The 84,231-nt window shown below is 45.4% G+C and carries 86 protein-coding genes, 1 tRNA gene, 3 pseudogenes and 1 riboswitch; of the genes and pseudogenes, 44 read left to right on the top strand and 46 right to left on the bottom strand.

Annotated features, from left to right (window positions below; translation table 11 throughout):
* The 4 genes from K4039_RS29430 to K4039_RS29415 form a co-directional block, all read right to left on the bottom strand.
* The coding region (locus K4039_RS29430; RefSeq protein ID WP_265240064.1) for a DUF2207 domain-containing protein at positions 1–1,052 on the bottom strand (1,052 nt) is incomplete at its 3' end.
* Positions 1,053–1,639: 587 nt separating this feature from the next.
* Positions 1,640–2,446 carry a cobalt ECF transporter T component CbiQ gene (gene cbiQ / locus K4039_RS29425; protein ID WP_265240062.1) on the bottom strand — a complete coding sequence of 269 codons (807 nt, stop codon included), beginning with the start codon at positions 2,444–2,446 and terminating at the stop codon, positions 1,640–1,642.
* On the bottom strand, positions 2,443–2,775 hold the full coding sequence (locus K4039_RS29420) for an energy-coupling factor ABC transporter substrate-binding protein (RefSeq protein ID WP_265240061.1): 333 nt from the start codon (positions 2,773–2,775) through the stop codon (positions 2,443–2,445). Before K4039_RS29420 ends, cbiQ begins: the two co-directional genes overlap by 4 nt.
* A gap of 4 nt (positions 2,776–2,779) precedes the next feature.
* A complete protein-coding gene (locus tag K4039_RS29415) occupies positions 2,780–3,499 on the bottom strand; it encodes an energy-coupling factor ABC transporter permease (protein WP_265240068.1) in 720 nt (239 codons plus the stop codon).
* Between the two features lie 60 nt (positions 3,500–3,559).
* A riboswitch (cobalamin riboswitch) is annotated at positions 3,560–3,707 on the bottom strand.
* A gap of 251 nt (positions 3,708–3,958) precedes the next feature.
* On the opposite strand from K4039_RS29415, the gene K4039_RS29410 reads away from it, so the two are divergent.
* Positions 3,959–4,699 carry a Uma2 family endonuclease gene (locus K4039_RS29410; RefSeq protein WP_265240060.1) on the top strand — a complete coding sequence of 247 codons (741 nt, stop codon included), beginning with the start codon at positions 3,959–3,961 and terminating at the stop codon, positions 4,697–4,699.
* Positions 4,700–4,892: 193 nt separating this feature from the next.
* On the opposite strand, the gene K4039_RS29405 is transcribed toward K4039_RS29410, so the two are convergent.
* Together K4039_RS29405 and K4039_RS29400 are read right to left on the bottom strand one after the other, a co-directional pair.
* Positions 4,893–7,022: a pentapeptide repeat-containing protein gene (locus tag K4039_RS29405; protein WP_265240059.1), complete on the bottom strand. Its 2,130-nt coding sequence runs from the start codon at positions 7,020–7,022 to the stop codon at positions 4,893–4,895.
* Between the two features lie 25 nt (positions 7,023–7,047).
* Positions 7,048–7,362, bottom strand: a complete 315-nt coding sequence (locus K4039_RS29400) for a hypothetical protein (protein WP_265240058.1) — start codon at positions 7,360–7,362, stop codon at positions 7,048–7,050.
* Positions 7,363–7,525: 163 nt separating this feature from the next.
* Between K4039_RS29400 and K4039_RS29395 the strand changes: the two genes are divergently transcribed.
* Positions 7,526–7,975, top strand: coding sequence for a hypothetical protein (locus K4039_RS29395; protein ID WP_265240057.1), 450 nt, complete (start codon positions 7,526–7,528; stop codon positions 7,973–7,975).
* A 50-nt stretch (positions 7,976–8,025) separates the two neighbouring features.
* Here K4039_RS29395 and K4039_RS29390 read toward each other — a convergent pair whose 3' ends face one another.
* The 4 genes from K4039_RS29390 to folK all read right to left on the bottom strand — a co-directional run bounded on the left by K4039_RS29390 (position 8,026) and on the right by folK (position 11,578).
* A complete protein-coding gene (locus tag K4039_RS29390) occupies positions 8,026–8,673 on the bottom strand; it encodes a Uma2 family endonuclease (protein ID WP_265240056.1) in 648 nt (215 codons plus the stop codon).
* A 210-nt stretch (positions 8,674–8,883) separates the two neighbouring features.
* Complete coding sequence (locus K4039_RS29385; protein ID WP_265240055.1) at positions 8,884–10,335, bottom strand: FAD-binding domain-containing protein; 1,452 nt, start codon at positions 10,333–10,335, stop codon at positions 8,884–8,886.
* Between the two features lie 127 nt (positions 10,336–10,462).
* Positions 10,463–11,011, bottom strand: a complete 549-nt coding sequence (locus tag K4039_RS29380) for an NUDIX hydrolase (protein ID WP_265240054.1) — start codon at positions 11,009–11,011, stop codon at positions 10,463–10,465.
* A 78-nt stretch (positions 11,012–11,089) separates the two neighbouring features.
* Positions 11,090–11,578 carry a 2-amino-4-hydroxy-6-hydroxymethyldihydropteridine diphosphokinase gene (gene folK, locus K4039_RS29375; RefSeq protein ID WP_265240053.1) on the bottom strand — a complete coding sequence of 163 codons (489 nt, stop codon included), beginning with the start codon at positions 11,576–11,578 and terminating at the stop codon, positions 11,090–11,092.
* A 334-nt stretch (positions 11,579–11,912) separates the two neighbouring features.
* Here folK and K4039_RS29370 point away from each other — a divergent pair, with 334 nt between their 5' ends.
* The 3 genes from K4039_RS29370 to K4039_RS29360 all read left to right on the top strand — a co-directional run bounded on the left by K4039_RS29370 (position 11,913) and on the right by K4039_RS29360 (position 17,381).
* Positions 11,913–12,329: a hypothetical protein gene (locus tag K4039_RS29370; protein ID WP_265240052.1), complete on the top strand. Its 417-nt coding sequence runs from the start codon at positions 11,913–11,915 to the stop codon at positions 12,327–12,329.
* Positions 12,330–12,555: 226 nt separating this feature from the next.
* The gene (locus K4039_RS29365; protein ID WP_265240050.1) at positions 12,556–14,904 is read left to right on the top strand and encodes a PhoX family phosphatase; all 2,349 of its coding nucleotides are present in this window, start codon (positions 12,556–12,558) and stop codon (positions 14,902–14,904) included.
* A 335-nt stretch (positions 14,905–15,239) separates the two neighbouring features.
* On the top strand, positions 15,240–17,381 hold the full coding sequence (locus tag K4039_RS29360) for an SPFH domain-containing protein (protein WP_265240049.1): 2,142 nt from the start codon (positions 15,240–15,242) through the stop codon (positions 17,379–17,381).
* 129 nt (positions 17,382–17,510) lie between these two features.
* On the opposite strand, the gene K4039_RS29355 is transcribed toward K4039_RS29360, so the two are convergent.
* Positions 17,511–17,957 carry a type II toxin-antitoxin system HigA family antitoxin gene (locus K4039_RS29355; RefSeq protein ID WP_265240048.1) on the bottom strand — a complete coding sequence of 149 codons (447 nt, stop codon included), beginning with the start codon at positions 17,955–17,957 and terminating at the stop codon, positions 17,511–17,513.
* 33 nt (positions 17,958–17,990) lie between these two features.
* Positions 17,991–18,299, bottom strand: a complete 309-nt coding sequence (locus tag K4039_RS29350; protein WP_265240047.1) for a type II toxin-antitoxin system HigB family toxin — start codon at positions 18,297–18,299, stop codon at positions 17,991–17,993.
* A gap of 181 nt (positions 18,300–18,480) precedes the next feature.
* On the opposite strand from K4039_RS29350, the gene K4039_RS29345 reads away from it, so the two are divergent.
* Positions 18,481–18,765 (top strand): DUF2470 domain-containing protein, encoded by a 285-nt coding sequence (locus K4039_RS29345; protein ID WP_265240046.1) that lies wholly within the window; start codon positions 18,481–18,483, stop codon positions 18,763–18,765.
* 189 nt (positions 18,766–18,954) lie between these two features.
* On the top strand, positions 18,955–20,595 hold the full coding sequence (locus K4039_RS29340) for an AAA family ATPase (protein WP_265240045.1): 1,641 nt from the start codon (positions 18,955–18,957) through the stop codon (positions 20,593–20,595).
* Positions 20,596–20,654: 59 nt separating this feature from the next.
* Here the strand turns inward: K4039_RS29340 and K4039_RS29335 are convergent, their stop codons facing one another.
* The gene (locus K4039_RS29335; protein WP_265240044.1) at positions 20,655–21,752 is read right to left on the bottom strand and encodes a DUF3616 domain-containing protein; all 1,098 of its coding nucleotides are present in this window, start codon (positions 21,750–21,752) and stop codon (positions 20,655–20,657) included.
* 390 nt (positions 21,753–22,142) lie between these two features.
* Here K4039_RS29335 and K4039_RS29330 point away from each other — a divergent pair, with 390 nt between their 5' ends.
* Entirely contained in the window at positions 22,143–23,246 is a 1,104-nt protein-coding gene (locus K4039_RS29330; protein WP_265240043.1) for a site-2 protease family protein, read from the top strand.
* A gap of 649 nt (positions 23,247–23,895) precedes the next feature.
* Here K4039_RS29330 and K4039_RS29325 read toward each other — a convergent pair.
* The 3 genes from K4039_RS29325 to K4039_RS29315 form a co-directional block, all read right to left on the bottom strand.
* The gene (locus K4039_RS29325; protein WP_265240042.1) at positions 23,896–27,564 is read right to left on the bottom strand and encodes a PAS domain S-box protein; all 3,669 of its coding nucleotides are present in this window, start codon (positions 27,562–27,564) and stop codon (positions 23,896–23,898) included.
* Between the two features lie 222 nt (positions 27,565–27,786).
* On the bottom strand, positions 27,787–27,930 hold the full coding sequence (locus tag K4039_RS29320; RefSeq protein ID WP_265240041.1) for a hypothetical protein: 144 nt from the start codon (positions 27,928–27,930) through the stop codon (positions 27,787–27,789).
* A 250-nt stretch (positions 27,931–28,180) separates the two neighbouring features.
* A complete protein-coding gene (locus K4039_RS29315; RefSeq protein ID WP_106150812.1) occupies positions 28,181–28,567 on the bottom strand; it encodes an AbrB family transcriptional regulator in 387 nt (128 codons plus the stop codon).
* Between the two features lie 265 nt (positions 28,568–28,832).
* Here K4039_RS29315 and K4039_RS29310 point away from each other — a divergent pair, with 265 nt between their 5' ends.
* From K4039_RS29310 to pyrR, 4 genes are all read left to right on the top strand, one after another.
* On the top strand, positions 28,833–29,276 hold the full coding sequence (locus tag K4039_RS29310) for an Rrf2 family transcriptional regulator (RefSeq protein WP_265240040.1): 444 nt from the start codon (positions 28,833–28,835) through the stop codon (positions 29,274–29,276).
* Positions 29,277–29,313: 37 nt separating this feature from the next.
* The gene (locus tag K4039_RS29305) at positions 29,314–29,697 is read left to right on the top strand and encodes a GFA family protein (protein WP_265240039.1); all 384 of its coding nucleotides are present in this window, start codon (positions 29,314–29,316) and stop codon (positions 29,695–29,697) included.
* A gap of 126 nt (positions 29,698–29,823) precedes the next feature.
* The gene (gene cbiB / locus K4039_RS29300; RefSeq protein ID WP_265240038.1) at positions 29,824–30,903 is read left to right on the top strand and encodes an adenosylcobinamide-phosphate synthase CbiB; all 1,080 of its coding nucleotides are present in this window, start codon (positions 29,824–29,826) and stop codon (positions 30,901–30,903) included.
* Positions 30,904–31,172: 269 nt separating this feature from the next.
* Complete coding sequence (gene pyrR, locus K4039_RS29295) at positions 31,173–31,706, top strand: bifunctional pyr operon transcriptional regulator/uracil phosphoribosyltransferase PyrR (protein ID WP_265240037.1); 534 nt, start codon at positions 31,173–31,175, stop codon at positions 31,704–31,706.
* 245 nt (positions 31,707–31,951) lie between these two features.
* Here the strand turns inward: pyrR and K4039_RS29290 are convergent.
* Positions 31,952–32,024, bottom strand: a tRNA-Ile gene (locus K4039_RS29290).
* A gap of 187 nt (positions 32,025–32,211) precedes the next feature.
* Between K4039_RS29290 and K4039_RS29285 the strand changes: the two genes are divergently transcribed.
* Positions 32,212–32,904 carry a hypothetical protein gene (locus K4039_RS29285; protein ID WP_265240036.1) on the top strand — a complete coding sequence of 231 codons (693 nt, stop codon included), beginning with the start codon at positions 32,212–32,214 and terminating at the stop codon, positions 32,902–32,904.
* A 68-nt stretch (positions 32,905–32,972) separates the two neighbouring features.
* On the top strand, positions 32,973–34,448 hold the full coding sequence (locus K4039_RS29280; protein ID WP_321161676.1) for a hemolysin family protein: 1,476 nt from the start codon (positions 32,973–32,975) through the stop codon (positions 34,446–34,448).
* Positions 34,449–34,721: 273 nt separating this feature from the next.
* On the opposite strand, the gene queC is transcribed toward K4039_RS29280, so the two are convergent.
* Positions 34,722–35,396 carry a 7-cyano-7-deazaguanine synthase QueC gene (gene queC, locus K4039_RS29275; RefSeq protein ID WP_265240035.1) on the bottom strand — a complete coding sequence of 225 codons (675 nt, stop codon included), beginning with the start codon at positions 35,394–35,396 and terminating at the stop codon, positions 34,722–34,724.
* Between the two features lie 539 nt (positions 35,397–35,935).
* Positions 35,936–37,321, bottom strand: a complete 1,386-nt coding sequence (locus K4039_RS29270) for a cytosine deaminase (RefSeq protein WP_265240034.1) — start codon at positions 37,319–37,321, stop codon at positions 35,936–35,938.
* A gap of 398 nt (positions 37,322–37,719) precedes the next feature.
* Between K4039_RS29270 and K4039_RS29265 the strand changes: the two genes are divergently transcribed.
* The 4 genes from K4039_RS29265 (at position 37,720) to K4039_RS29250 (ending at position 41,490) form a co-directional block, all read left to right on the top strand.
* Entirely contained in the window at positions 37,720–38,967 is a 1,248-nt protein-coding gene (locus K4039_RS29265; RefSeq protein WP_265240032.1) for a GTP cyclohydrolase II, read from the top strand.
* Positions 38,968–39,042: 75 nt separating this feature from the next.
* Positions 39,043–40,125, top strand: coding sequence for an adenylate/guanylate cyclase domain-containing protein (locus tag K4039_RS29260; RefSeq protein ID WP_265240031.1), 1,083 nt, complete (start codon positions 39,043–39,045; stop codon positions 40,123–40,125).
* Entirely contained in the window at positions 40,122–41,369 is a 1,248-nt protein-coding gene (locus K4039_RS29255; RefSeq protein WP_265240030.1) for a URC4/urg3 family protein, read from the top strand. The genes K4039_RS29260 and K4039_RS29255 overlap by 4 nt, the downstream gene beginning before the upstream one ends.
* On the top strand, positions 41,353–41,490 hold the full coding sequence (locus tag K4039_RS29250) for a hypothetical protein (protein ID WP_265240029.1): 138 nt from the start codon (positions 41,353–41,355) through the stop codon (positions 41,488–41,490). Before K4039_RS29255 ends, K4039_RS29250 begins: the two co-directional genes overlap by 17 nt.
* Positions 41,491–41,725: 235 nt before the next feature.
* On the opposite strand, the gene K4039_RS29245 is transcribed toward K4039_RS29250, so the two are convergent.
* The gene (locus K4039_RS29245) at positions 41,726–42,301 is read right to left on the bottom strand and encodes a DUF4360 domain-containing protein (RefSeq protein WP_265240028.1); all 576 of its coding nucleotides are present in this window, start codon (positions 42,299–42,301) and stop codon (positions 41,726–41,728) included.
* A gap of 731 nt (positions 42,302–43,032) precedes the next feature.
* Here K4039_RS29245 and K4039_RS29240 point away from each other — a divergent pair.
* A complete protein-coding gene (locus tag K4039_RS29240) occupies positions 43,033–43,179 on the top strand; it encodes a hypothetical protein (protein ID WP_265240027.1) in 147 nt (48 codons plus the stop codon).
* A gap of 432 nt (positions 43,180–43,611) precedes the next feature.
* Here K4039_RS29240 and K4039_RS29235 read toward each other — a convergent pair whose 3' ends face one another.
* Both K4039_RS29235 and K4039_RS29230 read right to left on the bottom strand, forming a co-directional pair.
* Positions 43,612–45,531 carry a hypothetical protein gene (locus K4039_RS29235; RefSeq protein WP_265240026.1) on the bottom strand — a complete coding sequence of 640 codons (1,920 nt, stop codon included), beginning with the start codon at positions 45,529–45,531 and terminating at the stop codon, positions 43,612–43,614.
* A gap of 38 nt (positions 45,532–45,569) precedes the next feature.
* Positions 45,570–46,814 (bottom strand): glycosyltransferase family 4 protein, encoded by a 1,245-nt coding sequence (locus tag K4039_RS29230; protein ID WP_265240025.1) that lies wholly within the window; start codon positions 46,812–46,814, stop codon positions 45,570–45,572.
* A 76-nt stretch (positions 46,815–46,890) separates the two neighbouring features.
* Between K4039_RS29230 and K4039_RS29225 the strand changes: the two genes are divergently transcribed.
* From K4039_RS29225 to K4039_RS30060, 6 genes and pseudogenes are all read left to right on the top strand, one after another.
* Positions 46,891–47,361, top strand: coding sequence for a tetratricopeptide repeat protein (locus tag K4039_RS29225; RefSeq protein ID WP_265240024.1), 471 nt, complete (start codon positions 46,891–46,893; stop codon positions 47,359–47,361).
* A gap of 44 nt (positions 47,362–47,405) precedes the next feature.
* The gene (locus tag K4039_RS29220; protein WP_265240023.1) at positions 47,406–47,543 is read left to right on the top strand and encodes a hypothetical protein; all 138 of its coding nucleotides are present in this window, start codon (positions 47,406–47,408) and stop codon (positions 47,541–47,543) included.
* Entirely contained in the window at positions 47,530–48,507 is a 978-nt protein-coding gene (locus tag K4039_RS29215; protein ID WP_265240022.1) for a glycosyltransferase family 2 protein, read from the top strand. The genes K4039_RS29220 and K4039_RS29215 overlap by 14 nt, the downstream gene beginning before the upstream one ends.
* A 622-nt stretch (positions 48,508–49,129) precedes the next feature.
* The gene (locus K4039_RS29210; protein WP_265240021.1) at positions 49,130–49,420 is read left to right on the top strand and encodes a hypothetical protein; all 291 of its coding nucleotides are present in this window, start codon (positions 49,130–49,132) and stop codon (positions 49,418–49,420) included.
* A 241-nt stretch (positions 49,421–49,661) separates the two neighbouring features.
* Positions 49,662–51,167: pseudogene (locus K4039_RS30065) on the top strand (GAF domain-containing protein); the annotation flags it as partial.
* A 33-nt stretch (positions 51,168–51,200) separates the two neighbouring features.
* Positions 51,201–52,061: pseudogene (locus K4039_RS30060) on the top strand (sensor histidine kinase); the annotation flags it as partial.
* A gap of 118 nt (positions 52,062–52,179) precedes the next feature.
* On the opposite strand, the gene crn3 reads toward K4039_RS30060, so the two are convergent.
* The 4 genes from crn3 to K4039_RS29185 form a co-directional block, all read right to left on the bottom strand.
* Positions 52,180–52,509 carry a CRISPR-associated ring nuclease Crn3/Csx3 gene (gene crn3, locus K4039_RS29200; protein WP_265240019.1) on the bottom strand — a complete coding sequence of 110 codons (330 nt, stop codon included), beginning with the start codon at positions 52,507–52,509 and terminating at the stop codon, positions 52,180–52,182.
* 59 nt (positions 52,510–52,568) lie between these two features.
* Positions 52,569–53,504, bottom strand: coding sequence for a DUF192 domain-containing protein (locus K4039_RS29195; protein ID WP_265240018.1), 936 nt, complete (start codon positions 53,502–53,504; stop codon positions 52,569–52,571).
* A 144-nt stretch (positions 53,505–53,648) separates the two neighbouring features.
* Complete coding sequence (locus K4039_RS29190) at positions 53,649–55,460, bottom strand: NAD+ synthase (protein WP_265240017.1); 1,812 nt, start codon at positions 55,458–55,460, stop codon at positions 53,649–53,651.
* A 94-nt stretch (positions 55,461–55,554) separates the two neighbouring features.
* Positions 55,555–55,848, bottom strand: coding sequence for an isochorismate lyase (locus K4039_RS29185; RefSeq protein ID WP_265240016.1), 294 nt, complete (start codon positions 55,846–55,848; stop codon positions 55,555–55,557).
* Positions 55,849–56,052: 204 nt separating this feature from the next.
* Here K4039_RS29185 and K4039_RS29180 point away from each other — a divergent pair, with 204 nt between their 5' ends.
* Complete coding sequence (locus K4039_RS29180; RefSeq protein ID WP_265240015.1) at positions 56,053–57,279, top strand: transposase; 1,227 nt, start codon at positions 56,053–56,055, stop codon at positions 57,277–57,279.
* A gap of 161 nt (positions 57,280–57,440) precedes the next feature.
* Here K4039_RS29180 and K4039_RS29175 read toward each other — a convergent pair whose 3' ends face one another.
* From K4039_RS29175 to K4039_RS29165, 3 genes are all read right to left on the bottom strand, one after another.
* Positions 57,441–58,190, bottom strand: a complete 750-nt coding sequence (locus K4039_RS29175) for an NUDIX hydrolase (protein ID WP_265240014.1) — start codon at positions 58,188–58,190, stop codon at positions 57,441–57,443.
* Entirely contained in the window at positions 58,151–58,750 is a 600-nt protein-coding gene (locus K4039_RS29170; protein ID WP_265240013.1) for a nicotinate-nucleotide adenylyltransferase, read from the bottom strand. The genes K4039_RS29175 and K4039_RS29170 overlap by 40 nt, the downstream gene beginning before the upstream one ends.
* 232 nt (positions 58,751–58,982) lie before the next feature.
* Positions 58,983–60,386: a nicotinate phosphoribosyltransferase gene (locus K4039_RS29165; protein WP_265240012.1), complete on the bottom strand. Its 1,404-nt coding sequence runs from the start codon at positions 60,384–60,386 to the stop codon at positions 58,983–58,985.
* Between the two features lie 511 nt (positions 60,387–60,897).
* Here K4039_RS29165 and K4039_RS29160 point away from each other — a divergent pair.
* Complete coding sequence (locus K4039_RS29160; protein WP_375339849.1) at positions 60,898–61,068, top strand: isochorismate synthase; 171 nt, start codon at positions 60,898–60,900, stop codon at positions 61,066–61,068.
* 189 nt (positions 61,069–61,257) lie between these two features.
* On the opposite strand, the gene K4039_RS29155 is transcribed toward K4039_RS29160, so the two are convergent.
* Positions 61,258–61,938: a diacylglycerol/polyprenol kinase family protein gene (locus K4039_RS29155; RefSeq protein WP_375339850.1), complete on the bottom strand. Its 681-nt coding sequence runs from the start codon at positions 61,936–61,938 to the stop codon at positions 61,258–61,260.
* A 191-nt stretch (positions 61,939–62,129) separates the two neighbouring features.
* Here K4039_RS29155 and K4039_RS29150 point away from each other — a divergent pair, with 191 nt between their 5' ends.
* The 5 genes from K4039_RS29150 (at position 62,130) to K4039_RS29130 (ending at position 64,402) form a co-directional block, all read left to right on the top strand.
* Positions 62,130–62,426 (top strand): BrnT family toxin, encoded by a 297-nt coding sequence (locus K4039_RS29150; RefSeq protein WP_265240010.1) that lies wholly within the window; start codon positions 62,130–62,132, stop codon positions 62,424–62,426.
* Complete coding sequence (locus tag K4039_RS29145) at positions 62,416–62,700, top strand: hypothetical protein (protein ID WP_265240009.1); 285 nt, start codon at positions 62,416–62,418, stop codon at positions 62,698–62,700. Before K4039_RS29150 ends, K4039_RS29145 begins: the two co-directional genes overlap by 11 nt.
* A gap of 35 nt (positions 62,701–62,735) precedes the next feature.
* Positions 62,736–63,017, top strand: coding sequence for a putative quinol monooxygenase (locus K4039_RS29140; protein WP_265240065.1), 282 nt, complete (start codon positions 62,736–62,738; stop codon positions 63,015–63,017).
* A 139-nt stretch (positions 63,018–63,156) separates the two neighbouring features.
* Positions 63,157–63,291, top strand: a complete 135-nt coding sequence (locus K4039_RS29135; RefSeq protein ID WP_265240008.1) for a hypothetical protein — start codon at positions 63,157–63,159, stop codon at positions 63,289–63,291.
* Between the two features lie 181 nt (positions 63,292–63,472).
* Positions 63,473–64,402, top strand: a complete 930-nt coding sequence (locus K4039_RS29130) for a phosphoribulokinase (RefSeq protein WP_265240007.1) — start codon at positions 63,473–63,475, stop codon at positions 64,400–64,402.
* Positions 64,403–64,670: 268 nt separating this feature from the next.
* On the opposite strand, the gene K4039_RS29125 is transcribed toward K4039_RS29130, so the two are convergent.
* Entirely contained in the window at positions 64,671–65,183 is a 513-nt protein-coding gene (locus K4039_RS29125; RefSeq protein ID WP_265240006.1) for an ARC6/PARC6 family protein, read from the bottom strand.
* Positions 65,184–65,260: 77 nt separating this feature from the next.
* On the bottom strand, positions 65,261–65,467 hold the full coding sequence (locus K4039_RS29120; RefSeq protein ID WP_265240005.1) for a hypothetical protein: 207 nt from the start codon (positions 65,465–65,467) through the stop codon (positions 65,261–65,263).
* Between the two features lie 110 nt (positions 65,468–65,577).
* On the opposite strand from K4039_RS29120, the gene K4039_RS29115 reads away from it, so the two are divergent.
* Together K4039_RS29115 and K4039_RS29110 are read left to right on the top strand one after the other, a co-directional pair.
* Positions 65,578–66,558, top strand: a complete 981-nt coding sequence (locus tag K4039_RS29115; RefSeq protein ID WP_265240004.1) for an ABC transporter ATP-binding protein — start codon at positions 65,578–65,580, stop codon at positions 66,556–66,558.
* Positions 66,551–66,688 (top strand): hypothetical protein, encoded by a 138-nt coding sequence (locus K4039_RS29110; protein ID WP_265240003.1) that lies wholly within the window; start codon positions 66,551–66,553, stop codon positions 66,686–66,688. The genes K4039_RS29115 and K4039_RS29110 overlap by 8 nt, the downstream gene beginning before the upstream one ends.
* A 79-nt stretch (positions 66,689–66,767) precedes the next feature.
* On the opposite strand, the gene K4039_RS29105 is transcribed toward K4039_RS29110, so the two are convergent.
* A complete protein-coding gene (locus tag K4039_RS29105; RefSeq protein WP_265240002.1) occupies positions 66,768–68,438 on the bottom strand; it encodes an ATP-binding protein in 1,671 nt (556 codons plus the stop codon).
* 163 nt (positions 68,439–68,601) lie between these two features.
* Between K4039_RS29105 and K4039_RS29100 the strand changes: the two genes are divergently transcribed.
* The 4 genes from K4039_RS29100 to K4039_RS29085 all read left to right on the top strand — a co-directional run bounded on the left by K4039_RS29100 (position 68,602) and on the right by K4039_RS29085 (position 69,978).
* On the top strand, positions 68,602–69,021 hold the full coding sequence (locus K4039_RS29100; protein ID WP_265240001.1) for a DUF2690 domain-containing protein: 420 nt from the start codon (positions 68,602–68,604) through the stop codon (positions 69,019–69,021).
* A gap of 138 nt (positions 69,022–69,159) precedes the next feature.
* Positions 69,160–69,360, top strand: a complete 201-nt coding sequence (locus tag K4039_RS29095; protein ID WP_265240000.1) for a hypothetical protein — start codon at positions 69,160–69,162, stop codon at positions 69,358–69,360.
* Between the two features lie 145 nt (positions 69,361–69,505).
* The gene (locus K4039_RS29090; protein WP_265239999.1) at positions 69,506–69,709 is read left to right on the top strand and encodes a hypothetical protein; all 204 of its coding nucleotides are present in this window, start codon (positions 69,506–69,508) and stop codon (positions 69,707–69,709) included.
* Complete coding sequence (locus K4039_RS29085; RefSeq protein ID WP_265239998.1) at positions 69,706–69,978, top strand: type II toxin-antitoxin system RelE/ParE family toxin; 273 nt, start codon at positions 69,706–69,708, stop codon at positions 69,976–69,978. Before K4039_RS29090 ends, K4039_RS29085 begins: the two co-directional genes overlap by 4 nt.
* Positions 69,979–70,263: 285 nt before the next feature.
* Here K4039_RS29085 and K4039_RS29080 read toward each other — a convergent pair whose 3' ends face one another.
* The 8 genes from K4039_RS29080 to K4039_RS29045 all read right to left on the bottom strand — a co-directional run bounded on the left by K4039_RS29080 (position 70,264) and on the right by K4039_RS29045 (position 72,758).
* Complete coding sequence (locus tag K4039_RS29080) at positions 70,264–70,668, bottom strand: type II toxin-antitoxin system HigA family antitoxin (RefSeq protein WP_265239997.1); 405 nt, start codon at positions 70,666–70,668, stop codon at positions 70,264–70,266.
* Positions 70,652–70,951, bottom strand: coding sequence for a type II toxin-antitoxin system HigB family toxin (locus K4039_RS29075; RefSeq protein WP_265239996.1), 300 nt, complete (start codon positions 70,949–70,951; stop codon positions 70,652–70,654). The genes K4039_RS29080 and K4039_RS29075 overlap by 17 nt, the downstream gene beginning before the upstream one ends.
* Before the next feature lie 172 nt (positions 70,952–71,123).
* Entirely contained in the window at positions 71,124–71,321 is a 198-nt protein-coding gene (locus tag K4039_RS29070; RefSeq protein WP_265239995.1) for a hypothetical protein, read from the bottom strand.
* Positions 71,322–71,335: 14 nt separating this feature from the next.
* Positions 71,336–71,734 (bottom strand): type II toxin-antitoxin system VapC family toxin, encoded by a 399-nt coding sequence (locus K4039_RS29065; protein WP_265239994.1) that lies wholly within the window; start codon positions 71,732–71,734, stop codon positions 71,336–71,338.
* On the bottom strand, positions 71,725–71,925 hold the full coding sequence (locus tag K4039_RS29060) for a hypothetical protein (RefSeq protein WP_265239993.1): 201 nt from the start codon (positions 71,923–71,925) through the stop codon (positions 71,725–71,727). The genes K4039_RS29065 and K4039_RS29060 overlap by 10 nt, the downstream gene beginning before the upstream one ends.
* A gap of 26 nt (positions 71,926–71,951) precedes the next feature.
* Positions 71,952–72,113, bottom strand: coding sequence for a hypothetical protein (locus K4039_RS29055; RefSeq protein WP_265239992.1), 162 nt, complete (start codon positions 72,111–72,113; stop codon positions 71,952–71,954).
* Positions 72,110–72,445 (bottom strand): DUF5615 family PIN-like protein, encoded by a 336-nt coding sequence (locus tag K4039_RS29050; RefSeq protein WP_265239991.1) that lies wholly within the window; start codon positions 72,443–72,445, stop codon positions 72,110–72,112. Before K4039_RS29050 ends, K4039_RS29055 begins: the two co-directional genes overlap by 4 nt.
* Positions 72,438–72,758, bottom strand: a complete 321-nt coding sequence (locus K4039_RS29045) for a DUF433 domain-containing protein (protein WP_265239990.1) — start codon at positions 72,756–72,758, stop codon at positions 72,438–72,440. The genes K4039_RS29050 and K4039_RS29045 overlap by 8 nt, the downstream gene beginning before the upstream one ends.
* A gap of 70 nt (positions 72,759–72,828) precedes the next feature.
* On the opposite strand from K4039_RS29045, the gene K4039_RS29040 reads away from it, so the two are divergent.
* Positions 72,829–73,083 carry a hypothetical protein gene (locus tag K4039_RS29040; protein ID WP_265239989.1) on the top strand — a complete coding sequence of 85 codons (255 nt, stop codon included), beginning with the start codon at positions 72,829–72,831 and terminating at the stop codon, positions 73,081–73,083.
* Here K4039_RS29040 and K4039_RS29035 read toward each other — a convergent pair.
* Positions 73,080–74,093 carry an adenosine kinase gene (locus K4039_RS29035; RefSeq protein WP_265239987.1) on the bottom strand — a complete coding sequence of 338 codons (1,014 nt, stop codon included), beginning with the start codon at positions 74,091–74,093 and terminating at the stop codon, positions 73,080–73,082. The two genes, K4039_RS29040 and K4039_RS29035, sit on opposite strands and share 4 nt — an antisense overlap.
* A gap of 85 nt (positions 74,094–74,178) precedes the next feature.
* On the opposite strand from K4039_RS29035, the gene K4039_RS29030 reads away from it, so the two are divergent.
* From K4039_RS29030 to K4039_RS29015, 4 genes are all read left to right on the top strand, one after another.
* Positions 74,179–75,744: an AAA family ATPase gene (locus K4039_RS29030; protein ID WP_265239986.1), complete on the top strand. Its 1,566-nt coding sequence runs from the start codon at positions 74,179–74,181 to the stop codon at positions 75,742–75,744.
* A complete protein-coding gene (locus K4039_RS29025; RefSeq protein WP_265239985.1) occupies positions 75,732–76,154 on the top strand; it encodes a hypothetical protein in 423 nt (140 codons plus the stop codon). The genes K4039_RS29030 and K4039_RS29025 overlap by 13 nt, the downstream gene beginning before the upstream one ends.
* A gap of 276 nt (positions 76,155–76,430) precedes the next feature.
* Positions 76,431–77,225 carry a YdcF family protein gene (locus K4039_RS29020; RefSeq protein WP_265239984.1) on the top strand — a complete coding sequence of 265 codons (795 nt, stop codon included), beginning with the start codon at positions 76,431–76,433 and terminating at the stop codon, positions 77,223–77,225.
* A 196-nt stretch (positions 77,226–77,421) separates the two neighbouring features.
* A complete protein-coding gene (locus tag K4039_RS29015) occupies positions 77,422–77,652 on the top strand; it encodes a hypothetical protein (RefSeq protein WP_265239983.1) in 231 nt (76 codons plus the stop codon).
* A 205-nt stretch (positions 77,653–77,857) separates the two neighbouring features.
* On the opposite strand, the gene K4039_RS29010 is transcribed toward K4039_RS29015, so the two are convergent.
* The 4 genes from K4039_RS29010 to K4039_RS28995 all read right to left on the bottom strand — a co-directional run bounded on the left by K4039_RS29010 (position 77,858) and on the right by K4039_RS28995 (position 83,035).
* Complete coding sequence (locus tag K4039_RS29010) at positions 77,858–80,473, bottom strand: PAS domain S-box protein (RefSeq protein WP_265239982.1); 2,616 nt, start codon at positions 80,471–80,473, stop codon at positions 77,858–77,860.
* 89 nt (positions 80,474–80,562) lie between these two features.
* Positions 80,563–80,967, bottom strand: coding sequence for a CpeR family transcriptional regulator (locus K4039_RS29005; protein WP_265239981.1), 405 nt, complete (start codon positions 80,965–80,967; stop codon positions 80,563–80,565).
* Between the two features lie 279 nt (positions 80,968–81,246).
* On the bottom strand, positions 81,247–81,999 hold the full coding sequence (locus tag K4039_RS29000) for a phycobilisome rod-core linker polypeptide (protein ID WP_265239980.1): 753 nt from the start codon (positions 81,997–81,999) through the stop codon (positions 81,247–81,249).
* Positions 82,000–82,174: 175 nt separating this feature from the next.
* Positions 82,175–83,035 carry a phycobilisome linker polypeptide gene (locus K4039_RS28995; protein ID WP_265239979.1) on the bottom strand — a complete coding sequence of 287 codons (861 nt, stop codon included), beginning with the start codon at positions 83,033–83,035 and terminating at the stop codon, positions 82,175–82,177.
* A gap of 564 nt (positions 83,036–83,599) precedes the next feature.
* On the opposite strand from K4039_RS28995, the pseudogene K4039_RS28990 reads away from it, so the two are divergent.
* Positions 83,600–84,231: pseudogene (locus K4039_RS28990) on the top strand (RNA-guided endonuclease TnpB family protein); the annotation flags it as partial.

The following is an 84,231-nucleotide window of genomic DNA, read 5'->3' as shown; positions in this document are numbered from 1 at the left end:
CCACCGCCACCCCCCCCACCGCCACCACCACCGCCACCACCACCGCCACCGCCCCCGCCACCGCCACCACTACTTGGATCTACATAATGAGTCACAACTATTTTTTCATCATGATAACCGCAATTATTACAGTGATGGATAACTTGATTCCTCCCTTTAATCTTTGGGGTAGCTGTAGAGATTACTGTTCTATTGGTGTATAGCGTGAACTTTTTGCATCGAAAACAAAATGTTATAAGATAGGCGTAAATACTTACTAAGACAAAGTAAAGCAGACATATCGGAAATATGAATACTGCTAGGGGAAAGAGAATCATTAATAAGGAGCTCATTAGGGAAAAGAAAAATCCTACTCCCGAAAAAAATACAGATTGATTGCCACTTTGTTGCCAACGAGGTTGAGGCACATTCAGAATTTGCTGGGGAAATGCAATCTGCACTTCTAATTCTTGTTCCGGTAGCACAGGCTGACTTGCCACAAATTCAAAAGTTTTAGCATCTACTTTGCGAGGAATGGCTGGCGTACCAAAATTTGTAAATGAGAGAACTTTACCTGACAAAGATTCTGGTAATTGCACCCTTACCTTTGCAGCATTAATCGGGGCTTTGCGATCTGCTGCAATGGCTTTCCAATAAACTTGAGTATTCTCGCCATCTAGCTGCAATCCACCTACTACGCGATATTTGATCACAAAAGTATGTGATTCTGGCGCTTTTAATTGATGTTGCCAACGAATCCAAAGCTGATTATTTTCAATTCCAGTTGTACTGGCAATGGTTTGATTATTTTCGGCAACGGTGACATCTTTGATTTCATCGACTTTATCTAAAGGAATGTAGCGATATCGTTCAGTGTTGTAGTCTGCTGTGAATACATATTTTTGGGTTTCGGTGACTAACATATCTCCGTTGGTCTGAACGTCGATTAGGACGTTGATATTCTCCCAGTAAAATGGTAGTTCTTGGGCGGCTACATGAGTGACTGTGACCAGAAATATGGTAAATAATGTGGTGAGGAAATAAAGTATTTTTTTGAGAGGTCGTTTATTCATAATATAATTCCTACTGAGTAGCTATTGATTGCTATTATTCAATAGGTTTCTAGTAAGGTCAATTCATAAAGTTCATTAATTTAGTTCATAAAAGTCATATTATGGTTTTGTCACAAAGATGAGACGTACGGTTGAAACCGCGTCTACACAAACGATGTCCGAGATGATACGGCGGTTGAAACCGCGTCTACACAAACAATGTCCGAGATGAGACGGCGGTTGAAACCGCGTTTATACAAACAATGTCCGAGATGATACGGCGGTTGAAACCGCGTCTACACAAACAATGTCCGAGATGATACGGCGGTTGAAACCGCGTCTACACAAACAATGTCCGAGATGATACGGCGGTTGAAACCGCGTTTACACAAACAATGTCCGAGATGATACGGCGGTTGAAACCGCGTCTACACAAACAATGTCCGCCTCCGTGGACTAAAGACAATAAGATGGTTTTAACCGCCGATTCTTTAACCTGCGGAGGCAGGTTTTGTCTGTGTAGACGCGGTTTCAACCGCCGATTCTTCTTTCAACCGCCGATTCTGTATAGACGCGGTTTTAACCGCCGATTCTGTATAAACCTGCTTTCAACCGCCCGGTATCCTGACAATACTTAACAGGGTTAAAACTGTGCAGCCAAACACGGCTTCAAATGTATATCTGCGCGAGGGTTTGTAAGGGTAGGAATTCCAAACGCGGAGTTCTCCGTTGAAGCCGCGCGAGGCTAAAGTCAGGGAAACTTGACGGTAGTTTTCTAAAGTTCGCAGCAGCAATTGACCGATTAAAATGCCTAAGCTGTGCATTCCCCGCTTCCAAGTGCGGTAGCCGCAGCGGGAGTTTTGGGCTGTCCAAAGTTCATCGGCGATCGCCAATAAGCTAAAAATAAAGCGGTACATTAGTAATAGCAGTTCTGTGACTAACTCTGGACAGCGTAATTGTCTCAGAATCTGCAATATTTCGGTAAATGGTACTGTCAACAGGATGAAGTACATACAGCTTGTGGATGCGAAGGCGCGGGCAAACAGCAAGCTCACTTGGTATATTCCAGTGCGACTCACATAGATATAAAAAGTGCCGATGCTAATTCCCCAACCTTGCCAAATATCCCACTGAATTTCCGGGATGCGATCGCCCGCAACGGCACCCATCGCCAAAGCAGGCAAACTTGTCAGCAAAAACACCAGCGGTACAGACAGCAACCGCAGATAGAGTTTCGCCGGAATTCCGGCATAAACGACGATCCAGATTGTCAACCACAGGGCGATCGACAACTGCACCGCTGCATGGGAAACTAGAGACAGGATTAAAAGGGCGATCGCAAATGATAGTTTGTGAGAGGGCGGCAAACCGCGCAAGCGATTTGTATAAGCCAGACTATCAATTTGATGGTTCATTCCAAGGTTTTGCGATCGGAATTCTGCTGAGATTGCGATCGGCCTTTATACAACCCAATCACGTAGCCAATTACGCCAGCCCCCATCGCCGCTTGAGACGCAAACAGCAAACTTTCAATTTCGCCGCTCGCCGGTTCAAAGAAGTGATTGAACCAAGGTTCATACCCCGGTTGAATTTCGCTAATTGCTTTTTCAGCTTGGCCATCAGCGCCGCCGTATTCACCCCGCACAAATACCAGAGGAATAACAGCAAGAACAACCACAGCGCCAACCAATAACCAATTTTGTCGCGCGGTAGCTTGCTGATTTTTTGTAGGTTTTTGATTCACGACTTTATGACTCCTGTCTCAATAATTTCAAAGTTTCCAACTCTGGCTTTCCGTAGGAATGCAGCCAATTCCAGACTAATACAGTCAGCAATCCCTCACTAATCGCCAGGGGTACTTGAGTAATAGCAAAGATGCTAGCAAACTTAATAAACGAAGCCATAAAACCGCCGCTTGCTGCGGGAAAAGCCAATGCTAATTGAATCGAAGTCATCACATAAGTCAGCAAATCTGCCAAAGCCGAAGCACAAAATATTGCCGCCCGCTGACTACCAGTTCGCAACAGCAAATGATAGACAAAATACGCAGCAAAAGGGCCAACAATCGCCATCGAAAACATATTTGCTCCCAGGGTTGTCAAGCCGCCGTGGGCCAACAAAACCGCTTGAAAAAGCAGCACTAAAGCGCCGAGTACAGCCATCACCGAAGGGCCGAACAAAATCGCACCCAAACCAGTACCCGTCGGGTGAGAACAACTGCCCGTTACCGAAGGAATTTTTAAAGCAGAAAGCACAAAAGTAAACGCACCCGCCAAAGCTAACAGCAGTTTAAGTTCCGGGTGTTCTTTTGTAATGCGGGCGATCGATCGCAAACCAACTAGAAAAAAAGGTAACGCCACTATCCACCAAAACGCCGCCCATTGCACCGGCAAAAAACCTTCCGAAATGTGCATAGCTGCGGCGGGGGTTGCCGAACCGAGGACAATATAACAACTTAAGCCAGCCATCAATCCCAGGCTGACTAATTTCCGATTTCTGGCCTTCACGCTGAACCTCGCAGATGAAACTATGTAAACAAACACATCGGCGGGCATCCTGACTTAGAAAGCGACATGGCTTTCATTACAGTTGCGGGACAGCGCCGGACTTACACCGAACTTTCCCCGTTTCCTCTAATGGCTGCTCCCCATTAGAACCGAATGATTAGCTTAGTATAGGCGATCGGGCAACTCTCAGCCGATCTTTACAAAAATTATTTCAAATTAAGTGGCTTAGATTGTGTCCGACAGCTTCAAGTGTCCGAAGAGACAAACAATAAAAATGCCACCGAACACGATTTGATCTATCTTCTTCTTTTTGATTCTCTTCCTTCGCGTCTTCGCGGTTCGTTAAAATCTCAACCAAATTCCCAAAAAACACCAAACAAGTGAATGCTATAATATTAGTGAGTTTCGAGAAAAGCCGCCATGTTAGATTACAACTTTCCGAAGCACTGGCCCTCAGCCGACGAACTACCAGACTCAGATGAAACACCAGTGGATAACGAACTGCAAGAATTAATCCCAGGATTGCTAAAAGCAATATTGCTCATACTTTGGGGGGAACGCATGGACTGGTTTTTTGGTATAGATATGGGTCTTTACCATCACCCCGAAAAACCTCCGATTGTGCCAGATGCCTTCTTGAGTTTAGGGGTGCAACGGTTTTATGATGAAGAATTGCGTCCAAGTTATGTGGTGTGGGAGGAAAAGGTCATGCCCAGTTTTGTACTGGAAGTTGTTTCCCCGACTCCTCGCAAGGAATACACCGCCAAGTTGGAAGAATATCAAAGGTTAGGCGTACTTTATTACGTCATTTATTCTTCCCGCCGCCGACGTAAACCCCGTTTGGAAGTATATAAGTTAGTCAATGGTTCCTATGAGTTACAGCCAGAAAATCTAGTTTGGATGCCAGAGATTGGTTTGGGAATTGGCTGTGAAAGGGGCAATTATTCTGGGGTGACAAGGGAGTGGTTGTATTGGTACGATGCTGATGGAAAACGTTATTTGACTCCTGAAGAACAGGTGAAGGAATCAGCGCAACGTCTCCAACAGGAATCGCAACGCGCACAACAGGAATCCCAACGTGCACAACAGGAATCCCAGCGCGCCGATCGCCTAGCTGAACGATTGCGAGAGTTGGGGATAGATCCTGATAATATCAACTAATTACAAAATCTCGCACTTTAGAACCCCGATTTTTTGAAGAAGTCGGGGTTTTGGTATTTTACATAAATTCCGGTTACACTCCTTATGATATAGAGTCCAAGGTAGTACCGTCTCCCTACCGTGATTAATTGTAAGGAGACGGCACTGCCGTCTCCTTCAGCTACTAATAATTCCGATGCCAACGGATTTGATACTATTTCGTCGGGCACTTCGGATGATTCCCACCCTGCAAACAAATATAAGCAATTTGACTTTGATCTAAATTCTTAGCCTCCCCAAAATTAACTCCTTGGAATCGACCCGATTTGCTACCGACAGGACTTTGAATAAACTGATCCGAAGTCGCCTTCCCCAGAAACACAGCGCTTTGAAAATTCACTCCAGCTAAATTCGCGCCCCGGAAATCAACCGAACTCACGTCCGCATTCCGCAAATTAGCATCTTGCAACCGAGCGTCTTTTAAATTCGCGTTGGCGAGTTTAGCTGAACTCAAATCAGCATTTTGTAAATTTGCACCGCTCAAATCAGCACCAGATAAATCAGCACCTTGCCATTCCGATTTAGACAAGTTTGTCAAGGACAATTGAGCGCCTTGAGCCTTCACTTTGGCTAAACGCGCGCCTTCCAAATTTGCTCCCGAAAAATTAGCGCTGCCGATATCTGCACCAGTAAAACTTGCCTCTTTTAACATTGCTTGCTGCAAGTTTGCTCCAATTAATAGAGCACTACTAAAATTAGCTCCAGTCAAACTTCCGCTTGAGAAATTAGCTTTGTTCAGGACAGCGCGCACAAAAGTAGTGCGGTTCATTACTGCACTGTTCAAAGATGCTCCGGTTAAATTTGCTCCCTCAAAATTAGCTTCGCTTAAGTCAGAAATCCAATCGTCAAATGTACCAGGTCGCCTGTCTTCGCCAGTTCCATAAAAGCGAGCTCCCTGCAAGCTGGCATTGGTTAAATTGGTTTTTCTGAGCTTAATTCCTGACAAGTCAACTTTGTCTAATACTAAAGTAAACTGACCTGGGCCCGCAGGACTTTGACTTAAATCTGTGCGGCTCAAATCCGCGCCGTTGAGCTGGCTGCTATACACTGTGAGAATTTTGCCGATCGCCCTTTGCACTGTTCTCTGACGGGTAGCCGCTAACTCACGTTCCGCAGTCTTCCCTCCGTAGCGCAGGGATTCCAGGTCATTGCTGAGAGCTTGGTTCAGCCGTTGCAAGTCAGGTAAAGCTTTCGGGCCGGTACTAACTAAAGCTTGCTGGATCGCGTCCAACATGACCTTGCTGTCTTCTTGCGCCAGCAAATCGGCTAACAGCGGTACGGCGCGGGAGTCTTCTACCGCGCCTAAAGCTAAAATTGCCGATCGCCTGCCCGATGTTCCGTTAGCCGAAGTCGGAGACAATTTATTCACTAAAGCCACAAATAATTCGTCATTCCGTTGCCGAGAATCCCGCATATTTGCTTGACTTTGAGTGTAAATCAGAGTGCCAACAAACAAACTTAAAATCAATCCCGCGCTGCCGATGGTAACTATTACTAAAGTTGTGCCTGGATGTTGGCGCATCCAATTCCACAAACTGGGATCTTCCTTCACCCCAGTTTCGGGAGTCAAAACCAAAGCTGCAATTTGGGCATCTTCCTGAGTCCATTCTTGACTTTTGACAGGATTGGCAGATTGTTCGTGCGATCGAGCATTGACAACCAAAGTATTCACAAGTCGATCGTGCCCCGACTGCCGTTTGTAGCGCAACGCAAAAGCCCCGTCTGCGAGGATTGCCAAGCCACTCAGCCCGCCTAAAATGATTAAATCAGGAAACGCGCCCGATAAGCGCCAAATGCCGTAGGCGACGCCCAGAGGCACTCCCCAGCGCCCCAAACTTTCACGAATTAGCACTCGCCGAAAACCCGGAGGAACACCCGACGCTGTGACAAGTTTGACCCCAAACCAGCGTTTCGGGAGAGTTTGACCGGTTCTGGCGAGCAAAAACAACTGCCACGCAGCTAAAACTGCCGGTGCTAGCAGTGCCCCCGACCAGAATAGATTAGTTAGGGGTGCAACTCTGGGGTTGCGATCGCGCACGGGGATAGCCAAAATACGGGCGACAGTTTCCGATGCTGCTGCTACCGAGGGATTGAGTGGCACGGTTTGAGCTTCTTTGTTAACCAATGCCCCGATACTGAAGGGAACCAGGGCGCTAGCTGCAATTAACGAAATTTCAACGGCCCAAGCGCCACACCGGCGAACCAGCAGTGGCATTTGCTGGGATTGTGTCTGCCAAGATGGATCGGGTTGATTAATATCACCGGGTGCGGTTGGGCTAGCCATATTTATAATTTCCTATTGTTAGTCGTTAGTTGGAGGAATCAGGAGCAATTGCCAATTTGTACGCTATGTAGATTAGCACTCCCAGAACGCCAAGAGTCATCAGCGCGGAAATTAGCTGTACGATGCTATTGAAGACAGTCAGGACAATTATCGCTCCGACGGCAAAGACTGCCACCTGCCCCGCTTTGGGGAGTCTTTGAAACTTGTCCAGAGATTGATTGTAGAAGGTTCCGACGGCTTGATAGCTGTCTGGATTTTGTTGGATGAGAGGCGATCGCTCTAGTTTAGCTTTTAGTGATCCGATCGCCTGCTGCCAATTGAAGTTATTTTGAGGATTCATAAAAAAAATTGGAGTTAGTTTAGCTGTACATTAATCATTTTAGGACGGTCACATTAATAAGAGTCACATTAGCGTGTTCGGAACCCCTAATTATCTTCTACTGTCAAAGAAGTAGAACCGAAGCCATTATGTTCCGATAAATTTCGGATAAATAAGGATAAAAATGAAGATATGCTATCCCTGCGATCGCCCCAGACTACGCTTTGGCTCGATCGTAACCCTAGCCTTAGCAATGATTTTAGCGGATGCCGGAGCTATTCGGAGCCAACCGCTGCAAATTGCTCCGGGATTTCCCGAACCGCTGAGAGTTTCGGGAGTCTCCGGCGGCCCGAACAATAGCGGCGACTGCGGTTTTGTAGCCCAAGGCCCAAACCACGTCATCGAAGTAACCCAGGATTTACCTTACTGGAAAATTGCAGTACAAACTGCGGGAGCTCCGACTTTGATGATTCAGGGGCCGAGGGGTCGTTTCTGCGTGCTACCGGCGAATGCTGCTGCGGGGAATGTAGAATTTTCCGGTTATGGGGACAAGGGAACTTATGTGATTTTTGTGGGCGATCGATCGCAAGCTCAACACCCTTATTCTCTCTCAATTTCCCAAAAACGAAATTAAAAATCCAACGAGATTAGGGCGTTTGCTGTTAGAAAATTGGGGATATGCGATCAATTTTGTATTTGCTCTCTAACCCATTTCCGAAACAATCGGAGAGTTTGACTCGTGCCCGCTGTTTGACTTTGTTCGCAATACTGAGAAATAGCTTCAATAATTGGCAGATTGGGAAATATCGGACTAATTTCCGATTCAACATATTTCCCATCTTCAAGCACATTAATCTGAAGCCTTTTATTTTCATAGCGCCAAATTTCCGGTACTCCCAACGCCTCATAAGCATCCAGTTGAATTTTGGAAGTTAAATCGACTTCAATTGCTAAATCCGGCGGCGGATCAATAGTTAAGTCGATGCGTTTTTTGCCAATCATTAGAGCGTAATTTTGAATATAAAAAGATTTATCCGCTTCAATTCCTTGTAACATACTTTTTTCTTTGAAAGTCGTCGAACCAAATGGTTCAAAGTCAATTTCAAGTTCTTCGATTAGTATTCTGACCATATCGCCAATGATCTCTTTATTAAATTCATGTTCTGGGAGTGGCATCCTAATCTCCAAAGTTTCTTGACTGTAAGCTATTCTAGAGCCACGGTGTTCTCCCAACTCTTCTAAAATAGCTTCAAATTCCTGCCATTTGACATCATGTAACAGTAGTCTATGTCCTGGTGGTACACTGATTTGTCTTAATTGCAGCGTTACCATTTCAACCTCCAATTTATTTAATTTTATTGTAACTCAATACGATTTAGATCAGATAAGACGGTGGTTGAAACCGCGGCTACAAAAAATTTCGTCCGAATTCAGAAGGTGTAAAGAAAACAACCTAATTCCATTCGCCCGGTTTTCTTTCTTTCTTCAACCCGCGGAGGCGGGTTTTGTCTGTGTAGGCGCGAATTCCATTCGCCCGGTTTTCTAATCTGCTATTTTTTGCTGTTTATAAATTTCCTTAAACTTGCGCTGCTGCTCGTTGTGATCTACGATAGGATCGGGATAATGAAGCAGCCGGCGTTCAATAGGCGAAATATTTCCAGTTAGCAAAAGTTTCGTATCAACTCGGCGCAATTCTGGAACCCAGTGCCGAATATATTCCCCTTCCTGGTCAAATTTCTGAGCTTGACTGGCGGGATTAAATATTCGCAAAGGTTTCGGGTCCATGCCGCTCGATGCACTCCACTGCCAGCCGCCATTATTAGCAGAAAGGTCGCCATCAATCAAATTTTGCATGAAGTATTTTTCGCCCCACTGCCAGTTAATAATTAAATCTTTCGTGAGGAAACTAGCGACTATCATACGACAGCGATTGTGCATCCAACCAGTCTGATTTAACTGCCGCATTGCCGCATCGATAATTGGATAGCCAGTTTTGCCCCTACACCAAGCTTGAAACAGCTTTTCATCGTTTTCCCAAGGAAAGTCTTTGAATGCTTTACGATACGGCCCGTCTGCTAATTCTGGGAAGTTATACATGGCGTGTTGGTAAAATTCTCGCCACGCTATTTCCTGTTGCCAAGTGCTGATGCTTGTGCAGGCTTCTTCGCTGCGGCAAGTTTCCATTACTATCTGGGTAGCTTGCCAAACAGTACGGATGCCAATTGCACCAAATTTGAGGGCGGCGCTGAGTTCGGATGTGCCACTAATTGCGGGGAAATTGCGCTGTTCTTGATATTGGTAAATTGCCCGATCGCAAAAATCTTCCAACTTGGCTCGCGCCGCATCTTCTCCGGGTTCTATTAACAGCGAATTTTCCCAAATAAATCCCAAACTAGATGGCGTTGGCAGTGTTTCAATTGCACCTGCTTGGTTAGCAATTTCTTGTTCTTCTGCGGTCAATCCAGTCATTAATTCCAGATCAGTTATCGGCAGTGTCTCTACAGGTTGGGCTTTCGGTTTGCTGTTCCATTTTTTCCAAAATGGTGTATAAACTGTGTAGGGATTCCCTGTGCCGGTGCGAATTTCGTCCGGGGCGTGCAGGAGTTGATCCCAGAAATTTTGAACTTGAATTCCGGCTTGTTCGAGGGCATTTGATACGGACTGATCGCGCTTTTTTGCATAGGGTTCTACATCCCAGTTCCAAAATACTGCTTTAGCATTAATCGCTGTTGCTAATTTCGGTATTCCTAGAATCGGGTCATCTTGAATTATCAGTAATTGGCTGCCAAATTCGACGTAACGCGAGGAGAGTTTTTGCAAGCAGCCGATCATGTAGGTGACTCTGGCTGGCGCTACATCGTCGAGATTTAGGATATTGCGATCCAGACAAAAAATCCCGACTACTTTCGGGCTTTGCTGGCGCGCTGCCGCCAATCCGATGTTGTCAGAAATACGCAAGTCGCGGCGGTGCCAAAATAAAATTAAATCAGACATTTTTTTATATTTTAGCTTTATACAGTTCCCCGTAGGGTGCGCACTGCGCACCTTACTACTATACAATAAGTAGGGTGCGCCGAAGATCACCTTACAGATAAATTATCTGCGTCTAGGACGGTCTGCTTCAAGTCAAAAATGGACGCGCCAAGAAAAAGCTAGAAATAGATTTCGCATCAATTGGTTCGCCAGCTAAGATCGCTTTTTCTAATTCTTCTGGAGTGAATAAAACTGTCTCCATGTCTTCATCATCGTCTTGCGCTGGTGGCTTTTCCAATTTGACCAAATCTTGTGCTAAAAAAGCATAAATGATTTCATCGGAATAACCGGGGGCGAGCATAAATTTGCCTAATTCCCGCCATTTTCCGGCGCGATATCCGGTTTCTTCTTCGATTTCGCGTTTGATAGTTTCGGCGGGGCTTTCGGTGCTTTCGACAGTACCTGCGGGAAATTCTAAAATCCGTCCTTTGGCTGCGAAGCGGTATTGTCGCACCAAGACGAGTTTACCTTCGGGGGTGACGGGAACTGCAAGTGCTCCGCCGGGGTGGCGAATACATTCCCAGTCGCCTTCGGAACCGTTGGGAAGGCGGAGGCTAGCTACGTCAAAGTTGAATTTACGCCCTTGGTAAAACAGGCGCTGTTTGAGGAGTTGGGGTAGTTCTTGACCGATCGACATAAGCGATAAGTGAATAATGTTTGATTGCACCGATTTAAAACATCATAGGCGATCGCAGCCCGGAATTTTGCTCAATTTCTACACTTTCATTTTTTCCACTCCTGAACAGTTTACCGTTTGCAGGAGTTGTGCGATCGCACTTTTCGTCACAGGATGCACCCAATCCGGCGCAATTTCGGCTAAAGGTACTAATACAAAAGCTCTTTCGGTCATCCGGGGATGAGGTAAAGTCAGTGTCGGAGTGTCTAGGATTAAATCATCATACAGCAGCAAATCTAGGTCGAGGGTTCTCGGCCCCCATTTTTCGCGGCGAATCCGATTAAATTTTATTTCAATTTCTAATAAAGTTGCTAGCAATTGTTCGGGTTCTAGTGCAACTTCTAGGATGGCACAGGCATTAATATAATCGGGTTGTGGCGGCCCGACGGGGGCGGTTTGATACCAACTAGAATAAGAATTTACTGTGATTTCTGGAGTATTGTTGAGAGTTGCGATCGCACTTTTGAGTGTGGCGAGGGAGTCGCCTAAGTTGCTACCGAGGGCGATCGCGCATTTTGTTAGTTTCATTGCAGGAAGAAGGAAGTTCGGCAGCGGATTTTTTAACGGATTTAACGGATTGACTTCAGGGGGAAAACCCGACTCTACAAAATATTATCAGTCCTGGACGCAGGCGCAGTCAGAAACCTGGTTTTTTTACGAAAAGACGTGTTTGCAGCCCGCAGATTCAGTAAAAACCAGGTTTCTTTAGTCTTAATGCGTCGTCAGTCCTGAGTTTTTTAATCACAGCTTAATCGGCTGTTAAATTTTGTTTATTATCATTGACAAGTATTAGCATTGAGTTTGAAAAAGAATGAGTTTGCATCGGCGCTTATGTTCAACCTTTATTTTAGCAACGGTCTTTTTGGCCGCAAGTATATCAGTATCTTTAGCAGAAACTAAGGAAAGCTATATTACCTTAGATTCGGACGGTAGTCAATCTTTTGCGAGTTTGGTGCAGCAGGCGGAAGATTTGGCCACATTGTCGATCGCCCGCGAGTTTCAAGAAAATCCAGGATTAACAGAAGTTACGGTGATAGTTACAGCCGATCGCAGCCGGCAAAGAGTTCCGGTTTTGCGATCGAGAGTATCCCGCAGCCAGTGGCAGAAAGATGCGAGTATCGAACGGTGGACGAGATATTTTGCAGATGCTAAATTGCTGCTGGGATTCATAGATCCCAATATTTCGCCCGCAAATTCCGGGCCTTCGCAAAGGATTAATGTACCAGCGCCTAGTCGATCGGCATCCCGACAAAACGATCCGGCTTTTCGAGATGATTGAGATTGTGTTTGGTCGATTACCATAATAAAAATGGTTCGTAGTGCGGACTTCAGTCCGCAATAGGTCACGGACTAAAGTCCGCACTACGAACGTTTTTATTTAACGTGTTTTTAACCAAAATATTCCCCTACTTTAATTAACCAGAAGTTTAACTATCCTTAATTTAATAGTAGTAAATTTCTATAAAGACTCGTCTGACTAGGGATGTTGGGATCAAAAGGAATTTATGTCTAAAATAACTCGCCGACAACTGCTAATTTTCTTCGGCAGCAGTGCAGCTACCACTGTGCTTGCTCCTAAGCTAACTCAAACACTTTTCGGCATCAATTCCAGCGATGCCGTTGCTATACTTCCGACATCTTTCACTCCTCTAAGACTTCCCCACCCGCTGCCAATTTATCGAGAAATGTCGAGTTTCATGCCGACTGCGCCGGGGGGAATCGGCACTGTGATGAGTGCGTCGCAAGATACGAAATTAACCAGTTACAGCGTGGTTGACGATGTGGTTGTGCCACCGGAATACGAACGTTATGTGATTCTCCGCTGGGGCGATCGCGTTTTCCCCGATTTGGCAGACTATTTCGGCTACAACAACGATTACACCGGCTTCGTAGGCCTGCGCGGCAGCAATGACGACGGCTATCTGTGGGTAAACCACGAATACGTATCTTTCCCGATGTCGAAAGTGGCGCCCGAAGCCCCGGCGGATGTGGCATCTTTTCCAGCGACCGATCGCGCCGTCATCGGTATAGACTTATCAGTAAAAAATCGCGATACCCTCGGCGAATTCCTGTACAATCTCGGTGGTTCCATCGTCCGCATCACCAAACAAGCTGATGGACGCTTTCGGGCGATCGCCCGCGACCCCCTCAACCGACGCATCCACGGACTTTCGGGCCTCGGAATCAACAGAGAACGCACCGACAAATACAAGGATGTCACCTCCTGGGGAACCAGACAAGGCGACAATAACTTCTTGCTAGGAACGGGCCCCGCAGCCACCCAAGTTTTTGCCCAAGTCAACAGCGACGGACTCGGCAACCGCATCATCGGCACAGCATACAACTGTTCCGGCGGCACAACTCCTTGGGGCACAATCCTCTCCGCCGAAGAAAATTTCCAAGGTAGCGAACTATTCTTCGTGGGAGTTCAGGAAAACATCAAACCCAACGGCGGCCAAACCGGCTATCCCAAGGGTACTACAGGCGAAGAATTCGGCTTAGTCGGTGAAAAATACGGCTGGATGGTGGAAGTCGATCCTCAAGACCCCAATTTCCGCCCCCGCAAACACACCGCTTTAGGCCGTTTCCGCCACGAAAACGTCGCTATTCGCGCCGAAGCGGGACGCAAGTTAGTAGTGTACATGGGGGACGATCGGCGCGGCGGACACACCTGGAAATTTGTCAGCAACGGCAATATCACAAATCCCGCAGATAAAACCAACAGCCGATTATTAGAAGACGGCGTTTTGTACGTCGCCCAATACAACCGCAACGGTGCGGGAAGATGGCTGCCGCTGACAATCAATTCCCAAACCAATCCGGTAAGCCCCACAAAAGTTGCCGAGGCCGAATTGGCAAGTTTTGGTAAAGCTCAAAGAGATGGAAATACTCGCTTGCCGAAACGCGCGGGAATTGCCGATCAAACCGATGACGGCGGTTCTTTTGTAGTAGATACAACGAATGAAGCAACTGCACTTTTGGGCTACAAGAATAAAACTCTTGCTAATTTCTACAGCAGCCAAGGCGCGGTTTTAGTTGATGCTTTTTTAGCTGCTAATTTGATTGGCGCTACTCCGACGGCGCGGCCGGAAGATTTGGAAATTAATCCTCTTACTAAGGAAGTTTTCATTTCCTATACTGATGGCGCACCGGGAAGCGACGGCTATCCAGATTCTCGCATTTTTACTGTTGCTAAATACACGGCAGGACTCAATAGCACTCAGCAGTCGGGAGGTATTTACAAAATAATTGAAGACAGTCCCGACGGTGCTGGTTTGACTTTCCGCTGGCAGCGTTTTGTGCAAGGTGGAGAAGCTGGTGCAGTAGATGGGGCAGGATTTGCTAGTGTTGACAATTTGGTTTTTGACCCTCAAGGCAATATTTGGGGCGTGACTGATATGTCTACGAGCACGCACAACGGTTTTGATGTTGGTGCTGCTGGGAAGCCAAATGCGATCGACCATGCGAAGACTGGAAATGTGTCAGATTTTACGGGTGTTTTCGGTAACAATTGGCTGTTTTATATTCCGACTTCCGGGCCGAATTCTGGCAGTGTAATTCCCTTTGCTCAAGGGCCGAATCGCTGCGAAATGACGGGGCCGACTTTTGTGGGAGATACGCTGATAATTTCGGTGCAGCATCCGGGGGAAGATTGTCCGATCGATGATGGTACTGTGTTGCGCCGGCAAATTGAAATGTTGGATTTAAACGGTGCTGTTTTTAATCAGACTCGGACTGTTTCTCGTGGTAGTTTGTGGCCGAGTAATATCTCGAATGATTCGCGCCGATCGCCGATGCCGTCGGTAATTGGGATTCGTCGGGTGCGAACAAATCCCACCGGCCAGTTTGTCTAGAGTTATCCGCTGCTTATTGTAGGCGAGTATCTGTAGGGACACGGCATTGCCGTGTCCTTACTTTTTCAGTTTGTTGCATCATTGATTTTAATCTTATAGCAGTTCTCAAGTGAGTTTGCCCCCGTGCGCGATTGCTTTCTTGCCAATTGCCAATTACTAATTACCAATTATCATAGATCCCTCACCTAAACGAGAAAAATTATATCCGTATTTTCACTGATAAATATGACTATTATGACTGCAAGTAATGAAAAATAAGACATTAAATTTTACATCAGAAGTTGGGATTAGAGCTAAGCTAGAGCTAATAGAACAAATTAGCCCATATCAAAAAAATGCTTTATTCACTTTTGCCCAAGTCTCAACTCAAAGTTCGAGTTTTAAAACAGTTAGCAGCCGCCATTTCGGCATCTTTAGCCCTCAGTGTAATAACCAGTTTGAAACCCTCGCCGGTATTAGCTGCTGGCGATATCCCCCCTGCAAATCACTCCTCGACTCAGCTAGCAGCAAAACCTGATTCTAGCTTGCAGTTAGGGCAGTTGCGCACCACTGTTCCGGTGCAGACAATGCAGCTCGATGCGGGTGGATTTATCCCGATCGCGATCGGCAGTATGATAGTCATTCTAGTGCTACCGCTATTTTTTGGTGGATTAGTCGTAATTGGCGATCGCGAAGTTGGCATTGTCAGTAAAAAGTTTAGCTTCAACGGCAAATCTTTGCCCCCAGGAGATTTAATTGCCTTAAACGGTGAAGCTGGATATCAAGCTGATACATTACCTCCCGGTTGGCACTGGGGTTATTGGCCTTTGCAATACAACGTCCGCAAAGAATCTTTAACAATAGTTCCCCAAGGCGAAATTGGCTTAGTTATCGCAGCAGGCGGCGAGTCGAATCCGCCACAGCGCATCCTCGGAAAAATCACAGAATGCGACAATTTTCAAGATGCTCGCAAATTCCTCAAAGAAGGCGGCGAAAAAGGTCGGCAACTCGGCATCTTGACGGGCGGCAGCTATCGAATTAACACGGCATTATTTACCGTAATCACAGCAGGAAATGCTACAAAACACGGCATGACAGCCGAACAGTTGAAGCTGTACACAATCGCCCCAGACAAAGTAGGAATTGTCACAACTTATGACGGCGTTCCGATTCAAGATGGCGAAATTGCCGGCCCAATTATTCCCAATCACGACAACTTCCAAAACGCGCAAAAATTTATCACCGCCGGCGGGCGGCGCGGTTTGCAGGAACAGGTTCTGCTGTCCGGTTCGTGGAACTTAAACCCTTGGTTTGTCGGGGTTGACCAGGTGGCAATGACTGAAATCCCGATCGGCTATGTCGGCGCCGTGATTTCCTATGTCGGCAAAACCTCAGAAGATGTCAGCGGCGCAGCTTTCACCCACGGCAACTTAGTAAATGTGGGCAACAAAGGCGTATGGGTGACACCTCTTTATCCAGGCAAACATCCGCTAAATACTCGCATTTTGAAAGTAGAATTAGTGCCGACTACAAACATTGTATTGAACTGGTCTGGTAAAACAGAACGGCACAGTTACGACTCTAAACTTTCATCTTTAACCGTGCGTTCTCAAGACGGTTTTGCCTTCGATTTAGAAGTAGCTCAAATCATTCACGTTGGAGCTTTGGATGCTCCGAAAGTTATCTCTCGCGTCGGTTCGATGCAGAATTTAGTAGACCACGTTTTGCAGCCGACAATCGGCAATTACTTCCGCAACTCGGCTCAAGCTTATTCTGTATTAGATTTTCTTTCAGCCAGAAGCGGCAGACAAGCGGAAGCCGCCGAGTATATCAAAGCAGCTTTGCGTACCTACGACGTGCAAGCAATTGATACTTTAATCGGGGATATTTTGCCACCCGCAGAGTTGATGCAAACTCAAACGGATCGCAAAATTGCTGAGGAACAATGTAAGACTTATGAGGTGCAGCAAATAGCACAAACTCAGCGGCAACAATTGGTAAGAGAAACAGCGCTGGCTGAGATTCAACAAGAGATGGTAAAATCCGAACAAGGCGTGAAGATTTCTGAGTTAAAAGCGAATTCTCAGGTCAAACAAGCTCAAGGCGAAGCTGAGTCGATTCGGGTGAAGGGAAATGCTCAAGCTGAAGCTTATCGCGCGGGTGTTGTAGCTTTGGGCGGTTCCGGTTATACGGCTTTGCAGTTAATGCAAATTATCGGCGATAGTCATGTGCGAGTTGTACCAGATGTTGCGGTTAGCGGTAACGGTAGCGGCGGCGGTTTGGTTGACGGTTTGCTGGGAATGATGATGTGGAATCAAACGAGCAAAAATGGAGATAATGGCGGGGAATTGCCTGTAGTTACTTTGGAAAAATCGCAGCCTGCTGTGTTGGAACCTGTGGCCAAGTTACCCGTAGCAAAGGTGAATTCAACCAAGTCACCAGAAGACCGGGCGGTTGAAACCGCGTCTATACAAACAAAACCCGCCGACGCGGGTTGAAGAGTGAGCGGTTAAAATTCCGTTATTTTCTTTTAGTCCGCGCAGGCGGACTTTGTTTGTGTAGGCGCAGGCGGACTTTGTTTGTGTAGGCGCGAATTCTATTCGCCGTAAATTCTATGTTTGTGTAGACTATGTTTGTGTAGACGCTAATTCTATTCGTTGGGAATCCTTGGATGCTGGATGTAGCGGAAAGAATGCAGCCGGCGAGACACAGAAAAACTCAGCAAGTTTTTGTATGTGTTCCGTTGTAAGTTGACGCTTTTCACGCAGAATATCAGAGACAATAGACTCAGTTTTAAAAATAGGAACGAGGTCTTTTTGTCGGAGATCAAATTCTACTATCAAAGCTTTTAACAGTTCTATCCCGTAAATGTCAGGAATAGGTTCTAAAGTTTGCTCGTATTCATAAACCAGGGTTCCGAGTACGTTTAGATAATCGCGTTCGTCGGGAGTTAGTTCGCCTTTGTCTAATAGAGAGTCAATGGTTTCTTGAGTTGCGATTAATTCTGACTCCGCAGTGATGGGTCGCGGGGGAAACGCTGTGAGCAATTCTATATAGGCAAGAGAGTTGTTCATAAGATTATTCACTATTAATAGAAGATAACATTATCATTCATACCACGGGTCTTTTTTCCATTTATCTTCGTCATATTCTTCATGGGTAAGTACAGCTCTAATAAAGATTTTTTTAGGTTTAAATTCATAATCTATGAAGGTAATCAGTCTGTAGTTATTACCTCTGATGTTAAAGACAGTAAAGTTACCCACTCTATCTGCTGAGGAAAAAACTGCTTTTACTTCAGCTAGGTTTGACCACTGGGCTGTTGTCGCTAGTTTGTACCAAGACCGCAGACTTGTTTCCGCGTCAGGATACTTTTCCCAGAATTTTCTGAGTGCAGATTGGGAGATAACGTGCATATATTGCCTAGATAAAAATTTTGAAGAATAATACGTTCTTTCATGATCGATTGTTTTTCCTAAAGGCTACTCGATCATCTTAGCAAATTGCGAAGTTGATTGTCAACTGCGAATCAATCTCTTTCTCCGATCGCGCAAATCGCAGTACAATCGATCGCAATATTGCATATGAGGAATCCCCATGTCAGACCAGTTTTCCACCGAAATCAGCGATCGCATCTGCACTCACATGAACGAAGATCACGCTACCGCCGTAGTCCTGTACGCCCAAGCCTACGGCGACAAGCCAGAGGCGACATCCGCTCAAATGCTCGCGATTGATGCCAACGGCATGGATTTAACCGCTCAAATCAATGACGAAACAGTGCCAGTCAGAGTAAAGTTCGATCGCACTTTAACCGACGCCGAAGATGCCCACCACATTCTGATTGATATGCTAAAACAAGCCAGAAAAGCCGCAAAATAGCCAACCCTGCACAATTCTGTTATAATTTCAAGGTTCGTAGTACGGACTTTAGTCCGATTAAATCGTTGACAAGGACTAAAGTCCTGACTACAAACCTTTAGTCCGGTTAAATCGTTGAAAAAGACTAAAATCGTGACTACAAACAAAATATTTAATAAACTTTAATTTACATCTAAAATCTCAAATCAAATGACAGAAACTTACCCCCATTCCAGAGAATTAGATGCCATCAACGGCGCTCAAAAAAAACCTTTTGAGGCACTCATTAAGCGACTAGATTTGATGATTCGCGCCCGCTATTCGCTGCTGTACATTGTCGGCGCAGAAGAGGAACCAGTCGAAGCTGTAATCGCCCAAGTAGCGCTGCAAGTAACACCCGCGCGCCGAGTATTATTCTGGGATATGGTGCGCGGCTGGGAAGATAACGGTTCTGGAAAAGGTTCGGTAATGGCGGCGCTCGATCGCATCAGCAAAACTGCTGTCGAAGAATATACCATATTTGTACTGCGGGATCTGCACCCAATTTTGAGAGCTCCGTACACCGACAAAAATGCCCCAGTAGTCCGGGAATTGCGCAATTTAACCAGGGAATTGAAGCGCAGCAAAAAAACTATCGTCCTCACTTCTCACACGCTAGAATTGCCAGAAGAATTGAAAGAAGAAGTAACAGTAATTGATTTCCCCTTGCCGAACATCCAAGAAATCAATCATTTAATTTCCCATGTCGTGGAAAAGCCGGAACAGTTGCAAGTTGGTGGCTTAGCAAAGGAACAATTAGTTAAAGCTTGTCAAGGTTTGAGCCGCGCTCGAATTGGGCGCGTTTTAGCTAAAGCTTTGGCTGCAAAACAGCAAATTAACGAGTCGGATATTGACGGAGTTTTGGAAGAGAAACAACAAGCAATTCGCCAAACTGGAATTTTAGAGTTTTGCAACTATAGAGAATCCCTGAAAAATGTGGGCGGATTGGAGAATTTGAAGCAGTGGGTAAAGATGCGGCAAGATGCTTTTACTGACGAAGCCCGTCGCTACGGTATACCCAATCCTAAAGGCGTTTTGTTAGTAGGAATTCAAGGAACGGGCAAATCTTTGTCGGCGAAAACTATTGCTTCTGAATGGCGTTTGCCGCTGCTGCGTTTGGATACTGGCAGATTGTTCGGCGGCGTGGTCGGGGAAAGCGAAAGCCGCGTTCGACAAATGATACAATTGGCAGAGGCGATCGCTCCTTGCGTCTTGTGGATAGATGAAATAGATAAAGCCTTCGGCAACATTATCAGCGGCGGTGACGGCGATTCGGGAACTTCGCGCCGCGTATTCGGCAGTTTGATCACTTGGATGCAGGAAAAAACCAGCCCGGTGTTTATCGTCGCAACTGCAAATAACGTGCGGATTTTGCCGGCGGAGTTGCTGAGAAAAGGCAGGTTTGATGAGATTTTCTTTTTGAATTTGCCCTCGGAATCAGAAAGGCAAGATATTTTTAAAGTGCATTTGCAGCGTTTGCGGCCGACTAGATTGCGCGATTTTGATTTGGAGGTTTTGGCGAAGTCTGCTGAGAATTTTAGCGGTGCGGAAATTGAGCAAGTTGTGATTGATGGATTGTACCGCGCTTTTGGCACTTTTGTGAACGGACAGCGCCGAGATTTGACGACGGAGGATGTTTTGAGGTCGATCGAGGATACTGTACCTTTAGCTGCGATCGCGCGATCGCAAATTGAAGATTTGAAGCGGTGGGCGGCCGAAGCGGGCGCGAGAACAGCTTCTAACGATACTCGATTGATTGATGAATTGAAGCGCTACAGCAGGCCACTGGGAGGGGATGCGATCGACAATTAACCAAATTTCGGTTCGCAGTCAGGAATCCAAGTCCCTAATTCTAAGGACTGAATTTTTCACTACGAACCCAGCCTAAAAATATCTGCAAAAATCGCATTTTCTCCAACCATTCTACTCGCAGCCGGCGAATCGTAAACCACTAACAACGAATTCTCCTCCCCCAAATAGGGAAACAAACTCAACCCCTCAGCATTGTCCGTACCAACATTAAAAGGCAAGTCAAACAATACCTCCAAATTTCCCCCATCTTGCCCAGTAATACTGTCGCCCGTTAGCGAAGCCCTCGAAGAGGATCGCCCTAAAATTCCCCTCAACCGAAAAACCCTCATCGCCCCCGATAAAGTCATCGTCGGCCCGGCTAAAACAATTAAATCTTCCCCATTAAAACACAATTCTCGCACACCCAAACCGTTCAAATCGACAAAATGTTTTTTGTACAATTTCCCTGCTTCCCCAATTTCCTTAAGCCTTAAAACTCCCGGTTCTGTCTCTTCAACTTCTATTTCTAAAATTATCGCCCAACCCCGCAGCACAGGCCCCCGCAAACCGAGAAAAATGCTCTCCCCCCGCACCGCAAAACCCTCAATATCGAAACCATTTTCTTTGCTCGGAATTGGCACAGAAAAATACAAGCCGAGATGGCTGTCATCTTGGAGCGCATCTGTTAGTATATTGCCCGTTTCTGTCCGCTGAAGGCATCCCGCTGTCAATTGAATTTTGGGATTTTCAGGATGGGAAATTGACTTGTACAAAATCCCATCTTTCACTGGGACTTTTGCTAGCAAATAGCGATTGACATCTGTCTCAATTGTTGCTAATCTTTCGAGATCGTCTGCGGAATCTTTACCTTTAGGTTTTTTGCGTTTTGTGCTGTGAGAACCGACCAACCAAAGGCAATTGCTGCTGAAATCAATTCCTTCAATATCGATTTCGTCGTCGTCCGATAAATCGATAAAATCCCCGATCGCAAATTTTTGATGTTCTCCAAAAACATGAGGCGATACAGGCGACAAACATTCGAGCGAAGTCGTTTCATCAGAACCCAGCCACAAATGACCGTCGGGAGTGAAAGCCACAGCCGATAAGTTTGTAATAATATCGCTCGCTTCGCTGTTGAATTGCAGCAGCAGGCGACCGAGCAAAAAGGATTCTGGCATAATTATTAGCACCAAAACTATTCTTAGGGTAAGTAATTATAGCTAAAATTGCTTGAAACTGATATCTTGCCACAGGTGCAATAGTCCGCCAGGGAATTAATTCCCCGTCTCAAAGGTAAAGTCGGTTTGAACGGACTGAAAACTTATAGTTAAAACTAAAATAAATATAATGTTCTGTCCTGAGAGAGATGACTTCCGCTTTTTCGACAGGGATTTTTAACTTCCAGCAGCCCCGCAGCCACAACCGCAGCCGGCGGTGACTATTCAGCAAACCGAACCTCTACAGACGGATAACACCCTAATTGAAGCATTAACATTTCAGTTACATTTCGTTACTATAAGGAAACAGAGAAAAAAACTTCTCGCCCATAATATCAGAGGTCGTCATATATGAATAGTACATTTCGCGTCGGCAACCTGTTTGGAATTCCCTTTTATGTCAACGCATCTTGGTTTTTAGTTCTGGGTTTAGTAACTTGGCAATACGGCGGCGCACTAGCTGGCCTGTTTCCCACATTAGGCCCTGTAGCGCCGTGGTTGCTAGGATTATTTTCAGCCTTACTATTATTTGCTTCCGTCTTAGCCCACGAATTAGGACACAGTTGGGTAGCCATCAAACAGGGAATTGGCGTGAAATCAATTTCGCTATTTCTGTTTGGCGGACTGGCTAATTTGGAAAGAGAATCGAAAACGCCAGCCGAAGCATTTTGGGTAGCGATTGCAGGCCCGTTGGTTAGCTTATTTTTGTCCGGTTTGTTAACAGTTATCGGCGTTGGTGCAGCCCTCACAGGCCCCGCAGCAGCCATCGTCGGACTTTTAGCTTCGATCAACTTAGCTTTAGCCTTATTTAACTTAATTCCGGGTTTGCCCCTCGACGGCGGCAACATCCTCAAAGCGATCGTCTGGAAGATTACCGGCAACCCTTATAAAGGCGTAATCTTTGCTAGCCGCGTCGGTCAAATAATTGGTTGGATCGCTATTGCTACAGGCATCTTCGGCAATATTTGGAATTTAGTAATCGGTTGGTTCTTGCTGCAAAATGCTGGTCAATCTGCACAATATGCCACAGTCCAAAATGAACTCGCAGGGCTGACAGCCGCCGATGCTTTGACTACCGAAAGCCCGATCGTCCCAGAAAACTTATCGCTCAGAGAATTTGCCAACAACTACGTGATTGGTAGCACTCATACCTGGCGCCGGTTCTTAGTTACCGACGATGCGGGACAATTGGTAGGTGCGATCGATCTTGACGACATCAAAACCATCCCCACCGGTACCTGGCCCCAAGTTTTGGTTAAAGAACTCGTGAAGCCGATCGAATTTACCACCACAGTCAAACCAGAATTATCCCTCCTCGAAGTCGTCACCCTTCTGGAAACACTCAAAGTCCAAGAGCTCCCCGTGATTCGCGAAAACGGAGTTCTCGTGGGACTTGTAGAAAAAGCAGAAATTGCCCGCCTGCTACAAAAACGAGCTCAAGCAGACCCTGCTTGATACCCTCAGATACTTGACAAATAATAGTTAACCCCCTCGATTGCTCTTACCAAAAGGGCGATCGGGGGGGTTAACTCTAGCTTCACAAAATTCAATTCAAACCTTAAATTATTAGCTACAAATCAACAATGATAATTATAATAAAATACGGTTCACTTAACACTATTTATACCCCGGAGATCCCCCTAAATCCCCCTTAAAAAGGGGGACTTTGAGAGGTTTATTGTCCCACCCCCTACTCCCCTTTTTAAGGGGGGTTAGGGGGGATAGTCTTAAGTGAACCGTATTTAATTATCATAGTCTTTACTCGTTACCAGGCTCTGCGAAAGTAATGCAGATCCGGAGGCTCTGCCTCTCTTGGACTTGCCGCTTCTGGAAACAGAAGAGTGTGGCAGAGATTTAATTTATTAAATTTTCGTTCCTTAATTTGCGGACTAAAGTCCGCACTACGAACCTTGATATTATACCAATTTTAAAAAAGAATGCAACAGTATTCTTGTTCCCCCCCTTTACAAGGGGGGGCTAGGGGGGGTCGAAGAGTGTTGCACGATTTTAAAAAAATGGTATTACATCATAGTCGAGAAAATCAGCATCAAAAATGTTTTTAACAATACTTTTTGAGAATAATATAAGCTTCGCATTGCACATCTTACACTTCAATTTCTGCAATTAAATCTAGGATTTCTTGATAATCAAAATTATCTAAATGATTCATCAAGACTTCGGCAAAAAGCTCGTTTTCTCTGCGGATTTCCTCAATTGTTGTAGCAATCAAATCGAAATCAGCCTCACGGACTGCTTGTTTAAGATTGCTCGTCCATCCTGGGGGAACTTGCGGCTTTGAGTTAAGCGTAAATATTTCAGAACTATCCAATATTTCTTGTTTGAGGATAGTTGAACTATCCGAAAAATTATTGACTTCAACCGGGGCGATTGCTGTAACGGCTGGAATGTCAAATTTCAAGACTGTACCCCGTCCTACTTCGCTTTCGGCGGTAATTTCGCCGCCCATTAATTTTATGAACTCGCGGCTGATACTTAATCCTAAACCCATACCTTTTTGAAGTGTTTTACCCGATGAACTTTGCATGAATAATTCAAATATACTATCTAATTCTTCCGGGGCGATGCCAACTCCTGTATCGGCAATTTCAAACCAAATAAAAACTTTTTGGAAGTTTTTAGATGAATTAACAAATTCTTCTTTGACAGGCTTTGTTATTCCTTCTTTGTTCGCTCCCACGGTGACTGATACTGAGCCATTTTGGGTGAATTTAACTGCATTGTCTAAGAGATTAATCAGCACTTCTCGCAACTTAATATCATCGGTTTCTATGTATTGAGGGACATCCGAGGAGCAGTCAATAATTAATTTGATTTTTTTATTTAGTGCCGGAATTTGGAACATATTTTGCAAGTCGCCCAGCAAGCGGTACAAATCAAAGCATTTGGGGTAGATTGTCATGCGCCCTGCTTCAATTTTAGATAAGTCTAAAACTCTATCGATCAGTTGAAGCAGGTGTTCTCCGCTGCGGCGAATAATTTTGATATTTTCTTTTTCCGGCAAAGTTAAATTAGTGCTGGGTTCCATTAATTGAGCGAAGCCGAGAATGGCGTTGAGGGGGGTTCGCAATTCGTGGCTCATGTTGGCGAGAAAGATGCTTTTAGTTTTGTTTCCAGCTTCTGCTGCTAATGCGGCTTCTTTGAGTTGTTGTTCTACTTGTTTGCGATCGCTAATATCGAGTATTATGCCGTGCCAGACGATATCTCCATTTTCGCGCAATTCTGGTCGAGAATAAGCTTGCAGCCATTTGAGTTTTCCCGATGCTGTCACAATCCGCCACTCGTGGACAAATGGTTCGAGATTTGCGGCACTTTTGACAATGGCCTCGAAGTGGTTGGGGCGATCGTCCGGGTGCATTTGTTCGTAGAGTAAAGCAGAGTTGTTCTTGATTTCCTCCGGCTCTAATTCTTGAATTTCTCGGCACATCGGACTGATGTATTCCATCTTGACTGAGCCGTCGGGATGCTGCACGAATATGTAAAGTTCTCCGGGAACAGTGATTGCTAATTTGTGAAATAGAGCTTCGCTTTTTTGCAAGGCTATTTGTGCTTGTTTGCGATCGCCAATATCAATCCCAAACCCAAACAAAAAGTCAAAATTGCCATTTTCATCCAAAACGGGCGTGCCGTGCCACTCGACTAACAAAGTACGCGCGGTGCTGCTATCTCCTAGGGAATCGCACTTGGTGATAATTTGGTGTTCGTTAACCGTTTGCGGGCTGGCTTTGACGCCCTTAAAAATCGAGTGCAATCCGGCTCGATCGCCCTCCGGTACAAATATAGCTAAGTAATCTTTGCCGATAACTTCTGCGGCAGTATAGCCCACAGCTTGCAGCATACAGTCATTCGCCCGCAGGATTCTACCCTCACAGTCGATCGCCACAAAAAACATCGGAGAATTTTCAATAATCTTGAAGTTAAAGTCCCGCTCTTTGCGGATAATTTTTGCAGCTTGGTGGCGCTCATCAATTTCGATCTCCAAGCGGGCATTGATTTCGGCTAACTCGATCGTGCGCGAGGCTACTTCAATTTCCAGGGTGCGGTTGTAGTCAGCCAATATTTGCTCTGCCTGTGCGCGATCGGTGATATCTTGAAAAACAATAATCACATAAACAACATTGCCCCCAGCGTCAAACACCGGCACCGATCGCACTTGCAATCGAATATTTTTCCCATCCGGGCGAATTTCCATATCTTCAACCAGCGTTTCTTCACCCCTCACCGCTCGTGCAAACGGGGAGTCTTCCATCGGATAAAGTCGATCGGTTCCTGCTACATAAAGCTGATAAGTTGCTGAGAGTTCTGCTGCGGTTGTATTGGGCATCGCCCCTTTGCCGGTGATCTCTCCTCCCACCGAATTCATAAAAACAGTGCTACCAGTCGGAGTCAGGGCTGTCACTCCAACGGGCAAACTTTCTAACAGCTTGGCAAATTTTGCTTCGCTTTCGGCCAAAGCTTGAAAAGACTTTTTCAGTTGAGTTGCCATTTCGTTGAAAGACTGGGCTAATGCGCCCACTTCATCCAGCCTACTGACAGCAACAGTGCGATCGAATTCTCCTTGGGCGATATCTTTAGCTGCTTCGTTGAGCCGCAGCAACGGCAGCGTTACCCACCTAGCTGTCAGAACTCCGGCAATTGTCGATAGCAGGAGCGCCACCGCAGAAAGTAAAATTGTAGTGCGGGTATTTCTGTTAACTTGCCCCATGAAATCGGATTCGGGAACTACGATCGCAATCAGCCAGTTCAAACCGTAACTATCAGAAAACGGCAGCACTTCCACAAAATATTCCTGCCCGTCTCGGCTAAATTTCAGTTGCTGCTGCTGGTTAATCTCACCAAAGCCTCCGAAGTGTTCGTACAAATACTTAGCTGTGGTGCGAATGACAGGAGTTTTGCTGTCTAAAACATTCAGCCGCTGGGGTTGTTGCTTTCCCAACATCTTTCTAAAGGATGATTCTTGACTCGAACTGGCAACCAGTAAGCCCGATCGTTCGATCGCGAAAATTGCCCCCGTTTTGCTAAACTTGAGGCGATCGAGATATTGCTGAATTTCCAAGATCGAAAAATCTACCGCACTAACTCCCAGTAATTTACCATTGCGATCGCGAATCGGTTGACTCGCCGCCATAAACAGAGTCCCCGGAGTCAAACCCTGATAAATGCTCGTCCAAATCGGTTTATTAGCTGCAACAGCTTCTTTGTACCAGGGGTGCCGGCGGGCATCGTAGGTTCCCGCTTCTGTGTTTAATTTGGCGGTGCGAGTGCCTCTGTTGTCGGTCGCGTAGTAGATGTTATGAGAGTTGGTAGACTTGTTAGCGGCGACAATTTGCAAACTGTTGTCGATCGGGTTGCGCCAAATACCGAGATATTCTCCTGTTTTTTCAGAACCCAGGGACATCCACTGAATGCTTTTAAACGATCGCATTTGCTGCCAGAGGAACTTCTCTCCCCTAGGCTGGGGCTGTTCTAAATTTAAGTTTAATTCCGCGCGATCGATCGCTTCAGCGTTGAGTTGATTTACCCAGTGAGTATTTTCCAGAAAACCAGTCAGTTGTTCTTCAACTCTCTTCCCCGTCTGGGCGATCAATTTTTCGGCGAGCTCTTCGACTGCTCTTTCTCCGTTGCGAAAGGACAGATATCCGACAATCCCGACTGCTGCGACGATTTGCACCACAAAAGAGCCTACTAGAACGCAGCGTAGGGGTATTTTTGTGGGCTGTTGGGAAGTTTTGCTCGCGAATCGGGACAACGGCATAGGCTGGGGACTAACTGCTCCCTAACACTGTAACTGTTTCGGCCTCTAATTTCACGTAGGGCGATCGAGCTTGTTTACTTCCAGTCACTCGATTTTAGATTTTAGATTTTAGATTTTAGATTTTGAGAATACGTCCGCCATTTTCTTGGCGAAGTGCAGTTTCTCACCTCAACCAAACCTGCTTATTGCCTCAAACCTCACCCGTGACATCCGTTAAATCCGTTATAAAATCCGCTGCCGAACCTCATCCGTGACATCCGTTAAATCCGTTATAAAATCCGTTGCCGAACTTCCCTCGAACCTCTTCCTTCTTCCCTCTTCGTTCGAGCAACTGTCAACTGTCAACTGCCAACTGTCAACTGCCAACTGCCAACTGTCAACTCAACAGTTACACGGAAAATCCCCGCTTGTCCAAACGGATATAGCGAGGGGCGAGAATAGGTATTCTCGGAAAATATAAAGTAGTGGCAGTGGCTTTTGTCGAGCCATTGCCATCTATAGAAGCCATACTGTTTTAGGCGCACTGAAAAATTTCAGAGCCAACTCTCTGCCTGCATTCAATGCTTGAAGTCAAACCAACCAGTTCAAGCAAGAAGTCAAAGCAAGTCGTAAAAGCCTAGGATACTTCTTCGCGATCGATTTGGCGCAGGTGAATGTGCTTGCGTCCCAGAGAGATTTCAAATTCATCTCCCGGCTGAAGTTCCATCTGCTTGGTGTAGGCGGCTCCAATCAGTAAGTTGCCGTTAGATTGAACGCTAATCCGATAGCTAGCTGAGCGTCCGCCACGTCCATTACCATTTTGCTTCCCGTCAAGCTGAATGCCTTCTGCATCAATCAGCGCATTCAGGAATTTCATCATGTTCACCCGTTCTACGCCATTTTTGGTAATGGTGTAGTAGCCACAGGCTCTAGCTTTTTCTTCCTTGGTAAGGTTCTCTAGGTCTTTGACCTTTTTGATCAGACCTTCGCCTTCAAGGGGTTCGATATTTTTCTTTTTAGCCATTTACTGAGTCCTGAAATATTCAACTGGTGTACGGATTTTTTCTCGGTTGGTTTTTGGTTTGACCAAGAAACTTTAGCTTTATAGCTGGTCGTAAAACCATATTACACCGATCGGCTCAATTGTTAACCACTATTGTCTAAATATTTTTAACAACGTGCAGTCTTTCTTGAGGAGTAGCTGCAAGGCAAGCGAGCAATCTCTAAACTCGCTAGCATAAGCTATCAGCTATCAGCTAGCTGAATATTTGCCCCCATCTGAAAATCCCATGAAGTTAACCACACGCGGACACTACAGTGTCAAAGCATTACTGGATCTAAGTTTGCAACCTCGCTTTGGCCCGACATCGGTGAAATCGATCGCGAACCGACAGGAGTTACCGGCTCCATATCTAGAAAAATTGCTGATTGAAATGCGACGAGCCGGTTTAGTCCAATCAGTTCGGGGTTCCCAGGGAGGATATCAATTGGCCCGCGAACCCGCTCAAATCTCTTTAGGACAAATCTTAGAGGCTGTAGGGGAAACTATTGAACCTTTACCTCGACATTCTCCTGACGCGACTCAAGCAGAGGACTGGGTAACATTCAGTTTGTGGAACCGATTGCACAAAAAACTGGCCGAAGCGCTATACAGTATTTCCCTCGAAGACTTATACTATGATGTCCGCAGTTGGCAAGCGGCTCTTGGGGAAGAAACTAGCTTTATCATTTAGATGGTAAGTTCATTTATTCGATCGCCAGCTTGCACACATGGACGAAACACTTGTTACCTACTCCGGTGGCTGTCATTGCGGTGCTGTCCGCTTTACAGTCACGGTTGACAAACACGAAGCATCAGACTGCAACTGCTCTATCTGTAAAAAGAAGGGATTTTTGCACCTAATTGTGCCGCCGGAACGTTTTACATTAATGTGTGGCGAAGATGTTTTGACAACTTATACGTTTAATACAGGAATTGCCAAACATACTTTCTGCCGAATTTGTGGTATTCACTCGTTCTATCGCCCCCGATCGCATCCCGATCAATTCGATGTCAACGTCCGCTGTCTTGACTCAGATGCCGTTTCCAAATTTCAGATTCTACCCTTTGACGGTGTTGATTGGGAGCAGAACGTACACTTGCTGGGCGACTAAAGTAATCTCAGCAGTTAAAATCAGGGATCAAAAATCCAAGTCCACAATGGTAGCCACAGTTAAAAGCTGTGCTAGAAACACGATCGCTCATACTCTGACGGACTATCAAGTTTGGCACAATATATAATGGTGCTCGATCAATTTGCTGTTTTGATTTTAGCTGCGGTATTAGATTATGCGATCGGCGATCCTTGGGGTTGGCCGCATCCCGTGCAGGCGATGGGTTGGGCGATCGACCGCTATACTCGAATTGTCTTTAGTATATGGAATAATCCCGCAGACAAAATGGCTCCTGCGGGCGATCGTCCGGCCGGCGATCGGCACAAACTGCTGCTACGATGTGCTGGTACAATACTAGCGATCGGGTTGATTCTAGGCAGTTATACTGTCAGTTGGTCGATCGTCCAAGCTGCTAGTTGGGTGCATCCTATTTTAGGCATTGCCCTACAGACCATTTTGCTGGCTAGCTGTTTTGCCGGTAGGAGTTTAAGGGCGGCGGCCCAAGACGTGCTCGCACCTTTAAATATTGGAGATTTAGTCAAAGCGCGAGAACGGTTGAGCCTTTACGTCGGCCGGGATACTGAAAACTTATCCGAGCCAGAAATTCTGCGAGCATTGTTAGAAACTGTAACAGAGAATGCCGTTGATGGCGTGACAGCACCGCTATTTTATGCCCTAGTTGGGTTCGCTCTGCCGCATCTATTATTAACTGTTACCAATTTGCCGATCGCTCCTAACTCGATGTGGGCGATGGCGATCGTCCCCTGTGCGATCGCCTACAAAGCAGCCAGCACATTAGATTCTACCGTCGGCTACAAAGAAGCGCCATACACTGATTTAGGATGGTTTAGCGCCAAACTAGATGACGTGTTGACATGGATTCCTTGCCGACTAACAGTGATTACTTTAGCCTTGATATCTGGCAAACCGATGTACATTTGGCAGATTTGTCAGAGAGATGCAGTTAAAGATGCCAGTCCCAATTCCGGTTGGAGTGAGTGCGTCTACGCCGCCATCTTGGGAGTACAACTAGGAGGTACAAATTCCTATCGCGGAGTGATCAAACACAAACCGCTGCTAGGAGAGCCGATTCGGGCGATCGCACCGCAGCAAATTGACCGAGCATTAAAGTTAACTCGGTATTGCTTTCTGATTTGGTTGGGACTATCATTGCTTTTTTATACCTTATTATGTTTGAGCCGCTAACTGCTGACCTCACCCGCAGACAGATACAGCCCTCCGACAGGAGTCTGCCAGATCCCAAAAAGTTTTGACGTTAGTAGTTCCCACCCCCAGATTCATCTATCAAGTCAATCTAAAATCTAAAATCGTTCGACGCTCGCACTCACGCCGAAGTCTCACATCTAAAATTGTTCCAACCCTCAGATTAATTTGTCGAGTCAATCTCAAATCTCAAATCCCAAATCTCAAATTCTTCGATTCGCCAACAGCCAACCATTAGCTCCCAGCAAGCAATGACTAAAATTATCAAAATTTTATCCCCGGATGAAGTGAGGCGAACTCTCACCCGCGTCGCTTCCCAGATTGTCGAAAAATCAGGGGCTCCCTCGGAGTTAGTGCTGTTGGGAATTCATACTAGAGGAGTGCCGCTAGCTCAAATGTTGGCAGCTCAAATTGAAGTCCTCGAACAAGTCAAAGTACCGGTGGGCGCTTTGGATATTACCTTTTACCGAGATGACTTGGATCGAGTTGCGATGCGAACACCGGCTAAAACAGAAATTCCTTTCGATTTGACTGGCAAAACGGTGGTGTTGGTAGATGACGTTATATATAAAGGTAGAACAATTCGAGCGGCTTTGAATGCGGTAAACGATTACGGGCGGCCGGAGAAAATTTGGTTGGCGGTATTAGTCGATCGCGGCCACCGAGAAGTACCGATTCAGCCGGATTTTACGGGTAAAAAGTTGCCGACTGCAAAGGAAGAACAAGTTAAGGTTTACGTTCAAGAGTACGATGGGCGCTACGGAGTGGAATTGATTAAGGGTTGATATGTTGACCAACGATCGGAATCATAATTTTGGGAGTGAGCGTGCGAGCTTAAGAGATCGCGATCCATCTCAGGAGATCGCGATCGCCCCCTAGCCTCAGAAACCGGGTTTCTTCCTATATTTTTCGTGACTCGTCACAAATTTTTCGTATAAACCCGGTTTCTAGCCCCACGGGAGCCAGAACTGGTATCAGAGAAGAAACCGGGTTTTGGGCCCACGCGCGGAGCGTCTTGATTCAATGAAAATCGGCAGTGCAGGAGTTGAACCTGCCTGGGGCGAATTATGAGTTCGCTGCCTAAACCGCTCGGCCAACTGCCGTTAAATCGATTTGTTCGATCCAACTGAAAATCAATAATAACATAATTTCCCAGTCCGTGCTAGAACTATAGAACAAAAATCAAAATCTTTAGATCTGTTGAGTCCCGATCGCCTGGAACGCCAATGTGCCGACGACCGATCGACCGGACAAAGCAGTTTCTATTCCCTCGGCATAAAATTATAGGCAATGGCAGTGAATTCAACAGTAGTGCTGACTCTAATTCTGCTAACTCTAATGTTTGGAGCAGGTGTGACGAGTTCTGTTTTGGGATTTACTACAGGTCGCGAAGCCTTGAAAGGAACGACTCAACCCGATGTTCGCCCCAGCAACAATGCTGGCACTGGCAAGCAGGGAACTGCCGCTAGCAAAGAGCAAGTGAGCATTTTGAAAGAAACAGACATTCTCAAAACCGTCAAAGCGCGGATAGAAGGTCGCGATCCTGACAAAAAAACGGTCGGGGCAAATACTAAAGCAGACAAGGCAAGCTCTAAATCAGCCACAGCTAAAAAAACAGCCACGCCAAATGTCAGCGCCAAGTTTCCGCTGAACAGTCGCGATGGGGGAGTAACTCTGGAAGTAAGCGCCACCAGTCAGCGCAGCAACTCCATGCTGCTAGACGTGAGCATGAAAAACGAAGGTTCCCAAGCTGTGAGGTTTCTCTACAGTTTCTTGAACGTCACTGACAATCAAGGGCGGGCCCTTTCGGCGACTGCCGAGGATTTGCCGGCGGAACTGCCCCCCAACGGGCAGGTGTATTACGGTACGGTGAGTATTCCCACAGCTTTGCTGGAAAATGCTAAAGAAGTTTCGCTGACATTGACAGATTATCCAGGTCAAAAACTCCAGTTGCAAATATCTGGCATTCCAGTGGCGAAGTAAGACAATCAGGAGCAAAACCTCCAGACCGATTCTCAGGTTCGATCGAGAAAGTTGTTCTAGGGAGCATTGTGTCACTTTTAGGGGCGAGAGTGCAGGAGATAGCTGATTTACCCGCGATGACTCCGACAGAGGTGCTGTCGCGGTTGCTGTCAGTGCTGCTGCTGATTGCAATCAATGCTTTTTTTGTAGCGGCTGAGTTTTCGATGGTGACGGTACGCCGATCGCGCATCAATCAGTTAGTCGAGGCTGGCGACATTGCAGCTCTAACTGTTCAATCTTTGCAGAAAAGTATCGAGCGATTGCTCTCAACAATGCAGTTGGGAATCACTCTTTCTAGTTTAGCTCTCGGCTGGATTGGGGAAGATACGATCGCCGTGCTAGTCCGAATGTCGATCGCCAGTTTGCCGCTGCCACTTTACATCAAGTCGGCTCTCGCCCATTCTTTGGGAATATCAATAGTAACTTTTTTCCTGCTAGCTTACCTACAAATCGTACTCGGCGAACTGTTTCCGAAATCTGTAGCGTTACTTTATTCCGAACAGCTAGCCAGAAGTTTAGGGCCTCCAAGTTTATTAATTTCTCGTTTGTTCAATCCCTTTGTGTCGTTTCTCAATCAATCCACTCGATCGCTCTTGCGGTTTGCGGGAATCGAATACGACCTCAAACACCGGCCAGTTACTCCCAAAGAACTGCAATTAATTATAGCTACTTCCAGCGAATCAAGCGGCTTGGAAGCAGAAGAGCGAGAACTGCTCAATAACGTGTTTGAATTTGGCGAAGTTTGGGTAGAAGAAGTGATGGTGCCGAGGCCGAGCATTATCGCACTTTCCAAGACGGCTACCTTTCAAACTTTGCTCGACGAAATGGCAATTTCCAACCATTCCCTCTATCCCGTGACGGGAGATTCTTTAGACGATATTATTGGCATTATTGGTTTCAAACAACTTGCAAAACCTCTAGCTGAAGGTTTGCTATCTCCCGACACGGAAATTGTAACTTGGATGGGTGCGGTGAGGTTTGTGCCGGAGATGATGCTGCTGGGGGAATTGCTGCCTTTGATGCAGAGTTCGTCGGAAGAAATTGCGATCGTAGTTGATGAATTTGGCGGCATTTCCGGGTTAGTCACACTGAGGGATTTGATCGCCGAAATTATCGGGCGCACTTACCAGTCGCCTGACAGTAAAGAAATAGCTTTGCAAGTATTGGACGATCGCACTTTTTTAGTGCAAGCGCAGTTAAATGTAGATGATGTGAATCAAATATTGAATTTGGATTTGCCGGTAGCTGACGAATATCAGACTATCGGAGGTTTTCTGAGCTATCAGTTGCAAAGAATGCCGGCTGTTGGGGAAGTTTGGCGCGGCGACAATGCGGAACTTACGGTGGTTTCGGCGATCGGGCCCCGCTTGGATCAAATTCAAATTCAGTTGCTGGATGCGACTGCTGGCGATATTTTGGGTGAAATTGTCGCTGCGGGCGGGGAAGTTGTGGCGAAAGGGCGATCGAATAGCGGGTTGAGAGGAGGCGCGAGATTGTCTAGTTAAGAATCTTTTAGTTAATGCCGAGGGAGCATCTCAGTTTTGCAAAAAGCATTTTTTTTATGATAGTGCGAGCGTCCCCGCTCGCGTATTGTACTCGCGAGCGGGGACGCTCGCACTCAAATGCAAAACTGAGATGCTCCCAACGCCTACATAATCTACTCGCTCGAAGTCGCCGCCTACTAAATCATCTAACGTTGCACCTTTGGGGCGCAAATTCAGCGGCAGCGAAGAGGCTCGAAAAAACCAGGTTTCTGGGCCGTCGCGCGCAAGTTATGTTTAACCGTAAGGCACGGGATCTTTCAACCCCAATTCCTCAAAAGCAGCCAGCCGCAGCCGACAAGAATCGCAAACACCGCACGCACTTTTGCCGCCTGCATAACAAGACCAAGTTTGCTCCCAAGGCACTCCCAAATTGTTCCCCAATTCAATAATTTCTGTTTTTTTAAGTTCGATCAAAGGTGTGAAAATCTTAATAGCTTCTCCTTCTCTTCCCTGCTTGGTTCCTAAGCGAAAGACTTCCTGCATTGCTTGGATGTAATCGAGGCGACAGTCGGGATAGCCGGAATAATCTAAAGCGTTGACACCGATGTAAATCCTCTGAGCTCCTAGGGTTTCGGCGTAGGCGAGGGCAAAACTGAGAAAAATCGTATTTCTAGCTGGAACGTAGGTAATGGGGATGTTTTGCGACATTTCTGCAAGGTTGCGATCGATCGGCAATTCCATCTCATTATCCGTCAAAGCCGAACCGCCCCACAGCGTCAAGTCAAAGTTTACCACCTGATGCGCTTTAATGTGGGCTGAAAGTGCGATCGCCCGTGCCGAATCCAACTCCCGCCGATGTCTTTGTTGGTAGTCAAAGGAAATCGCGTAACACTCGCAGCCGTCGGCTTTGGCTTGATATAAAACTGTTGAGGAATCCAGCCCTCCCGACAATAAAATAACTGCTTTCACTTCAAACATCCTCGATCGCATCAGCGTTTATATTTATATCAAATCTGTTGTCAATTGACAAGATGAGACGGCGGTTGAAACCGCGTCTACAAAAACGAAGACGGCGGTTTCAACCGCCGAGTCTTCAGAAGAAGATCAAATAATTTCAACCGCAGAGTTTTCTTCAACCCGCGTCGGCGGGTTTTGTTTGTGTAGACGCGGTTTCAACCGCCGAGTCTTCAGAAGAAGATCAAATAATTTCAACCGCCGAGTCTTCTTCAACCCGCGTCGGCGGGTTTTGTTTGTGTAGACGCGGTTGAAACCGCCGAGTCTTCAGAAGAAGATCAAATAATTTCAACCGCCGAGTTTTCTTCAACCCGCGTCGGCGGGTTTTGTTTGTGTAGACGCGGTTGAAACCGCCGAATCTTCTGAAGAAGATCAAATAATTTCAACCGCCGAGTCTTCTTCAACCCGCGTCGGCGGGTTTTGTTTGTATAGAAGCGGTTGAAACCGCCGAGTCTTCAGAAGAAGATCAAATAATGTTAACCGCCGAGTCTTCTTCAACCCGCGTCGGCGGGTTTTGTTTGTGTAGACGCGGTTTCAACCGCCGAGTCTTCCTGCAACAAATCGTCTAGTTCGCGGTAATCCGGCAAAGTTGTATCAATTTCTCTACCCTGCCGCAAAACTGTGCGATCGCGCTGTGACCTAGATAACAATTCGCTGAAATTCCGCGCCTTAAACAAAATCAAGTCTGCGGGTAAACCAACTCCTATTCGTCCTACATTCGGCAATCCCATTAAATCTGCTGATGTTGTGGTGACTGTGCGCGGCCAATCTTCCCAAGGCCTGTCTAAATGGGCAATGCGGACTGACATATTAAAGACTTCTAAAACATCGTGATCGCCAAATCCGTAAAACGGATCGCGACAGTTATCGCTAGCAACTGTGACGAGAATTCCTGCTGTTTTGAGTTCGTGGATCAGGGTCACTCCCCGCCAGCGCGGTGTACGCCCAGATTGTCTGTCTTGCAAATAAAGGTTGCACATCGGTAAGCTGACAATCCCAATATTTGCTTTCTTGACTAAGGCGATGGTTTCTGTTACTAATTCGGGCGGTTGTACGGCTAAACTACAGCAATGTCCGCAGATTATTTGACCTACAAATTCATGGCGAATTGCGGTTTTTGCGACTTCCCGCAGTGTTACTGATTCTGGATCGTCGGTTTCGTCGGTGTGGAAGTCGAGGTTTAAACCGCGTTCTTTGGCTAAGCTGAAAACGCGATCGAGTTGTTTGCCTAAATCCGGGTTCATGTAGGCGACTCCGCCTAGAATGCCGCCGATTTGGGCAATTTTGTCTGCTAATTTTTCGCCGGCTGGTGTTAGGTAATAGTCGAGGGAAACTAGGGAAACTGCTTGCAAGATTAGCCGATCGCGCCATTCGGCTTGCAATGCTGCAAATACTGCTAAACTAACGGTTGCCTGTTCCCCTCCGCTGTCGATGTGAGTGCGGATCGCCTTGGTTCCGTGGGCGTAGCTGCACTTAAGGCCGAACTGCATCCGCCGGTAAACATCGTCTGCATTCCAGTTTTTTTGAGCGTCAGCCCCCACTGCTTCGATCGCACTGGCAAAAGTTCCATCGGGATTTGGCGATCGTTCCCAAATGTGTCCTTTGTCTAAATGCGTGTGCATATCGACAAAACACGGGAAAACTAAGCCACCGTGCAAATCTACAACTGGGATATCTCGAAGTTGGGATAAAGATTCCGTACCTGTGGGGATGATTTGGGCGATCGTACCCGCTGCAATTTCCACATCCACCGCACAAAAACCGTTCTCAGCTTGTCTAGTTGGGACAGTAATAGCGTTAGGGGCGATCGATTTCATCTCTAGAAGAGACGCGGGTACGCGACCATTTTTGAGCAAATAATTAGATGTACTTGGCAACATTAAATTTGTGAGTTAGTATTTTCTTAAAAATTCAGCGCTACCAGTTCTAACTATAGCACCCCTTGCAGAAATTGTGAATATTTCTCTTTCCCTGTTTGCCTCTTTTTTCGTTCTGAGTCCTCTGCGGTTATTTTAAAAAGTATTATTGACAAATCAAATAAGATTGCCATATAAAATTAGGTTAAATATGTAGCTTTTATATTAGCAATGCAGCCCCAGCCCTGAACCACAAATGCAAAATTTTTAGATTGTTGAGAAAAACGCGCCAGTCAGCGCCACCAGTTTTGCTATGCCGAATACTTCCAAAGCCTGAATCCTGTTGCTATCATAAATCACTGCTTCAAATGGCAATTTTGCTTTCAACTAGCAGCAGAATCTATAGCAAGAGCCCAAAAACTGTGTCAAAACCCAAGCATATAGTTTTAACATCTCATTCCGACAGTTCCGACACAAAACCAATTCCCATTGACTGGGGAGAAATCGATCCCCTGAAACGGGGGCCGGTGATTGGCAGCCTCAGTAAATTGTCTCACCGAAATGCGATCGGCACTCATTCGGGTTCCTACTCTGTTTATCGGGCGCTAGCAGTTGCTTCCGGCGCACTCCAAGCCGATCACCGCCCCGATTTTACCAACACATCTCCTGCCGCAAACATTGGGCCACATCCCAGTTGGGGCGATCGCAATTTGATTGTTTCTCTCGATCCGTTTGGGGCTTTGGTTAGCGAAATTTATACTTCATTTTCTCAGCAGGGATACGATATTCGACCGACAATTGCTGTCACTAAAGCTCACATGAATATGCCGGAATTACAAGATGCCATCGCTAAGGGGCGGGTGCAAATTGATGGCAAAATAGTCAAAGCAGGCGGTAATTTAGCAGTAACTAAAATTGCGATCGATCCGGTGTGGTATTTGCCGGGAATTGCGAGGCGGATCGGTGTTGAAGAAAGTGTTCTCCGCCGTGTCCTGTTCGAGCAAACAGGCGGTATGTTCTCGGATTTGGTGACGCGACTGGATTTGCACGTTTTCTTGCCCCCAATTGGCGGAACTACGGTTTATATTATTGGCGATGTGGCGAATATTTCTGACCCACAGAAGCAGTTGGCGGTACGGGTACATGATGAATGCAACGGTTCTGACGTGTTTAGTTCGGATATCTGCACTTGCCGTCCTTATTTGGTACACGGGATTGAAATTTGCATCCAAACGGCACAATCTGGCGGTTCTGGAGTAGTTGTTTATTTCCGCAAGGAAGGCAGAGCTTTGGGGGAAGTAACTAAGTTTTTGGTGTACAATGCCAGAAAACGGCAGGCAGGTGGCGATCGCGCTGATGCCTATTTTACTCGCACTGAATGTGTCGCCGGAGTTCAAGATATGCGGTTTCAAGAACTCATGCCAGATGTTTTGCACTGGTTGGGGATCTCTCGCATTGACAGTTTAGTTTCTATGAGCGATCTCAAATACAATGCAATTATCAATTCTGGCATTCAAGTAGTCGATCGCATCCCCATTCCCGAAGATTGGATTCCCGCAGACGCACAAGTCGAAATCGTCGCCAAAAAAGCCGCTGGCTACTACACGCCAGACCCCGTGCCAGATGCTACAATTCTTGCAGAAGCGATCGGACGCGATTTAGGAGATTGAGAGGGCAAAGACGCGATCGCTCGCGTCTTTGCCAAATAAAATTTATTGCTGGTTTTTGATCAGTCAGGGTAGGTTATGGCTAATTTGCGTTCTACTGTGATCGTAAAAACAGATATTTGCGGATATACCGCCAGAGTTAAAAAATTAGTTCAGTCGGAATTAAGTAGTTTGTTAAATGAGCATAAAAATTTTATTTCAGATATTAGCACCAAAAATGAAGGAAGCGTGATCAAAGGGGAAGGTGATTCCTTTTGGATGATTTTTCCCAGCGTCACAGCAGCGGCGATGGCAGCCATAGAAATGCAGCAAGAATTGAGATCGCAACAATCTAGCAAATCCAACGACGAACGATTGGCTATTCGCGTGTCGATTACATTGGGAGATGTCTTGCATCAAGATAAAGATATTTTTGGCGATACGGTGAATTTAACAGCGCGCATAGAATCAGTAACTCCGCCGGATGAAATATATTTGTCCCAAGCAGCATGGCTGGCGCTCAACAAAGCAGAAGTGCAAACATCTTTTGTCAATGAGTTTTCTTTGAAAGGGATGAGCGAACCTGAAAAGGTTTACAAAGTTGACCAAAGTTATAAAACGCGAATTGTTGAAAATCAAGCAATAATTAAAGCTGATTTGAGAGGTTTTATTGCTTATCAAGAATCTAATTCTATCAGAGACGTTGAATATTTGCTCACCAACTTCGATACTTTTGAAAAAACCATTTGCGAAGAATACGGTGGCACAATTCGGAGTATTGTTGGCGATTCGCATTTGTTGACTTTCCCAGAAGCTCACGCAGCCTTAGCGGCAATGGAAAGTTTGTGCGAAAATTGGAAACTGTTTATTCACGGCAATCAAATACCTTGCGGCTTGTCGGTGGGAATTGCTAAAGGAAATTTGTATATATTTCGCTCTTGTACTTACGGCAAAGATATTAACATCGCCGACAGGCTGGAAGATTTAAGTAAAATAGTATCTCCGGGTGCAGAAAAGAATTCGGTGATAGTTTCCGATCAAATAAAACGTGAAGTCAGTGGCTCGAAGTGGGAATATAAGCTGATCAAAATTGATAGAAATGTGATTTTAGATAATCTTTTAGATTATAGTCAGTTTGACTTTTTTAAGGAAAATGATGTTTACCGGTGTTTGGTGGCATGAAATTGAATAAAGTTGAACTTGAGACTGTAGAATATCTGAGAACGTCGGCTGCGATTCGCCAAAAGTGCGATCGGCTTTTTAATTTAGCCTCCGAAAATAAACTCCGCTACTTCCGCGTCGATTTATCCCAACTCGACAAAGCAGCAAATTATGTAATCGACACAACCCGCCAACAGTATCCCGATTTCAACATTCCCTTTCACAGTCGCTGGCGGCATTTTGAAGCCGGCAACCAACCGCGCCTCGCCGAATTAGATAAAGCTTTAGCACAATTTACACTCATAGAACAAGCTAAGATCAAATTTGATTTAGCAATTATCAGCGTTTTGCTCGATGCCGGCGCCGGTGCAGATTGGCAGTATTACGAAGCAGAAACCGGACAGGTTTACCGCCGTTCTGAAGGGTTAGCAATAGCCACTTTTCGGATGTTTTGTCAAGGTATTTTTTCCAGCAATTCCGATTTCCCTTTGCAAGCTGATTCTCGCGGACTTTCTCAGTTAAAACTAGAAACCTTAGCAGCCGGATTTCAGGTAAGTCGAGACAATCCGCTAATTGGTTTAACAGGCAGATTAGAATTGTTGCAGCGTTTGGGGAATGCAATTTGCCAACATCCATTATTGTTTGGCAACGAAAACCCGCGTCCCGGCAATTTGGCACAATATTTGCTTGACAGTCGGGTTTATGGAGTCAAAACTGTGAAGGCTGTTGAAGTATTGAGGGCTGTTTTGACAGGTTTTGGGGAAATTTGGCCGGGAAGATATGCCATTGCTGGTGTTAATTTAGGCGATGTTTGGCGGCATCCGGCATTACAAGGAGAAAATCTGGCAGATGAATTTGTGCCGTTTCACAAACTCTCGCAGTGGTTGACTTATTCGCTGTTGGAACCGCTACAAGAACTTGGTTTAGTCGTCGCCGGATTGGATGAGTTAACGGGATTGCCGGAGTATCGCAACGGCGGTTTGTGTTTGGATATGGGACTGCTGCGGGCAAAAGATGTGGCTATTTTTGAGCAGAGTTATTTGCCTGGTTCGGAAGTTATAGTAGAATGGCGATCGCTAACTGTAATTCTTTTAGATAAAATTGCCGCAGCTATGCGAGAAAAGCTGCATTTGAGTACGACAGAATTGCCGCTGGTGAAGATTTTGCAGGGAGGAACTTGGGCGGCTGGGCGGAAAATTGCCGGGGAATTGAGGGCTGGTGGAGTGCCGCCAATTCAGATTGAAAGTGATGGTACTGTGTTTTAGAAGAAGGAAGAAGGAAGAAGGAAGAAGGAAGAAGGAAGAAGGAAGGAAGAAGGAAGAAGGAAGGAAGAAGGAAGAAGGAAAATCCCTAAAAAAATCTACAATTTTACAGCGACGCACCTGATCCTAATTTGAAAAAGTCTTGCTACATCAGAAGTGTTGGGTTTGTTTCCTCAACCCTGTTTGTCAGGTGCGTCGCGCTCGGATTGTCGATAGTTTTTGGGATTTTTTTCAGGCGACGCATTCTACGAATACTAATAACTTGATCTTAATTAGAACGTTGTGATTAGCGCAGGAAAAAACCCGGTTCCTTTACGAAACCGGGTCATAGGTGTTATGTTTTTTTGCTGGTTCTGTGTTTAGCGGCAAGTGCGATATTTGATGTGATAAACTAAACCGCGATGAGCCAAATCGAAAGAGTCCACGGTGGCTGCGCCGGCACCACTGGCTGTCATCGAGGCATTCACCCGCATATTTACACTGTCGCCGCAGCGAGACCAAACATCAGCTACAGTGACTAAACTATCTCGCACATTGTAGTTAGTTTCTCCGCTTAAATTCCGATTAAAAACTGGGCCGCGGCTTCCTGCGAAAAAGTATTCTGCTCGCAAGTTGCCTGTGGTGCTAGGAGCAACGTAGCCGCGGTAATCAGCATCGTAGAGAGAAATTTGGAAGCCTTGGGGTACTTTGATGGGAATGCTCAGATTGCAGCTTTTACGCCTTTCTGTTGAGACATTTCCCTGGGCTGCAAACTTATCAAATAGGATGGTGAGTTCTTGACCGTCGGGGCTGACGCTGACGCTGGCGGAGCGGTCTGGGCAACCGCTACCGCCGTAGCTGGCACCTAATATTTGAACTGACGGAGTAGCAGCAAATGCGGGGCTGATAGAAGCCGTCATTAATGCTGTCGCTACCAAGAGTTTTATAAACTTCATGGATGTTCTCCTTAATAAGTTGAGTTGTGTGTGTTAAGCAGATTAAAGAAATGCAATTGAATTTAGGTAATGTTTTTTAACTTGGATATGACGGCGGTCATCTTGAAAGATAAAAAAGCCGTTGAATCCAAGCTAATTTTTTCAATTGCAGTACCTAGATCAGTTTTTTTGATTAGTTAATTTATCTAGTAAACTGGTTTTCTGCTGATACTTTCTAAGATTCATATCTGTTGGTCCATGTTCCGGAAGATTCTGGTGCGAAACTCCGGATCTGTGTTAGCGGACTGTTCCGAAGTGCGAGACAGCGAGCGAGACCGGTCGGGAGGCTGTTGGGGTCGGATATGTGTTTCCATAGGGCTTATTTGACCCGGACTGGGAGATGCTGCCGATCGCCTTTACGGTACTCTGTAAATTGAATAAAATCATTTTCTGCTGTATATGGCAATACATTCATTTAAAAATAAGTTTACTAACATAAGCATTGGTTTGATAGTGCCATACAATGTAAATTGTAAAATTTTAATGTCAGGAAAAGCCTATATATAACAATAGTTGTAGGGTTTTCTTACATTAAATTCGCAAATTGCATTATCTAGATGTATTTACTGCATTTTATCGATCAAATCTCTGCCTTTAGTGTAATTAATGGCAGTAATTAGTAGATAAAATAGAGGTATGATGCTGACTGCTTGCGATCGACTACTAACAATTCTTGGACGAGGAAAAAAACAATGGAGACTACAGCACAGAAAGAAGCCCCAACTCAGCCTGTTGAGGAAGTGACAATTAACGATATCAACAGTTTGGAGTTTGAGCTTTGGGCTAAAGCGGTGAAACGGCAGATGATTGCAGCACTCTCTAAAAAGGGCGCGATTTGACATCTCTGGGTTTTTTGTGTGCAACTTGTGTTAATTTAATTAACAAAATTTTTGTCTGCATTGTTGTCCAAGAGCGATAAGTGGGGAGGGGAAGAGTTTTGAGATTGCGCCTCTTTCGGAGTTGCGGGAGGGGGAGAAGAAAGCATTTTCCTGATTCCTAGTTCTGGACCCACGGGTGGAAGGAAGCCGGGTTTTTTTACGAAAATACTTCTGTTGCGATCGGCAGAAATGGTAAAAAAACCCGGTTTCTTTGTGTCAAGAGTGCATCCCGGACTGTTCCTTCTACCGAATGCTCGATCCCAGATTACCAGAAAGAATTGGTTTAAAGCCTCTTCCTTCTAGGGAGAAATTAAAACAAGACTATTCATTACTCGAATCCTCGGACTTCCAGGTAGAGGTCGCCCTCAACTGTCAACTGTCAACTGTCAACTGTCAAGATCGCTTGTCAACCGCCGCTAGCAAGCGTAGATTTCCGTCTTGAATCTGCACGGCTTTGACGGTTCCCACAGCGACTCTTTGTTGACCGTTAGCCATCGCTACTTCAATCTTAATCTTGGGGTCAGCCTGCAAGCCCAGCCGCCCCCAAAGCCACTTGACTTGAGTAGCAGGAAAAGAGCGGACTTCTACATCTGTAAAGGGCGGATTAACCCAGCGGGTTCCGTCGTAAAAACTCGCTACCTGCACCTGATACCAAACTTGTTCTTCGGTCAATTTTAACTCGTTTTTGGGTTCTGGTTCCAGCCACTCAGTGGGATTGATACTGCTAATTACGGTAGCAGAACCCATAATTTGACTCTTGTGGTCTTCTAAAGTTTGAGCCACAGAAACTGCTTCCTCAAGTTTATTGACCAAATTCCGAATACGAGTTCGACTTTCGCTGTCAGTATCTAATTGCTGGTCGAGCCAATTCATCGCCTCGCGAGTTCCGTCTTGAGATGCTACAATCAGCGCGCCCCAAGCCTTGACATCGGCGTCAGATGCGTTGACTCTCAAGGCGGCGTCTACGCGGTTCATGATCCGCCCGCCTTCATTTTTGAGGGTTGTGGCAATTTCGTGAGTGTTGCTAGGATCGGCTTCAAATACTTGCAAAGCTTGACTCCAGCGGCCGTCGATCAATTCTGCGAGCACTTGTTGGCTGGGACTGGCCCAAGATGCGATCGCCTGAGCTCGAGTAATTTTAGCGTGAAATTCGATCGTTTCTAGCTGAGCTTGCGCGGCAGCAGGCCAATTCTGGCCGGCTTTCCCCTTAGCAATACGCATGACATTTAATCCCGGAGACCAAAGTCCGCTTTTTGCCAGCCGCAGCCCATTTTTATAAGTCTCGTCATTGAAGGCAAATTCTTCTAAGGAAATCGCGGTTAATTGAACTGGGTTCGGGATAAATTTGCGCGGGCCTATTTGATAAATGGTAAATTGCGGCTCTAAACCAATTGTTTGGTCGATCGCCAATTGCGGGTTTTTCCCCTTAACAATTTGCTGCCAATTCGGCGGTTGTCCAGCAACACTCGCCCAATCCAACAGCGAGATTAAATGATTTTGGCTGGGGTTGTAGCGAACGACTTGTCCGTAGGGAATTTTCTTGTCGCCCCGCACCAGTTGACCGCTGACATTAAACCAAATGCCCTCGGCGGGGGCTTTTCCGTCAAAGCGGCGCAGTTCTGTCAGCGGTAGCGACTGATTTGAGGCTTGATTGTTAGATGTAGAGTCATCCAAAGAAGCAATCACAAAAGATTCCGCAGGGCCTTCTACATTCACGGAACTTGCTAGCTGAAAATACTGCTCTTTTTCGGAATCGCGATCGGGAAGTTGCACGCGCTTGTACACGCGAAGTTCGACAATTTGACGGCAAGGATTTTTGCAAACAGTAGAAGCATTAACATTCCTTTCCACCATCACCGGCAACAGCAAGTCGGAAATAAAATTATCGCCCGATTTCTCAATAGGAAGCGGCAGGGGTTCGCCAGTGATGAATCCCAATTTGCGGATGCTGGCTTTGATTTGATCGAGAGTTTGGATCGTATCTCTGCTACCTGTAGGCAGGCGCGACCATCCGGGTACAAACTGAGAGACTAATTTGTTACCGTTGGGATCGACAATTAGCTGGTAACTCAACCAAGCGCCGCCTCCCATCAAAGCGGAAAAGCCACACAAGACGCTGAGGGCGGTCAAATTAGCTATTAATCTTTTCCAGGGATATCTGGCGGGAGTTGGGGTACCAGCTATCGGAAGCTGGGACTCTTGCAGTTTTTTGGGGCGTCGGTTTTGGCGGCGGCGTCTGGTCGGAGCAGGAGCAATTTTGGAATTTTCTGGGGGTTTGGCTCGATTTTTTGAGGAGTTTATTTTGTGTTCCATCGTCGAATTTTTAGAATTTAGATTTTAGAATTTAGAGTTTAAAATTGGAATAGCCGATCGTACTGCCGACCTATGATATCCCAGGTGTATTGGCTTTCAATTCGCGATCGCGCGTTCAGAGACAACTCCTGTCTTAGCTGATGATTTTCAAACAAACTGGTAATCGCTTCAACATACTCCTGAACTTCGTTTGCCCGCAAGGCCTCGATCGGTGGTGGGGTGCGACCATCGACGGCTAAACCTTCCAAACCTCGATCGCTCGCCACCACGGGAGTTCCCGCAGCCATCGCCTCCAAAGTTTTATTTTTTATCCCAAAACCAATCCGCATGGGCACCACACAAACAGCAGCCTGATGCAAATATTCTGCCACTCTTTGCACCCGGCCTACGACTTGAATTCCCGGAAGTTTCCCCAAGGAGAGGACTTCGGGGACTGGCGAGGCGCCGACTAGGCTGAGGCTAGCATCGGGATAGCGCTGCTGCAACTTTGGGAGTATCTGCAAACTAAGAAACCTGGCTGCGTCTATATTGGGCAAATTGTTCATGGCGCCTGCAAAAATTAAGGTGTGTCCTCCCGGATCGATCGCGCGATACGGAAATTCTGTCAAATCCACGCCGTTAGGAATGACATCAATGGTGGGTTCAAAAAAATCTGCTTTCCCTCGCAGCCTCGGTGGCGACAGCAATTCTAGGAGTTGCTGCTTGTCTGTGGATGTGGTGGCGACAATACGGGAGAATTTGGCACAGTAGCGTGTTTCGTAGCGGGCGAGTAGGGGTAAATTTAGTCGATCGCGCAGGGGGTTTTGGGAAGTCCCGGTGGCTAACATTTCCCTGCAAGTTCCCCAAACCGAACTGTGAATATTTGCGACTGTCAGCAGTTTTTGTCGCCATTCTGGGCGCACATAAATTTCGTTAACGCTGTGTTCGCAGGTAACAGCTTCGCATTTGCCGGCTGTGACTAAATCGTCTGCCCAATTCTGCATTGCTTGAGAGTAGCTGGAGAATACGTTGGGAGGTGTCCCGGATAACAAAAATTGACTAAAACGCCGAATTTTTCCAGATATCCCGGTTGAAACTGTTCCAGGAGTCTCGAAAACTGCTAATTCTGTAACTTGCCCTCGTAATGCGTCGATTTGTGCATCGGTGACATCGGGCGATCGCACAGTACCGAGAATTACATCATGCCGTCGGCTCAAGTATTGCAATAAATTAAACGTCCTTACCTGAGTTCCGCCGCGGCTTGGCGGATAGGGAAAAGTCGAGGAAAGCATCAAAATTTGCATGGGATGTTGGATAAATAAAGTTGCCGCTGTCGCGATAAAATTGATTGATAAAACCTGTTTAACAATCCTCCCACCTATGGACGAATTATCTATGAAGGCGCTGCTCGAAGACTTGAAAAAGTCTGATGAAAGCGTGCGCGATCGGGCTACTACAGAACTCTGGCGCACTTGGTTTAACCAGAAGGGTGAGTATGGGATGCAAGTTCTCAGGCGATCGCAAGTTTCGCTAGATTCGGGTGATGTTCGGCACGCTTTGGATTTGCTGACGAAACTGATTGCGGAAGCGCCAGATTTTGCTGAAGCTTGGAACCGGCGCGCCGTACTTCACTATACCCAAGGAAATTATAAAAAGTCGATCCATGACTGCGAAACCGTGCTCCAACTAAATCCGGTGCATTTTGGGGCGTTGCACGGTCTGGGTTTGTGCTACGCTGCTCTGGGAGAATACAGAAGTGCGATTCGAGCTTTTCGCCGCGCTTTGGAAATTCAACCTTTTGCTTTGGTGAATCAAAAGTTAATTCTTGAATGTACGGCTCGTTTGAATTGAAGTCAACAAGGAACAGTTGACAGTTGACAGTTGACAGTTGACAGTTGACCGAAGGAAGAAGGAAGAAGGAAGAAGGAAGAAGGAAGAAGGAAGAAGGAAGAAGGAAGACTTTAATTTTTAGCAATCTACAATCTACATACAATCTACAATCTAAGATGGTCTCAGTTTGTGCCGAAAATTAGCGTTTGCATTCCTACTTGCAATCGAGTGCATTTGCTCGCTAGTGCGATCGCCAGCGTGCTAGATCAAACTTATACGGATTTTGAATTAATTGTCTGCGATGACGGTTCGACGGACAGCACTCCGCTGTTGATGTCGGAATTTGTCGTAGCTTGCGGGGCGGGACGCCATCGCCCGATTCGCTACATTCGCCACCCGCAGCATATCGGGAAAAGTAATAATATGCGATCGGGCTTTGCGGCGGCAAGGGGCGAATATTTTATTAAATTTGACGATGACGATCGCCTGAGCGCGCAATTTCTAGAGCGAACATCTGCTATTTTGGATAAAAACCCCAATATTGATTTTGTCAGTACCGACCATTGGGCGATCGACATTCACAATAATATTGACGAAAACCTGACAAAACTCAATTCGCAGCGGTGGGGCCGCACCGAATTGTCGGCCGGAATTATTGAAGATTTGCTATCCACAGTTTTTGTGAGACAGAGTTTGCAAATAGGCGCGACTTTGTTTCGCCGCCGCGCCCTGGAATCAGTCGGCTTTCTGCGGCCGAATTGGCAAAATTGCGAAGATAACGATTTGTTTGTGAGACTTGCTATTGCGGGCAAAAGGTGCTATTACTTGCCGGAGCTGTTGATGGAGTATCGATTTCACGCAGGACAGCAAGGATGCGATCGGGCAATTCCCTATTTAAGCGATAAATTGCGCTATTTGACCAGCTACGAGTTTGATTCCGAGAAGTTGGAAACAGTCAGGCTCAAGAGGATTGCAGAAACTCAATTAGCGCTAGGTTTGCGGCTGATTGAGGTAGGTGAAACTGCAAAAGGGCGGCGGATGGTGCGGGCTGGAAAGTCGGTTTTTGAGGCGAAAATGTGGGCGGGTTTGGGATTGTCGCTGCTGCCGATGGAGTGGCGGGGGAGGGCTTTTGCGCTGGTGCGGGAGTTGTTGAAACAGAAATTGTGAAGGTAGAGGATTTCGATAACTAATTGAACAATTCAGTAACAGTGAGGAAGAACTACTTTCATCAGAAAGAATTCGACGAAGATTTCATGATTTGGGTTATATCGCAATACGGTTCACTTAACACTATTTATACCCCGGAGATCCCCTCGCATCCCCCGAAAGCAAGGGGGACTTTGAGGGCATTCTTCTCCCCCCCTTTTTTAAGGGGGGTTAGGCGAGATCTGTCTTAAGTGAACCGTATTGGGTTATATCGGTTCTCAAAAAAGTGAGGTATGCCCAATGCCCTATGCCCTATGCCCTATGCCCTATGCCCTATGCCCAATGCCCTATGCCCTATGCCCTATGCCCTATGCCCTATGCCCTATGCCCTATGCCCTATGCCATATCCCCTATGCCGTTCGCGTACCTGATCTTTCTGAGAAAGGCTATAACGCATTTAATATTGATCGCAGAAACTTATACGCAAGTAATCATCTCTGATCCCGCTCGACCCAGTATAAAATGTAGTTCCGTAGCAGAACATTGGGATTTTAGATCGAGAGATTGAAAATTCTGCTGTTTATGCCGTAAGATAGATACACTAACTATTTCCCAGCTAATGTTTGGCTTGGGATCAGCCGATATGGATGCAACAGTAAATGTTGTAGATTTGACTGCGGTGATGCCTGGAGAGCTCCCGATCGCGCAATTTTACACCTATTATGGAACCGCTTTCGGGGATGTGGGCGATCGAGACGGGCAACTAGCCCTCCGCAAACTCTTGCAGTTTCGCCACAACGGTCAAAAATCTCGCTCTTCCCGGCAAAATTTATACGCGCAGTATAAAACGCTACGCTCGCAGTTACCTGTTTGTCGTGGCTTTCCGCGAGGCTGTGCTGCCAGAATGCGATCGAGTTGCATCAGTGGCAGTTAATTGCATCGCTCGAAACAGTCCTCAAGCAAACAGATATTCTCGACCAACTAGAACGGAGGCCAGTTATTTACCAATATATGAAACCTTCCTATTTAGGGAATTTTATTTATAGTAATTAACCAGATAAATCGGGATAAAATGTATCAAAAATAGGCGACGGATTGGCAATATATTCCAGCCGCAATCCGAAACAGTTCGAGAGGGGGATACAAATAAAATTTATTTGGATAATTGTGTTGCAATGCTAGTAACTATGATGCACAACTTTTACGATGCGTTGGCAGATTTGGAAATCTATGCCGGTGCCACACCGATGGAGCGCCAAAAAATCCTTGAGCGCGTTGAGACAAGTCAGGAAAAACTCAAAGAATGTGCGCACCATACCCCGATCGATCACCAGCACAAGTTCGATTTGGTTGAGGCAGAATGGCTCCGTGTTTTGGGGAAGACTATAGAAGCAATGGAATTTTACGATAGAGCTATTGCTGGAGCTAACGCTAACGAATATTTGAATGAAGAAGCTCTTGCTTGCGAACTAGCTGCTAAGTTTTACCTGTCATTGGGAAGAGAAAAAATTGCCAGAGTCTACATGATAGACGCCTATAATTGTTATGTCCGCTGGGGAGATCGAGGCAAAATTGACGACTTAGAAAAAGCCTATTCTCAATTGTTGTCACCGATCGGGCAGCCCGCAAAACTCGCTACAGATTCATTAGCAACTTTCGCAATACCTGTCAAACAAAATCAATCTGTACCTTCATTAATTAATCCGTCTGTGTCGGCGACAGTCTCAGATTTCGGGAATTTTTCAACTCTGCTAAAAGCTTGTCAAGCGCTTTCTAGTGAAAGAGATCTGGATCAACTAATTGCCAAACTGATACAACTGGCGATCAAAAATACAGGCGTTGACAAAGGAGTGCTGATTTTGCAAAAGGGTAATCAATGGGAAATTGCTTCTGCAAGGGCGATCGATAATTTGGGTGTCGATCGGGCGATCGACTTATCATCCGCAACACTCGATGAAAATAGTGATATCCTGCCCCTAAAAATTGTTGATTGTGTTGAAAAATTGTTGAAACCTGTGATTTTGCGGGACATCGCTCAAAAAATTGATTGGGATTCCGATTCCTACATCCTCAAATACCAACCACAAAGCTTGTTGTGTTGGCCGATTCTCGATCAAGGTAAATTAATCGGCATTTTGTATCTAGAAAATCGGTTAACCGCAAGAGTTTTTACCCGCGATCGTCTGCAACGGCTGAATCTCCTATGTTTCCAAGCAGCCATCAGTTTGCAAAATGCTCTGCTATATCAAAAATCTCAGGATTACAGCCAAAAATTAGAGCGATTGCTAACAAAATTCAGTCGAGCCGAAGCTCAGCTTGCCGAGCAGAAACAAATGCTGCAAGCGATTCTTGATGTCGCTCCGATTTGGATTTGGATGGTTAATCCCAAGGGTAAAGTACAATTTTTCAACAAGACATTTTGTCAAGATGTGGGCGTGCCTCTGAGCGCTTTCCTAGCTGTCGAGCATTACAAAGATATACTGGGGGAAAATGCAGCGAACTGCCTGGTTTCAGATGCCGCCTGCCTTGCCCAAGATTCGCCCCATTACTCCAGCGAAACTCTCACATTGGTTGACGGAAAACAACACTATTTAGAAGTCACAAAAGTGCCGTTGAAAAATTACGATGACGAGACGATCGGAATTATTGGTTTGGGTGTTGATGCCACAGATCGCAAGCGCTCAAATGAGCTTTTGCAAGAGCAAAATCAATGCCTAGAACGAACTTTAAAAGATTTACAGCAAGCACAATTACAAATCGTACAAAGCGAGAAAATGTCGGCTTTGGGTAATTTGGTCGCCGGAGTCGCCCACGAAATAAACAATCCGATTGGGTTTATTGCTGGAAATTTGAACGAAGCTAAAAGATGTTTCGAGGATGTTATGGAACACTTGAATTTGTATCGCTCCGATGCACCGAAATCGGAAATTGCCGACCACGCGGAAGAGATAGATATCGATTATCTGTTAGCAGATTTACCGAAGATGATTGATTCCATGCAAGTCGGGTGCGATCGCATTTCCAGCATTAGCACTAGCCTCCGCACCTTCTCCAGGGGCGACAAAGACTACAAAGTTTCTTTTAATATTCACGATGGCATTGATAGCGCTATTTTAATTTTGAAACACCGCCTCAAAGCTAATGAACACCGTCCGCAGATTGAAGCGATCGCTAAATACGGCAATCTCCCTAAAATCGAATGTTTTCCCGGTCAATTGAATCAAGTTTTTATGAACTTGCTTGCTAATGCGATCGATGCCTTAGAAGAATCAAATCTAGGACGCAGTTTTAACGAAATTTCCGTCAAGCCCAACCGCATCAGCATTTCCACTGATGTAATGGGGGAAGATTACATTAAAGTTACAATTACTGATAACGGAACTGGGATGTCAGAAGAAGTGAAAAAGCAGATATTCGACCATTTGTTCACGACGAAAGCTGTCGGGAAAGGAACGGGATTGGGGTTGGCAATTGCCCATCAGATTGTGGTAGAAAAACATGGTGGAACTATCGAGGTGAATGCCGAGCCAGGAGTAGGGACTGAGTTTGCGATCGTTTTGCCAGTCAGAGGATAAATTATAATTAAAATTAAATTAGGACTTAGATAAAAAGTAGTTTGACATCCTACATATAGCTGTAAGGTGCGCACTGCGCACCCTACATATAGTAACTTGCCCAACAATATCTAATTTACTAACTTGGTAAATTCAATTTTATTATTTGTCCAACCGAAACTTCGTGCTTGTGCGTCGCTACCACCACCGCACCTTCTAATCGCGGATCGTAACATCCAACCCAAGCGGCAGGATGGCATTCGTGCACTAAATACCCGTACAACCAAATTGCTCCTCTACCTTCGATGACAATTCCTTGGCTGAATTGAGCATTTTCAGGGATTTTTAAACCTTGTAAATCTTCGGGTGTGATGATACCGTCTTGAGTTGTAATTCGTAATCGTAAATGTTGGTAAGCTAAACCGTCTTGAGTTTGATTGGAGATTATTGTTAATTCAATAGGGTTCATTTTTGAGCTATCTGTATTTTACGTTTAATTAGGTGGATTTACTTAAAATCCTATACTTTTTAGGGTAAATTGGGAATCCGATCGCCAATTTTCAATCCCAATTGGGCCGCCCTACCGCCTTTGAGCTCGATCACTCCGTCAACGGGAAAATCGGGGCCGTAGCTGGGACAGGTGTCGCTGAAACAGGGCGGTACGTTGGAAATTATCGCCTGCACGATGCCTTCCCGCAGAAAAATCATATCGAGCTCGATTTGCACGTTTTTCATCCAGAAACGCACATTGCGCGGGGGGGCGATCGGGAAAAGCATTCCCCTGTCATCGGGCAATTCTGTCCGAAACATTAAGCCAATTGCTTGTTCTTGGGGAGTTTGCGCTACTTCTAGTCCGATCCCGCCCGCGCCCGCGCCCAAAATAGTATTCACAGAAACTGGCAAAATTTGACCCATATCCATCCCACCAAACATTGAGATAAAGTTTGATTCAGTCAAATTAAATCTTCCTGAAACTACTCCTAAATAGTTACCAGAATTTTTATTTTGTATCAGAGTTTGGTTCTCAAAAACAGAAATATTTAAATCGCTAAACTTGATGCCATCTGTCAAGACAATTTTATCATTTCCGTTGCCAAAATCTGTAATTATATCGGCTTCAGTAACAGTAGATACGACGGAGGTTTGATCAATTACAAATAAATCATCGCCCGCGCCTCCTGTCAAGATATCTTTGCCTTCGTCGCCGATTAGCAAATCGTTACCCCGATCGCCATTAATCGCATCTTCACCTTGTCCTCCATAGATTGTATCGCTTCCTTGCCCTCCAAACAGGGTATCGGCGCCTTCGTTTCCGGCCAGTAAGTCATTGTCGCGATCGCCAAAAATTAGGTCATTCCCCGCCAAACCTTGAATTGTGTCATTCCCCGCAAATCCTCTCATCGTATCGTTTCCGGGAGTTCCCAGGAGAAAATCGAAGCCGAAAGTACCGTCGATGTTAACCATTTTGCGTTTAATAAGTAAGTCAAGTCATCACAAAAAACATAATATCTGGTAGCAGCGGGTTAAGCCACAATCTATAACATCCCAACCAATAATTTTATTCAAAACCCGCCCTCTCCCATGTAATGTTTATTTATAACCACCTACTTAAAAGGAAGCTTTGGCGATCGGCATCCGCCAACCGGTACCAAAAGCTCGATCGCTAATTTTCAAACCGGGCGCTGCTTGTCGCCGTTTAAACTCCGATTGCGTGACTAATTTTACTACACGCTTAACCACCGCTGCATCGTGTCCCGCCGCGATAATTTGTTGGGTAGATTCGTGATGTTCGATCAACCGCTGCAAGATGTCATCCAAAACATCATAACCAGGCAAAGAATCTTGGTCAACTTGCCCCGGTTTCAGTTCAGCACTCGGCGCTTTATTGATAATATTAACTGGAATCATCTCTTCTCCCAACTGAACAGCATTTCCCCCAATCCCGCTGTCAGAATTCAGCCACCGACAAAGCGAATAAACGCGAGTCTTTGGAACATCAGAAATGACTGCCAAGCCGCCATTCATGTCGCCGTAGAGAGTGCAGTAACCCACCGACATTTCCGACTTATTGCCAGTGGAAAGCAGCAAATGTCCGAACTTGTTAGAAATTGCCATCAACAGATTGCCACGAATTCGCGATTGAATATTTTCCTCGGCAATCCCGAAAGTGGTATTGACAAACAAATCGGCGAAAGTGCGATCGTAAGTTTTCATCAAATCGGCGATCGGCAATAGTTCGATCGCAATACCGAGATTTCGGGCTAATTCCAAAGCATCATTAACCGAATGATCCGAACTGTAAGGAGAAGGCATCAGCACCCCCAGCACATTTTCGGGCCCGATCGCGCAACTAGCGATCGCCGCCACCAAAGCCGAATCTATCCCGCCACTCAAACCAAGTACAACCTTAGAAAAACCGCACTTGCGAACATAATCTCGCACTCCCAAAACCAAAGCCGCCCAAATTTCCGCATCCCCGAATGGCGGTTCAAAACTTAAACCAGTTTCTGTTGTGGAATGGGCATCTTGCCCGTTCCCACCAGTGCTAATCAAACCTGCTTTTTGTGCTTCACATTCCCCTCCAAAATCACTTGTGGAACGGGCATCTTGCCCGTTCCCGCTGCCCATCAAATCTTGTCTATTCTCATCATATTCCAGTACAGCAAAATCCGTTGAAAAAGAAGCCAATACCAGAATCAAATTACCCTGACGATTCACCGCAAAACTGCTACCATCAAAAATAATATCATCATTTCCCCCGACCTGATTAGCATAAACAATCGGTATCCCTGAACGAATGACACTGTGCTGCAACATCGCCGATCGCACTCCCCGCTTCCCGACAGAATAAGGCGATGCCGACAAATTCACCACTAAATCCACGCCCAATTTTGCCAAATCGGAAATAGGATCACCCGCGTAACTGCGTTTACCCCAAAACTCCTCATTGTTCCACAAATCCTCACAAATTGTCACACCAATTTTGAGTTTACCAATAGTGAAATAATTACTGTTTTTTCCAGGTTCAAAATATCTATCTTCATCAAATACATCATAGGTAGGTAACAAGCGTTTATTAAAAACTTGTTGGACTGCGCCATTTTGCAACAAAACAGCACTGTTGAACAATAATTTTTCGCCGAGTTTTACAGCATCAGCATTAGGTAAGGCAGTCCCGACAATGACTGCCAAATCCGGTGGCAAAGCTTGCGCCAGTTGCAGCAAATGTGCGCCTGCGGCTGCGATGAAACTCGGGTTCATCAACAAATCGCGCGGCGGATAACCGATCAGGGAAAGTTCCGTTGTTAGCAATAAGTTTGCGCCCTCAACCTGCGCTTGTTTCGCAGCCTCCAGAATTAGGTTGGAGTTGCCAAAAATATCACCAATAGTAGGGTTTAGTTGTGCGATCGCAATTTTCATATCACCAATTCACCTAATAAGTCTTGCTAGCAGTCCGCCGATGCGGACTTAATTTCCTATATACCTAGACTTGAATGTCGGGAAACATTACTCATTACTCGGATTTGTAATGTTTTAACTCTTCCTCAATAAAATGATTGACCAAATGGCGGTAAATATTTTCAACCACATCAGGATTCAAACCCGATTCACTGGCCCACTCGCGTCGCTGCTGTAACATAGCATGAAAGCGATCGGGCGCTCTAACGCTCGCTTCACTCGTTTTGAACCTTGCTGCTGCGATGACGTATTGAAATCTCTTGCTCAAAGCCTCTATCACTTCTCGATCGATGATATCAATTTCCTCCCGAACTTCGTGAATATTAGCGCATTCATCAGGGTCTTTCATTGCCGGCACTCCTTAATAGCTTCTTTTCTCATACTACAAGAAAACTAGCGGAATGCTCCAAGCGAGCGTGACTTTAGTTCCCTCGATGAAAGCGAGGCGAGGGACTTCAGTCCCCTTCAGTCTTTCTTGTGAACTATTGTAACAGATTGTATTTGCTTTATACCAATTTTGTTATTGTAAATATATCGTGATGAGGTCGAAGTCATGCTAGTTTTTGAATTTAAAACATACGGAAAGCGACAGCAGTTTGATGCTGTCTATCAAGCTATACGAACAGTACAATTTATCCGAAACAAAGCAATTCGATTGTGGATGGATGGCGAAAAGATTGACAAAAACGATCTAAGTAAATATTGTGCAGTATTAGCAAAAGAATTTCCGTTTTGTGATGAATTGAACAGCATGGCTCGACAGGCGAGTGCAGAAAGATCGTGGTCTGCAATCTCCCGATTCTACGACAACTGTAAAAAGAAGGTTCCCGGTAAAAAAGGATTTCCGCAATTCCAAAAAGATAACCGCTCAGTTGAATATAAAACTAGCGGTTGGAAATTGGCATCAGATCGGAAATCTATCACCTTCACCGACAAACAAGGAATTGGGAAACTGAAACTAAAGGGGACGCGCGACTTGCACTTCTACCAACCTACTCAAATTAAACGAGTACGGCTAGTAAAACGTGCAGACGGGTATTACGTCCAATTCTGCATTCAAGTTGACCGTTCCGAAGCCGTAGAAATAACTGGTAACGCCATTGGATTAGACGTGGGATTGAAAGAATTTTACACCGATTCCAATGGTATTGCCGTAGAAAATCCACGATTTCTCCGCAAGGGAGAGCGTAGATTAAAGAAGTCCCAGAGACGAGTGTCAAAGCGCGTCAAAGGTTCCAATAACAGGAAAAGAGCTAGAGCGACTCTAGGAAAACGCCACCTCAAAATAAGTAGACAACGTAAAGATTTTGCTGTGAAATTAGCAAGATGCGTAATCCAGTCTAACGACTGTGTAGCCTACGAAAATTTGAGGATTAAAAACATGGTGAAGAATCACTGTCTAGCGAAATCAATTAACGACGCATCTTGGTATATGTTCCGAGTTTGGGTGGAATATTTCGGCAAAGTATTCGGAAGAATTACGATTGCCGTGACAGCCAACGGAACAAGCCAAGAATGCTCTAGCTGCGGAACGATTGTTAAGAAAAGTCTATCAACACGAACCCACGCTTGTAGATGTGGATGTGTTTTAGACAGAGATCATAACGCAGCTAGGAACATCCTAAGTCGGGGATTAAGTACGGTAGGGCATACCGGAACTTGGGGTAGCAATACTCCGAACGCTTGTGGAGAGTTGACCGCTACCGATGTTGAAGTAATTCTGCATCTGCAAGTCGATTCTATGAATCAAGAATCGAGCGTGGCGTTGATTCCCGCTTGAGTGTCAATAAATTGATCCCTGAATGTCAGTCAATTTTCCATTTTTAGATTTGAGATTTACTCCACCGATTAATCTGAGAGATTGAACTAGCGCCTAAAATTTGCGATCGACCCTAAGCCGTCGATGGATTCAATTTTTAGGCGGAGTCATCCAATGAACAGCTAGATAAACACCAATGGCTTATTTTTGAAGGGAGCAAAAGCAGCCGCATCAAAGCGGTACAAACTAGCAGGGCGGCCCGCACCTCGCGAAACCTTAACACGGGTATCGCACAAAAAACCCAATTTCAACAATCGAGCTCGAAAATTAGAATAATCCGAAAAATTTTCCCCCAAAATAGTCGTATACAATTGATACAGATCGCTCAAGGTAAAAAGCTCCGGCAAAACTTCAAAAGCTACCGGGCTGTATTCAAGTTTGTTACGCAGTCGCCGATATCCGTATTCGAGAATTTGATTGTGATCGAATGCTAGCTTCGGAACTTGTTGTACGGGATACCAAGCAATGCCGGCGACGCGGTGGCCGACACCCGCAACGACACTCCCAGCAATCAATTCAGCTTCCTCAAATCGCACCAAAGCAAAATAACTTACCGAAAGATAGCGATCGCCCCTGGTGAATTCTCTGGGATCGCGCCCTGGTTCTCCAAAAGTATACAATTGCTCTAAATACAAATTTTTGACCCTGATTTTCTCAGACAAAATGCGGTAAGCTGCATTTTCCAGAGACTCTCCGTGTCGCACCAAAGTACCGGGAAGACTCCAAGAATCTATAAACGGTTCGTCTTGCCGCATTACCAACAGCACCAACAAGCGGTTTTGCACGGTATCGACGGAGAAAATTACATTATCTACTCCTACTTTAAAATCAGCTAATGAGCAACTTTCGCTCTTTTTTGTGCCTCGTGCCATGCGTACAAATGCTCCCGATTAATGTAATCCTCGATAGTTGGAGTTAGGGCTTCGGTGTCTCCTGTTTCACGATAGGAAGTTGAAGAAACATCAGGAGCGTTCAAAGATGCGATCGCCACTTCTGCACCCAGCCGCCTTAACTGCCACAAATCTAACTGTTCTGACGGATAACCAGGCCGCGGTACAATCAGCAACTCCACTTCTTTTAATAACTGTTCAAATTTGTACCAGCGAGGCAGTTGTCCCACCAAGTCCGAACCTATTACCATCGTCAACTCTGCATCCGGCCACTGCAATCTTGCTTGTTCCACAGTTTCTAGCGTCCTCGGACTGCTGAGTTCTGGATGTAGGCAAAGATTGTGTCTCGGCGAATTAATTTCTTGAATGATTAACAGCAGCATTGCCGATCGATGTTCGAGGGATGTCTGGTGCGACTTGAAAGGATTGTCCGATGCCCAAACTGCTACCCAATCAAAATGCTGAGAAAGCCAACTCAGGATTGTTTTGTGTCCTGCTGTCGGCGGATCGGCACTGGTTCCAAATAAGGCAATTTTCTGCATAGGGAATCGTTCATTCAGTTGACAGTTGACAGTTGACAGTTGACAGCGACCTCTACCTAGAAGGAAGAGGATTTACTCGTTACCAGGCGACCGCCTGGTAATGCAGATCTGGAGGCTCTGCCGACCTTTTCCTAAGCGAGGCAGAGCCTGTGGATCGGGGTTCCCAGGCTAGAGCCTGGGAACCAGTTATAATTTCAGTTTTAAATTATAACCAATGACTAATTACTGATGACTAATGACTCTTTCTGGTTTTTTGAGTGAGAGTTTGCAAATCTGTAGAAATTTCCATCGGTGGCGAAATCGGGTTATTTAGTTGGCGAGTTTCTGCCGGGAGACTGGCGACAGAAGCAGCAGTTCGTTTGGCAATCTCGTCCAAACTTTCCGGTTTCTGCACTCGTTTGCCATCTTTGACAACTAATCTTATTAATGGTATGTAAGCCGCTGAATTATAATTCCCCCCCCCTGTTAGTCCCAAACAATCGCTGACAATTTCTCCATCTTTAACTGTTCTAAAAATTTGCTTTTTCCCTGGATATGTTACCTTGCCGCTTGCCTCCTTCATCACCGGAATTCCGTCAATTTCCACCAACTTATAAACACCGTTCACAGGCGAACCGCTGACCAACTTTGTTCCTAAACCGTAACCGTCAATGCAAGCGCCCGCACTTTTTAATTTAGCAATTTCGTGTTCGTCCAAATCGCCACTAGCAATAATCGGCACGCCCGGCAGGATCGATCGCACTTCCCGCGACAATTTTACCAAATCCCCCGAATCCAGCCGCACACCTTGCAACGGTATTTCACCGCTGTTTACTCGATCGGCCAACATCCGCGCCGCAGCCACAGTATCGTAAGTATCAATCAGTAGCGGTGCGCCCGGAAAATAGCGGTGAAATGCTGCAAACGCCTCCTCTTCGCTGCCTTCGAGAGCCGACACAGCCATTACTAAAGCATGGGCGATCGTACCAACAGGCTGGCGGCCCAACTTCAAAGCAGCCAAAACATTAGAAGTACCATCGAACCCAGCAGCCAGAGCAGCCCTCGCCGCCCACACAGCAGCTTGCGGCCCAAAAGCCCTGCGCGTCCCAAATTCCAGCAACTTAGCGTCAGGGCCCGCCGCATCCCGCAGCCGCGCAGCCCGCGTCGCGATCAAAGTTTGATAATTGATCGCATTCAGCAAATAAGTTTCTACTAACTGAGCCTGCCACAGAGGAGCCTCAATTCGCAATAGAGGCTGATTGGCAAATACCGCCGTCCCCTCTGGAACCGCCCAAACATCGCCAGTAAAGCGGGCTGTGGCGAGTAGAGTCCAAAATCGCTCCGGTGCCCCGGCAAAAATTCCGGTGGACTGCAAAGCCTGAATTTGCGCCTCGGAGAACCGAAATTTTTCTAGATAGTCGATCGCTTGAGCCAAACCCATCGCGATCGCATAACCAAAACCCTCTGGTAGCCTCCGCGCGAACAATTCAAAACTCGCAAGGCGATCGTCGAGCCCTTCTCCGACGTAACAAGCCGTCATCGTGAGCTGGTAGAGATCGGTCAAAAGGCTGTAATCTGCTGAGGAAACCGTCAGTTCCCCGTCTTCTAAAATTTCCTCAAAACCTGTGAGGTGCAGGCTTTCTGTCGCAGTTTTCATGAAAAACCCCGGACAAACTTATTTATTTAATTATAGTGATAAATACCATATCTTTTTGTAAATTTTTGATAAAGATTGCTGATACCATATTGCGTTTTTCTTAACAACGCTCTTGCACAGAGGGTTTTAGGTTAATTTGCGGATTAAGATTATGGTATTTTTAATAAAAACAGCGAATTTGAGTTTGTAGGGTGTGCAGCGCGCGATCGTGTTGATTTAGAGGCGCGCGGGTGCATTTGGAGTTTTGTGGAAAGCATTTTTTTTGTTTGAGGGCGATCGTCCGAGGTAACTGTCAACTGTTGAAAAGAAGTATTGCTACAAGAACGGCCGATGCGTCTCGGTGCACCCTACAATATTCAAGCAGAAATCTATCAGGTCGATCGCCCAAGCTTCGCAATTCCTAAAAGCTTCAGGTTGCTTCGATGTTGCGGACTAATAAGTAATTCAAACAAATATTGCTAAAGGAACCAAAAAACCGAAATTAATAGTAATCTAAGAAGTATCAGAAGCAATGACAAGAGAGGCAGATGTGATGAATCTTTCTAAATCTTTGGCAGATGCGATGCGTTACGTTTCCGAAGGTGCGATGAGGATTTTTAAACGGAACGATGACGATTATCCCAATACAGGAGTTCAGCCTTTTGAAGGTACGCCACCCAAAGGCTCTAAAAAAGACCCATGATTGGGCGATCGGGTAGTTTCTAGCGAGGTAAGCAAAGACATTTGCCTCAAGCAACAGCGGCAAGTTTTTCGACTACTTTTAAATATATTCAATTTTTCCCAGTTAAACAAAGTTTAGCTGGGATTTTGCCGTGAAAAGCAGGTATTGGTGGCGTTGGTGTTTTGAGTTTTATCAGAACTCAAGTCCTCACTAGGAACCAATTACCCAAAATTGATTGAGGAAAAAGGCGATCGCCGCACTGCCAATTGGCACAGTCAAATTGTCAATTCCCAACTTAGAAACCGACTCCAAAGTAGCAGCAACCAAAGCCACAACAGCCGACACCGCCCAAGTTTGCCAAACATTGCCTTGCACCGTCAGCAAAATCAAACTACTAACAGCAAAACTCACCAAATACATAGTTGCAGAACCTTCCCAACTCTTCTGGATTCCCCAAACTCGATAAAGATGTTTGCCGTATTTTTTGCCAATGACAGCGGCCAATCCATCGCCCCAAGCCATCACTAAAATGCCCAAAGCTGCGTATTCTTGATGTTGCAGTGGCCAAAACCAAGCTACGAGAACGCTGATACTAACAGCATAGAAAAAAGTCCCGAAACTCTTGCGGTTGATACTGTTAAGACTGGGCAAAATCGGAACTTGGTAAGAAATTAGGGCGATCGCACCTGCTAAAACCCCTGCCGAAATCCCCACCCAGCCGGGTATTTCCAGCCACCAAGCCAGCAAAATCACGTTCCCAGTACCGATGTGAACCACCTTCCGCGATACCTCAGCATCGACGGAAGTAAAGCGGTTTAACCCCTCAGCTACCAGCAAAATCACGCCCAACCAGGCTCCCACGAGGGAAAGTTGTAACCACACAGTCGGCATTTCAGATAATATAGACACGATAATTTAGGAAAAATTGCGATCGGGCACTGTTTACTACTTTAGTGGAGATTCAATCCATTTCGGCCGGAGAGGGTGATCGCGATTTAGGGAGCAAAAATTGGTGCTTTTTTAAGTCGATTCACCGAAAAACGTATTGACAATGTAAATACATCTTGGTTACACTATAAGCTATGGATGTGTATTTCGTACTCAATGGTGTAGCCTTCGTTTGGAATGAGGAGAAAGCTCGGATCAATCCCAGAAATCATGACGGCGTAACATTTCAGCAAGCCGCAGAAGCCTTCTTCGATCCGCTCCTAGTGGTGGTTGATGCAAGTCGCAACGATGAAGAGCGAGATGCTGTCATTGGTTTGGACAGACGTTGGAATCTTTTGTATGTCGTCTACATTGAGCGTGAAAACGACATCATTCGGATAATTTCGGCTCGTAAAGCCACGCGCAAGGAACGCGAATACTATGAAAATTGAGGCATTGAAAAAGCGGCTAGATAGAAATCGTCCCATGACAAGTATCACCATTCGGATGCCCGAAGATGTGATTGAAGATTTGAAACGAGTAGCGCCATTGCTGGGTTTTTCTGGTTATCAGCCCTTGGTACGTGCTTATATTGGACAAGGACTGCGATCGGATCTGGAACGTCTAGAAGGTGATACAGTTTCTGCCTTGATTGCCAGTTTGAAGCGTCACGGTGTGAGTGATGAAGTCATTCATGAAGCACTCAGCGAAGTTACTCAGCAGTGAATATTTAAAATTAGAGAAAAATAGGTTTGATTGCTATGCAGTATGTCTTAATTATTCATGAAGTCGCAAATTATGAAGGTTGGAAAAAGGTATTTGACAATGCTGCAACCATCCGAAAAGAAGCTGGCGAGCGCTCCTATCAGGTTTTGAAGTATGACAGTGAACCTAACAAAATTGTTCATTTTTCCGCCTGGACATCAACAACAGATGCCAGGGCGTTCTTTGAGTCACCTGCATTGGTTAAAATTAGAGAGGAAGCGGGAGTCAAAGCTCCTGAATTTATATATTTAGACCAATTAGACTCAGGAGTATTGTGAAATACATATTGTATATAGCCTTTCGAGCGAAAGATGAGAAAGGCTATATATCTGCCCATTAAGAGTAACTTTTTCATGCTTTCTTTAATTCCCCAATCTCAGATCGGAATCTTTACAAACAAAAATATCCCTCCCACCGATGCTGCAATTTGTACTACACTCATGGACTACTGGGACAGTTGGCGGGGCTGATTTTTCCGAGATTCTGAGTATAGCCGGATTTAAAAGTGCGATCGACATTGTGGGCGATCGAGAAATGGGCGTGATTTTTTGATCAGATGCTCTCTGAGTCTCCGATGCCGCATTTTATTAAGAAATAATACAATAATTTTACACATTGGGGAGACTCCGGGGGGGATCAAGTCAAACTATGCGATTAGCGATCGCAACGAACACTATTTTGATAAGATTTAGGATTCACCAAAAATTTGCTATTGTCCGTCGGGGTAAAAACAATGAGCGATCGACCAATCATTCTCGGTATTGTCGGAGACAGCGCAGCGGGCAAAACCACCCTGACGCGGGGAATTGCCCAAGTATTGGGGCCAGAAAATGTCACTGTGATTTGTACAGACGACTATCACCGCTACGACAGAAAGCAGCGGGCAGAAATCGGGATCACAGCACTGCATCCCGACTGCAATTACCTCGACATCATGCAGCAGCACCTCAGCCTGCTACGCACCGGACAAGCTATTCTCAAACCCATTTACAACCACCACTCAGGTACATTCGATGCGCCGGAATACATTAAGCCCAGCAAATTTGTAATAGTTGAAGGTTTACTGGGTTATTCAACTCGTGCAATCCGCGATTCTTACGATGTAAAAGTGTATCTCGCTCCCCCAGAAGAGTTGCGAACTCAGTGGAAAGTTAAGCGCGATATCATGAAGCGCGGTTATACTGAAGAACAGGTGCTGGCGGAAATGAAAAAGCGGGAATCGGATTCAGAAGATTATATTCGCCCCCAGCGCAAATTTGCCGACGTTGTAGTTAGTTTTTACCCGGCAGAAGCGGACAAAGAATCAAATTTAAGCGTCCGTTTAGTGCTCAGGCCGACAATTCCTCACCCGGATTTTACTGAGATTTTAGGTCGAGGCAGCGATAGTTTTCAACCTGCAATTCGCCTGGGACTCGATCGGGATATGGGCAAACCGGTTGACGTTTTGGAAGTAGACTCCCACGCTACTAACGAACAAGTAAACGAACTGGAAAAGATTTTGTGCAACGAAATGCCGCACCTGCGGGGATTTTGTTCTACCGAAGGCAATCCCGAAATTGGCAAACTGATCGGCACAACTGGCGAAGTTTTGGAAAGTTACCCGCTAGCTTTGACGCAGTTGCTAGTTTCATATCATATGATGAAGGCAATTCATCTGTATTAAGCTGTACTGCATTTAAATTGCATATTCGGGCGGGCTAGAAGCCCACCCCACAAGAGTTGGATTATTTATGTAGTTATTGTAGGGTGCGTCAGAGGGGAAATTATTAATTTATATTCAAAACATTCTGCCCTGACGCACCCTACAAACTATTGATTTATCACATGATAAAAGCAATTCATTTGTCTGAGTTTAGTTAGTGATTAGTGGTTAGTGGGCAGTTGTTATTGCAATAACCAATAACAAATAACCACTAACAAATAACCACTAACTAATAACGCATGATTTGAGAATCTGCTATTTTCCAAATGCCATCCCAATACTCCAAGGTATAGCGAACTACCCTAGTATTAAAACTGCTAGTCTCGACTCGATCATCTCGGTAGACTGTGGCATCTTCCGTGACTCTGACTTCAATCGTGGCTTTGTTTCCAGAGACTGCGAAACGTTCGACGGATTCAACTTTTTGAACACCATATCGGTAGTGAGAATTAGTGATTCTCAAGTTGTCAATCCCTTTGACTGTATCACTATACAAAATACCTGTAGTCATTGTAGCCAACAATTGGCGATCGAACGGAGGAGCAAATATTTTCTGTTTTGCATCCAGCCACCGACCAATTAAATCCGAAGCTTGTCCGAGAGTAATATTCTGAGCTTCACTAATATAATTTTCGCAGTAATTTGTTGCTAACGGTTGTCTGGTGCAAGTAATATGTTCCGCTTTCGCGGGCGGAGTCAACCACAAAGGAGTTAAGATGGCAAGTAAGATAATCGGCTTCATATGTTAGAGTCCTCAATAGTAATCCGATCTACATCCTTCACTAACGACATTTCGGAAATTGAATTGTCTTGTTTTTGTCACAATTGAGGATAAATCCTCAGTGCTGGGAAAGTCAGATTAGCAGTAGCAAATTGCTGAATTGGCTGCGAGACTGGCAACTGACTTTGAGGTGCGGGCAGCATTTCGCCTCGGAAGTCCAGGATGGTAACGAGTAGCAGGTAGGCAAATGCTAACATTATAGAAATCACGCCGGTGATGATAGCAATAATTTTTGAACGATCCATATTCAGATATTTTTAAGTGCAGCTAATATTAGTTTAACATTAAAAAGAGCAATTATGACGAAACTTATGCAATAGAATATAATCAGGTGCTACTTATTTAGATGACGAAAATGGAACCTTTTATAGATGCGCCAACTTCCACCGAGATTCCCGGATCTACCCCTGTGGTGGAAATATTTAATCTGGGGAAGTTCTACCGTACCGGCTTCTGGATGAACGAAAAAATAGAATCGCTCAAAAGTTGCACTCTGACTGTTTCTGAGGGGGAAACTTTCGGGCTGTTAGGGCAGAATGGAGCGGGGAAAACTACGCTGCTGAAGACTTTGCTGGGGATAGTGCGGCCGACTTCTGGCAGGGGGCTGCTGTTGGGGAGGCCTTTGGGCGATCGCAACGTGAAGCGGCGAGTCGGCTATTTGCCAGAAAATCCCTACTTTTACGATTATCTCACGGGCTGGGAATTCTTGCAATTTGCGGCGGGTTTGTTTGAAATTCCGACCTCGATTCAGCGGCAGCGAATTCCGCATTTGCTAGAGTTAGTTGGTTTATCTCAATCGGCGGCAATAAAAAAACAGTTGCGCCAGTATTCTAAGGGAATGCTGCAACGAATCGGCATGGCTCAAGCTTTGATTAACAATCCCGATGTGGTATTTTTGGATGAGCCGATGTCGGGTTTAGATCCGATGGGGCGCTATCAGATGCGGGAGATAATTTTATCGCTGAAAAATCAAGGGAAAACGATTTTTTTTAATTCGCATATATTGTCGGATGTGGAGAAGATTTGCGATCGGGTGGCAATTTTGGCTAAGGGTGAGTTAATTTGCATTGGTGCGATCGACGAACTCCTGGGAAATACTGAAACTTACCGGGTTGAAGGTAGGGGTGGCCACTTGAATATTCTGAAAAAATGGATACCGGATATGGAAGTTGATAATGATTTGTGGTACGGTCATTTGCAGGGAAGTCCGAAGGAGTTTATTTCTAGTCTGAGCATGAGTGGAGGGCAGCTAATTGGGATGAATTTGGCTAAGCCTTCTTTGGAAGAGTTTTTTATGCAGCAATTGCAAGAAAGAGGAATTTATTCGAGTGGTTGATGTTGAAATCAAGAAACCAGGCGGTGGAAAATCGGCTGTTGAAATCAAGAAACTCGGCGGTGGAAAATCGGCAGAAACCAAAAAACTCGGCGGTGGAAAATCGACAGAAACCAAAAAACTCGGCGGTTGAAACCGCGTCTACACAAACGAAGTCCGCCTTCGCGGACTAAGAAAACGGGCAAGATGCCCACCCCACAATACATAAAGTTTTATTGTGGGGTGGGCATCTTGCCCGCCCCTGAAAGGCTAATGTTTTTCACTTCCGCTAACAATGGCAACTCTATATTTCCACACACTAATTCTGCACAATTCCACTGTCGCAGATATTCACAAACTCCCGAAATAATCGCATTTGCTGCATCCAAATCCCCAGCTTGACACCCGTGATAATGCGCTCTGATCAACGGCTTAATATCCTCAATATGTTGCCATTCACATTCAGGTTTTAGGGGAATGCTGATAAAATAGCGGTAGGCTTGGCGGTGTGCGGTGCGAAAGTTTTCGGGATTTTGATTCAATATTCGATCGCCCTTTTCGCGCACTAACGGATGCAACTGGTAAGACAATCGCTGACAGTCATAATAGAGCAATTGTCGGCGTTTGAGAGCGAGAATAATATTTTCTTTGAGTTCGTACTTGCTAACTTCCGGCATTTGAGCGGCTATTCCCGCAAAATTCAGCGGATATTCTGCGGTTTGATAGACAGAAATTCGGCTCAAGCAAGTTCGCTCAATGTCACTGAGACGCGCTATCATTTCATCGAGCAGACTCTCAATCGGTCGAGTTAGCAACCAGTCTCTATCTTGCAAGAATTTGCTGACATTGCTTTGATATTCGCTGTCATCGCGAATCAATGAGGCTATTAGTTGCAAAGCTTGGGGATGTCCTTGATAGCGCTGGGCAAGTTCGGTCATCTCTTCTATTGTACCGATTAAGTTAAATGATGTCAATAGGGCAATAGCGCAATTATTTGTGAGTCCATCAATGGTAATTTCGCGGGTAATTGTTGGCGGCAATTCTGCTAAGGTTTCGCGGCTGATAAATATGATTTTACTTTGATGTGCTGTTTCTATAAGTAGTTTGAATAACCAAGCGTATTCGGATTGGGTTTCGGCAAAATATCCGGCTGTTTCGGCTCGCCCAAATTGCAAAATGGTTTCTAGGCGATCGCACACAATTAAGCATGGTTGATTTTTGAGCAATTTTAGCAGTTTTTCAATCTTTTGGAATGTGTGCACTGGGGCGGCACTTGGTGCATTTTGGATCGGAAAAGTTGTATCTGCGGAGGAAAGTGCAGATAGGAGGGAATCGAGAAACCAATCAAATTGAGGTGCTTGGTTTTTGACGAATTCCAATGATTGCCAAGCGACGGCGACAAAGGGATTGTTTTCTGTTTGCAGTTGGCGGATGAGTTGACTGATGAGGGTTGTTTTGCCGATTCCGGGTAAGCCGACAAGGGCGATCGCATTTGGGGGTGGATTTCGGTTATCGAGGTTGAGAATCAGGGTTTTGAGGGTGTTGAGGTGGGATGTGCGATCGAGCCAATTCCAGACTAAGGGTATGTTGTCGGGAAGTGCGAATGTGCGATCGGTTTGGGTGTCTGGGGCGATATCTGCGATCGAGGCGGCTAAAAGTGGTTCTGTTTTCAGAATTTTGTAGCCTTCAGCAATGTATTCCCAGTTGTGTATTTCTACGGCTTTGCAAATATTGATAAAGTTCTCTCGTCTAATTCCTTTTCTCGCCCAAAACCGCTTTAAGGTTGCTGTTGAAACTAAAGCAGCCATACACCAGCTATCCTCAGTTTTATTCCATCCGAGATTACGTCTTACCATGTCAATGATTTTTAGCCCTTCTTCGGATGCTCTGAGCAAACCTGCCATTTTTACTCCTCTACCATAATTTTGCCCCAATTTAATTATAGATCACATCCAAGAGCCAAATGAGCCAAATGAGCCAAATGAGCCATTTATATTGAGCCAAATGCTGATCCACCAAACATTATATAGCTAAGGTAATATATAAAAGATCCAAGCTAATTTAGACATGAAAAAACTATTTCCCCCACTTTTAGTAGCAACTATTTTCACTACATTTATTCCTTTCGTACCCAGTGTTCATGCCCAAGATGGACAAGATCCAAGGGATAATAATAAATGTGAACAAAATGCACAAACCCTTACCTCAACATCAGGGGGAACTTACGGGATAAACCCCTTCAGTAAACGAGAGATAAGAATTGAATTGCGAAAATCCGATCAGTGTCAAGCTAATTGGGTTAAAGCTGATGTTCCAAAGGGTACATTTTTGTATCTTAAAGATAAAGATGGTAAAACCTACGTTGGGTACACAACTCAAGTTAATGGATGGAACTATGGAGATATGATGAACTACCGCACGCCATTCAGTGCTTGCGCTAAACTTCCTGATGGACGAGAAGTGTGTACAAGTATCGTTGGAAACTGAAACAACTAGAAGAATTTTGCTGACAAGTATCGACTAACTTTGAGTCCGATTGGGGGATAAAAGTTGCTAGTGTATTAACAGATGAAACGTGGTAAGGTTTACTGAAAGTTAGATTAACACTCGAACACAATTAACCTTTTGCCACTTCTTTCAAACAAGAGCGATCGCCCGGTGCGTCAAAAAGAGCGATCGCCCGTTCCCCCATCCGCCTCCATCAGCGTGTATCTGCGGTTCAAAAGAGCGATCGGCCGATGCGTCAAAAAGAGATCTCGCCCTTACCCCCATCCGCGTCCATCAGCGTGTATCTGCGGTTCAAAAGTGCGATCGGCCTTACCATAGAATTATCAGAGCTTTCGGAGGTAAAATTTAATCAAGAGCCTCCAAATCATTAAAAAATGCTGGCGCGAGTAGTGAATTGTCCATCCCGATTTAGGAGTGCGCTGTTAACATAGAAACATCATTCCCTCCCAACCCATCAAAATCTATGAAAATAGAAGACTATCCACTTGCCAAAGAATTAATATTCGATACCGAAGGCAACATCAGTCAAGTCATTCTCAACTATACCGACTATCAGTATCTCCTAGAGGCGATCGAAGATAGAGGACTTCTCCAGGCTATGCGCCAAGTAAAAGATGAAAAGCCGTTAAGTTTACAGGAAGCACTTGCCGAACTCGAAAAAGAATGAAAGTCGAATATTTGCCCAGTTTTTTAAAGGATTTAAAAGCTCTTAAAAGTGCGCCTGTCTTTGAGCAAGTCAAAGCGATCGTTTTTGAGGAAATTCCCAATCTTACTAATTTACAGACAATTATTAACTTAAAAAAATTAAAAGGCGATGACAAGGCCTATCGGCTTCGGGTTGGCGACTATCGAATAGGTTTTTATTTTGATGGCGAGACTATTACTTTTGTAAGGGTTCTCCACCGGAAAGATATTTATCGCTACTTTCCGCCATAAATCTGTTTTCCAGATACCTTTAATTAGCTTAAGTGCGAGATCCCTTCCCCCCCCTCCGCGTCCATCAACGTGCATCTGCGGTTCAAAAGTGCGACCGGTGCGTCAAAAAGGGCGATCGACCTTTCCCCATCCGCGTCCATCAACGTGCATCTGCGGTTCAAAAGTGCGACCGGTGCGTCAAAAAGAGATCTCGCCCTTTCCCCCATCCGCGTCCATCAACGTGTATCTGCGGTTCAAAAGAGCGATCGGTCTTAATCTATCCTTCTATCTGCCCTAAAAAAGCCATTAATTAGCAAACAAACTCGGCTCTACATAAAAAAAACTACCCAGAATCACAGCCTGCTCTTTGCTGATATCTCGCTCACCATTAACCAAGCCATACACTCCTTCTTCAGAGCCAATAATTCCCATCAAATCCGCAGGTTTTAGCGATCGCTGTTCCATCAAAAATAGCAACAATGAATTAGGGGTAGCCGTAACTCCCGGTGCATAATATTCTTGCTCAAATTTTTCAATCAATGCAATCAACAATTCATACAACTCATCTTCTTCAGGAGTGCGATCGCGACGGTGCATTAACTCTTCCACAATAGCCAAAGCCTTTTCATTCTCAGCTTCTGTTCTAATGATTTTCGGCTGATACTGAGACAATAACTCTGTGTATTTATCTGGATTAAAAATAAGGGTCATTTTTCCATTTCTCCTTATCATACTCAGCATGAGTAAGAATGTATTTGATATAAATCAATCGGCTTTCATAATCGATACTAACTATTAATCTATAATTGGTGCCTTTGATGTTGAAAACGGTAAAACCTCCAACTGCTTCTGCTTTAGGAAAAACAGATTGCACCTCAACTAAATTTGACCATTTGGCTTTCGTAGCAATTTTAAACCAGTTATCTAATACTTCCCGACAATCAGCATGACTTTCGCTATATTCACGCACTCGCCGATAGCTGATTATGTGCATCTGCTATATTTGGCAATTTTAACTAAATTCTATCTTAGCTAAACTAATTTATTTTGTCAATAGTGGATGTACCGAGCGCTATAGAAGCTCTTCAAGAACTCAAACAGATTATCAGTCAGTATATTTTGCAAAAATGACAAAAATTAACGATTAAACAACCTAGATTTAGGTTTTATTGTCCAACTGCTACCTGAGTACGCGCTGTAGCTATCCCGATCGTGAATCGCCCTTTCCCCCATCCCCGTCCATCAACGTGCATCTGCGGTTCAAAAGAGCGATCGACCTTAATCCCAAAAGAGCGATCGCCCTTTCCCCCATCCCCGTCCATCCGCGTGTCTCTGCGGTTCAAAAGTGCGATCGAGCTTACCATGCTGATGCTCTTGATTAGGCAGTAGGGATAACCTGAATCAGCCCCGTATGAAAGGCTGTGTCGTAAGTAATAACAGGCAAATTTTCTAGTTCAGCTTGTGCCATAATCATTCTATCAAAAGGGTCGCGGTGGGCAATGGGCAGGCTGCCAGCGCGGAGGGCATGGGCTGAAGTTATAGCTAATTCCATAAATTGGGATCGGTTGAGGATTTGCGAATATTCCTCGACAATCTGTTTGGCTTCGGGAAGTTTACCTATGCGATATTTGGTGGCTATTTCCCAGGCTGAAACAGTGCTAACAATGATATCAAAATCGGGGTTGCGAATGATGTCCCGGCATTTGGCATTGAGTTTGGGATCGTCAAAGAGCCACCACAGCAGGATATGGGTGTCGATTAGGTAGCTTATTCCCATTGTTCTAGTTCATCTTCTGCTAGGGATTCAAAAAAAGCATCACCGAGTTGTCCCGTCAGTAAACCAGGGGTGCGAGGCTGTGGCTTTTCTCGTCCTAATCCGAGGCGAAAATAGTGAATCAGATCGTAGATTTCTGCGAGTTTATCTTCCGGGATGTCTTGTAATTCTTGAACGATTTTCTGAATTAGCATAAATCAAACTGTCCGATAGTTGCTGATTAATCGATCGCACTACAAGAGTTGCGGCTTAGTCTATTATGGCTCATCCTACAGAGGCACAAGACGGCGACGGGCCCAAAGTGCGATCGACCTTTCCCCCATCCGCCTCCATCAGCGTGCATCTGCGGTTCAAAAGAGCGATCGCCCTTACCATTTCTCACAAAAACTCAACACGCCCAACCATTTCGTCAGGCTTGTACACTTCATAAATCAAAACTAGACCTTCAATGATTTGTCCGATCGAACGAGTCCCCTGCTTACAATAAGCAATACCTGGATGCTCGCTGCTAAGACTAGCGATCGTTAAAAAATCATCATCGTGAGTCATAATTACCCGCTTTTGTTCACAGATAAATGCTAACTGCAATTCGTCACTCTGAGCAAGCAATCGGGCCTCAATAGTTGTTGTAACATCAATTAATCGTCGGCGTAACTCTCGCGCCACCGCCGATTTAACATTTTCATCCAAATGAAAGCGAATGCGTTCACTCACATCTAATTGCCCTCAACTTTTCCTCCAAAGGAGAGGGTGAAATGTTACGCTTCAACTCTTCTACAAAAGCATCTCCGATCGCAGTACGGCGGTCAATTTCTTCTCGATGATCGTAATAGTAAGCCATTGCTGCATGAACCGAAGCTGGCGATAAATTATAATCTCTAGCAATGTCTTCTATGGATTCTCCCATCTTCAGATACATCTGTGCAATTTGTGCTACTGCGATTCGATGACCAGCAATGCGCGGCTTACCGCCAAGCACTCCAGGCGTAATTTCAATATGTTCTGTAATGACTGATTGCTTAGACATAAAGCATTAAAAACTGTTAATTGGTAATGTCGATCGCCTTTTAAGATTAGCACAAACAGACTCAGAGAGATTGCTATTACCATCAAAAGTACAGCTTTCCCCCATCCGCGTCCATCCGCGTGTATCTGCGGTTCAAAAGGGCGATCGCCCGTTCCCCCATCCGCGTCCATCAACGTGCATCTGCGGTTCAAAAGGGCGATCGCCCGGTGCGTCAAAAAGAGATCTCCCCCTTTCCCCCATCCGCGTCCATCAGCGTGCATCTGCGGTTCAAAAGTGCGCTCGCCCGGTGCGTCAAAAAGAGCGATCGCCCATTTTCAATTACTAACCAGAAATCACCTGATTCAGTAAATGAGCCTGAGAACCTTCAAGACGGGGACCATGAATCTGCACCACCATAGAAGCCAAATAATTGCCCCAACGAGCCGCTTTTGTAGCACTCAAACCATTAGTAAGCCCAAACAGAACACCGCCGGCAAAAGCATCACCAGCACCCACAGTATCGATCGCCTTTACGGGAAATCCAGCCACATCCACAATCTGTTTATTCTCCACCACCATGCAGCCCTTATCCCCATTCGTGATAAAAGCCAAATCGGAAATTTCGCTCATTTTCCGAGCACACTCTTCCAGAGATTCCTCCTTGAAAAAACTGCGAACTTCATCAGCATTGCAAAAAATCACATCGCAATATTCCGAAACCACCTTGTGAAAATCATCCGCAAATCGATCGACCAAAAAGCCATCCGAAAAAGTAAAAGCCACCTTCACACCCAGATGCTTAGACTGTTCCATCGTCTCAATACTAGCCTTTCTCGGTTCTGGAGCATCCCAAAGATAGCCCTCAACATAACTATACTTGCAGTGAGACAGGCGATCGACATCAATATCAGTCGCCGCCAGAGTAGTAGAAACCCCCAAATTAGTACACAGAGTGCGTTCCGCATCCGGCGTAGTCAGCACGACACAAGTACCAGTCGGCCCGTTCGACTCAGCAGGATGCACATTAAAATCAATCCCCGCCTCCAGCAAATCTTTGCGGTAAAATTCGCCGTTAGTATCCTTAGCAACCTTCCCAGAATAATAGCCTTTACCGCCACTCTGAGCCAAACCAATCATCGTATTAGCCGCAGAACCCCCCGATCGCATTTGCAGCGAAGTGTGTTCCAAATCGTGCAAAATGCCCCCCTGGGTTTCCGAATCCATCAGCGTCATCCCGCCACGATTCAGCCCGTGCTTGACCACAAAATCATCTTCGACTAATGCTAAGATGTCTACCAGGGCATTGCCCACGCCAAACACATCCACAGAACCGGATTCTTGATTGTTTTCTGTCATCACTAATTTTTGGTTTACGCTAACTATCAACTCTATAATAAATCGGCTTCAATGCAACATCTAAAATCTAAAATCCAAAATCAATATGATTGATACTTGTCTCCCAGCTCTGATTCAGCAAATGTTACAGCCTGGGTTCTACCCCCACAGCGTCACAGAACCAGTGCAGCTAATTCAGACTCACATTTCCTTTGTCCTGCTGACAGGAGATTATACTTACAAAATCAAGAAACCAGTCGATTTTGGCTTTTTAGATTATTCAACGCTGGAAAAACGGCAGCATTTCTGCACCCAAGAATTGCTGATGAACCGACGCACAGCACCGGAAATTTATCTAGAAGTTTTGCCAATTATTCAAAGCGACGATAAGTTTCACTTTGGCAGTAATTCACCTGAGATAACTCCAGCAGAAGTTGTTGTAGAGTACGCGCTGAAAATGCGGGAATTTCCTCAAGATTCGCTGTTGCTCAGTTTGTTGGAACGCGGACAGTTGACGGAGCAACTGATGGCAGACTTAGGGCGGGAAGTTGCCAAGTTTCACAGCACGGCAATTAGTGATAGCTACATTCGCACATTTGGCGAAGTCAGTCAGATTCGCACAGCAATAGATAACAATTACCTGATTTCCCAAAAATATATCGGCGGGCCGCAGACTCAGACACAATATCAGGAAACTAAAGATTATACTGATGCGTTTTTTGCCGAAAATCAAGAGTTGTTTAAGCAGCGGATAGCTAATAATAAAATTCGCGAATGTCACGGAGATTTACACTTGCGGAATATAGCATTGTGGCAAAATAAAATATTGCTGTTCGACTGCATTGAATTTAACGAGCCTTTTCGCTTTGTTGATGTTATGTACGATATTGCTTTTACAGTCATGGATTTGGAATCGCGGGGGCGCAGAGATTTAGGCAATGTTTTTCTCAATACTTACATCGAACAAACTGGCGATTGGGAAGGACTGCAAGTTCTGCCGCTGTATTTGAGCCGTCAAGCTTATGTTAGAGCAAAAGTAACTTCGTTAATGTTGGACGATGCCTCGGTTTCAACTGATGAAAAAGCACAGATTTTACAGACAGCCGCTCATTACTATAAATTAGCTTGGGAATACACAAAACCGCGCCGGGGAAAGTTAACTTTGATGTCTGGTTTATCTGGTTCTGGGAAGAGTACGGTGGCTCGATATTTGGCAGCCCGCACAGGTGCAATTCAGATTCGATCCGATGCTGTTCGCAAACATTTAGGCGGAATTCCTTTAAATGAACGCGGCGGACAAGATTTGTATTCGGATGAAATGACAGCGCAGACTTATGGTAGATTGTTAGAGTTGGGTATGGTTCTGGCTGACCGAGGTTGGGATGTGATTTTAGATGCTAAGTTCGATCGCCAAAACTTGAGAACCGATGCGATAAATCTGGCTCAATCCCACGGCTTGTCCTGGCAAATCGTTTACTGCACCGCACCAATTGCTGTATTGCGAGAACGGCTGCAACAGCGCCGGGGCGATATTGCCGACGCGACAGCAGAACTATTGATCTCGCAGCAAGCAGAAGCAGAACCTTTTACAGAATTTGAGAAAATTTCTGTAAACATTATAGATACCGCGCAAGACTTAGAGGTACAATTAAACTTGATTTGTGGGGAGTAGTTGCACTGCGATCGCCCTTGCCAAATTCATTGTCTGCTAATATTGTCAATATCTTTCTGTATTATTACAAAAACAACTTGCAGCTCATGGCAAAATTTAACGGAGACTCCAAGGGGTTTAACCCCGCGATAATCTGGTTTGTGCTGTTTACCGTTGGGTTTCGCTTAGTAGGATGTAGTCTGCCCATAAGTCTAGGCCTTGGTGTCCTCGGCGGCGTGGCAGTAGGTTTAACTGTCGCTTGGTGGCACAACGAACTACTACTCAACCCGAATACAGGTTCTCAGGATAAAAAATCTGATGCTATCCTCAACAAAGAAGTAGTGGAAGTAGACGGGCATAAATACAAAACCTCCCGGCGTGAAGCTACTTCATTCTTGGACTGGCTGTCAGAACCCGAAGATCGCCGATAGCACCAAAAAAAGTTTTTAATATTGAGTTTTGCTCTGGCAGTTAAAGAGTTCAAAATTCACAACTCAATAATAAAAAATAAAACCTGCGTTAACAGTTGACAGTTGACAGTTGACAGTTGACAGTTGACAGCGAAGTTTTGAGGCTGGGGATTTAAGCCCCCGACTAAAAACAATCCACCTAAAGGTGGGGGCTTAAATCCCCTGTGCTTTGGTCAACCAAATTACTACTTACCGATTACCCATTCCCGCTAACGAGCAATTTGAATTACTTGCTGAATGTTTCTATTTTTGTCTAAACTTCTGCCGCTATTGATTTATCCTTTGGGGTTGAGTTGCCTGTTAATGATAGCAGCTTTAATCACACTTTGGAAGCGTCCAAAATGGGCGGTGGCGCCAATGGCTGGGGCTCTAATTATTTTACTACTCGGAAGTAGCGGTTGGGTGTCAAAATCCTTAGTTCGATCGCTCGAATGGCAAAATTTACCAACCGCCGAACTCCCCCAAGCTGAAGCGATTATCGTCTTGGGTGGCGGTGTCAAAGCAGCCCTAGCACCCCGTCCTTGGGTAGAATTGGGTGAAGCGGGCGATCGTATAATATACGCTTCCCGACTGTACCGTCAAGGCAAAGCTCCCCTGTTAGTCCTCAGTGGTGGCAGAGTAGACTGGAAAGGTGGGGGCTCTCCCGAATCGGCAGATATGGCAGAAATTGCCCAAACAATGGGCGTACCGGCATCAGCAATTCTGCAAGATCCCGATTCCCACAACACCTATCAAAATGCCGTCAACGTGCGGCAAATCTTAGATACTAAAGGCATCAAAAAGCCCGTTTTGTTAGTGACATCGGCGATGCACATGACTCGATCCCTCTTAATTTTTAAGCGTCAGGGAATAAAAGTAATTGCAGCGCCAACCGACTTTCAGATAACGCAGCAGAATATCGCAGCATCTCAAAGCAACGGGCTAGGATTCGCGCTGGACTTATTGCCTGATACCTATTATCTACATCAGTCAACTAAAGCCTTGAAAGAATACATCGGCTTAATCGTCTATCGGCTGCGCGGATGGCTTTAGCAGATTTTAGATTTTAGATTTGGGATTTTAGATTGAATATCTTAAGCTAAGAAGCAAGTTCGGCAGCGGATTGTGTAGCGGGTGTAACGGATGCAAGAATTCCCACTGTCAACTGTCAACTGACAACTGTCAACTGTCAACTGTGTTAGCTTAAAGTCATTACACCAATATTTGCCACAGTCGCCCCCAAACAGTTATGTTGCCCCACGAGCTACAAAACATTGTCCCAGAACCGACTCCAACGGCCGAAATTTTTCAGAGACACCAAGTTGTCCGCGAGTTTTACGACGAAGTTAAGTACCGTCAAGAATTTGAGCTTTATTGCCAGTGGTATTATGCTACAGCCAAGCAGCACCAGCAGGAATTGCAGAAAATGCAGGGAGATTTGAATATCTTCGCTTGGTTCCGTCGCAGACAGAAAAGTTAAGAATTAAAAGCATTTCCCTTCTTCCATCCACCCGTTACCAGAAAAAATTGGTTTAAAGCCTGTCTCTAAAAAGGAGAAATTAAAAGAAGACGATTCATTACTCAATCCTCTTCCTTCTAGGTAGAGGTCGCCCTCATCTGTCAACTGTCAACTGTCAACTGTCAACTGAAATCCCGTACATTGCGCGTGGCCGAACTTCCTGCTGCTATAGTAACGGCAGCGTTACCATGCAGGTTGTGCCAAGGCCGACTTCACTGGTAATTTGAATAGTGCCTTGGTGTAAGTCAACGCATTTTTTGACCACGATCAATCCCAATCCTGTGCCAGGGATGGTTCGGACATTTTTGCCTCGGTGAAATGGTTCAAATAATTGCTTTCTATCTTCAGGAAAAATGCCAATTCCTCGATCTTGAACCTGGAGGATAACTGCGTCTAACTGAAACTCTAGACCAAGATGAACATTGCCTCCTTTCGGCGAATACTTAATCGCATTGGATAAGATATTAGATAGAATAGAAGACAACAACCTTTCATCCAAACAAACAGGAATGGGATTTCCTTCACAGGTAAACGTCAGGGTATACTGACTGGCTGTACTGAGCCGAATTTCTTCGACAAATTGATGGCAAAATTTGTCTAAAACCAAAAGTTTTGGATTAAATTCTAGTTTCCCAGTTTCGGCCCGATTGATGGTTAAAATATCATCGAGCAACTGCACCATATTCCTGACAGAATCTTGAATTCGATGCAGGTTTCTCAGTCGCTTTTCGGAGTCATTCCATGCGCTTGGACTGTTTTCTAGGACTTGAGCTGCTGCCAGAGCGGTACTTAGTGGGGTGCGAAATTCATGGGATGCCATTGAGAAGAAGTGGGTTTTGAGAATACTGAGTTCTTTTTCACGCTCCAGCGCTAACCGAATTTCATCGAGTCGTTTTCTTTCGGTGATATCACGAGCATTGACTATAATTTGTGTGGTAGCGGCATTGTCTATAAAAGGCTGGCTAATCGCTTCCAAGGTTCTCCAAGAGTTATCTTTGTGGCGATATCGGAACTCAAGAGGAGGGCTGATTTCTGCACTTTGAAGAGTATTGGTGAGGCTGTGGTATGTAGTGGCAAAATCATCTGGATGAATTGGTTCAAATATTTTATTGCCCACGAGTTCAGAGACTGGATATCCTAAGACTTTTTCTACAGAAGGGCTGACGTAGTGGATGGTGCCATCTGTATTGAGAATCATAATGATGTCTAGAGCATTTTCAATTAGCGATCGAAATCGTTCTTCGCTATGTCGCAGGGCTTGTTCTGCTTGTTTTCGTCCGGTTGTGTCTCGCTGTATGGCGATCCAGTGAGTATACCAACCTGTGCGATCGGCTACGGGGACAATGCTGAATTCATTCCAATATTCGGAGCCATTTTTGCGGTAGTTAATCACTTCAACGGTGACTGATTCCCAACGGGAGAGGGCGCTCCGAATTTTGTCTAATTCTGCGGAATCGGTTTTTGTACCTTGCAAAATCCGGGGTGTTTTGCCCAGAACTTCCTCTGGGCTATATCCGGTGATCTTGGTAAATGCTTCATTGACATAGATAATGCGCAGGCCAAGTTCGTCAATCGGTTCGGCTTCGGTAATGACGACGGCATCATTTGTGTTGACGACAACGGACTGGAGTAGCCGCACCTGTTGTGCCTGTTGGTTTTGTTCGGTAATGTCGGCAATCACTGCGACAATGCCGTCAATCTGATTTTCACTATTTTTTAAGGGGGCAGCGGAAAATATAATGTCGATCGCACTACCGTCTTTTTTGTGGCGGCGCAGTTCGACTCTACTATATGTGATTCCTTGCAAAAGATTGCTGCGGAGGGTGGAATAGTCTTCTAAGGGATCGTCGATAAAAATTGGGTTGGGATGGTTGATGACTTCTGCTTCAGTCCAACCAAACATCTGTTCGGCGGCAGGGTTCCAAATCTTGACGTACCCCTCTATATCCAGTGTGAAGATAGCGCGAGGAGAAGCGGTAATCAGGGTTTGTAGGGTGTGGTTGGTGTGGCGCAGTTCTACTTCGGTGCGCTGTCGTTCGCCAATTTCGGCTCGCAGGGCGACGTTTGCGTGAGCTAATTCTGCGGTGCGTTGTTGGACGCGCTGTTCTAGTTCGGCGTTGAGTTGTTGAAGCTGTTGGTATAATTCAGACTGTTGAATGGCGATCGCCACCTGCGTCGCTAGTTGCTGCATTAACTCCAATTCCCAGGTTTCCCAGGTGCGCGGGCGATCGCATTGGTGAGCAATCAATAACCCCCAAAGATATGGTACAGAAGGATTTCCCTCAACCTCCCGATGTTCTTGGATGATGGGGACAACTAATTTGGCCTTGACTCCAAATTGTTGAACAAAATCAGTCAGACAAGGTTCGATATCGGCTTCTTCAATATTGGCAATCAGACGGGTTTTTCCTAGAGAATAAGCTTGATGGTACTCCCTGGGAAACACTTCTGCTGGGAAGGATCTTCCTAAAATGACGGGATAAGGGGGTAACACTGTTTCGTTAATGGCGCTGCCCGTTCCGTCTGGCCACAGGCGGTAAATGAGAACGCGATCGGCTTCCAGAAAGCGCTGCACATCTGCCACAGTCGTTTCTAACACTTTTTCCAAATCCAGAGACTGGCGAATGTGTTGAGCAATTTGATTGACTAACCGTTCGCGATCGGTTTGCTGTCGCAGCACACCTTCTGCCCGTCGCCGTCGGGCTACTTCCTGTTTGAAATAAGGGCAAATCACTACCACAAGTAAAATACCGATCGCAACTATAAAAATGTTACTTAGCATAGAAAATGGTTGCGTAATTCCTCTAAAAATCAGGATGCCACCAACAGGAAACAATAATGCTGCAACAATGCTAACCAGTGTCAGCCAGATCAAGAGCTGGGATCGAACCTAGTCTGGAAACTACCATATTTAAACCAGTATTGCTTGAGGTTGTGACAAGGGGTATGCAAACTGGCTTTGGCACGATATAGAATGACTTGACGGTGATCGCCCATCCAAATTTTGTCGATCGGCTGAACCGAGATTAATGTTCCTCCTAAAGCCGTAATCGACTCTGTAAATCGCTCAATAGCGCTATAGTCTATAGTTTCAAAGATGTAAAAATTGCCAGAACAAATTAAATGACGGCTGCGAATCCAGCATTGCAACTTTTTTTCGGCTTGTGGTGGCAACATTCTAATACGATTGAGTGTAATACTCATGGTCGATCGGAAAAATGTGATGAGGATTTCAGATTTAATTTTGTCAAGCCAGTTGATCGATATAGTTGACATTCTCCCGAATTGGTTATGCTAAATTAGGGATTTTTTTTAAGCATCTCAAGATGATGTAATACCAGTTATCCAAAATTATACATTAATAACGGTAGGTCGATGCTAGGATATCGACCCAACGAAGTAGATTGTAGCATTCTTTTTGGGAACTGGTATAGCATCAATTTTTTTTCCAATTTTTTGGAGATTTAGAGATAGCTGAATATATTTAGAGAGGTTAGAAAAAACTCCCTAAATATGACTTCAATCCATCTATTAAACCTCTTATCTTTGTTGGATTTAGATAATTTCGGTGATGCTCACAATTTTGCCAGAGGTGCGATTGATCCGCTGAATTTGCGGACTCATATTGTCTCCTGCCACAATGTATGTCGTGTTACTGCGGCGCCGAGGTCTGTCGAACTTTGACCCTGTTACCACAATTTTGAACATTTTTTCGGGTGCGGCATAAGCGCCTCCTCGACTGGTTGATGGCTTGATGACGTTGGCGCTGTTGGTGGCAACTGCGTAGACTAACTGAGATGCTTTGACGGCACTGTCGATTTGGGCGAAACCCCGATCGAGCAGCGACATCCGGTTGTAACCTAGTTGCTTGGTATTTGCTTCGCTGCTTCTGCCTCGGTAATAGGGCACAACGTTTTCACCAAAAGCGGTTTGATACTCGTCGCTGTCGAGATATGAGTCAATTTCGGCATCGTAGCCTTGCTCAACACAGCAGATAATGTGTTCAGAAATTTCTGTTTGATCTTGGGGCGCACGACCTAGCAGGTGCAGGAAATTGAGTTCGACAAATCGGTAGGGAGCGCACTTTTGAAAATAGCGAGTGCTGTAGAAATCAGATTTAGCGACCAATCGCACAAATTCACGGACGGAGATGCTGCGATCGCTCAATTGAGATTCCGCACTTACAAACCGTTCGCTTTCCATCACATGGGGATTACCCAAAACCTGCTTGTAGACGGCGCGAATCACAGCTTGCACCTCATCTACACCGCTGGTTGGCCACAGTTCACATTTTGTCGAATCTGTCATTGCAATTAATCTCCTTTACAGATAGTTGGTAGTACAGCACTTACACGCATTTCGTTAAAAACCGGGTTTTTGAGAACCCTTTGTTACAGCCCACTTCAAAGGGAAAAATCAGTTTTATGAACGTTTTGATGCGTGATTCTTGATAGTTTTAGGTCAGAATTTGACCAGAATTTGACTACACAGAGGTGATACTAGCGATCGTCCCGCCTTGTTTATGAATCCGTTGATAGGTTTCGGAGAGCTCGTTAAACGACACCAGGTAAACTTGGTTGCTGCGGCGAAACTTGGAAATCCGATTCACCACATTGGCGCGATAGCCGGTAACTTCAATGCGGTAGACTTTCCCGTTTTCATCCGATCCAGCGCCATGACGAGTCCGAGCACTACCGGAGGGATTGCGGAATGTCGATCCACTGCTGGCTGGAGAAATTACGGCGGTTGGAGTGTTCTGAATTACTAGGGAATTCAAACGTGGACTCTTACCTGCCAGATTGCCCTTCAAGCTGCTGCTAGAAGCACCTCGCACCAACTCGAAGGTATGGGTAAACTGCACCATGCTTTGGCAAGCTTCGGTTTTGTATCCCCGGATGTAGGGAACAATGTCATCTCCAAACGTATTCTGGTATTCATCGCTATCGAGATAAGAATCGATCTCAGCCTCAAAGCCCTGGGTATCCAGAATGGTACTTTTGCCCCGCATTTCTTCGAGATCCAGGGGAGGGCGACCAAGTAGATGTCTGAAGTTGAGTTCGATCGCTCGATAACGAGCACAACTGTCGAAAAATCGCGATCGATACAAGTCAGACTTGGCTACCTGCCGCACAAACTCCCGTACCGTTAGTTCATCGCGTTTAAACTGCGACTCAGGAACGGTGAGACGTTCGCTCTCCATGACATAGGCATTTCCCAAAACTTGTCGGTACACTGCCTGAATGATGCTTTCAAGGTCTTCATTTGAGTTGCCTGTAACCCGCTCGATTGGTGGGGTTTCATCAAACAGGCTGACTCCCAATCTTGAAGCTGGTCCAAAAGCCATGTAACACTAATCTCCCAAATTAACTATCAAGTGGGTGGGAGAATTTACCCCATCCAAGTGCTGATGCCACCCAGAATTACATATAATAAGTAAAGAAATGAGTCAGAAAATGGTAAAGAAATCGGAAAGATTGTCAATAAGTAATAAATTGTGATTTTTTGCAATATTTGTTAAGAAAGCTTTTGTCAATGATTTCTGAGCGTCCCTTGGGTCAAAACTTGTTGACATCTCGATCGCAAATCGGTACAACTTGGGGCCCAAATGCGAATAAGATGTTGAGGAGCCAGCCATGCCGATCGCCTTAGCCCTATTTACATTAGGTCGATCGGGTTCGCTAACTCAATCTTTTCTAAAAGTCAACTAGAACAGCAGGATTCCCCCACCATACCGCCTCGGTTGGTGGCGGGATGAATGCGGGTGAGGCTTGCGATTGTACCGCATATTAAATCGATCAGCGTAACGTTCGACTGCTAGCGCGGTGCATGAGTGAACGAACAAGATTTGTAACAAGGTAGTTATCTGATAGTTTCACGAGTTATACTCATCTCACAACCTAGTGAAACCATGAACCAAGTTATCACCGCCAAGTTAAAGCTGAATCTCACCGCCGAACAGAAGTTGGCGGTGCGCGATACTGCGTTGGCTTATCGTGATGCCTTGAATTATACTGCTATGGTCGCTTTCGGCGACAGCAGTTCGAGTAATGGTACTAAGTTGCAAAAACTCGTTTACAACCACCTGCGCTCCGAGTTTAAATTAGGCGCACAGATGGCGTGTAACGTTCCTAGACAAGTGGCTGCAACCTTTAAATCTTTAACAACAAAAGTTAAGCAGAACAACGAAGCTATTAAAAAGGGATACACCAAGAAGCGCTTTAAAGGGCTTGATCAAGCTCCAAAATACGCATCTCGGACTGTAACTTTGAATTATCAGCGAGACTACAGGTTCAAATCTGACCAACAAGTCAGTATTGGAACGCTAAACGGTCGTATTGTCGTGCCTTATGAAGGTTGGAACAAGCATTTAGACTTGATCAAGGTCTGTCCTAATATTGGTGCAGCAAAGATTCTCTACCAGCGTTCTTCCAAGACTTACTATTTAATGGTAAGCCTTGAAATTGAACTGCCAGAAATTAACCCAACAAGTATCACCCGAATTTCCGGTGTAGATGTGGGAATGAGGTATCTGGCAGTAGA

Origin of the sequence: Lyngbya sp. CCAP 1446/10 (assembly GCF_026130175.1) — a bacterium.
GTDB lineage: Bacteria > Cyanobacteriota > Cyanobacteriia > Cyanobacteriales > Microcoleaceae > Microcoleus.
Note: the sequence above shows the minus strand (reverse complement) of the source record. Positions and strands in the feature narration are given on the sequence as shown.

Bases quoted from the DNA above. Each gene is read 5' to 3' on its own strand.
- cbiQ (WP_265240062.1), bottom strand. From the start codon at position 2,446: ATGAACCATCAAATTGATAGTCTGGCTTATACAAATCGCTTGCGCGGT.
- K4039_RS29415 (WP_265240068.1), bottom strand. From the start codon at position 3,499: ATGGCTGGCTTAAGTTGTTATATTGTCCTCGGTTCGGCAACCCCCGCC.
- K4039_RS29410 (WP_265240060.1), top strand. From the start codon at position 3,959: ATGTTAGATTACAACTTTCCGAAGCACTGGCCCTCAGCCGACGAACTA.
- K4039_RS29405 (WP_265240059.1), bottom strand. From the start codon at position 7,022: ATGGCTAGCCCAACCGCACCCGGTGATATTAATCAACCCGATCCATCT.
- K4039_RS29400 (WP_265240058.1), bottom strand. From the start codon at position 7,362: ATGAATCCTCAAAATAACTTCAATTGGCAGCAGGCGATCGGATCACTA.
- K4039_RS29395 (WP_265240057.1), top strand. From the start codon at position 7,526: ATGAAGATATGCTATCCCTGCGATCGCCCCAGACTACGCTTTGGCTCG.
- K4039_RS29390 (WP_265240056.1), bottom strand. From the start codon at position 8,673: ATGGTAACGCTGCAATTAAGACAAATCAGTGTACCACCAGGACATAGA.
- K4039_RS29385 (WP_265240055.1), bottom strand. From the start codon at position 10,335: ATGTCTGATTTAATTTTATTTTGGCACCGCCGCGACTTGCGTATTTCT.
- K4039_RS29380 (WP_265240054.1), bottom strand. From the start codon at position 11,011: ATGTCGATCGGTCAAGAACTACCCCAACTCCTCAAACAGCGCCTGTTT.
- folK (WP_265240053.1), bottom strand. From the start codon at position 11,578: ATGAAACTAACAAAATGCGCGATCGCCCTCGGTAGCAACTTAGGCGAC.
- K4039_RS29365 (WP_265240050.1), top strand. From the start codon at position 12,556: ATGTCTAAAATAACTCGCCGACAACTGCTAATTTTCTTCGGCAGCAGT.
- K4039_RS29360 (WP_265240049.1), top strand. From the start codon at position 15,240: ATGCTTTATTCACTTTTGCCCAAGTCTCAACTCAAAGTTCGAGTTTTA.
- K4039_RS29355 (WP_265240048.1), bottom strand. From the start codon at position 17,957: ATGAACAACTCTCTTGCCTATATAGAATTGCTCACAGCGTTTCCCCCG.
- K4039_RS29350 (WP_265240047.1), bottom strand. From the start codon at position 18,299: ATGCACGTTATCTCCCAATCTGCACTCAGAAAATTCTGGGAAAAGTAT.
- K4039_RS29345 (WP_265240046.1), top strand. From the start codon at position 18,481: ATGTCAGACCAGTTTTCCACCGAAATCAGCGATCGCATCTGCACTCAC.
- K4039_RS29340 (WP_265240045.1), top strand. From the start codon at position 18,955: ATGACAGAAACTTACCCCCATTCCAGAGAATTAGATGCCATCAACGGC.
- K4039_RS29335 (WP_265240044.1), bottom strand. From the start codon at position 21,752: ATGCCAGAATCCTTTTTGCTCGGTCGCCTGCTGCTGCAATTCAACAGC.
- K4039_RS29330 (WP_265240043.1), top strand. From the start codon at position 22,143: ATGAATAGTACATTTCGCGTCGGCAACCTGTTTGGAATTCCCTTTTAT.
- K4039_RS29325 (WP_265240042.1), bottom strand. From the start codon at position 27,564: ATGCCGTTGTCCCGATTCGCGAGCAAAACTTCCCAACAGCCCACAAAA.
- K4039_RS29315 (WP_106150812.1), bottom strand. From the start codon at position 28,567: ATGGCTAAAAAGAAAAATATCGAACCCCTTGAAGGCGAAGGTCTGATC.
- K4039_RS29310 (WP_265240040.1), top strand. From the start codon at position 28,833: ATGAAGTTAACCACACGCGGACACTACAGTGTCAAAGCATTACTGGAT.
- K4039_RS29305 (WP_265240039.1), top strand. From the start codon at position 29,314: ATGGACGAAACACTTGTTACCTACTCCGGTGGCTGTCATTGCGGTGCT.
- cbiB (WP_265240038.1), top strand. From the start codon at position 29,824: ATGGTGCTCGATCAATTTGCTGTTTTGATTTTAGCTGCGGTATTAGAT.
- pyrR (WP_265240037.1), top strand. From the start codon at position 31,173: ATGACTAAAATTATCAAAATTTTATCCCCGGATGAAGTGAGGCGAACT.
- K4039_RS29285 (WP_265240036.1), top strand. From the start codon at position 32,212: ATGGCAGTGAATTCAACAGTAGTGCTGACTCTAATTCTGCTAACTCTA.
- K4039_RS29270 (WP_265240034.1), bottom strand. From the start codon at position 37,321: ATGTTGCCAAGTACATCTAATTATTTGCTCAAAAATGGTCGCGTACCC.
- K4039_RS29260 (WP_265240031.1), top strand. From the start codon at position 39,043: ATGGCTAATTTGCGTTCTACTGTGATCGTAAAAACAGATATTTGCGGA.
- K4039_RS29255 (WP_265240030.1), top strand. From the start codon at position 40,122: ATGAAATTGAATAAAGTTGAACTTGAGACTGTAGAATATCTGAGAACG.
- K4039_RS29250 (WP_265240029.1), top strand. From the start codon at position 41,353: ATGGTACTGTGTTTTAGAAGAAGGAAGAAGGAAGAAGGAAGAAGGAAG.
- K4039_RS29245 (WP_265240028.1), bottom strand. From the start codon at position 42,301: ATGAAGTTTATAAAACTCTTGGTAGCGACAGCATTAATGACGGCTTCT.
- K4039_RS29240 (WP_265240027.1), top strand. From the start codon at position 43,033: ATGGAGACTACAGCACAGAAAGAAGCCCCAACTCAGCCTGTTGAGGAA.
- K4039_RS29235 (WP_265240026.1), bottom strand. From the start codon at position 45,531: ATGGAACACAAAATAAACTCCTCAAAAAATCGAGCCAAACCCCCAGAA.
- K4039_RS29230 (WP_265240025.1), bottom strand. From the start codon at position 46,814: ATGCAAATTTTGATGCTTTCCTCGACTTTTCCCTATCCGCCAAGCCGC.
- K4039_RS29225 (WP_265240024.1), top strand. From the start codon at position 46,891: ATGGACGAATTATCTATGAAGGCGCTGCTCGAAGACTTGAAAAAGTCT.
- K4039_RS29210 (WP_265240021.1), top strand. From the start codon at position 49,130: ATGGATGCAACAGTAAATGTTGTAGATTTGACTGCGGTGATGCCTGGA.
- crn3 (WP_265240019.1), bottom strand. From the start codon at position 52,509: ATGAACCCTATTGAATTAACAATAATCTCCAATCAAACTCAAGACGGT.
- K4039_RS29195 (WP_265240018.1), bottom strand. From the start codon at position 53,504: ATGGTTAACATCGACGGTACTTTCGGCTTCGATTTTCTCCTGGGAACT.
- K4039_RS29190 (WP_265240017.1), bottom strand. From the start codon at position 55,460: ATGAAAATTGCGATCGCACAACTAAACCCTACTATTGGTGATATTTTT.
- K4039_RS29185 (WP_265240016.1), bottom strand. From the start codon at position 55,848: ATGAAAGACCCTGATGAATGCGCTAATATTCACGAAGTTCGGGAGGAA.
- K4039_RS29180 (WP_265240015.1), top strand. From the start codon at position 56,053: ATGCTAGTTTTTGAATTTAAAACATACGGAAAGCGACAGCAGTTTGAT.
- K4039_RS29175 (WP_265240014.1), bottom strand. From the start codon at position 58,190: ATGGCACGAGGCACAAAAAAGAGCGAAAGTTGCTCATTAGCTGATTTT.
- K4039_RS29170 (WP_265240013.1), bottom strand. From the start codon at position 58,750: ATGCAGAAAATTGCCTTATTTGGAACCAGTGCCGATCCGCCGACAGCA.
- K4039_RS29165 (WP_265240012.1), bottom strand. From the start codon at position 60,386: ATGAAAACTGCGACAGAAAGCCTGCACCTCACAGGTTTTGAGGAAATT.
- K4039_RS29160 (WP_375339849.1), top strand. From the start codon at position 60,898: ATGACAAGAGAGGCAGATGTGATGAATCTTTCTAAATCTTTGGCAGAT.
- K4039_RS29155 (WP_375339850.1), bottom strand. From the start codon at position 61,938: ATGCCGACTGTGTGGTTACAACTTTCCCTCGTGGGAGCCTGGTTGGGC.
- K4039_RS29150 (WP_265240010.1), top strand. From the start codon at position 62,130: ATGGATGTGTATTTCGTACTCAATGGTGTAGCCTTCGTTTGGAATGAG.
- K4039_RS29145 (WP_265240009.1), top strand. From the start codon at position 62,416: ATGAAAATTGAGGCATTGAAAAAGCGGCTAGATAGAAATCGTCCCATG.
- K4039_RS29140 (WP_265240065.1), top strand. From the start codon at position 62,736: ATGCAGTATGTCTTAATTATTCATGAAGTCGCAAATTATGAAGGTTGG.
- K4039_RS29135 (WP_265240008.1), top strand. From the start codon at position 63,157: ATGCTGCAATTTGTACTACACTCATGGACTACTGGGACAGTTGGCGGG.
- K4039_RS29130 (WP_265240007.1), top strand. From the start codon at position 63,473: ATGAGCGATCGACCAATCATTCTCGGTATTGTCGGAGACAGCGCAGCG.
- K4039_RS29125 (WP_265240006.1), bottom strand. From the start codon at position 65,183: ATGAAGCCGATTATCTTACTTGCCATCTTAACTCCTTTGTGGTTGACT.
- K4039_RS29120 (WP_265240005.1), bottom strand. From the start codon at position 65,467: ATGGATCGTTCAAAAATTATTGCTATCATCACCGGCGTGATTTCTATA.
- K4039_RS29115 (WP_265240004.1), top strand. From the start codon at position 65,578: ATGGAACCTTTTATAGATGCGCCAACTTCCACCGAGATTCCCGGATCT.
- K4039_RS29105 (WP_265240002.1), bottom strand. From the start codon at position 68,438: ATGGCAGGTTTGCTCAGAGCATCCGAAGAAGGGCTAAAAATCATTGAC.
- K4039_RS29100 (WP_265240001.1), top strand. From the start codon at position 68,602: ATGAAAAAACTATTTCCCCCACTTTTAGTAGCAACTATTTTCACTACA.
- K4039_RS29090 (WP_265239999.1), top strand. From the start codon at position 69,506: ATGAAAATAGAAGACTATCCACTTGCCAAAGAATTAATATTCGATACC.
- K4039_RS29085 (WP_265239998.1), top strand. From the start codon at position 69,706: ATGAAAGTCGAATATTTGCCCAGTTTTTTAAAGGATTTAAAAGCTCTT.
- K4039_RS29080 (WP_265239997.1), bottom strand. From the start codon at position 70,668: ATGACCCTTATTTTTAATCCAGATAAATACACAGAGTTATTGTCTCAG.
- K4039_RS29075 (WP_265239996.1), bottom strand. From the start codon at position 70,951: ATGCACATAATCAGCTATCGGCGAGTGCGTGAATATAGCGAAAGTCAT.
- K4039_RS29070 (WP_265239995.1), bottom strand. From the start codon at position 71,321: ATGGTAAGCTCGATCGCACTTTTGAACCGCAGAGACACGCGGATGGAC.
- K4039_RS29065 (WP_265239994.1), bottom strand. From the start codon at position 71,734: ATGGGAATAAGCTACCTAATCGACACCCATATCCTGCTGTGGTGGCTC.
- K4039_RS29060 (WP_265239993.1), bottom strand. From the start codon at position 71,925: ATGCTAATTCAGAAAATCGTTCAAGAATTACAAGACATCCCGGAAGAT.
- K4039_RS29045 (WP_265239990.1), bottom strand. From the start codon at position 72,758: ATGTCTAAGCAATCAGTCATTACAGAACATATTGAAATTACGCCTGGA.
- K4039_RS29035 (WP_265239987.1), bottom strand. From the start codon at position 74,093: ATGACAGAAAACAATCAAGAATCCGGTTCTGTGGATGTGTTTGGCGTG.
- K4039_RS29030 (WP_265239986.1), top strand. From the start codon at position 74,179: ATGATTGATACTTGTCTCCCAGCTCTGATTCAGCAAATGTTACAGCCT.
- K4039_RS29020 (WP_265239984.1), top strand. From the start codon at position 76,431: ATGTTTCTATTTTTGTCTAAACTTCTGCCGCTATTGATTTATCCTTTG.
- K4039_RS29015 (WP_265239983.1), top strand. From the start codon at position 77,422: ATGTTGCCCCACGAGCTACAAAACATTGTCCCAGAACCGACTCCAACG.
- K4039_RS29010 (WP_265239982.1), bottom strand. From the start codon at position 80,473: ATGCTAAGTAACATTTTTATAGTTGCGATCGGTATTTTACTTGTGGTA.
- K4039_RS29005 (WP_265239981.1), bottom strand. From the start codon at position 80,967: ATGTCAACTATATCGATCAACTGGCTTGACAAAATTAAATCTGAAATC.
- K4039_RS29000 (WP_265239980.1), bottom strand. From the start codon at position 81,999: ATGACAGATTCGACAAAATGTGAACTGTGGCCAACCAGCGGTGTAGAT.
- K4039_RS28995 (WP_265239979.1), bottom strand. From the start codon at position 83,035: ATGGCTTTTGGACCAGCTTCAAGATTGGGAGTCAGCCTGTTTGATGAA.